The organism is Actinokineospora auranticolor (assembly GCF_002934265.1).
Lineage (GTDB): Bacteria > Actinomycetota > Actinomycetes > Mycobacteriales > Pseudonocardiaceae > Actinokineospora > Actinokineospora auranticolor.
Genome location: NZ_PTIX01000011.1, coordinates 173,015 through 264,235, shown reverse-complemented (window position 1 = coordinate 264,235; position 91,221 = coordinate 173,015). Strand labels below are relative to the sequence as shown.

The window sequence follows — 91,221 nt, the reverse complement described above, 5'->3', positions numbered from 1 at the left end:
AATCGTTTGTACGTAACCGGAAACCACCACCCCATCTGACTCGAGTGCGGTACCCGCCTTGAGCGCTTCACTCCTCGGCGGGAAATCCGATGGCGTGCAACCCTTCCCTTCTCCTCTGATTCTTGCCTTGTTCACCGGACTCTTGACTCGCCTGCACTTGCTCGGTCGGCGAAGGGCCTCATCCGTGTTCGAACGCCCCTCACCGACCAACTGCGATCACCACCCGGAACCCCTTCCACGGCTCGGCTCCGACGTGCCTGATCGCTCGTGCCTTGCGACCGTCGACCTCCGGGTGGCGCGAACTGCCTTCCTCCCGGAACCGCGTGTCGACTACTCCTGGCCTTCGGACCGCCCGCGTGGTACCCGGCGACCTCGGCCAGCAGCTCGAACTGCGACCTACCCGTGGGCAGTTCATCATCTCCCACGCCTATAGGACGTTTTCTCCTCTGTGACTGGACCATCATATGCACAGCCGCAGGGGATTGTCTACTCCAGCGGAGACAGTTTTTCTCGTACGCCGGGTCTGGGTGCTCCTACCTGCGACGATGTCGCAGGTAGGAGCACGGCCTTCCGGGCGGGTTGGCCAAGGTCAAGGCGCGATCCGGCGTTGACCTCGATCCCGATCGTCCTACTGGCCACCTGTGTGGCTGTGCTGGTCGGGAACTCGGTCGCCGGGCTGACCTGCTGTTGTGTGATGTTCGTCGATCGGTGATCTGTGGCTGTTCGACTGCTGCTCAAGGCCCCGGCTTGGCCGCCACCCTGGCGGCCGTCACCGCCGCCCCGAAACGCGGGTCTCGAAGGGGCGTCCCGGGGTGGGAGGTCGACCGCGGTGATACCGCGATCGGTCGGGTGTCCGCCGGGCGACGACGAGCACGTCGGCATCCGTCGTGACCGGGTGGGCAGCCATCAGCTGTCCGGGCTCCGGTCCTCGGACCTGCGGCGTCCCGACCGGCGCTGGTTGCGCTTCTGGCGTTCCCGTTCGCGACGGCTGTAGGTCGCGTTGCGGACCTTCTCCTCGTCCTCCAGGCTCGACCCGAGGGCGCCTGCGACGATGCCGACCGAGCTGCACAGCCACACCAGGTTCAGGTACGACCCCACGCCGACCGGGTGTCCCAGCGTTTGAGCGAGGTAGTCGCTGTCGATCAGGACGGCTGAGGCGAGCAAGGCGAGCACGAACAGGATCGCGTACATGCACGCCACCCCGATCGCCAGTGTGGTTGCCGTGGAGACGTTGTACAGCAGCGCTTTGCGCCGATCCGCCACTTCGGTGGGCCGGTCCCAGAGGTGGTTGTACACGGTCAGCCACACCGTCATGACCACGATGGTGACCACGGTGATCGCGGCCAGTCGCAGGGGTGGCAGGGAGTCCGCGAGCTTCCAGAACGAGCTGGTGATGATGCCGTAGGCGGCGGTTCCGGCCGCGGCCGCGGTGGCGCCTGCGAGATGGGGGACGAGGCGCCACGGGCGGTTGTCCCGGATCATCCCGGCCAGCAGCCGCAGCCTGCCGCGCAGCCCGACCAGAGCGACGTGTGTCGTCGGCGAGTCGCGGTCGTCGGGCAGCCGCTGCGTGGGGGCCAGCGCCTCGCGAACCCGTGCCGCCGCCCCCTGCTGGTCGTGCTCCCAGTCCGTCCCGGGCTGCCGCGACACCAGTTGCCGCACGACGCGGATCAGCAGCGCCCGCGTCCGGCGCCGCACCAGGACGGCACCGAGCGCGGGCATGGAGATCACCGCGACACCGTGCTCGACGTCGACGCCCGCGACGACGGGGCTCGTTCCCGCGCGGTGGGGCAGATCGGTGACCAGGACCAGCAGGTCCCAGCCCCGGTCCTGCCGGTACCGCTCCGACAAGGCGCGCATCGGGATGTCGCCGTCCTCGTCCAGCGGCAGCTGGTCGATCTCGTGCTCCACCCGCCACCGCGTCTGCCCGCTCACCCGGTCGGCGAAGACACCGGGGAGCTCGTCGGCGATCGTCGTGATCACCCGCGCCGGCAGCCCCGCGTCGGCCAGCACGCCGACGGCCACCTGGTGTGGTTCGTTCATGTGGTTCACCTCGCTCCTCGGCGCCTGTCGGTGTCCGTGGGCACCCGGCCCGGCTACGTCGCGTGCGGTCGCCGGTCAGGGTTTGAGGACGACCTTCTCGCAGTCCTCCTCCTTGTTCTTGAAGATCTCGAAGCCGCGGTCCGCCTCGTCGAGGGGCAGGGTGTGGGTGATGATCCGGGTCGGATCGATCTCTCCACGTTCGATGCGTGCCAGCAGCGGTTTCATGTAGCGCTGGACATGGCACTGCCCGGTCCGCAGGGTCAGCGACCGGTTCATCCACGCACCGGCGGGGAACTTGTCCAGGAGACCGCCGTAGACACCGATCACCGAGACCACCCCGCCGCTGCGGCAGGATGTGATCGCCTGGCGCAGCGCGTGCGGGCGGTCGGTCTCCGACCGCACAGCCTGCTTGAGCCGGTCGTAGGCGGCGATGTGCGCGCTTCCGTGGGTGGCCTCCATGCCCACCGCGTCGATGCACTTGTCCGGGCCTCGCCCGCCGGTCAGTTCCAGCAGTGCGGACCGGACGTCGACCTCCTCGAAGTTCACCGGCGTGTGGCCCGCCTGCTCGGCCATCCGCAGCCGGTAGGGCTCCTTGTCGATGGCGATGACCCGCGCGGCGCCGAGCACGCGGGCGCTGTCCATGGCGAACTGGCCGACCGGGCCCGCCCCCCAGACCGCCACCACGTCGGTGGGCTGGATGTCGCACATCTCGGCGCCCATGTAGCCGGTGGGCAGGATGTCGGACAGGAACAGCACCTGCTCATCGGTCAGGTCGGACTCGATCCTCAAGGGGTTCACGTCGGCGAACGGCACCCGTGCGTACTGCGCCTGCCCGCCCGCGTAGCCCCCGGTCAGGTGCGAGTAGCCGAAGATCCCGGCGACCGGGTGACCGAACATCTTCTCCGCGATGCCCGCGTTGGGATTGGTGTTCTCGCAGCAGGAGTACAGCTCGGCGGCGCACGCGGCGCACGCGCCGCAGGCGATGGGGAACGGCACGACGACGCGGTCCCCGACGCTCAGCCGGTCCCGCGCGACGCCGGGGCCGACCTCGATCACCTCGCCCATGAACTCGTGGCCCAGGACGTCGCCGTCCTGCATGGTCGGCACGTACCCGTCGACCAGGTGCAGGTCCGACCCGCAGATCGCCGTCGAGGTGATCCGCACGATGGCGTCGCGGCTGTTCAGGATCCGCGGGTCCGGCACGTCGCGGACCTCGACCTTGTTGCGGCCCGCCCAGGTGTTCGCCCTCACGCTTCCGCTCCCTTCTCGACCTCGGCGTCCGACAGCGGCTGCGCGGGGCGCTGCGGGAACTCCTCTCGTGCCCGCTTGCCCCACGGGGCTCCGTCGGACCGGACCACCTCGCCGGTCTCCAGCACCTGCTTGAGCCTGCGCAGGTCGTCGTCGAGCAGCTGGTGCGGTTCCTCGCCGAAGTACTTGGCGACCGCCTTGCCCACCGCGCCGCCGGGGAGGTCGTACACCAACGCGACGTGCACCTCGGTGCTGACACCGTCGGGGGCGGGCACGAACCGCACGGTGCCGGAGTTCGGCACGGCCGCTTCCCCGGTCGACCGCCACTGGATCTTCTCGGTAGGCGTCTCGTCGACGATCTCCGCGTCCCACTCGAGGTCCTTGCCGAACGGTGCGCTGGCCGACCAGTGGCTCGTCGTCGCGCCGGTGGTGCGGACCTGGTCGAGGTGTGCCATGAAGGTCGGCAGGTTCTCCAGATCGCGCCAGAACGCGTACACCTCCGGTGCGGGTTTGCGTATGGTCGTCGTCGCTGTCAGGTCCATCGGTTCTCCCTTCGCGCGTGCCCCGCGCCGCTTGCGCGGAGCTGGTCCGTTCCGCTCGGGTGGCAGGCACGTCCAGTGCTGCGGCGGCGCCGGTGACCTCCGCCAGCCGCGAACCCGCGGCGGTCACCGCAGTGGGCGATTGCCGGTTCCAGCGCGGTCGCGCCCATCGCGTTGCCCACAATCCCGTCCGCCTGCTCGTCAGGAACTCGACCGCGTGGATCGGCTCCCGCGCTGACTGAGACCACCGGCACCGCTGCTCACGACCGCACCGGGTCAGCCACGCCGTTGATCCGGCGCACCGGCCCCGGCCCCACCGGCTGTGTCACGTCCGGACCGGTACTCATCTGGTCCCGCTGCCGGTCCCGGCGCCGCATCTCTTCCTGTCGTGCTCGCCCTGCCGCACGGCTCGCCGAGTAGGCCTACCCGGTGACAGCCCGGATAACCATGGGGTCGACACAGCGCGACGACGATCCGCTGCCCGCGGCCGTGGCGGACACGGGAGGTCGTGCCGGTGGGATGCCCTTGTCACGTGCAGGCACCCGTGCCTGTCGTCGTCGCGCCCGACCTGCGGCAGGCCGCGCTGTTCGTCGCGGAATTGTCATCGGCACCACGGCCGTCGAACATCGTCATCGAGACGACGCACAGGCCGTGGAAGTTGCCCAGCCGCTCCCGCCACGAGGTGTCCGGTCTGGCTAGATCGTCCTGAGCCATGCTCGCTTCCCTGGCCGTGCCCATCAGCGGCTACGGACGTCGCGTCTGGTCCACCAGGATCACCACCAACACCGCGAACCCCGCTCCGTCCGGCCTTCTGGCCTGCTGGGCCGGTTGATCGCGCGGATTTCACCCTCGTAGGAGCACGCGACACCGCCGCAGCCCGTGCCAGCGTGGAGCGCAGCCGGGACCGCCGGCCTCGGCTCGTCGGAGAACCAAAGACGACGCACCGCAGGGAAATCCGTGCCATGAGTCGCCATCAAGCCGGTGAGTCTTCGGCGCGACCGGGAAGTCTGGACCGAAGTGAGGCGTAACAATGACTTTGATGCGATTTGACCCGTTCCGCGATCTGGATCGGTTGGCGGAGCAGGCCTTCGGCGGCAGCCGTGTACCGCACGCGATGCCGATGGAGGCGTTCCGCCACGGCGACGAGTTCGTCATCGCGCTGGACCTGCCGGGGGTGGACCCCGCCGAGGTCGGCGTCACCGTGGAGCGCAACGTGATCACCGTGCGGGCCAGCCGCCGCCCGCTGCGCGGCGACGGCGACGACCTGGTCGTCGACGAACGGCCGCGGGGCGAGTTCAGCAGGCAGCTGTTCCTCGGCGACAACCTGGACAGCGGAGCGCTGTCCGCCGACTTCGACCGAGGGGTGCTCACGATCACCATCCCGGTCGCCGAGGCGAGCAAGCCGCGCAAGGTCGAGATCGGCACCCAGACGGAACAGAACCGGAGGATCGAGACCGGTTCCCGTGAACCGACACACGCCTAGGAGGCACGTGATGACCGCGCAGCAAGGCGCCACCGCGCCCATGTCGCCACAGACAGGGGACAACCACCGTCGGCAGATCGCGACCTACGCGAACTACAGCGATGCCGAGCGCGCGGTGGACTACCTGTCGGACAACGGTTTCCCGGTACAACGGGTCGCGATAGTCGGGTCCGACGTGCAACTGGTCGAGCAGGTCGTCGGTCGGTTGAACTACGGCGGCGCCGCGTTGCGCGGAGCCGGTTCCGGGGCGTTCACCGGTCTGCTGATCGGCTGGCTGTTCGGCCTGTTCAACTGGTTCACGCCGGTGCTGGCTTCCCTCACGCTCGCGCTCTACGGCCTCGTCTTCGGCGCGATCCTCGGGGCGGTCTTCGGTTTGGTCGTGCACGCGTCGCAGCGCGGCCGTCGCGACTTCGCCTCGATCCGCGTGATGCGGCCGAGCCGGTACGAACTGCACGTCGACGCCGAGGTGGCCGACCGGGCCAAGGACATGCTGGCCAAGATGGACGGGGGCTGGTGATGGCCAAGGCTGTCGGCATCGACCTCGGCACGACCAACTCGGTGATCGCCGTCTGGGAGGGTGGTGAGCCCACGGTCATCGCCAACACCGAAGGCGCCCGCACCACCCCGTCGGTGGTCGCGTTCACCGAGTCGGGTGAGCGGCTGGTCGGTCAACTGGCCCGCCGCCAGGCGATCCTCAACCCGAAGGGCACGATCAACTCCGCGAAGCGCTTCATCGGCCGCAAGTTCGACGAGGTCGGCGACGAGGCCAAGGCTGTCGGCTTCGACGTGGTCGAGGGCGACGGCGGCGTCGTGCGGTTCAAGGTCCGCGACAAGCTGCACGCGCCGGAGGAGATCAGCGCGCAGGTGTTGCGCAAGCTCGCCGACGACGCGGGCAAGTTCCTCGGCGAGCGGGTGACCGAGGCCGTGATCACGGTGCCCGCCTACTTCAACGACGCCCAGCGCCAGGCGACCAAGGACGCGGGCAAGATCGCGGGTCTCGACGTGCTGCGGATCATCAACGAGCCCACCGCCGCCGCGCTGGCCTACGGGCTGGACTCGAAGGGCCACGAGACGGTCCTGGTGTTCGACCTCGGTGGCGGCACGTTCGACGTGAGCCTGCTCGACGTCGGCGACGGCGTGGTCGAGGTCCGGTCGACCGCGGGTGACACCCATCTCGGCGGCGACGACTTCGACCGCCGCATCGTCGACCACCTGGCCGAGAAGTTCCAGCAGGAGAACGGCATCGACCTGCGGTCGGACCCGCAGGCGTTGCAGCGGCTGTTCGAGGCCGCCGAGAAGGCCAAGGTCGAACTCAGCTCGGTCAGCCAGACCAGCGTCAGCCTGCCGTTCATCACCGCTGACAAGGACGGCCCCAAGCACCTGACGACCACGCTGACGCGGTCGGTGTTCGAGCAGATCACCGCCGACCTCGTCGAGCGCTGCCTCGGCCCGGTCAAGCAGGCGATGGCCGACGCGAAGGTGACCGCGAACGACATCGACGAGGTCATCCTGGTCGGCGGGTCCACCCGGATCCCGGCCGTGCAGGGCCTGGTCCGCAGGCTGACCGGCGGCAAGGACCCGAACATGGGCGTCAACCCGGACGAGGTCGTGGCGCTCGGCGCCGCCGTCCAGGCCGGTGTGCTCACCGGTGACGTGAAGGACGTGTTGCTGCTCGACGTCACGCCCCTGTCGCTTGGCGTGGAGACCCGCGGCGGCGTGATGACGAAGATCATCGAGCGGAACACGACGATCCCGGCCCGGCGCACGGAGGTCTTCTCCACGGCCGAGGACAACCAGCCTGCCGTGGACGTCGTGGTGCTGCAGGGCGAACGGGAGCGTGCCGCCGACAACCGGGTGCTCGGCCGGTTCCAGCTCACCGACATCCGTCCTGCGCCGCGCGGCGAACCGCAGGTCGAGGTCACCTTCGACGTCGACGCCAATGGAATCGTCAACGTGACCGCCAAGGACAAGGACACCGGCGCCGAGCAGGGCATCACGATCAGCGAGAGCTCCAACCTCGACAAGGACGAGATCGACCGCATGGTCAGCGAGGCCGACCGCAACCAGGCCGACGACCAGCGGCTGCGCGACGAGGTGGACGCACGCAACATGCTGGACACGGTCGCCTACCAGGTTGGCCGCGCCATCACCGCGGACACGCCCGCACACGAGAAGGCCCGCGCGGAGATGCTGGTCGACCAAGCCCGCGAGGCCGTGAAGTCCGAGGCACCGCTGGCGCAGGTCCGGTCGCTGACCTCGGAACTGCAACAGGTGCACGCGTCCCTCAGCGCTGTCCGCGATGGCGGCGAAGAGCACCCGCCCTCGCAGGGTGGCGCGGACGACGTGGTCGACGCCGATTTCGACCGTGCGTGAGGACTCGGTGATGGCCACCCCAGGTAAGGCGGCGGACGCAGGCGCAGACTCCCAGGAGGTGCCAGCTCCGACGGTAGAGGATCGGGTCGCCGAGCTCGACGACCGGTGGCGGCGGGCCGTGGCCGACCTCGACAACCTGCGCAAGCGCCACGCTGTCGAACTCGCCCGGGTCCGGGAGGCCGAACGCGCGCGGGTGGCCGCCGCCTGGCTGCCCGTGCTCGACAACCTCGAACTGGCTCTCGCGCACGCCGACGCCGACCCGGACACGGTCGTGCGAGGTGTGCTGGCGATCCGCGACCAGGCTGTGCAGGTGCTCGCCGCGCTCGGCTACCCGCGCGACGACGAGACCGGCGTGCCGTTCGACCCGAAGCGGCACGAGGTCGTCGCTGTCGTCGACGACGCGGGGACCGGGCCGAACACCGTGGTACGCGTGGTGCGGCCGGGCTACGGAGCCGACGGGCACGAGCTTCGGCCGACGGCAGTGGCCGTCAGCGGGTCCCGGGAGTGACGGCCGGTGGCAGACCGAACGCCCCATGGCGACTTCTACGGCGCACTCGGCGTCCCCCGGACCGCGAGCACCGACGAGATACAGCGGGCGTACCGGAAGCTGGCCCGCCAGTACCACCCGGACGTCAACTCCGATCCCGGCGCCGAGGAGCGTTTCAAGGAGGTCGGCGCGGCCTACCAGGTGCTGTCCGACCCGGACCAGCGCCGCAGGTACGACCGGTTCGGGGCGGACTTCCGGCACGTGCCGGACGACGTCGACGAACGTGCCCACGCCGACGGCCGCACCCGCTACACCTCGGCGGGCCGGGGGGTCGGCGGCTTCGAGGACATCGAGGACCTGTTCAGCGGCTTGTTCCGGGGTAGGGGCGGCGGAGCGTCGATCCCCGGCGCCGACCAGCAGGCCGAGCTGGAGCTCACCGTCGAGGAGGCCTACCGCGGCGGGCACAAGCACCTGACGTTGCGCGGGTCGGGGCAGCGCGACTACGACGTGACGATCCCGCCCGGCGTCATGGACGGCCAGCGCATCCGCCTCGCCGGGCAGGGCGGCACGGGATCCGGCAACGCGGCGGCCGGGGACCTGTACCTCATCGTCCGCGTCAAGCCGCATCGGCGCTATCGGCTGTCCGGCCGGGACCTCCACATCGACCTTCCGGTGTCGCCGTGGGAGGCCGCGCTCGGCGCGACCGTTCCCGTCGACACACCGGGTGGCGAGGTGAAGGTTCGGGTCGCGCCCGGCGCGTCCAGCGGCCGCCGCCTTCGGTTGCGCGGCGAGGGAATGCCTGATCCACGGGGGAAACCGGGCGATCTGTACGCCGAGGTGCGGGTCATGGTGCCGAAGAGGCTCCGCAAGCGGGAACGCGAGCTGTTCGAGGAGTTGGCGGCGGTGTCCGAGTTCGATCCGAGGGGGACGTGATGGCGAAGTACCAGCTGGTGCGTCCCGTGCTGCTCAGCGTCGACGAGGTGGCCGCGCGCAGTGGACTGCATCCCGACCTGGTCCGCAGGTTCGCCGCGATGAGCCTGGTGGACAGCACGACAGACGTGATCGGACGGCTGCGGTTCACGCCGAAGGCGGTGCCCGCGCTGGCTCGCGTCCAGCGGCTGCGCACCGGGCTCGCCCTCAACTACGCGGCGATCGGGCTCGTGCTCGACCTGCTGGACCGCATCGAGGTTCTCGAAGCCCAAGTCAGGAGCCACCGGCGATGGACATGAGCAAGCTGACCCAGCGGACACAGGAAGCGCTGCGGCAGGCCCAGAGCGAGGCCGCTCGGCTTGGCCACCCCGAGACCGACGGCGAGCACCTGCTGCTGGCGCTGCTCGACCAGCCCGATGGCCTGGTGCCCCGGCTGCTCGACCAGGCAGGCGTGGACCTCGCCGGGTTGCGCGCCGCGGTCGAGGCGGAACTCGGCCGTCGGCCCACGGTGACCGGGCCGGGTGCGACGCCCGGCCAGGTGTACCTGACGCAGCGCCTCGCTGGCCTGCTGGCCGCGGCCGAGCGGGCGGCGACCCGGCTCAAGGACTCCTACGTCTCCGTGGAACACCTGGTGCTCGCGTTGCTCGACGAGGGGACCACGAGCGCGGCGGGCAGGTGGCTAGCCGAGTTCGGCGTGACGCGGGAGTCGTTCCTGACCGTGTTGACCAAGATCCGCGGCAACCAGCGGGTCACCTCCGCCACGCCGGAGGGCGCCTACGAGGCCCTGGACAAGTACGGCCGGGACCTGGTCGCCGACGCGCGCGCGGGCGAGCTCGACCCGGTGATCGGCCGGGACACCGAGATCCGCCGCGTCGTGCAGATCCTATCCCGGAAGTCGAAGAACAACCCGGTGCTGATCGGCGATCCCGGCGTCGGCAAGACCGCGATCGTCGAGGGGCTCGCCCAGCGCATCGTGCGCGGCGACGTGCCGGAGGGGCTGCGCGACAAGACGATCTTCTCCCTCGACATGGGCGCGCTGGTCGCCGGGGCGAAGTACCGCGGCGAGTTCGAGGAGCGGCTCAAGGCCGTGCTCGCCGAGGTCAGGGCAGCCGAGGGCGGCATCCTGCTGTTCGTCGACGAGGTGCACACCGTCGTGGGCGCAGGCGCCGCCGAGGGCGCGGTGGACGCGGGCAACATGCTCAAACCGATGCTCGCCCGCGGTGAGCTGCACATGATCGGCGCCACCACGCTCGACGAGTACCGCAGGCACATCGAGACCGACGCCGCCCTCGAGCGGCGGTTGCAGCCGGTCGTGGTGAACGAGCCGACACTGGAGGACACCGTCTCGATCCTGCGCGGCCTGCGCGAGCGGTTCGAGGTGTTCCACGGCGTCAAGATCCAGGACGGCGCGCTGGTCGCCGCCGCGGCGCTGTCGCACCGCTACATCACCGACCGGTTCCTCCCGGACAAGGCCATCGACCTGGTCGACGAGGCCTGCGCGCGGCTGCGGACCGAGATCGACTCCATGCCCGCCGAACTCGACGAGCTCACCCGGCGGGTCACCCGGCTGGAGATCGAGGAGGCCGCGCTGTCCAAGGAGACCGACGCGGCGAGCGAGGCGAGACTGGCCGATCTCCGTCGGGAACTCGCCGACCTGCGGGCCGAGGCCGACGCCAAGACGGCGCAGTGGGAGGCCGAGCGGCGGGCGATCCGCCGCGTGCAGGACCTCCGCTCGGAGCTGGAACGGCTGCGCCACGAGGCGGAGGTGGCCGAGCGCGACTACGACCTCAACCGCGCCGCCGAACTGCGCTACGGCCGGATCCGCGAACTCGAACGGCGGCTGGCCGCTGAGGAGGGGCAACTCGCGTCGAAGCAGGGCAAGGCGCGGCTGCTGCGAGAGGTCGTCACCGAGGACGAGATCGCCGAGATCGTCGCGGCCTGGACCGGCGTCCCCGTCGTCCGGCTGAAGGAGGGCGAACGGGCGAAACTGCTGCGGCTCGACGACATCCTGCGCCAACGCGTCGTCGGCCAGGAAGAGGCGGTGCGGCTCGTCGCCGACGCGATCATCCGCGCCCGCTCGGGCATCCGCGATCCGCGCAAGCCGATCGGGTCGTTCATCTTCCTCGGCCCGACCGGAGTCGGGAAGACCGAACTCGCCAAGACGCTGGCCGCCGCGCTGTTCGACAGCGAGGACAACCTGGTCCGGCTGGACATGAGCGAGTACCAGGAACGGCACACAGTCAGCAGGATGCTCGGCGCGCCGCCCGGATACGTCGGCTACGACGAGGGTGGCCAGCTCACCGAGGCGGTGCGGCGCAAGCCCTACTCGGTCGTGTTGTTCGACGAGGTCGAGAAGGCGCACCCGGACGTGTTCAACACCCTCCTGCAGGTGCTCGATGACGGCCGCGTCACCGACGCGCGTGGCCACACCGTCGACTTCCGCAACACGGTGATCATCATGACCTCCAACATCGGCTCGCGGGTGCTGCTGGACGGCGTCACCTCGCACGGCGAGATCGAACCGGACGCCCGCGACGCGGTACTGGCCGAGCTGCGGCACCACTTCCGGCCCGAGTTCCTCAACCGCGTCGACGACATCGTGCTGTTCACCCCGCTGGCGCTGCCGCAGATCGAACGCATCGTCGACCTGCTGTTCGACCAGGTGCGCGACCGGCTCGCCGAGCAGCGCGTCACCGTCGAACTGACCGACACCGCCAGGAAGTCCATCGCCCGCCGCGGCTTCGACCCCGTCTACGGCGCCCGGCCGCTGCACCGGTACATCTCGCACGAGGTCGAGACGCGCATCGGCCGCGCGTTGCTGCGCGGCGAACTCACCGACGGTCTGGTGATCACCGTCGACGCCGTGGACGACGACCTGACTGTCACCTACACCACCGGAGAGAGCAGAGCTGCGGCATGACAACCAGCACTGTCGTCTGCGACCACTGTGGACACACGAACCGGCTGCCAGCGGCCGCGCCAGCGCTGTTGGTGCCGCGTGGCGGCGAGGTCCTCGCGCGGCAGGCGGGTGCCGCACCCGTCACTGTGCTGCGCGGCCTGCTCGACCGGACGCTCACGTCGTCGCAGGATTTCACCAAGGAGGTCAGAACATGAACGGGAAACCAGTGCGGCGGTTGCCGCTGCGGCTCACCGCGGGCGCGATCATGCTCGATTCCGGGTTCGGCGAGGTCGACGCGGACAGGTCGGTCGCCGAGCAAGTGCACGGCTTCGGGGCCGATGCGTATCCCGTGCTCGGTGAGTTGCGACCGGAGCTGTTCGGCAAAGCCCTGTCGGCGGCCGGGATCGCGACCGGGGTCGCGCTGCCGGTGCCGGTCGTGCCCGCGGCCCACACCGACACCGGCCTGACGGCGTTCACCGCCGGGTTGATCGGCATGTACCTCAACGCACCCGGCATGCGCAGGCTCGGCAGTTTCCGACCGACCGGACAGGGAACCGTACCCGGCCAGGACGTCTGGCTGCTCGATAGCGGCCTGTCGCTGACGTTCGACCGGCAGGCCTGGAAGGGCGGCACGCGATGACGGCCATCGTCGACCGGCACCTCGCGCTCGTACGGGACGTCGTGCCGCAGACCCCGCAGGGCTGTGCGGAGTGCCTGATCGCAGACACGCCGTGGCTGCACCTGAGGCTCTGCCTGACCTGCGGCCACGTCGGCTGCTGCGACTCGTCGCCGATGAAACACGCGAGCAGGCACGCGCACGCCGCGGGCCACCCGATCGTGCGATCGTTCGAGCCGGGGGAGACCTGGCGCTGGTGCTACGTCGACCAGGCCTTCGTATGACCGCGCAGGCAGGTCCGCGACTGGTCGAGACCCCTGATCCGTACGGCGCGTTCCCGCGCCTGACCGACGAGCAGGTCGACACGCTCGCCGTCGTCGGTGAGCGCCGTCGGACCGGCTCGGGCGACGTGCTGTACGCCCAGGGCGAGCCCGCGTCGGAGTTCTTCGTGGTCCTCGAGGGCACAGTCGCCGTCGTCGAGGGCTTCGGCGACGAGCAGGAGATCGTCCGCGTGCACGGGCCGCGTCGGTTCCTCGGCGAACTCGGCCTGCTCGAGGGACAACCGGCATTCGTCGGCGCGGTCCTCGCCGAGGACGGTGAGGTGCTCGCAGTGTCGGTGGCCGCGCTGCGCCGACTGGTGCTCGGTGACCCCGCACTCGGCGAGCAGATCCTGCGCGCCTACCTGATCCGGCGCTCGCTGCTGATCGGCGGCGGCAGCGGATTCCGCGTCGTCGGCTCCTGCTACTCGCCGGACACCAGGCGGCTGCTGGAGTTCGCGGCGCGCAACCGGCTGCCGCACCGGCTGGTGGACCTGGAGAAGGACACGCAGGCCGAGGTGTTGCTGCGCCGGTTCGGTGTGGACATCGGCGACACCCCGGTCGTGGTGCTGCGCGGAACGGACGTCCTGCGCAACCCGAGCAACGCCGAGTTGGCCCGGCGAATGGGCCTGCGACGAGCGGATGCGCAGCGTGGAGTCGTCGACCTGCTGGTCGTCGGCGCCGGTCCCGCGGGCTTGGCCGCGGTCGTCTACGGCGCGTCCGACGGCCTGTCGGTGTCCTCAGTGGAGGCGTTGGCGGCCGGTGGGCAGGCCGCGACGACGTCACTGATCGAGAACTACCTCGGCTTCCCCAGCGGGATCTCCGGGGCGGAGCTGGCCGAACGGTCGTTGATCCAGGCCGACAAGTTCGGCGTCCGCGTCGCGGTTCCCGCCTGCGCGCGGACGCTGCGACCGCGTGACGGCGACTACGTGGTCGGATTCGACGACGGTGTGGAGATCGCCGCCCGCGCGGTGGTGATCGCCACCGGCGCCCACTACCGCAGGCTCGAGGTGCCCGGGATCGCGGAGTTCGAGGGCACCAGCGTCCACTACGCTGCGACCCTGCACGAAGCCAGGACCTGCGGGTCGTCACCGGTCGGTGTGGTGGGTGGCGGCAACTCCGCGGGCCAGGCAGCGGTGTTCCTCGCGCAGGACTCGCCGCGGGTCTACCTCCTGGTCCGCGGCGGCGACCTCACCCGGAACATGTCGCGCTATCTCGTCGACCAGGTCGAACGACACCCGAGGGTGACCGTGCTGACCCACAACGAAGTCCGCGGCGTCGTGGGTAACGCGATGCTCGAAGCGCTGGTCGTGGAGAACAACCGCACCGGTGAACGTCGAGAGCTCGACGTCCGGGCGCTGTTCGTCTTCATCGGGGCCTCCCCGCACACCGCTTGGCTTTCCGGTCTGGTGGCGCTCGACGAGGACGGCTTCGTGCTGACCGGCGCGGACGCCGACGGCAGCCGCGCCGACGACGGGTGGCAGCACGTGTCCCGGCGTCCGCTGGTGCTGGAAACGAGCAGACCGGGCGTGTTCGCGGTGGGCGACGTGCGCCGGGGCTCAGTCAAACGAGTCGCATCGGCCGTCGGCGAAGGCGCGATGGCCGTCCGGCTCGTGCACGAACACCTCTTCGCGGGGATCTGATGCCGATCATGGGCGTAACCAGGTGCTGCCCATCGGTACCCGGAGAACTACCTGTTCGTCCTCGGTCCTCAGCACCACGGGATGACCGCCCCGCACTCACCCAGCGCCGTCGTCACCTTCGTCATCAACGGCAACCTGCCCGTGCCCAGCAGTTGGTCCCGCCGCAGAACCCGACCACCGACAAACACCCGCTCCCCTGTCAGAGCGGGCGTCGGGCCCGGTGCTGGGCGAGGATCTTGCTTCACCACGGCGCGGCACTCTGTCGCCGAACGACGCCGCGCCGTCCACAGGGCACCCATACGCCGCCGCTTCACTCGATGCCATTCACGGGCGTCTCAGAACGTGTTTGAGATCTTGATCGGCGTGGCTGCTTGATCTTGTGGGTGTGGTCCACCAGGGTGGCCCTCGTGGCGCGTGAGCAGCGGTATCCGTCGGATCTGTCCGATGCCGAGTGGGTGGTGGTGGAGCCGTTGCTGCCGGCGCCGTCGGCGCATCCTCGGGGTGGTCGGCCGGAGAAGCATCCTCGTCGGGAGATCGTGGACGCGATCCTGTATGTAGTGCGTACGGGCTGCGCGTGGCGGCAGCTGCCTGCGGATTTTCCGCCGTGGGAGACGGTGTACTGGTACTTCACTCGCTGGAAGCAGCGGAAGTTGACCTTCCGGATGGTCGACGCCCTGCGCGCGATGGTCCGGGAGCAGGCGGGTCGTGACCCGGAGCCGAGCGCCGGGCTCATGGACTCGCAGTCGGTGAAGGGCTCCGACACCGTCGGTGTCGACACCCGGGGTTACGACGCGGGCAAGAAGGTCAACGGGCGTAAGCGGTTCATCGTGACCGACACTCTTGGCCTGCTGCTGGTGGCGCTGGTGCTGCCCGCCGGTGTGCAGGACCGCGACGGCGGCAAGAAACTCGTACTGGAACTGCGTCACCGCCAGATCATGGGCAAGGCGACTCGTCGTGTCCGGTACCTGTTCGCCGACGCCGGGTTCGCCGGCGCCTTCGTCGACTGGGCCCGCACGCTGCGGACCACGATCGAGATCGTCCGCAAACCCCCGGACCGGACAGGCTTCGCGGTCATTCCCAGAAGGTGGGCGGTCGAACGCACCTTCGCCTGGCTCACCGCACACCGACGCCTGGCCCGTGACCACGAACGCCACCCCGCCACCTCCGAGGCCATCATCCGCTGGGCCGCCATCACCACCATGACCCGACGCATCGCCCGCGGACACGCCGCGACCCGACTCGGACCACGCCCACTCACCACCACCTGAAGATCTCAAACACGCTCTGAGGCGGCCGGTTTGCAGGGGTGTCAACTCCACGTGCCCTGCCGAGGTGAGCAGGGTGATGGTGTGGCCGTCGTATTCCACGCTGAGGGTCCCCCGTGCGGCGGGGAACACGCGCGCGGACAGGCCACCGAGGCAATCGAGAGCGGCCCGGCGAAGGTCCTCCCGCACTCGACCGCACTGCCCCGGACTCAACAACGCCAGCCCGATCGATGCACCGGTGACGGCGACCCGAGCGTCACCGGTGAGCTCCACGACGACCTTGGCCCGACGGCCCCGGCCGTCCCTGCACCGGATCGTCGTTGCCCGGCCGCGACCGCGGCACCCCCGCCCACGTACGTTCATGTTCGCTCCCACGTTCCGGGGCCGCGAGCCCTCGCCGTCGCTCGGATGTAGTCAACCGATCACGTCGCGCGGGCGGTACGGTGTCGGTGGCGGCGATCGGTATACCGGGTATAGAGGCGAACGCTCATGACCACAGGACGACGTTCACGCACACCCAATACACGGCTGCGCGACGTGGTCGCCGAGGCCGACCTGACCTATCAGGCACTCGCCGCGGCCGTGCGCGAGGTCGCCGCTGAATGCGGTGTTTGTCTACGCACCAACAAGTCCAATGTCGAGCATTGGCTCTCCGGCGCCATCCCTCGGACCGAGACAGTCCGCTTCCTCGCTGCGGCCTTGTCTCGCAGGTTGGGCAGGGTGGTGACTGCGGCCGATCTCGGGTTGGGCGCCGAGGAGGAACCCGACGGACTGCTCGGTGCCGTGCTCACCTCCGATCCGCTGGACACGTTGCACCTGATGTGGAGCCAGGAGGTCGGACGCCGCCGCTTTCTGCTCGGCTCGGCCTATTCGATCGCCTCCGCCGCGCTTCCACTGTCCCGCCTGCACGACGCGGCGGCCCGTACCCGCGCGGCCGCGCGCACCGGCCACACCGTCGGCATGCCGGAAGTACTGGCCGTCAGGGACATGGTGGCCGCGCTGACCGAGCTGGACGAACGCCATGGCGGAGACCACGGCCGCACCGCCCTCGTCGCCTATCTTCGCGACGAGGTCGCTTCGCTGTGCCGTGGCCGGTTCCACAGCGACGCAGTGCGCCGGGAGATGCTGTCCGCCGCCAGTCGTGGCGTGCACCTGCTCGGCTGGAAGCACTACGACACCGGCCAACACGGCCTCGCGCAACGCTACTTCCTCCAGTCCTACGCCTTGGCATGCGAATCGGAGGTGACCGGGCACGACGGGTTCGTCATGCGCACCATGGCCATGCAGGGACTGCGGCTGCACCGCCCGGAGCACTGCCTCGGGCTGGCCGAAACCGGCCTCAACCGGGCCAAAGGCATGGTGGACCCGCACATCGAGGCCCTGTTTCGCGTCGTGCACGCCCACACCCTGGCCAAGGTCGGGCTCGGCCCCGCCGCCCGCGCCGAACTCGACCATTCCCGCCGCCTGATCGACACCGCTCCCGCCGGCGAGCTGCCGTTCTGGGCACTGACCTGGGGCCCGCCCCGCGCCTCGGTACATTCCCGCGCAGCCCGGGTCTACGAGACCCTGGGCGAACACGCTGCCGCCGCGGAGCAGTACACCCGCTCGGCCACCGCGCGCCCTACCGACACCTACGCCCGCATCGCCGCGCTCGACCTCGACTCCGCCGCGCGCATGCACTTTCGGCGCGGCGGCCACGAACAGGCCTGCACGACCTGGATGCGCGCTCTGGACCACATGAGCGGGGTCAGCTCGGTCCGCACCCGCAAGGCCCTCAAACGGATACGGGGGGACATCGCCGGTCTGCGCGCCCGCGGAATGCGACTCGCTCTCGACCTCGACACCCGCGCCCGCGACCTGATCGCGGCAACCTGACACGAGCGGGCGCACGGCGGTTCGATTCGGCCTGCTGGTGGACCCCCGACTAGGGAGCGTCCTCAAAGTGTGTGTGGGTGACCTGGTTTGATCTTGTGTCGTGGTGCGTAGGCATGAGCTGACTGATGAGCAGTGGCGGGTCATTGAGCCCTTGTTGCCGGCATCGGGTGCGAAGGGGCGTCCGCGGGTGGATGACCGTCGGGTGATCAACGGGATGCTCTTCAAGTGCAAGATCGGGATTGCCTGGCGGGATCTGCCGGAGCGGTACGGGCCGTGGAAGACGGTCTACAACCGGTTCTGGCGCTGGTCCCGCAACGGCACCCTCACCGTGTTGGTGCGGAGGGTGCGGGTGATCGCTGAGGCGATCGACGAGCTCGACCGGGAGGTGTCAGTCGATTCCTCGATCGTGCGCGCGCATCAGCATGCGGCGGGCGCTCGCCGGCCTCGACCGCACACAGGGGGTGAGCGGGTCCCGGTTCGGGCAGGGCGAACCAGATGATCATGCTATCGGTCGGTCGCGTGGCGGGCCCACCACCAAGATCCATCTCGCGTGCGACGGGCGTGGTCGGCCGTTGTCGGTGGTCTTGACCGGCGGGAACGTCAACGACTGCACCCGGTTCGTCGAGGTCATGGCGGGTGTTCGGTTCGAGCGACCCGGACCCGGCAGGCCGGCCACGCGTCCAGACCGGGTGCTCGCGGACAAGGGCTATTCCAGTAAAGCGATCCGCACCTATCTGCGCAGCCGTCACATCCGGGCGACCATCCCTGAACGCCGCGACCAGCGCGCCAACCGCGCTGGTCGCGGCGCGAAGGGCGGTCGCCCACCCGCCTTCGACCGCGTCGCCTACCGCCGCCGCAACGTGGTCGAACGCTGCTTCCAACGCCTCAAACAGTTCCGGGCGATCGTCACCCGCTACGACAAGACAGCCCTGTCCTACCAAGCCATGATCGACCTGGCCACCCTCACCCTCTGGCTTTGAGGACGCTCCCTAGCGGCGGGCCCCGGTAGTAGGCGTCGCGCAGCACGACGACCTCATCGGCGAGCTCCGGATCCGTTCCTCCACGTTCACGGCGTGGACGCTACCGTTGGTCACCGACACCGTCGGAGCGCGGCGATCCACCTGGCCGATGACAGGTTCCTCAAGCCGCCAACGTCGGCCTGCCCATGAGGTCGACACCGACTACCGAGAATGAAGTTGCCTATTCGCTGTGGAGTTCTTTCCAGGCGATGGAAGTGGGCCGTTCTCCGGTGGAGAGAAACTCCTGCGCGGCCTGCACCACGCGGGTGAACGAGATTTCACAAGAGGCGGGGACGGGGCGCTCGTGGCTCATGTAGTCGTAGCTCAACAATTCCTCGCTGGCATCAGGGTCGCCTTGACTGAACCACAAGCCGGGCCAATTGCCGCCGGTGAAGTTGAGGGTGCCCCTGTCGTCGTTCACACCGACCCCGAACTCGACCGCGTCCGAGCCTTCGATGTACCACTGCATGAACAAGGGCAGATTGAACTCCCGCGAATCGGCCTGGGCGCGGGCGAGGAGCGCGGCGACGTCCGCGGGGGTTCGGAGCATGACCGGTTCGTCCTCGTCGAAGAACGCTCGCACGATGGTCATTTCTGCGCCTTTCCGTGGTACACCTTGTGGAATCCGTTCGCTCCGTGGACGGTCATAGTGTATCCGGCGGGAAGAATGCGCGGTATGAGGGTGTCGCATCCAAGGTCTCCGACGCATGGCACGTTGTTGATCGCCAGTACGATATGACGGATTCGGTTGGTGCGCATGTGGACGGCTAGTTTCACTTCCACATCGGCGGTAGTGTTAGGGACTTTTTTATCTGCTTGTTGGAACCATGTGACCGCTGCGTAATATTTGTCGTCCCATCCGCTGGTCTCGGTGTGGATCTCCCCGTCCAGCCCAATCCATCGGCCGTGTGTCTTGGCGGAGCGCTGCCGCCGGGTTCGGTCCCTGGTGCGTGGAAGGTCGGGAGGCAACCCGGTACGAAGGCGCTGTCGTTGTGCGGAGTGGGACAAATGAGGGTCAGGTCCGCTGGGCGGTGGGTGACCGGTCGTGCCGAGGTGGTGGTCCGCGGTCGCGCGGAGCTGCTGCGCGGCCTTGTCCAGCGTGGTGTCGAGGTCTCGCAAACACTGCTCGGCGTGTCCGGTCACCTGGTTGATGCGGTCAGCGCGGTCGCTCTGCCCGAGAAGCCCGGCCACAGCTCGGTCGACGGAGTCCAACGCCTGGTACCAGTCCCGTAGGCGACTCTGGAGATCGGTGACCGTCGTGGCGAGGCGAGCAAGTCGCCGGGCTGCCTCGGCGATGGAGTCCTCACCAGGCGAGGTCATCGACGGCCATCATCGTGATCGCGGGCATGGGCCGGGACGTCGAGGTCGTAGTCGGCCCGCCACCACACGGTGCCAGCGCTAGTTCTTCGTGCCGGTGTCGCCCAGGTGCCTGGTGATCCATTCGTACACTCGCTCGTCGTAACCGTTCCAGCCGTCGAAGTGGAAGCTCTGCGTCCGGGCGTACTGGTCGATGTCTCGCAGTGCCTCGGCCAGGTGGTGGTCGGCGCCTGGGAACAGTTGGTGGCGTAGCACCGGGTCGGTGATCACTGCGAGGGCCGCGGGTGGGGTGCGGCGGCCCAGATAGCGGGCGAAGTTCGGGTAGTAGCTGCTAATGGAGGGGCCGTGTTGGTCGATGCTGACCAGGCTGACGTAGAAGTCGAACCGGCACAAGCTGGTGAGGACGGTGTCGTCGTCGGCGGTGACGTCGGGTTGTAGGGCCTCCGCCGCGCGGATGATGTTGTGCGCGCCTCCGAGGAAGCTGGTCCGCTGTTCGTCGGTGTCGACCAGGTTCTTGCGGCCGGCTGTCACGAGGGCGTGTCGTAACCAGTTGGCGTAGCGGGTGAATGCCTCGCCGCCAGGCCTGGCTGGCGGTTGGCCAGATGTCGCACCGCCGCCCAGGCCTGGCGGCGGACCGCGTAGGCGCCCAGAGCTTCCACGCGGGTGGCGATCTCAAGCCAGAGCTGGGGGCCGATCGCACACCGTGGGCCTCGTGGCCGTGCTCGTCGAAGCCGACGGCGTAGACGCGGGTCAACGCTGCGACGGCTCGCTCGTGCCACCGCGCGCGCTCGACCCGCAGGCACAGCGCCGCCAAGGCGACCAGGCGGTCAAGGAGTTGCCGCAGCTGGTCCTCCTGTTCGGGGGCGGCGAGTAGTTCGGCGGCCTCGCGCGGCAGCTGTTCGAGTAGGCGCAGCAGTGGGATGTCGTCGTTGCGGCGCAGCAACTCGGTGACGAGCCGGTCGAAGGTCTTGGCGTCGAGTTTCCAGGTCACGGCCTCGGTCGGGAGGCCTGCACACGGTGGGCCGCCAACCCGAGATCGAGCCGCGCGGTCCACTCCGCGAACGCCTCGCGCCGCCAGCTGTCCTTGCGCCGGGCGACGATCTGCTCGACGAGCAGTCTGCGGTCGGCGTCGGTCCAGCGTTCACTGCGCGTGCCGTGGCGTACGAACACATCACCGACCCGGAACACGATGTTCTTCTTGGGCTTGCCGTGGGGAACGGTTCCTCGTACTCGCCCGCCTCGCGGAACGCGCACCAGCCTTAGTCGCTGGGAGCGACGTACAGCAGCGCGACAGGCATTCCCTGGACCTCGTACCAGGCTGACTTCGGTGCGCGACATGCCCGGCGGGAGAGTCACCCGCAACACCCACCACGTCAACTCGGCCGCCAGCGTGACCTACCCGCCCCGCGTCAACCACCTGCGTCGCACGGCCTCATGACCGCCGGAGCACAGCCCCTCGGGACCGGCCACACACGAATACGGCCGTGCGCGGACAAACGCCGTACGTCCGCCGTCCGTCCCCCGGGCTGAACGCAACATCGCCTGCGGTGCTGGGCGGGTCGACGCGAGGGGTTGGAGAGGCGGGGTCGCCAATGCCAGCGGGGGTTGGGTGGATGATCTGGGCGTGGCGGGCGACGGCGGTGGGGGCAACACCTTCTCGGGTATCGGCAGCGGGCCGGTCGTGCAGGCCGGGACTGTCCACGACGGCGTGCACTTCCATCCGCCGGTGGCGCGGGAGCCGGTGGGGTTGCCGTTTCGGTTCGGGTCGGTACCCGCCCGGGTCGGCGGGTTCCAGGACCGTGCGGTCGCCGGGGCGGTGGCCGCGGCGGTGGAGGGTGACGGCCCGGCGGTGTTGACCTCCTCGGGGGTGGGGGTGGTGTCGGGGTTGGGCGGGGTGAGCAAGACCCAGTTGGCCGCCGACTACGCCCACCGCGCCTGGGACCGGCGGCAGGTGGACTTGGTGGTGTGGGTGGCAGCCACCTCCCGCGACGGTGTGGTGGCCGCCTACGCGCGGTTGGCCGCCGAGCTGACCGGTCTCACCGATGCCGACGCCGAGCAGGGAGCACAACGGGCTGTGGACTGGCTGGCCAGTACAGGGCGCCGGTGGCTGGTGGTCCTCGACGACGTGCGGTCCCCGGGTGATCTGAAGGGCCTGTGGCCTCCGCGCACCACCTGTGGGCGGGTGTTGGTGACGACCCGGCGCCGCGACGCCGCCTTGGCCCGGGTCGGGTCGATGGTGGAGGTGGGGTTGTTCACCCCGGCGGAGTCGGCCGCCTACCTGCGGGCGGTGTTGGCGCGGCGGCCCGGGTTGGCTGAGGGCGCGGCCGAGCTCGCCGAGGCGTTGGGGCATCTGCCGTTGGCACTGTCACAGGCCGCCGCCTACGCCGCCGACCGCAACATCAGCTGCGTCGAGTACCTGGCCAGGTTCCGAGCCCGTCGCCTGGTCACGGTGTTGCCCGCGCCGGACGCGCTGCCCGATGAGCATCAGGCCACCGTGGACGTCACCTGGTCGTTGTCGATCGAGGCCGCCGACAAAGTGGACCCGGCCGGGTTGGCCGCCCCGCTGATGCGGTTGTGCGCGGTGCTGGACCCCAACGGCATCCCGCTGTCGGTGCTCACCGCCGACCCGGTCGTAGCCCTCCTCACCGAACTCACCGGTGAGGTGGTCGATGCCGAGCAGGCTCGTGACGGGCTGGCCTGCCTGTACCTGCTCAACCTGATCACCCTCGACACCCGGACCCCGCATCCGGAGGTGCGGACGCACGCCCTGGTCCAACGCGCCACTCGCGAACACACCCCTGAGCAGGAGATGTCGCGCCTGGCCCACACCGCCGCCGACGCCCTGATGGCCGCCTGGCCGGAGATCGAACGCGACACCACCCACGCCGCCGTCCTGCGCGCCAACGCCCTCGCTCTGCACACCACCGGCCACCACCTGTGGCACCCCAACCCCCACGAGGTGCTGTTCCTGGCCGGGAATAGCCTCGGACTGGCCGGACAAGCCGTCGGCGCCCGCGAGTACTTCACCCGCCTGCGCACCACTGCCACCCACTTCCACGGCTCTGACCACCCCGGCACACTCGCCACCCGCCACAACCTGGCTTGCTGGCTGGGAGAGGCGGGTGACCCGGCCGGGGCCGTCACGAGTTTTGTCGATGTGGTCAACGACCACATGCGGGTGCTGGGCCCCGACCACCCCGACACTCTCACTGCCCGTCACAACCTGGCCTACTGGCGGGGGCAGGCGGGTGATCCTGTGGGGGCCGCGGCCGCGACGGCCGACTTGCTCGTCGACCGGGTGCGGGTGCTGGGCCCCGACCACCCCGACACTCTCACTGCCCGTCACAACCTGGCCCGCTGGCGGGGGGAGGCGGGTGATCCGGTGGGGGCCGCGGCCGCGACGGCCGACTTGCTCGTCGACCGGGTACGGGTGCTGGGCCCCGACCACCCCGACACCCTTGCCACGCGTCACAACCTGGCCCGCTGGCGGGGGCGGGCCGGCGACCCGGTCGGGGCCGTCGCCGGGTTCGTCGACTTACTCACCGCCCAGGAGCGGGTGCTGGGACCCGACCACCCCCACACCCTCACTACCCGCCACGATCTGGCCGCCTGGCGAGGGCAGGCGGAAGACCCGACCGGGGCCGTCGCCGGGCTTGTCGACCTGCTCGCCGACCGGGTGCGGGTGCTGGGCCCCGACCACCCCGACACCCTCATCACCCGTAACAACCTCGCCTACTGGCGGCGGGAGGCGGGTGATCCGGTCGGGGCCGCGACCGCGATCGCCGACCTGCTCGACGACCAACTGCGAGTACTGGGCCCAGACCACCTCCACACCCTCGCCACCCGTCACAACCTGGCCTGCAGCCGGGGGAAAGCAGGCGATCCGGCCGGGGCCGCGACCGCGATCGCCGACCTGCTCACCGACGTGGAACGGGTGCTGGGACCCGACCACCCGCACACCCTCACCACCCGCGACAACCTGGCCCATTGGCGGCGAGTCGCCGAGGAGGTATCGCACCACGATGATGGATGGTCTGGTTCAGCCGAGGCCGATCACCAGGGCTCGTGAGGGCCGCCTTGCCGTCCAGACCGCGGGTCCCGCCCCACCACAGGGCCAGCACGACCCCGGCGGTGAGCGCCCCGACCGCTGCCATGCCGACGATGATCTTCCAACGCGGGATCGCGGGAAGCGTCGCACGCGGTGGGTGGGCGACAGGGCCTGGTGGTGGCTGCGTGGACGGTCTCATGGCCGGTCATGGTGCAACCCGGTCGCCGTCGGGCTTTGACCAACGTCGTCTCCACCCGTCCGGGGACCCGAGCGGACGCCTTCCGCGCCACCCCGATCACCTCGGGACCGCCCACCGGCCGTGGCCGAGGTGACCCGAGGGGCTCGATGGCGCGTGTGTCCACGCCGGGAGCCGTGGGGCAGCGGTTTCGCGCTGTGGTGGGTCCGGGGTCGTGGCGGGGCTCAGGACGGGGGCGGGATCCGTGTGGGGGTCGTGTAGTGCCGTTCCACGGGGAGCAGGAATCGCATGAGTGCCACGCAGCAGTCGGCGCAGTGCCCGCTGGGAATGGCCGGGGGGTGCTCCCACGTATGGGTGATGGGCATGCCGCACAGGCCGTACGGCTGGACCGGGTGGCCCGGGCGGACGGCGTGAAGCCTGCCGAGGTCGAGTCCCGCCGATCGGAACGTTCCCCACCGCCACGCCGCGAGGCACGTGGTGGCGTGACGGTCGGTGGTTGTCGATGAACGGGGGTGATCTTCCCAGCCCGGGTGGCTTCTAGACTGCTCGGCGGTGGGGACCATGACACCACGCTACATAGGAATTCCTATTTTCTGTTGGGCTGAACGGGTGTCGCGGTGTGGTGGTCGGGTGGGACGGAGGCGGACAGAGGGTGTCGAAGCGGGCCCTGTCGACGGCACACACGCGGCTGCTGCACGCGCTCAACGACCTGAAGGCGACGGCACGTCTCACCGACGCCGAGGCCGCCAAGGCCACCGATCTGCAAGGGTCGAAGATCAGCCGGATCCTGCAGGGCCAGTCCAAGGCCAAACCCGAGGACGTGCGCCTGCTCGCCAGGGCCTACAACGCCACCCCGGAGGTGGTCGAGGCGTTGGTCGACCTGGCCGAGCGGGCATGGCGGGCCGGGGACGACTGGACGACCGTCTTCTCCGCGTTCACCGACGCCTTCTGGCACGGCCTCGACATGGAACGCCACGCCACCGAGATCAACCAGATCCAGAGCGAGATCGTGCCCGGCCTCGCCCAAACCGAGCACTACCGGCTCGCACTGCAACAGGCGGCCGGGCCCCTCCTCGATCGCGACCTCGTCCTCCACGGACTCCGACAACGGCACGCCCTGCTGGAGCGCGTCGACCCACCACCGCCACGAGTGCGGATGATCCTGTCGGAATCGTGCCTGCGCCGCCGCCACGGCACGAGCGCGGTCATGGCCGAACAGATGCGCGCCCTGCTGCGCTTCGCCGCGCGCCCCACGGTCGAACTGCGCCTCGCCCCCTTCGCCGGGCCACCGGCGCGGCACTCGTCGCTGAACTTCACCTTGATGCACATTCCCGGCGCGGCCGAACCCATCGCGCCCATGGACGTGGTGTGCCTGGAGCACCTCGCCGACGCGCAGTATCTCCGCGACCCCGAGCACGTGCGGCCCTACCAGGACCTTTTCGAACAGCGCTGGCGGCTCGCGGTCGCGGGCGAGGCGTGCGAGAAGATGATCTCCGGCATCGCCGACGACTACGACAGGACGACACCGTGACCATCCAGCTCGCGGATTCGTGGCGCAAGTCCACCTCCTCGCAGCCCAACGAGGCCTGCGTGGAAATCAACCACCGACACAACAACGACCATGCCGGCATCCGGGACGGCAAACACCGAGCCGGCCCCACGATCACCATCCCCGGCGCGGCTCTCACCGCACTGGTCCACCACGTCAGGGAACACCCCGCATAGCCCACGCCGTACACGCGCCCGGCCGACAGGCATAGAGGACCCCGCACCGGCACACCGGCCGACACACACGGACGCGTTCGCACCGGCCCACCAACCGCGACCGGGCTGTCGCCCCGCCTCCCGGACAGGAGGACGCGACGCGGGCCACCGGCGTGCCCGGCACCGAGATCGACGTCCCCTGGCGCTTGGCGTTGCGCGGTGTCGACTCACCCCTCGACGCCGATCGGATCGGCGGCTCGACCGGGTTTCACGCGCGGTTCCCGACGGGCGCGCCCGGTCCGCATGCGCGGCGCACGCCGAGTTCGTGACGAGGCGACCCTCCCCGCCCGGGATCGATCACCGCAGGTGCCTCGACGGCGCGGCCACGATTCCCCTCCGGTCCGGGACCCGATGCGGTCTCGAGCGAGCTGTCACGCGTGGTGGGAGGCGATCGACTGGAACCGGCATGGGGATTACCGAGTCGCGATCGATCGGATGGTCAGAACGCGCGACCCGGCGTTCTTGGCGAGCGGTGGCGATCATCGCCGGAAACGCCACTGGTAGGTTCCACCACATGGACTCGTCGCCGCGGGACAACGCTGACGACATCGGTCCGGACAAGAAAAACGATGATCCCTCGACAACGCGCAACTCGTTGAGCGGATCGGGTTCTGCGGTCGTGCAGGCCCGGGATATCAGGGGCGGTATCACCCAGAACGCCTATCACTCGCCGGGGAGAATGGGCTGGACGGCGCTGCTGGTCTGCTTGCTGATTCTGGGTGGACTGTTGCTGGTCAACTCCCTCAACGACGATCCGCCGGTGCAATCGGGAATCGACGATGCCGAGGTTCCGTTGGTGGCGGCGGCCGTGCCAGCCGCGCAGCGATGCTCGTCGAACTGGTTCACGCCCAAGCCCGTCACGGGGATGTGGCCGCGGCTCCACGGAGGCGGCTTCCAGTCCTGGACCGACGTCGCTCCCCTCGCCGACGGCGCCTCCGCCGACACCGGCGAGGTGATGGTCACCCTGCAGGGACGGCGCCCCGACCGCGGCGTGGTGATCACCGGCATCACGGTCGAAGTGCTCAGCCGGGACACGCCACCGCAGGGGGTGGTGCTCAACGACCAGTGCGGGGCCCCGAGTACTACCGGTACGTCGACATCGACCTCGACCAACCCCGACCCAGCGTGATCGGCAGGCCGGTGGACCCCAAGGCGGTCGAGTTGGCCCGCTCCAAGGGGTGGCGTGTGGATCCGGTGGCGTTCCCCTACGAGATCACCAGCACCGACTCCGAGACGTTCCTCCTCCACGCCGCCACCACCTCGTGCGACTGCCGTTGGACCGTTCACTTCACCTGGTCCTCCGGCGGCCGCACCGGCACGCTGACCGTACCGAGCGATGGCGGCTCCTTCCGCGTGGTCAGCGGTGCGGGCGCACGCCGATGCTCGCTCGTGGAACCGGCGTGCGGATGAGGTCCGCGCGGGGTCGAGCACTGAACAGGGTGCTGGCGGTGATGGTGGTCGCGGTATTCCTCGCCTGGGGACTCGTCCTCCTGCTCGACGGCGAGCAGCGAGACACCGCGCCGCGAACCTCCTGCGGTGCGCCCGCCCTGACCTACACGAACGGGACCCCGCTCGGCGAGGCTGTCGCCCGAGACGTCACCGGTGTGCACGCGGCGGCTTGTGCGGGCGACTACGGCGCCTTGGCACCGTTCGTGTCCGACCCGACCCGGCCCGCAGCCGAGATCGTGTTGACGTGGCGCGCGGAGGACCCGACGGGGGTGAAGCTGCGGGCCATTGCCGAGGTGCTCGAACGGCCCGGTGCCGGCGGGCAGGGCGGCCTGGTTTTTTGCGATCCGGACAAGGGACTGGTCGTGTTCAGTCGCGGCACCTTCGACGTGCGATCAGGATTGACAGACGTGGAATTCCCTGGCGATCAACGTCTCGTCGACTGTTCCCGCTACGGTCCGGACCAGGCGTGACGATACCGCCCCCGGCCTGACCCGAGATGACGCTCCGTCCTGGCGCACCCGAACATCAACCACTCGGAGTCAAGACTGCGGAACATCGCTCACTCGTCCGGACAGGAACCTCGGGCGGTCACCGTCTTCCAGGGCGATGCGGCGGGCCGACCACGTACGGTCCCGGCACGGAGTGCTGAGGCGGTCGACCAGCCCGGCCTCGCCGAAACGGCGATAACGATTGCCCCACTGGGAGGCGCACTGGCGCGAGAAGCCCATCTCGGCGGCGACGTGGGCGATCGGACGGGTCCTGCCGCGTTCGACGAGGCGGATGGCAGCCTTCGACGGACCACGGGCGTTACGGTCGCGCACGGACGTGCCTTTCCGCTCGGCGGACGAGTTGGTCGCGGCCTGCCGCTGCTCGGCGTGGTCCTGGGCGAGGCGTCCAAGGGCGTAAAGCCCACCCAACCGCACGAGGGCTTTGTCGGAGCCAAGTTGCTCGACCGCCTTGGTGTAGAGGTCGGCAACACGGGGGCGTCGGCCTCGGTGGCCGCGGCCACTCGCTTCCGGTGCTGGCGGGTGGTGTCGAAGATCTCGCGTTGCAGGGCGTAGGCGCGGGCGACGTCGGCTTGGTCGCGTTCCTTCTGCGCCAACCCGATCTCGGTGGAACGTTGCCGCCGCCAGGCCAGGTACAGGCCGAACAGGACCCCGGGACCCAGCAGCGCGGTGACCCCGATGCGCGCCAGCTCCACCTGCGCATTCGCCCGCACGGTACCGCCGTCGACAAGTAGCCACAGCAGCGCCAGCAGCCCGCCGACTACCACCACGACTCCGACCACAGCGGTGACGACTGCCCGCGTGCTCGGCGGTGCCATCGGTGCGGTTGGTCGCTCGGGCTGGGGACCGAGAAGTGCCCTACCGGCTGATCATCGCCGCCTGCTGCCCGCGCGTTGCGGGCAGCCGACACCGAACGCGCACGCTGCAGGTGCTTCCGCCTCAAGCACGGCACCGGTCGTGTCTTTCACCCTCGGGGAAACCGACGGCGTCCCGGTGGGGGAGGGATCGATCGAGGTCGTGGCCGTCACGCTGGAGCCGAATGGACCGGCTCCGCAGGCTTGGAGGTCGCCCCGCCACGGCCGAGGAGATGTCTCGGCTGATGCACCGGTCGTGCTCGCTGGACCTGGCTGCGGAGCCGGGTGCCCCGTGAGGGGCCGGAGGACCTGGCCTCCTTCCCCGGTGCTGAACGCTGCTAAAACTCACGTAGCACCGATCAGCGGCTTTACGAGAAGAGGGTTCCAGTCGCTAGCGACTGGAACCCCACGTGTCCGAAGACCGAGCAACTCCATGTCTCCAGCTTGATGCGTGCTGCTGACCTGCAACTTCCGTAGCCGCGCCGCTCGGTGTCGGGGTACTTCGTGTCCATCGCCGCGGCTTCGGCGGATTCCTGCGCGTTGACGGTCGTCGGGGCTCCAACGACAGCCTCAGCCAGGCCGGCGACACCGACGGCCGTCCGCGAGACCTGCCAGGCTGCCAGCGCCTCAGCGACCGTGGTGGTGGCGCCAAAACCCGCGTCCAGGTCGGCGGCGAGCACTTCGTCCTTAGCCCGGCGTACGCGGCGGGCCTAGCCTCGGCCCACACCGATCTGGTCGCTGACGACCGCCCACCACCGGTCGCCGGAACACAGTGCTGCGATGGACCTGGCGGCGAGCACCTTTGACGTTCAACTCGGGGCGGTACCGAGGCCGGGCCGCGTCAATCGCCTCCTGCAGTTGGCCTTCCCACCACTGACCGGCGCCGTGGAGCAAGCCGGTCCAGCTCATCGAGTGGCGAACGCTCGTAGGGCGATAGGGACCTCGATCACGGGGAGGCAACGCCACCCGGTTGCGAACCCTCGTAGGGGCGATCAGGACCTCCCCGTCCACGATGACCGTGTGGGCGCACAACCGTTGCGAACCCTCGTAGGGGCAATGAGGATCGGTCGGCTCGCCGGGCGTCGGGCGGCCGCCGGTCATGTTGCGAACCCTCGTAGGGGCGATGAGGACCGCCAACGGCACCACCAGGTCCTGGTACCTGCCGCAGTTGCGAACCCTCGTAGGGGCGATGAGGACGGCGACGCCGGAACTCACCAAACCGGTGTCGACCGGGTTGCGAACCCTCGTAGGGGCGATGAGGACCTGCGCCAGTTCCCCATGGTGGCCGCCGTCGACCTGGTTGCGAACCCTCGTAGGGGCGATGAGGACCGGATACAGGCAGCCAGCTACAGGGAGATGGGTGCGCGTTGCGAACCCTCGTAGGGGCGATGAGGACCCGGAAGCATGACGGGAGCTTCCTTTCCTGCGGCCATGTTGCGAACCCTCGTAGGGGCGATGAGGACCGGGGGGTCAGCCAGAGCGGCGGGTCTTCTCAGGTCAGTTGCGAACCCCTCGTAGGGGCGATGAGGACCGCCGCAAGGTGGGGGACCTGGCGAAACTGGCCGCCTGTTGCGAAGCCTCGTAGGGGCGATGAGGACCGGCGGCTCATCGAGCAGCAGGGCCCCGGCGGCAAGTTGCGAACCCTCGTAGGGGCGATGAGGACATGGCGTGGCCCTCCAGGAGGTAGACCCCCGGGGTGCCGTTGCGAACCCTCGTAGGGGCGATGAGGACCGTCCCGCCGCGACTACACCCGCGCCGGATTGTGCTGTTGCGAACCCTCGTAGGGGCGATGAGGACGCGCAGGCCCGCCGGTTCGCCCCACGGGCACCGTGTTGCGAACTCTCGTAGGGGCGATGAGGACCTCCAGACGTGCACTGGGTCATAGGCCAGGCAGAGTTGCGAACCCTCGTAGGGGCGATGAGGACTTGCGCACCAGGTGCGGGGCGTGGACGAACAGCACGTTGCGAACCCTCGTAGGGGCGATGAGGACGGGCTCGTCATCTCGCTGAGCGCGGACGTACTCCACGTTGCGAACCCTCGTAGGGGCGATGAGGACCTGCGGCGGCCAAGCGCTCCGCGAGCGCGTCCACGTGTTGCGAACCCTCGTAGGGGCGATGAGGACACGACATCCCCCTGAGCGTCCACGCCCGCAGGAGGTTGCGAACCCTCGTAGGGGCGATGAGGACCTGGTGGTGCAGGCTCTTGTCTGCCGTGACCCAGATGTTGCGAACCCTCGTAGGGGCGATGAGGACCGCAACCCATCAGGACAACGACGCATATCTAGCAGAGTTGCGAACCCTCGTAGGGGCGATGAGGACCTCGGCGAGCGGGCGGTCGGGGTGCTGGAGGTGATGTTGCGAACCCTCGTAGGGGCGATGAGGACAGCTACGAAAGGAGGTCACGGTGGTCCAGTCCAACTAGTTGCGAACCCTCGTAGGGGCGATGAGGACCGGTCTTCTCGGGGCAGGTGATCGAGCACGTGGTGTGGTTGCGAACCCTCGTAGGGGCGATGAGGACCAGCGCACGCCGCGCTTCCACATCCGGGTACCGCTGTTGCGAACCCTCGTAGGGGCGATGAGGACGTGAAGTTCCCCGAGCCGGTGACGGGAGACGACAAGGTTGCGAACCCTCGTAGGGGCGATGAGGACCCGGACGGCTGCGACTTCGTGATCGACTCCTGCGAGTTGCGAACCCTCGTAGGGGCGATGAGGACTCCGTCCGCGAGCAGCGGCAGCGCCACACCAGCGCGTTGCGAACCCTCGTAGGGGCGATGAGGACGCGTCACCGAACTCCTCCGGCCACGACACCTTGACGAAGTTGCGAACCCTCGTAGGGGCGATGAGGACCTGCGCGGTGTAGATCTGGCCCACGGTCACCTCAGTTGCGAACCCTCGTAGGGGCGATGAGGACCCCTTCCTCGGTCGTGCGCAGCGGCGCCCTGGCGTTGCGAACCCTCGTAGGGGCGATGAGGACGGTCCTGGCTGGTGATGTCGCGCCGCAGCACCGTGTTGCGAACCCTCGTAGGGGCGATGAGGACGCGGATCCCTTGCCGTGGATCCCTGACCCTGATGAGGTTGCGAACCCTCGTAGGGGCGATGAGGACCGCACCGGACACGGTCTGTGTGGGCGCGTCGAAAGTTGCGAACCCTCGTAGGGGCGATGAGGACTCAAGCGGTCCAGGCTGTAGCGGATCGCCTCCGCGTTGCGAACCCTCGTAGGGGCGATGAGGACTCCCAGCACCGGCGGGGCCGGAACTCGACCAACCAGTTGCGAACCCTCGTAGGGGCGATGAGGACCTCGGCGGCTTCGTCGTTGGAGCCGACGATCAGCAGGTTGCGAACCCTCGTAGGGGCGATGAGGACCCCAGGGTAAACCTGCTGGTCAAGTGAGGCATGTGGAAGGCGGTTGAGGGCAGGTTTTGCAGCGAACCTCCGGTCGTGCTGGCCGAGGCGGTGTGTCGCTGCTGGAGGTGGTTGTGGCGTGGTGTGGCGGCTTCGTTGCGGTAGCATCATGCCGACTCTCATTACCCGGATGGTTTTGGTTGACGGGTTCGCAACTTGTAGTGGTCATGTTTGGCTCCTTGAAGAACTTGTCGCCCCTCCGAGGGTTGTCGGTGTCGTCGGTTGCGTTGAGAACTTGCGACCGATCGGCGAGAACGTGAGTAGTGCTCGCTCCACGTTGGTTGCGGTCACCGGTGAAGTGGACAAAAGATGGTCGTTGTAATGGTCATCGTTACATCGCTCACGCGGGCCCGGTAGCGTCAGGTTCTGCTGGTCGTCATGGATGGTTGCCGGGGTGATTATGTCGGCGCCCACCGACAGTTTCGGGGCGGGGCTGTTCTCGCTGGTCTTCGGGTGTGTGGTTCTCCGAGGTGTCCGGGAGGTTGTATGCGCTTGCGGTTGGTTGTGTCGACGGCGGCCAAGGAGTTGCCGTGGCGGGAGGTGTTGAGGCCCGGTCGGGCGGTGGCGTATTCGGCGATCACCGAGGTCGATGGTGCTTTGGGGAAGCGGTTGCACGATGTCGGGTTCGGGGTACACGGCATGGCGCCGCTGGGGTATGGGGCGCCTGTGTTCCCGGCGGCGCGACGGCGCCGCGGTAGTTACGCGATCGGCGGCCCGGGGACTATCGAGTTCGGCAGCCCGGTGTCGGGCGTGGTCGAGACCTTGGCGCGTGGGCTGGCCGGGTTCCGGGTGCTCGACTGGGGAGGCGTGGCGCTGCGGGTGTCCGGGATCGAGCCTGTTGAGCCTCCGGAGTTCGGCTCGGGACGGGCCAGGTTCCGCACGGTGACACCAGTGGTAATGAAGGGCGCGGGTCGGGACGAGTCCGGGCTGCGGGCGACCAGGCAGGAGTGGTTGCTGCCGGGGGAAGCCGGGTGGGCGGAGTACTTCCAGGGAAATCTCCGCCGGAAGGCGGAAACGCTGGGTCTGGATCCGCGGGTGAGCCTGGAGTCGGTGGAGTGGGTTGGGCCGAAGCGGTCGTTCGCGGTGGGGGAGGGCGCGAAACCGGGAGCCGCGGTGGAGGTGGAGATCGCCGGGGCGCCGGAGATGCTTCGGGCGCTCTGGAGTTGGGGACTTGGCCAAGCCAACGCTGCCGGGATGGGCTGGGTGGGCTCGTGAGTGGGCCGCAGTCGCAGTTGGTGTTGACCCCACACCCATTGCAGCGTGTAGGCGCGTATGTGATCGCGGCACTGAGTAGCGTTTCGGATCCTGCGGCGGTGACGGCGTCAAAGTTCGATGGCGCGACGAACGTTCTCCTGCGCGACTGCCTTCAGGCCGCGCTCGTGGTCGACAAGCAATGCGGGGGCGGGTTCTGGAGGAAGGCGAGCTATTCGTTGTTCCCGAACTCGCCCATGAACCATCCGGGCAACGCCAAGAAGTCTCGCGAGCAGGTGGGGCGGGCGGTGCGTGCCTGGTTCACGCTGCCGGAGGCCGGCCGTTGGCCTGGCGTGCCGTGTGTGTTGTGTGGGCGGGCCGCGGTCGGCTTCTTCGGGAAGATGGATGTCGCGCTGGCCGAGAGTGAGTCCTATCGGAACAGTACTCCGCCGGGACACGAAGGTATGAGTCTGTGTTGGCCGTGCCTGATCTGCTTCCGTGCGTATCCCTACGGGTGCCGGCTGACCGGTGGGCCGTCATCGGTGGTTCATAGTTGGGACGAGTCGTTCCTCGCCGAGACTGTACGGCGACAGGTAGATCGTACGGCAAAGGTGATCACCATAGCCGGAGAGGCCGAGCGTCCGGATGAGTTGGCGGAGGTCATCGTGGTGGAGGCGCTGAAATCGTATCGCGGACGCATACGAGCGGGCGTTGAACTGATGGTGGTCAACAACAACAATCGTGGACAGTTGCTACGGACACGAGTTCTGGATCAGCCGCTGGCCGAGTGGTTGCGACGACGGTCGCGGCATCCCGCCTTTGGTGTGCTGGAACAGGCACAGGCCAGCTCGACCGTGAGCGGGCAGGTCGGCCTGGCGCGCACCGTGTTCGCCCGCCCGCCGCGACTGGTCACCCGCTGTGTCAGCCCCCTGCTGCGGTCGGTCATCGACGGTGAGGAACAGCGCGACCGCGCGCTTGGCCTGATCGAACTGCTTCGTTTCTTCGTCGTGGAGGTGATGCTGATGAAAGACAAGGATCTGGCCGAGATCGACGCCACGGCACGCAAGATCGCGTCGAAGCTGAAGGCTGAGGATACGGGAGGCAAGCTCCGCGCCTTCCGTAGTGCCGTGTCCGAGCCGAGGAAGCTGCGCCGGCTGCTGTCGGCCGAGGCGGTTGTGTGGGCCATCGATCCCTGGGAGTCCTCGGACGAGCCGTTCATCAGCCGGGCGGCGTTGACCCTGCTGTTCGACCCCGACCCGGACAACTCGGCTTGGTTCCACCGCGAGTACCTGCTGATCGGCGTCCTGGCGGAGTTGAAGAGGTTCGGGTGGGTGTCGAAGCGACCCGAGCAGGACAAAGAAGGTCTCGACACCGAACTGGCGGACGACGAACTGGAGGTGTCATGACTTTCCTGGTGGGCAAGGTCGCCATCGACGTGGTCGCGGGAGCGCCGAACAACGGCGAGAGCGAGGACACCACGGCTCGGGTGAAGCAGTTGCGGGTCGGTCGCGACATCTATCCGTACGTGTCCGCTCAGGCGTTCCGGCGATGGCTGCGGGACTCCCTGCCGAACGACGAACCCAGGTCGACAGTGGTGATCCCCAAGGGGAGAAACAAGCAGCAGGCCTACACCGCGGGGCGTCCGGACCGGTTCCTCGATGATGACCTGTTCGGATACATGGTCGCGGTGAAGAGCGAGAACTTCCAACGGGACACGGTGTTGGCCACAGGGACCTTCGTGTCACTGGCGCCGCAGCGGCCGACGAAGGACTTCGGCACGATGAGTCGGGACTTCCCGACCGGCCAGTCCCCAGTCCTGCACTCGCATGAACTCTACAGCGGTGTGATGGCCGGGGACGTACTGCTGGATCTGCCCCGCGCAGGGGTTTTCGAGACAGCGGGCAGTGGCCTGCGCACGGCCTTCTCCGCTGATACCGGAAACGAAGCGGTGAAGGCGGGAGCGACAGCCACAACGCTGCGCGGCAACGAAGCCGTGGCGCTGCCCATGGAGGAGCGTCGCAGGCGGGTAGCGCTGCTGTTGGAGACGCTGGCCGCGGTGCGCGGTGGTGCGAAACGGTCGCTGCACTACGGCGACCGAACCCCGAGCCTGGTGCTGTTGGTGCCGATGAAGGGCGGAGTCAACCCGTTCACCCGGGTGTTCGGTCTCCGGGACGGGCGTCCGGGTGTGCTGTCCTCGGTGCTCCGGGAAGAACTCGCCGTCTGGGCCGACGAACTCGACGGGCCCGTGTCGCTCGGCTGGGCCCCCGGCTTTCTCGGCGACGACCGCGACCGCTGCCGCGACGAGATCCACGACCTGCTTGCCGAAGGTACGGTCCAGCTCGATCACCCACGCGTCCTGCTGCGCCAACTGGCCGAACAGATCCGTCGCGGCGACCGGGACGGCTGGTTCACGGAACCGTCGGTATGAGCACGCAGACCCGCACAGCGCTGCAAGTCGTGATCACTGCCCCGGTGGTGTCATTCCGCAATCCGCTGTACCGAGGGGTTCAGGTCGGACTGCCCTGCCCGCCCCCGGCCACGGTGGGTGGGCTACTGGCCGCCGCGGCAGGCGGATGGCACCGGGTGTCGCGTGATCTTCGCTTCGCCATGGCCTTCCACGCCCGAGGTGCGGGTGAGGACCTGGAGACGTATCACCCGCTGGTCGCGTCTGGAACGAAGGCATCACCGGCTCCACGAACACGAGAGTTCCTGGCCGATGTGACCTTGACGGTATGGCTCCTCGACGACCTCGAGGCATGGCAGTCGCGGATGCGCCGCCCGATCTGGCCACTATGCCTCGGACGCAGCCAGGACCTCGTAGGCGTCTGCCTCAGTATCGTCGAGTTGATTCCTCGGCCGGGTGTTCAAGGGCAAGCGCTCGTCCCCGACGGTGAGCAAGCGGATGGCGCCCTGCTCCGCCTACCGACCGCCGTGAGTCCGGGGCGGGACCGTACACGGTGGGAATCCTATCGTTTCGACCACACAGGCAGGAGCAGTGCCACCCTGTCCGGCTCGGGTCACTGGTCCACCCAGAGCGGACAAGCCGTGGTGCCGCTGGAGGGAACACACTCCGACAGCGCCGCCGACATGATCGGAGCGTGAGCATATGACGTCGCCGCTGCGCGGTGTCATGGCCAAGAGCGCCACAGCGAGTCGACCGGTCGAGACCTTGACCAGCCACCTGGACGCCACCTTGACCGCCGCGCAGTGGCTACGGCGCAGGATCGGACGCATTCACCTGGTGGAAACCGTCCTCGGCGACCGGTTCTGGCCGGTGGTGCTGCTGGCGTGCCTGACCCACGACGCGGGCAAGGTGGCCGAGGGCTTCCAAGCGATGGTGACAGGCCGCACCAGGCGATGGGGCGAGCGCCATGAGGTCCTGTCGCTGGGATTCCTGCCCGGTCTGATCGACGACGACCAAGTGCTGGACTGGGTCGCCATCGCTGTCCTCACCCACCACCGCGCGCTGACCGGCGACGGAGACAAGACCACGATCGAGCACCACTACGACCGGGACATCACCCCACTCGAGCTGAGCGAACAACTCGGCCACATCGACAGCACCCACGTCCACGCCCTCGCGACCTGGTTGCACTCGAAAGCCTCGCACACTGGACTGCCGGTGACGCCGGTGACACGGAACCCGACCGCCGACGATGTCCTGCGGTCCACATCAGACCTCCTCACCGCCCTACTGGACCGGTGGGACTCGCCCGTCGACTCCGACACCGGTGTGGCCGCGGTCTTGGTGCAAGGCGCGGTGACGTTGTCCGATCACCTGTCCTCCGCGCACGGGCATCTGTCCTCAAGCCAGCCGTTGGACGCGACATTCGCTCCCCGTCTGGCCGAGCAGATGCGCATCCGAGAACGACAGCTCCGACAACATCAGATCGAAGCCTCGTCGATCAATGGGCACCTGTTGCTGCGCGCCCCGACCGGGAGCGGCAAGACCGAGGCGGCGTTGCTGTGGGCCTCCCGGCAGGCGATAGACCTCGCTGGCCACACCGGAGCTGTGCCGCGGGTGTTCTACACCTTGCCCTACCTGTCCTCGATCAACGCCATGGCCGAGCGCCTGGGTGGCCTCTTTGGCGACGGGACCGTCGTTGGTGTGGCGCATTCGAAGGCCGCGTCGTACCACCTGGCCACCGCGACCGCGTCACAAGACGGCGACGACGTCTGCCGAGTGGACGCGGCCCGCAAGTCGCTCGCCCGAGCCGCAGCGACCCGGCTGTTCCACGAGTGCGTTCGCGTCGGCACCCCGTACCAACTGCTGCGCGCCGCCCTCGCGGGCCCCGCCCACTCGAGCATCCTCATCGACGCGGCCAACTCCGTATTCGTCCTCGACGAGCTGCACGCCTACGACCCGCGCAGACTCGGCTACACCCTCGCCGCGACCCGCCTCTGGGAACGCCTCGGCGGACGGGTCGCGGTGCTGTCGGCGACCCTGCCCGTAGCCCTGTCGGAGCTGTTCACCGACACACTCGAGCAAGTCGTCACGACCGTAGACGGCGTCGTACCGGACGCCCGGCCCCGGCACAGGCTGCATACCAGACCGCACCACCTGACCGAACCAGACGCCATCGCCGCGATCAGAGCACGCCTGATCGCGGATGAGGCAGTGCTCGTGGTGGCCAACAACGTCGCGCACGCACTGGAACTGTACGACGCGCTCGCCCCCACGACCCGAGATCACCATGGCGAGGACGCGGCTTTCCTCCTGCACTCACGCTTCACCCGCGCTGATCGCTCCCGCATCGAGACCGCCGTGCGACAGCGATTCGCCGCGGGTCCGAACATGTCGCGTCGACCTGGGCTGCTTGTGGCCACTCAGGTCGTCGAGGTCAGTCTCGATCTCGACTTCGACGCGTTGTTCACCAGCGCTGCCCCGCTGGAAGCCCTTTTGCAGCGTTTCGGTCGAGTCAACCGCATCGGATCACGCCCACCAGGCGACGTCGTTGTCCACCATCCCAACTGGACAAGCCGACGCGGGAGAGTCGACGAGTTCGCCGACGGCATCTACCCTCGGGAACCGGTGGAGCACGCCTGGACCATCCTCAACGAACATGCCGGACTCACGGTGGACGAACACCATGCGACTGGCTGGCTCGACCGCATCTACGACTCGCCGTGGGGAAGAGGATGGCGCCACGAGGTCATGGAACACCGTGACGACTTCACCGCGCGGTTCCTGAGCTTCGACTACCCCTTTGACGACCGATCCCACCTCGGCGAGGCCTTCGACACCCTGTTCGACGGCACGGAGGCCATCCTCTCCGCCCACCGAGACGCCTACGCCGCCGGACTCGCCGAAGCCGGGAACACCCCTACCTCGGCGGGCAGACTTCTCGCCGAGGATTACCTGATCCCGATACCACAATGGGCGGCTCGCCTTTGCCGACTTGACAGAACACTCGGCGTCCGCGTCGTCGACGGCGACTACACACCTCAACGCGGTCTGCTCGGCATCTCCCACGATACCAACAACACCTACCAGCCCGGAACGATCCTGTGATCAGCAAGGACGACGTCGGCGGCGTCCACATCAAGTACCTCTACCACTGCCCACGCCAACTCTGGCTGTATGCCAGGGGAATCCGGCCAGAACACCTCAACGACACAGTCCGACTCGGCGAAGCGGTACACGACACCAGCTACACCCGACACACGCCGGTGAACCTCGGCGCCGCCCGCCTGGACTTCCTCGACGGCCGACTCTGGGGCCACGAGGTCAAGTCATCCAACGGCCCCACGCAGGCAGATGAAGCGCAGGGCAGGCACTACTGCCATCGGCTCCGCGCGGTCGGCATCGACGCCAACGGCACTGTCCTGCACTACCCGAAGACTCGTCGAACCCACCGCCATCCATTCACCGACGAGGCCGCACGGCAAGCACAAGCCGACATCGAATCCGCGCTGACCACGATCGCCCGCCCCACATCACCCGATCGCCTGCCCCGCCGCCGCTGCGTGGGCTGCAGTCGGTACCGCCGCTAGCCGTTCCCGGCGCTCGTGCAGGGGCCGGTTCAGCAGTGGGGTTTCACCGAGGGCGGGTAGGTCGAAGACGAGGAACCGGACCGGGATGTCCTCGAACCGACGCGCACGACGCGGCGTGGCTGCGGTAGCGGCCCCGGCGCTCCTGCAGGAGTCCGAACTCGACGCGGCCGTGCTCGTCGTAGGCGACGATCTCCCCGTCCAACACCACCGCCCCGCACCCGGTCCCACCCGAATACACCTCGGCCAGCTCGGGGAACTCATCGGTGAAGTCGATCCGTTGCGACTGGTCAACACCGTCGAACCGTCAGCGGCCACGCGCATACAGCAGCGGTAGCCGTCCAGCTTGTACTCGTAGATCCACTTCGGACCCGACCGCAACCTGTCGGCGTCCGGCTTGGCCAGCATCGGCTCCACCCACCCGGGCACCCGACCGGACGCCTTCCGCGCCACCTCGGCCACCTCCCGGCACGCACTACTCCGCCCCTCGACCGTAACCCGAACGGCCTAATCCCGCCGCCGGAACGGCACCGCGACCCGGTCGCCGGTCAACGAGCGCCAGCGGCCCTGTGTACCCGGGCTGAGCGGACCGTCCACGCCATCGCCCACGACCCCGGACCGGCTACTGCCGGCCATGGAGTGGTCGCGGGCCGGCGGACTGGACACAGTCTGGCTGTTCGCCGTCCGCGGAAGGTGTTGTCGCGGCGCGTCAGTCCCGTTGGCGGAGGGCGGTGAAGGGTACGAGTTGGTCTTTGAGTTGGAGCTGGTCTCGTCGGCCGTCGGCGTAGTTGATCTCGTAGTCGATGACGCCGCACCAGTCGCCGTCCACGCTGGGGAAGCGGCCGTGCAGGCGTGCGGGGACCGCGCCGGTGAGGTCCAGGCCGGTCTCGATCACACGACGGGGGACCCCGTCCGGCCGAGGAAAGAGGGTGTCGAGTCGGACCCAGACCGGGGTGAGCACGCGGCTGCGTCCGTGCAGGGCGTCGCCGTCCCATGAGGTGTACGGGCTGATGATCACGACTCGCCTCCCCCCTGTCGCTCCGCCATCTCGGGGTGACGGAAGCGACGGTTGCCGGAGAACCGCTCGTCCAACTCGACCCGGTCCGGATAGGGGCGATCACCGATCGAACACCACCCGGTGTCGGCGCCGCCCGGCGCAGCGACAGGGGCTGAGTGGTCGACCCGGAGCTCGCCGCCCGCGGCGACCACCGTGCTGACGCCAGAAACAAGTGTGTGCCGCGCGCGCGTGCTGCTGGTAGGCAGGACGGCGAGCGCCGCACCCGCGAGATCGAGCCGGTACCGCAGCACCCCGTCCGGCGGGGCAGGCGAGGAGGGCCGGGTCATGTTCGGCAACATACCATCACATCGAACTTATGTTCGATGTGGACATCGTCTGACGTGCTGGTTTCCGACGGTGACCACGCAGTTACGTTCTCGCGGAGGGGTGCTCCGTCCGAAGCCTCACGCCTCGCGTTGGTGATCTTGGCAAAACTGTCCGTGTTGATGCGACTACAGGATGTAGCACGAAAGAAGCCGATGCCCCGCGCCAAGTCCGGCCTTTCCTGGCCGTCGCCGGGGCGGTGGCCTATTTCGGTCTGGATGCGGTGATCGACACCGCGACCAGCGTCTTCGTGAACTGCGAGCCGGGGCTGATTGAGGACAGGGGCCACCAGCTTCTGGTGGGCGGTGAGGGGGAGTCCAAGGCCAGGCGGTGCACCGTGGAGGTCGCGTTGACCACGCGGCGGTTCGGGGACGCAAAGGTGGTGGTGATCAACGCGGCCAAGATGCCGTTCATCGCCCGCAATATCCAACTGGCCTGAGGTGGGGGCCACCCGTCGACCCTGACCCGCGCCTTCGCTAAGCAAGTCGCCAACAGCGCAGCGGCGAGCGGGTGTGGAGCCCGGTCATGACGACTGGGCAGCGTGGATGAGGGCCGCGGCGGGGCAGATGCCGAACACCCGGGTGATCTCGATCAGCCGGTGGAGTGTGGAGGCGCGCGTCCCGGTCTCGTAGTTGTGGAGGGTGACCGGCGCGATCGATACGGCTGGGGGATTCCGCGCTCGGCGGCTTCGCAGCCATGTCCGCGGCGGTGGTCCTTGGGCCGGATTGGTGCCCGCTACCGCGCTCGACGCGTCACCGGCACCGCCTGGACGCGGTGGGGACGTGGATCCCGGTGTGTCCGACAAGGCGGCGGCAGAGGCGGCGGGCATGCTGCATCTGCCGTTGGCTCAGCTCGCCGCGAAGGATGGCGACGCGGACACCGCCGGGTCCATCTCGGGGTGGTCGCCGAGTTGGCCGCGTGGACCCGGGGAGCGCGCCACGTTGCACTACGACTTCGGCCCGGTCAACGTGCGGGCATGGAGCTTGTCCCTCGCGGTCGAACTGGACACCGGCCCCGACCGCGCCGAGCAGATCACCCGGACCACCAGCTAGGACGCCGGTCCGGCCTCGGCTGAGCGCCGCGCTGCGCTGCACTTCGACCTCGCCCAGGTCTTCGCCTAGGCCGACGGCGCGCGCGACGGTGGGGCGATCCGCCACCTCGACCTCGCCGATCGGGTGGCGCCGCTGCGGATCCGGCACGACCCGATCGCCCGCGAACTGCTCGTCGGGTTGAGCGCACGAGCGCGTCGGCGGTCCTGTGAACTCGACAGTCTCAGGGCACGCCTCCAGGTCGGTTGACAGGAGTGGTGTCGACGGGCTATATCCCGACCCACCTTCGCCACAGCAGCCCGTGCAGGTCTTTCCAGTCCGCGACCGCGAGCCACCAGAGACCGGTGGTCTGGCGTCGTTCGCGCAGTGCTGCGAGTGCGGGGATGTAGGCGTGGCGCACGGTGATGCCCTGTTCGGCAAACGGTGTCTCGTCCAAGTAGCGGGCTCCGCCCGGTCCGCAGAGGTAGGCGTGCGCGCCTACCGCCGCGGTGAGGTCGGCCAGACGTTGTGAGCGTTCGGGGCGGGCCGGCAGTGAGCTGCTGCGCACCACGGTGCCCTGCCAGCCCATGTGGGTGAGGAGCAGACGGGTGGACCGTTCCGCGATGTGGGCCAGGTCGTGGTGGGTCTCGATGCCCGTGGCGGTGTGTTCGATGAGGGGTTGGAGGTGTGGCCAGCGTCGACAGCGGCCGTAGTAGTGGCGCGTCATCCGGCGGACACGGCGGGCGCTGGTGCTTGGATCGGCGAGTCGCACCTGGTTGATCAGGGTGCGGCGGCCGTGGGGTCGGTGCACGGACAGGCTCAGCCATTCACCCTGCATAGTGTGAGGGTCTTCGAGCCAGGCCCGTTGTTGGTAGTCGCGTGCGGTGAACTGGACGTCATCGAGTACCACCCACACATCGGCCGCGTAGAGCTTGGCCAGGGTGGGCAGGCGCGGGAACAGGTTGGGCTGGTGGATGGCGCAGGTTGTCCGGTTCATCGGTGGATGAGGCGGCTGTCGAACCCGGCGGCGAGCAGCCGGTCGTAGGCGGCGTGCACCTCGATGGGGACGTCCTGTGGTGCGGCGAAGCCTTGTTCGGGGTACTCGATGACCCGTTGCAGATCCCCGACGAGCATGTCCACGACCAGTTTTTCGTTCCCGATGGAGCGTGTGTAGTCGGCCAGTGTCAGCGGTTCGGAGGCGCAGACCACCTCGACCTCCGGCCACAGGGCCTGGCAGGTGGCGAAGGCACGGCGTTGCATATAGGGCTTGGAGACCAGTAGGACGCTGCGGGGTGTGTGGCCGTGCTCGGCGAGTACGGCGCGGGAGAAGGTGATGTTCTCTCCGGTGTTGCCCGCTCGCGGCTCCACCAGGATCGCCTTGTCGGGCACGCCCGAGGCGATGGCGTGTTCGCGGTAGTGGACGGCTTCGCCGCGGGGGAACCGTTCGGCTGTGGTGGGGCTGTTCCCACCGCTGAACACCACCAGCGGGACCATGCCCGACCGATACAGGTCCGCGGTGTGCTGGGCCACGCCGAGGTCATGGCTGCCGAGGCCGATGGCCACGTCGCAGAGACGAGGCTGCTGTCCCATCTGGTGGTAGTCCCAGAGGGTCCGCGCGTCCCGCCGGTGCGCGTCGGTGATGACTGCCTGTGCCATGAATCCGTTCATCCTCCATATCGCCGTGACCGCTCGAAGGCGTGGCGTATGCCGTCGATGCTGGCCAGTTGGTGGGACATGCCGTAGTCGCGGGCCGTCGCCGCGGCCTGATCGAGCAGTCGCACTCCGCTGTCAGCCGTGGCGTTGTCCGACAGCAGGATGTGGGCGTGGGCGGTGTCCAGCCGCACGCGCTGCATCGGGGAGTCCGCCGCCCGCGTGGACAGCGCGACCTCGATGTAGCGCGCGGCGTTCGACAAATCACCCGCGCCACGGTGGGCCAACGCCAGTTTCTGGTGCGCCACCGACCAATCCGAGGGTTCCTCGAGCTCGTCGAAGCGCCGGATCGCCTCGTCCATGACGGGCACGGCATGGACGATGTCGCCGGTCTTGGTCAACGCGGTGCCCACCCACAGCCGGGCACGGGCGCGGTCCTGGGGGCTCAGTCGCCCGTCGTCGGCCAGCAGTTCATAGCGCTGGGCGGCCTGCCGCAACCGGCCGCCCATCTCCTCGATCACCGCCAGGGCCAGGTCCACCTGCGCCGCCCGTCGGGGGATGTCCAGGTCGACGAAGAGTTGACGGGCTTGACCGTAGGTGCGACAGGCCGAGAGCGGACCGTGGATCTCGCCTCGGTCGCGTTGCACGTCGCCGAGCAGTGCCAGCGAACGGGCGCGCAGGTACAGGCCGTGGTTGTCCAGGCCGTGCGGATCGTAGCGGCGCAGCCACCGGTCGACGAGGCTGGCGGCGAAGGTGAAATCCTGCCGCGCCAGGCACGCCGCGGCCCGCCCGAGGTCGTCGGTCCACGTCTCGTAGTCCCATTCTCGAGGCGCGGACCGGTAGCGGCCCTTGAGTGGGGAGTTGCCCTCGGCCATGAGCAGCAGCTCGAAGCGCACCTTGGCGTCGGCGTCGGCCCGCGACAAGGCGGTGTCCAGGATCGCCTGCTTCTCCGGCCGCGGTGTGGTCTCGGCGCCCAGGGCTTCCCACTTGGTCACGGTGCGGATACCGACACCCAGATACTCACCGAAGCCGCGGATACTCAGACGCAGGGCGTGGCGAAGCGCCTGGGCCTCACGCCCTGTCCACTGCCGCACCGACGCCACGCGCTGCGCCTCCTTCCGCGCTGTATGCAATCACGGGTCCACGTCGCGGTGCAGCGCAAGTGCCACGCAAGTGCCACAGTCGTTCGTTCCCCACCGGCTCCCACCTGGGCAGACTCTCCTGTACGGCATCCGGTGCCGGGAGCGCCCGGTCCCTTCCCCTCCACGGGTCCTCCGGGCCCCGGCACCGGATGCCGCCCACGAGACCTTCGGACCGGTGGCGGTGAACATGGACGGACTGACACCCGAGGACCTGGCGCGACGGCTTGCCTCTCTCGGTCGGGACGTGACGCTGCCGCCGCGGTTTCGCGCGGACTCCTCCCACCACACCCTGGTCTACGGCTATATCGACGCCACCGGACGGCGCCCGGACTTCGGCCGCGCGTGCCGTCGCGTGCTGGAGGACTTTTGTCGCCGGGAGCGCCTGCGGCTCTGCGGTGTGTTCGTCGACCGCGACCTCACACCCGGTCAGATCCAGCGGCCGGGGTTCACCGGTCTGTGTGATGTCCTGCGTCTGCCGGACTCCTACGCGGCGGTGGCCGTCGACGCCGGGCATCTATTCACCGACAGTTCCACCGCCGCCGCGCTCACCAACCGGCTGCGCGGTACGGGTGCGCGGCTGCTGCTGGCGCGCGGGCCATCCCCGAGCACCGCGTCACAGCCGCCCACGCGCGGCCACCCCCCCGATACCCCAGTGGTGGCAATGAGACGACAGCGCGCGCACCGAACCATCACGGACGGCCCATGAACCACGACGAACTGGCCTTCCTGGCCGAGGTGTCCAGCGTCAACCAGGCCCTGGCTGTCTACATCGGCAGGATGTTGGACGTCGACGGGGGGCGAACGGAGTACAGCGACTCACTGGCCGAGGTCGAACGAGGCCTCGCTACTCGGCTGCTTGCCCTCGGGCAAGCCTTGGAAGGGCCGACGCCATCACGACTCGGCCGTAGCCCGGCGGCACGGGGTCGACCACGACCTTCGGACTTGCCAACGGACGCGTGATCGAGCGCCCGCGCGGAGGGCGGCCTTGGCGAACGACATCGGGCAGTTCGTGACGGTTGACCATAAACAGGCCAGGTAGAGACCGTCCCCGAGTCGTCCTTCCCCCCAGGTCCCGCTCCGGATGACGACCCTGAAGCGGGTGCCGGTGGCAACCGGGTGGACCCGACCGCCTCGGCGGCCGTGTTCAGCGATCAAGCCGGTTCCCGCTCGTACTGAACTCAGGGAGGCTCGCTCGATGCATGTTCCCGATGGTCGTTGGCCCAGGCCGCGCGGAGCGACCCGCAGGCCCTTGCGGACTACGCGACGGGTCTTCGGTACCGCCTGTCCGCCCCGTCGTGTGCGCGTCCGGATCCACGTGGGGATAACCGTTTCGGGCTACTCTGGAGGTGATGTCGTGTCAGCGTCCGGGTTCTCCGGACCGGCTGTGGGGCGGGGTCGGAGGGGGCCGGTGATGGATGTCTCGCGGTTGATCGCTCCTGATCCTGATCTGCCGGTGGGGCAGCTCTCCCTCGACCGATCGCTTGATCACCGGCGAGACGGGCCCTAGCGTCACCAGAAGCACGGTGTCGGCAATCGTTGGCAAAGTGTCGGGTCGCCGTGGCGAGTTTCGCTGATGTTCTCCGCTCGGAAAGGACGATCGGGTGAACGCTACGACGTTGGATCCTCCCTAACGGCGCCGCCGCCCCGGGGCCTCACCTGATCGGGTCCCGACACACCACCGTCGGTGGCGGTGAGGGCGGCGCGGGCCTCGGGGCCGACCAGCACGTCCAGCGTCACCCGCGTCGCCGCAGTGCCGGGCACCCGCACCACGACGTGCCCGGTCGCCGAGCGCAACCGCGCCCACGCGGCCAGGTGCGCAGGGGTGGCGGGATCCTCCAACAGCCGGCGGGTGGACACCACGATGTCCCCCGGCCGGGGCAGCGCCGACCGCGGACACGCGCCCACCGCGTCCAGCATCCGCAGCAGCCGCGCGGGCCGGGGCACCCGATGCCTGCTCTCGTAGTCGCGCACCATCGCCTCGCTCACCCCCGGAACCCGCGCCGCGACCTCGGCCCGGGACAGTCCCCGGCGCGCGCGTACCCGGCGCAACAACCCCGCGATCACGGCCCGGTCATCATCACCGGTGCTGTCGTCACCGGGGCTCATCCGGTGTTCCGCGTCGACGCGGCGAGAACCGCGGTGCGGGGCCCGGTCATTACGGGCGGTCGGCGTGGATCAGGGCCGCGGCGGGGCAGATGCCGAGCACCCGGGCGATCTCGACCACCCGGTGCAGCGAGGCGGCGCGTTCTCCGCTCTCGTAGCTGTGGAGGGTGCTCAGCGCGATCGGGGTGCCCGAGGCCGCGGTGACGGCGCGGGCCGTGGTGGCCAGGGTCCAGCGGTGGGCGAGTCGGGCGCGGGCGAGTCGGATACCGAGCCGCCGGGTGAACGCCTCGCGCGAGGCGCTCGAGGACGGCGGCCCGGGCGTCCAGGGCGGCAGCCGGGCGGGGCGCAGGTGGGCCAGAACGGTGACGGCGTCCAGGCCCGCGCGGTCGGCGTGGTCCTGGATCCAGGCGAGGGGGAGGTGGACGGCGCGCGCCGGTCCCGCCCACGGCGCTGACGCGACCGGCGTGGGCAGGCGGCGGGGGTCCACGCTCAGCAGGGGCGGCAGGACCCGGTGTCGGCCTAGGACACCGACCACGTCGCCGGTGACCGCGGCCAGGAGCAGGTGGTGCGGGGTGAGGTCCAAGGCCCGACACAGCGGCACGAACCGGTAAGGCGCCAGGGCCTTGGCTCCGCGCTCGTAGCTGTCCAGGGTTCCCGGACGCAGACCGGTCGCGGCGGCGACGCGGGCGAGGCCGAACCCCAGGGTGGCGCGCCGACCGCGCAGCGCCCGACCCAGGTCCCGGGTGAACGCCTCCCTCGCCGGGCGGGTCGTTCCGGAGGGGTCCTGGCGCGTGCCGGGCGGGACGCCGGTCATCGAGGGGAGGTGGAGGTGGACGTGGGCGCCGGTGAGGTCGAGGCGTCGAACGCGGTGCCGAGCGCGTCGCAGGGATCGGCACCGAGCAGACGGGCGCACCGGACCAGGAACAGCAGAGTCATTGCCCGGTGCCCGCCTTCGTAGGGCTCCAGCCTCCTCACGCCCAGGGTCATGCCCGCCCGGTGGACGAGAAGGTTGTGGAGTCCGGTGCGGGTCAGCGCGTTCGCCGTGCGCATGTCCTTGAGCCAGCGACCGAGTTCGCGGTTGAGTCTCGGACGGTCCGGGCCGGGGAGCGGGCGGTGCTCCGGCGCCGCCTGGAAAGCCGGTGGGGCCGGTTCCGGGTGGGGGCCGGTGACGCGCGCTCGGCGCAGATGGCCCAGGACGGTCTCGACGGTGAGACCGTCGCTGTCGGCCCACCGGGTCACGGTGTCCAGCGACACCGGGGCGGGGTCGGTGCCCCGCCGGTGGCGCCAACCGGCGATCGAGGGCGGCAGATCGGGACCCAGACGCCGGGGATCCAGCCAGAGCACGGGCGGTTCGGCCTCGTCGTGCAGGCGCAGCACCTCGCGCAGCATCGCGTCGGGGCGCTCGCCGAGGGCGGCGCAGACCTGCGCGAACCGGCCCACCGATACAGCGACTCGACCGTGCTCGTAGTGGCGCAACGTTGTGCTGTCAAGGGGGCGGTCTATCGCGGCGACCACCGTGTACCGGGAGATGTCGAGCAGGATCTTGCGGTGCCAGAACAAGGCGCCGCCGCACGCGTGCCGGAAACGGTCGGGATCGTGCAGCCGGCGGTCGTCCCGCAGCCGGGCCGCAGCCTGGGCCGGGGACTCCGCAGGACGAAAGGTGATCGTGTGCGGCCGGTGCGCGGGAGACTGGTTCATCGGGCCGGGAGTCGTCCAGACAACAGTGGGTGAGGGATGACGCTTCGTCCGCTCTCGCGCGGGCACCCTGCTCGAGGAACAGGGGTGCCCATTCCCCACGATCTGCTCCGCGCGGTCCGCGAGGCGACGGCCCCACGGACTCCTGGCATTTCCATGTCCCGGCAGGAGCTGGCGGGTGGGATCGGACGGCGACTACGCCGGCTGGGGCACCGCGCCATGCCCTTCAACGGCAACCACGTCGACGAGATCGAGCGCAGGACTGTCGGGAGGCCGCGGTGGGCGCGTCGGGGAACGCCGGTGAGGTGCTCATGACCAGTCACCGTGGCCAACCACGCGCGGTGGCGCCATGCGCCTGGATATCCCGCCCGGAATACAACGTGAAACCGATATCGAATACCGGGGTGGCCAGGGGGAACCGGATCCTCCCGGATCAGGTCCCTGGGACTGACATCTCCGATCGGCGGGCGACCTGCCGGGGAATGGGACGTGTATCGGAGTTCAGGACACGGCGTGCCAGCGGGTCGCGCGGTCGCCGGTGCGCAGTGATCGCAGGCGGGTGGCGAGTTCGGTGGCGGCGGTGGGTTTTCCGGGGGCGAGGCGGATGTAGGAGGCGAGGGAGTGCAGTTCGGCGATGTCGCGCAGTACTGTCCAGTGTGGCCAGTCGGTAAGGGTGTGGCCGTAGGCGGCGGAGAAGGCGAGGCGGTCGGGTTCGGGGGTGTGGAAGTGGTCGGGCGCGGCGGTGAGGAGGTCGAGTTCGCGGGGGCCGTGGCAGGCGTGGTCCCAATCGATGAGGGTCCAGCCGGCGGCGGTGGGGACGAGGTTTTCCAAGTGGGCGTCGGCGTGGACGAGTCCGTGGCCGAGGGGGAAGTCGGCGCCCTGGTAGGCGTCGATCAGTTCGCCGGCGCGGTCGGTGAGCCAGCGGTGCTCGGCGATGGGGAGAACGGGGTGCTCGCGGCCGGTGTCGAGGTCGAGCGCTTCGCGGAGCCTGTGCAGGGGCCGGTATCGGGGGAGGGTGAAGGGCGGTTCGGGTACGGCGTGCAGCTCGCGGAGCAGGGCTGCGAGGTCGGTGGCGGTGGGTGTGGTGGCGGCGGTGCGCAGTGGCCAGAAGGTGGCCACCGCTCCGGGGACGATGACGGGTTGGGGGCCGGGCAGTGGGGCGAGCGCGACCGGGTGGCCTTGGTCGGTGAGCCAGCGGGTGACGGTGATGACGGTGCGCGCGCGGTCGAGTCGTAGCGCGGTGTCGGGGGACAGGCGCGCGACGGCGCCCGGTCCGGGCAGGGCGTAGACGGCGTTGGAGCGGTGGTGCAGCAGCCGCGCGTCGGTGGCGTCGAGGCCGAAGGCCGCGCACGCTTCGCGTAGTTCGCGGTGTCCGGGAAGCGCGCCAGGTTCGCTGGATGTGCTCACGCGGCGGGCAGCACGGCGTGGATGCGTTGGCGCAGATTCTCGACGTCGGGGTGGCGGCGGTGCGCCTCGGCGGTGTCGGCCAGCGTGCGCAGCCGGGCGTAGGCGCGTCGGGAGGACAGTTCCTCGATGGCGCTGACGGCGCGGTGCCCGGCGCTGACGGCACCGTCGAGATCACCGACGCGCAGGAGGCTTCCGGCCAGGCCGGGGAGGTTGACCGCGGCGGAGCGGGCGTAGTCGGGGCCGTAGCCGTCGACGGCTTGGCCGAGCAGGTGCGCGGCCTGCTCGGCGTGGGTGGGGTCGGTGTGGGAGAGCAGCCACAGGGCGTGCCCGTGTTGGGCGTGCAGCTCCGCGGGCACGAGGTGCGCGGTTTCCCAGGGGGCCGCGGTGGCCGGGTCGTGGTCGGCGTAGCACTGGTGGGCCTGGTCCAGAGCGCGGCGGGTGGCCTCGACGTTGCCCAGGGAGGCGTGGCACCACGCCAGGTTCATCGCGATGTAGCCCCGGGTGTTGGCCCCGGCCGGGTAGCGGTGGCCGGCGACGGTCGCGGCGCTGAGCCGTACCAGCCGCAGCGCGTCTTCGGGGCGGTCGCGGTGCAGGGCCTGGTGGGCGGTGTCGAGCAGCAACTGCGCGGTCAGGTCGGCGCTGCGGGGGTGCTCGGCGTCGCGGGCCAGGACCAGCGCCTGTTGCCACAGGTCGGCGGCGGTGGCGTGGCGCTCGATGTCGTAGTGCATCCACGCCGCCATCCCCGCCAGCTCGGCGGTGGCCAGCCGGAGCTCGTGCACCAGCGGGCCGTGGGCCTCGGCGTGCAGGGCGTTCGCCTCGTGCAGCACCGCCACGGCCCCCGTGCGGGCGATGCCGCCGCCGCGTCGGTAGTCGAGCGCGCGGAAGGCGTCGGTGGCCTCTCGGATCGCGACGATGTCGGTCGTCCGCAGCGCCCGTGCCGAGGGCGCCCGGTCCTCCCGCGAGAGCATGGCGAGCAGGTCGGGGCGGTCGGGCGGGGCGGTCGCACCGAGCACGATGCCGGCCACCGCGCCGAAGAAATCCCGGCGGTCCACCTCCTCGCTCACCTCCACCTCGTCGGACGGGGCATCCGGGCCCGCGTCGAACCCGAGCAACAGGGCCGGAATACCCAATGTAGCCGCGATCCGCACGACCTCTCGACTGTCGCTCAACCTCAAGCGGCCATTCTCGATCCGCGAGAGCCGCGCCTGGCGCAGATCGAGCAGGTCCGCGAACTGCTCCTGGGTGAGGCCAGCGTGCGCGCGGACCGCGACGAACACCGGGCCGAAGTCGTGATCGATCAGCGCGGCCCGCACGTGCTCGGTGTCGCGGTAGAAATCGGGGTCGGGAAGACCGTTGGCGGCGCGGACCACCCGCGCGCACGGGTCGCACAGGATGTCGAGGTGCCCGGCACGCAGGAACGCCGCGCACCGTCGACAGCGGTCACGGTTCGGCACGACGACGGGCCCCAATCCCCACGGTGATGAACGCTGATCGCAGCGTAGCGGTACAGCGCACCACCACAGCGTCTCCCCTGTGTCGTGTCCCGAGGGACCTGATCCGGGAGGATCCGGTTCCCCCTGGCCACCCCGGTATTCGATATCGGTTTCACGTTGTATTCCGGGCGGGATATCCAGGCGCATGGCGCCACCGCGCGTGGTTGGCCACGGTGACTGGTCATGAGCACCTCACCGGCGTTCCCCGACGCGCCCACCGCGGCCTCCCGACGGTCGTGGTCCCACGCGCTCGATCTGGGTGGTCGGGTGGATCCGGTTGCGGCGTCGGGCCATGGCGGTGGCGGGGTGGGGTTCGACGAGGCGGCGCCGGGAGTCCATTTCCATGCGCACCGGGCGGCGACGCGGGCGATGGATTTGTTGCCGACCGCGGTGTTCCCGAGCGGGTACAGCGCCGCCGCGTGGTTGGTGGGCGCGTGCTGGGGTGGGGATCCGGCGGGGGAGTGGGCGTTGCTGCCCGCCGAGGGCTCGACCCGCCGGTGGGAACGCCCGGCCCGACCCGGCCGTCTCGGTGATCGGTTTCGTGTGCGGGTCTGGCGTTGGCTGCTGTCCGGGCAGTCGCTGGCGGTGGGAGTGGGCGTCGGGGACTCCGTGGCGTTCTGGGTGGGTGTGCGACCGGCGCACTACGGGACGTGTTGCTGCGCGGCCGGTTCGACCGTGCTGTGGCGCGCCGAGGACCCGGCCCGGCCCGACCAGTCGGTGGCCCGGGTCGCCGTGGTGACAGGCGGGTCGGGGCGATGAGCATCGCGCGTCACCATCGTCGCGACGGACACCCGGTATCGGCCGGTGCGCTTCTCGCGCGCGGGACCCCGGTTTCGCGGTGGGCGCACCTGCTGGTGTCGCTGTTGCTGGTGTCCGGGGCCTGCTGCCTGCCGGTGTTGGCCGCGGCCGGACCTGTCTCCTCGTCCGGTCCGGTCGGTGAGGTGCGGGTCCTGCCGTGCGGGGGCGCGGCGGCGGGCGGGTTGGGTGTGCGGAGTTGGTGTGGGCGTGGTGCCCGGATCGGCGATCGTGAGCTGGTGGGGTCGGCCGCGCGGGCATGGCGGGCGGCGCCGGTGGTGCGTCCGCCCGAGCAGGCGCCGATATCGGCGTTCTATGCCGAGACCGGTCCGCCGGGGCAGGTGTGGATGACGGTGGTCGGCCTCGCGGCGCCCGCGCCGGAGGGTGGGGAGTTGGTCGCGTTCGTCACCTCGGACGTGGTGGATATCGCGGGCGGTGCGGGTGGGCCCGACGACGCGCGGTTGCGGGTGCGGGCGGTGACGCGGCTGGTGGACGGGTCCCCGGCGGCGGTGGGGTTCGTCGACCACACCCCGGATCCGGGCGACGCGGTGGCGGTGGAGCCGGCGGTGGCGGCGTTCGCGGTGGCGGCCCCGGGCACGGGTGTGCGGTTGTGGTGCGCGCTGACCGCGGGTCCGGAGGACCACGCGGGTGGGGTGGACCCGGTGACGTGGGTGCCGCAGGTCCCGGGGGCGTCGGCGGCGAACACCGTCGCGGTCGGGTCCGGCGGCGCGACGGTGGCGTTGGCCCCGGGGGTCGACGACCCGGCGGTGCGGCCGGTGCTGCCGGACCCGGTCACCGGCCGGGTCGGGTCGGGGCGGCCGGGGGATGTGCTGGCCGAGCGGGGGCGGTGGCGGGGCACCCTCGACGCCGGGTCGGTCCCGGCGCGGGCGTTGCCGCAGGGGTGGCGGGCGGTCACCGCCGTCACCGACCACCCACTGGCCCTCGATCCGGCCCCGGCGGGGGAGGGGTTCGCGGTGACCTCGCCGGTGCCCGACGGGGTCGAGCCCGGGACCCGGGTGGACCTGGTGTCCCCGGCGGGGGAGCGGTTGGTGCTGGGCCTGCTCGCCGCCGAGTTCCGGGTGTCGTCTGCCGGTCCCGGCACCGCTGCGCGGGGGCGGTGGCGGGTCCAGCCCACCGAGCCTCCTGATCTCGGGGCGCGGTGGCCGGTGCTGGTGATCCCCGCCGCCTGAGACCGGGTGTCGTCGCCGGTTCGGTGGTGCGCGCGGTCGTGTGTCGTTGTCCCGTCCCCGATGTGAGGTGTGATCATGGCGTCCCGGCAGTCCTCGATGCCCCGGGTGTCCGACTCGTGGTCGGGGCCCGCGCGCGCCCCGCTGTTGGACACCCTGGCGGCGGCCGATTACGCGCTGGCCCGTGGCCGACGGCGTGACCATCCCCGGTTCGCTCGCCTGGGTGCGGAGTCGGGTGGGTTCACCGCGGACGCGGCGTGCCGGTGGGTTCGCACCCACCGCGGCGCGATCGCGGCCACGGTGCAGGAGGTGGCCTTGGCGGCGGGGACCCCGGGCGGGGTCGCCGACGCGGTGCTGCTGGGCGAGGTGTCGAGCGCGTTGACGCACCTGGGGGATCCGGGGCTGTGTCTGCGCGCGCACGGGATCGCGGTGTCCGCGGCGCGGCGGGTGTGGCCGGGGGACCGGCGGTGGGAGATGGACGCGGGTGTCGGCCTGTGCCAGGCCCTGGTCGAGCTGCGCGCCGCCGAGGCGACCCGGGCCTGTACCGACGTCCTGCGCGTGGCCGAGGGGGAGGACGCGGGGCCGGTGAGGGCGGCGGTGCTGGACCGCCGCGCCACGGCCCACCTGCTCGCGGGCGAGCACGACGCGGCGGAGGCCGATGTGGACGCCGCGCTGGCGGCGCACGAGTCGAGTGGGCCGCGCTCGTGGGGCAATCGCCGCGACGCGACGCGCACGCACCTCACCCGGCGGGCACGGTTGCTGAGCCTTCGTGGCGAGATCGCCTGCGCGCGCGGGGACCTGGACGCGGCGCTGGCGGCGTCCGACGAGGCCCTGGCGGTGCTGGGGGACAACCGCAAGGCCCTAGGCCACGTGCACGTGGTGATCGGCCGCGCCGAGGCGCTGCTGGCCCGCGGGGACCTGGCAGCGGCCGACACGCAGGTCCACCGCGCGGTCGCCTCGGCGCGTCCGCGCGGGTGCGGCCACCCCCACCCGGGCGGGATCCACGAACGAGTCCACCACGCGGCGCGGGAGCTGCACCTGGCGCTGGCGGCGCGGCCGGACCCCGCCGACACCCGAGACCACGTCGCGCTCGCCGACGAGCACCAGCGGGCGGCGGCCACCGCCACCCGCATCGCCCCCTGCCCGGCGGCCGACGTGAGCACGCCGGATGCGAACCCCGTCGACCCAACCGAAAGACACCCCACGATGACCACTCCCGACCCGTCCACCACCGAGACCGAGGGGCCCGAGACCACCCCGGACCCGCGGGCCGACGCCCGACCGGCGCCCCCACGGGTGATCACGCCGCTGGGACGCGGCTGCGGCACGGGGTTCTCGGCCAGCGGCCCCGGAGAGCCGCCGCGCGCCGCCCCGCGCCCCGCACCCGGAGCGGGCTCGGGCGCGGCCGGGGGCGGGCGATGAGCCCCGCCACCGCCGTCGTCGACGGCGTGATCGAGGACGCGGCGGTGTCGGTGCCGGTGCGGCGGCCGGGGGTGTCGCGCTATGTCGAGCCCTTGGAGGCGGTGTCCCGGTTGGACCGTCTCGATGTGGAGGCCGGTGGCGCGCCGCGGGTGGTGGTCACCGGGGCGCCCGGTGTGGGCACGAGCGCGCTGGTGGCGTGGTGGGCCGCGCGGACCGCGCACCGCTTTCCCGGCGGCGTCCGGTGCCTGGATGTGCGGGAGCGGCCGGGGGTGAGCGTGGCCGCGGTGCTGGCGGGTTGGCTGCGGGAGATGGGCCTGGACCCGGAGGCGGTGTCCGGTGAGGAGGCCGCGCTGGTGGCGGTATGGCGGGCGGTCACCGCCGAGCGGCCGGTCACGCTGGTCCTCGACCATGTCGTCGACCGCGTGCTCGGTGTGGTGGAGGCGCTGTTGCCCGGGCCGGGGTCCGCGGTCCTGATCACCTCCGTTGACCGGCTGTCGGACTGGCGGCGGGCGCGGGGGTTCGCGCTGACGCGTCTCGGGCCGCTGGCGCCCGAGGGGGCGGTCGCGGTGATGCGCGCATGGCTGGACCCCGCGGACCCCCGCGCGGAGCCCAAGCGGCTGGGGCCGGTGGCCTGGCGCCTGGGCTCGGTGCCGCTCGCGTTGGCCACGGCCGGGGCGCTGCTGGCCGCGCACCCCGGCCTCACCCCGGAGGAACTGGCCGCCGTGCTGCCCGCGCCCGCCGTGGGGCCGGGGCCGGCGATCGAGGCGACCCTGGCCGCGTCCGTGGCCGCCCTGGACGAGCCCATGCGGCGGCTCTTCCTCGCGGTCGGGTGGCACCCGGGCCCGACCGCGGGGGTGGCGGCGGTGGCGGCCGGGCTCGAATGGTCCGCCGCGCGGGTGGCCGCGGGGTGCGCGGCGTTGGCCGAGCGCACCCTACTGCTGCGGGCCGGTCCCGGGCGCTGGCGGGTCCACCACGCGCACCGCGCCCACCTCGACACCACCACCGCCGCCGCCGCCGCGTGGACGGCCGAGGACCGCGACGGGGTCCGCGAGGGGATCATCGCCTGGTACGCGGACCGCGCGGCGGCGGCCGCGGTCGCCCTCGACCCCCACACCCGCCGCCACCACCCTGCCCTGCGCGCGACCGAACCGGGCGCGGTGTTCACCACCCCCGCCGACGCCCACGCCTGGGCTCTCACCGCCCGCGACACTGTGGTGGACGTCCTCGACGCCGCCGCGCGCCACGGGCACCACGACCTGACGGCGGCGTTGGCCGAGGTGATGCCGGCGATCTCGCCTCTCGCGGGCCGGGACCCGGTCGCCCTGGCCCGCGCCGACCGTCACGGCCACCGCGCCGCGACGGCGCTGGGCCAGGACGTCCTGGCGGCGGTGTTCCTCACTCGCATCTGTCGCGGGCTCACCGACCAGGGCGTGGTCGACGCGGCCATCGCCGGTGGCCGCGACGCGGTCACCGCCGCCGCCCCGAACGGCGACGCGGAGGTGGCGGCCGACGCCGAGGCCGCCCTGGCCGCCGCGCTGCACCGGGCCGGGCGCCTGGATGAGGCCCTGACCCACGCCGATCGCGCCACCGCCCACGCCGAACGGGCGGGCGCGCCACGGGTCGTGGCGCGTCGGTTGCGTGAGCGCGGCGCGATCCACCACGAGCGGGGCGACCACACCGCCGCCGAGACCGACCGTGCCCTGGCGACGGCCCTCCTCGACGGCATCGGCGATGACCACGAGCCACACCCCGCCCCCTGACCCGCGCCGGGGGCAACCGCCCCCGCGCCCGCCGACCGGCAACGCCCGGTCAATGTCCCGAAAGGACAGAGAGGTTCTGTGCGCATGCGTTGTGGCCCGAGGCCGTCGGTGGATCCCCACCGCGCATCACCCGCACTACGGGGTCGGCATGGTCGGGATGGCGGTGTGGTCGGCGGCCGCGACGCTGTTGTTCCTGCGCTCCCGCAACGTGATCGCGCCGGCCGCCGCGCACTCGGTGTGGGACACGTTCGGCTTCGTGATGTCGCGGGTCCGCCGCGCGGTGGGTCTGTCGTGACCCCCGTCGCGCACGCGCGCCCCTGCGGGTTCGCGTTCACCGATTCCGTTGCCCGGAAAGGCAAACGGGCGCGGGTACAGGAAGTGGGGGGCAGGTGAAGGCGAGGATGTTGGACGACGCCGCCGACGTCGCGGCCGCCTGGGTGCTGCTGGACCCGGACCGGGCGCGGGTCGCGGCGGCGATGGTGGCGTTGGCCCGGGCCGTACCGGGGCTGGAGCCGGTGCGCGGGTGGACCGCGCGCACGCTGCGCTGCCTGCCCGGCGCGCCGGACACCGACGGCGAGGCGACCGCGGTGTTGACGGGGCTGGCCGAGGCCGGGATCGTGACCCGGGAACCGGGCCGCACGTCCCGGTTCCGCCTGGCCCCCCCGGTCGCGGACCACGGCCCGACCTCGACCGCGCCCGCTGCGGTGGACCGCTTCGTGGACCGGGTGGCGCGGCTGGCGCTGGTCGCGGCGCGGGTGGCCGCGCCGTCGGCCACGCTGCACAGCCCCGTGACGCCGCGCACCCCGAAGGGGTTGTGGGCGGACCCGGGGGAGGCGCGGTCGTGGCTGCGCGCCGAGGCGGGCCTGCTGACTGCGGTGTTCGTCGAGTCCACGCGCCGCGACGAGTGGGCCACCGTCGCGGCGCTGGCGGAGGCGTGGGTGATCTGGCGGGTCCAGGAGGACCCGATCACGCTGGAGGCGGTGCTGCGTACGGCGTTGGCGTTGCTGACCCGGCACTCGCTCGAGGACGCGCCGTCGCCGGGGTGGGCGGTGGTGGTGCGGGCCTCGCTCACCGCGCGCCTGGCCCACGCGTTGACCGACCTGGGCCGTCACGACGACGCCCTGGCCGCCTGCGAGGCCGCGGAGCTGGCGGCCGACGGCCTGCTCGCCTCCCGCGAGGGCCCGCGCCTGGGGAACTGGCTGCTGGCGTCGGTCTGCTCGACGCGGGCACGGGCCCTCACCGCCGCCGGGCGCGCGGGGGAGGCCCTGGCCGCGGTGGACACCGCCCGCCCGCTGGTGCCCGCCGTCAACACCTACCAGCACGGCATCCTGTTCCGCCGCCGCGCCCTCGCGCTGCACGCGCTGGGCATGGTCGAGGACGCGACCGCCGACACCGGCGGCACCGCCCCGACGCTCGACGAGGTCGACCGTGTCGCGGTCGAGGCCGCCCGCGCGACCCTGCTCACCCCGCCGCCCGGGCCGCCACCGGCGTCCTGAACCCCACCCGGGCGCGTGAACGCCTCAGACCGGGTGGGTCCGGACCCAGCCGGGACCGGACCCACCCATCCACCGTGCCCGCGCCCGATCCCCCTCCAGGCCGTCGTCGGCCGCGACCGGCCAGGCGACACCCGGCACCGACCACCGGTGCCGGGATCTCCCTCCACACAAAGGAAAACCCGCTGGTGAGCAATCGTCTCGTCGCCGTGGCCGCGTTGGTCGCGGTCCCGGCCCTGGCCATGTCGGCCGTCCCGCCCGCCCACGCCGCCCCGCCCGGGCCGCAGGCCCCGGCGATCGTCGGCGGCGACCCCGCCCCGGACACGTACCGCTTCGCCGCCCGTCTGGACCGGGCCGACGGCACCCCGCGGTGCAGCGCGTTCGTCGTCAGCGACACGGTCGCGGTGACCGCCGCGCACTGCGCGTTCCCCCGGCCGACACCCCCGGGCCCCGCGGCGGTGCCCCCGCGCACGGTGACGCTGCTGGGCCGCGACTACGTCATCAACCCCGCACCGCCCGGCGACTGGGCGCTGCGGGTCGGCACCGACCTGGCCACCGCCCGCGCGTACCGGCCGGTCGCGCTGGTCGGCGCCGACTTCCGGTGGGGGACACCGGTCCGCGACCGGGACCCGATCCCCGACCGGTTGAAGCAGAACCGGATGAACGACACCGTCGCGTTGGTGTTCCCCGAGGGCACCCTGCCCGGCCCCTACCTGCCGCTGCTGCCCGCCCGGCCCGGCGCCACGGTGAGCGTGGCCGGGTACGGCTACACCACCGACCCCGGCGTCGACCCGGCCACCACACCGCCGACCCGCCTCTACCGCGCCCCGGGCACCGTCACCGCCGCGCCCGGCGACCCCGCCAACGCCTCCTGCACCACCGGGGCCGTCGGCGACGACGAGTTCTGCCTGACCCACACCCCCGAGCCCCGCGGGGCGTGCTGGGGCGACAGCGGCGGCCCGATCAGCGCCGTGGACCGGCGCGGCACGCCGATCGGGATCGTCGGCTGGACCGACCGCTCCGACGTGATGACGTGCGGTGTCGGCCCCCAGATCGCGGTCGCGGCCACCGAACACTCCTGGGTCCTGCTCGCGCCGCGCATCGCCCGACTCGGCAAGGGCCGTCCCCCGCTGGACTGCCCCCACGGCGGCGACTGCGCGTCGACCCCCGCCGGTGACCCGACCACCCTGACCGCGCCGCGCGCGCGTTCCTGACCGGGGCACCGCCCCGGCCGGGTCCCACCCCCTTTCTCCCTCAGGGTGGGACCCGGTCCCCGCGACACACAGGTTCCCCTCTCGCCTTCGTCGACCGTGCCCGCCGTGCCGGGCCGCGGAGAAACAGGATCCCCTCACCGCCATGCGTACCCCTACCGTCCACAGTGGTCACGACGATCGCGGATGCGGGGGCGGAGTCGTGATCGACACCGCGCCCCGGGCGGTGGGCGGCAGGGGACCGACACCGGGCGTCGAACGGGCGTCGGCCGGGTTGTGGCCGGTGCTGCACGCCACCGACCCCGCCCGCGCTCGGCTGGCCCCGGGGTATCTCGCGGTGCGCTACCCGGTCGTGGAGGCCGTCCACCGCGACGGCCTGGTGCGGCGGGCGCACGGCTGGGAGGAGGGCTACCGCGCCGAACTCGCCGCGCACCGCCTGCTCGCCGCCGAGCGCGTGCTGCCCGAGCTGATCACCACCTCCGACACCGAACGCAGCCTGATCCTGCAGGCCCTGCCCGAGACGATCGACCTGCGCGCGCCCGGAGCGTTCACCGCACTGGTGGACTTGGTGGCCCGCGTGCACACCGCCCCCGCCCGCCACCCGCCCGACGAGGCGTGGGCGGGGCGTGACGTGCGCGCGGCGTTGGCCGCGGCCGCGCCCACCTGGGTCTGCGAGCCGCGGGCGTGGACGCGGGTGCTGCACCGGCTGGCCGACGCGCACGGCGCCGACCACCTACCGGTGGGCGGCCTGGACCTGCTCACCGCCCACCACCGGCGCCTGCGCCGCCGCCCCGACGGCCGCCTAGCGCTGAGCGATGCCGCCACGCTGAGCCCGGACACCACCGCCATCCCCGACCTGCTCGCCCTCGCGCGCGTCGCCGCGGACCTGGACCTGCCGGTGCGCGGGCCCGCGCTACGCGCCCTCTACCGCGACCGGGTCAACGCCCACGGCGCCCGCTGGAGCGACGCCGGGTTGATCACCGCGCTGCACGACTGGTCCGCGGCCGTCGGCGTGAACCACATCCCCACCTGACCGGCCCCCACGTCGGCCCCGGGGTCGAGGGGCTCCCCGCCCGCGCGGTGCCCTCGGCGCCCGCACCACCGCCTACCCGGAAGGACACCCATCCGGGCTTGTCGTCACCCCGTGTTCGACCCGAGCTACATCCCGCCCCCGCACGAAATGGACAAGCCAGTGGAGCAGACAGCCGGCCGACCGCCCCCGACGCCTGACCGGCACACCCCCGGTACCGGCCGGGCCCCACCCCCACCTCCCTCGGGGGCGCGGGCCCGGCCACCCCGCGCCACCGGGTGCGGCCGGCACACCGCCACCGGCGGGCACCGGGCGGCACCGGTGGCGTGAGGGCGCGTCCCGCCCGACGCGGAAGTCCACCAGCCGATCACAGGAAGGCAGACATGAGCGACGACCTCACAAACGACCCCATGTTCGGGAAGATCATCCGGGGCGCCCGGGCGCACCACGAGCGGGAGATGGAAGCGATGCACGCGCGGTTCGGCTTGTCCGTGGAGACCGGCGAGCACGTGACCGACAAGCCGGTGACTGACAAGCCCGTGACCGACGCGTCGTCGGGGACGGACACGTGACCACCGCGTCGGCCGACGCGGACCCGCGCTGGTCCCCGCCGCGGGGCGGGTTCGTGGGCTCATCGGCTTCGGCGGTGAACGGCCCGCACCGGGCTCACCGCCACGGTGTGGTCGCCGACCCGCGGCGTCGGGGATCCGGTGGGCGCGGTCACGCGCTGCTCGCGCGGTCCGCCCCCGGGGCCGGGTCCTGCCCCCGCCTCCCTCTGGGTCGGGCCCGGTCCCCGGGACACACCCGGTTCGCTTCGCGCTCCCCTTCGACCGTGCCCGTGCCGGGTGCGGAGAACCAGGATTCCCTCACCGCCATGCGCACCCCCACCGTCCACAGTGAACACCGAGATGACTACACGGCCGCGGTCGGCGCGATACTGGGTGTCTACCGGCGTCACCGGGACACGACACGGCCGGACGCGCCGGACGGGCCGCTCGCCGCCCCGACGTCCACGCAGGACCGGCGCGGGGAGCGAGAACTCCGGCCGTCGTCGCTGGTCCAGCTGGCGGCGGCGTGCGCGCGGGCGCGGGTCGCCCCTGTCTGGGTGCTGGCCGCCGCCGACGGGCTCACCGCGCGTGACCTGCTCGCCGCGGCCCGGGCCCTGCCCGTGCCGCGCGAGCAGGTCGCCGGCACGCCGCCGGCGGTCGCGGTGGGCGCGATGCTGTCGGCGACACGCTCCGCCTGCGGGGTCAGCAGCGGCAAGGTCCTGGCCGCGAGGTTGGGGGTCAGTCACGAGGCGCTGTACAAGTGGGAGCGGGGCACCACCGAGATCCCGCTGCCCCGACTGCGCGCCTACTGCCGGGGGCTGGGTGTCCCCGTGAGCGCGGTGGTGGCCGCGGCCACCACCGGCTCCTCGCGGGCGCCGGAGGGCGGGTACCTGCTGGACCTGACCCACCCGCACACCGACCCGGCACCGGACTACGCGCGGATGCGCGGGGCCGCGACGGTCCTGCGGGAACAGGGCCTGACGGTGCTCGAGGTCGACGACCGCACCGTGGCCGCGCTCGCCACCGCGACCGGCATCGACCGCACCGCGCTGCGCGAACGGCTGGACGGCTACCCCCTGACCCTGCCCCTGGGCGTGCCGTCCCGACCGTCCGGCTACTGACAACCCGACATCACCGCGACCCCCGCCCGCGGGCGGGGGAGGACAGGATCACCGACACGTGCGCACCCGCACCGCCCCCACCGCGACGTCCGAGCAGGGCGGCGGCGCGCGGGCGCCGCGCCCGTCGATCGACGACTACACCGCCACCGTGGGCGCGGTGGTGGGCCTCTACCGCCGCCATCAAGGGCTGCCCGTGTCGTACCTGCTCGCCGACTGGCCCGCGGCCCCGACAACCTCGCGCTACATCGCCATGGAACGCGGCCGGTGGGCGCCCACCCTGGCCATCGTCGTGGGCGTGTGCGCGCGGATGGGGGTCGACCCGGCGTGGGTCCTGGCCGCCGCGGACGGGCTCAGCCCGCGCGCGTTGTACGAGCGGACCCGGGAACTGCCCGCGGCGCCGAAGGCCCCGGACATGTCCTGGCAGGCGGCGGTGGGCGCCTGCCTGAGACGGATCCGACAGGACCGGGACGTCACCGTGGCGGAGCTGACCACCCGGCTCGGTGTCGACAAGGGCGCCCTGTACACCCGGGAACGCGGCCGCTGGACGCCGCGACTGGGCGGGCTGCGCCGCTGGTGCGACGCCCTGGACGTGCCCCTGAGCGCCGTCGTGGCCGCGGTCGGCCCCACCGACGCCCCCACCGGGCCCTACCTCCTGCACCTCGACCACCTCCACGCCGAAACCGATCCGCGCTACCGCGCGCTGGCCGCGGTCGCCGACCTCCTCCGCGCCCACGGGCGCACCCTGCTCGCCGTCGACGAGCACACCGTGGCCGCACTGGCCACCACGACCGGAATCACCCCGCCGCGGCTGTTCGACCGCCTCCACAGCCACCCCCTGACCCTGCCCCTGCCCCCGCGCGAGCGGCCCGCGCCGGAACCGGCGCGCACGGTGACCCGCCGCCGCTCCGCGCAGGCCCCGGGCGGGTCCTCGTCCCACCGCGACGAATACGCCGTCGCGGTGGGGCGGGTGCTGGCCGTCTACCGCGGCCATCAGGGCCTGGCGGTGGCGGACCTGGTGGCTCGGGTGCCCTCGCCCCCGGAACGAGAGACCTACCGGACCTGGGAGCGGGGAATCCGGCCGCCGTCGCTGGTTGCCGTCGCGCAGGTGAGCCCGGTGCTGGGGGTCGACCCGGCGTGGGTGCTGGCCGCCGCGGACGGGCTCAGCGCGCGCGACCTGCTCACCGCCACCCAGGCGCTGCCCGTGTCGCCCACCACGGCGGGAACACCGTTGATGGCCGCGGTGGGCGCCTGCCTGGCCGGGCTCCGCCGCGACAAGGGGATCACCAAGCCGGAGGTGGCCGCGCGGCTCGACGTCCACACGGAATCGGTGACCCAGTACGAACTCGGCGGACGCGCGGCGTCACTGGACCGGTTGCGCGCGTGGTGCGACCTGCTGGGCACCCACCTCTGCGCGGTCGTGGCCGCGGTCACCCCGCGCCGGGTCCCCGCCCTCGGATACCTGCTGGACACCCACCACCTCCGCGCCGACCCCGACCCCGACTTCGCGCGGCTGCGCGCGGCCGGACGGTTCCTGCACGCCCAAGGACACCAGCGGACGTTCCTCGACGACGCCTGCCTGGCGGAGCTGGCCGCGCTGACCGACATCGACACCGAGGCGCTGCGCGAGCACCTGCTGGACTACCCCCTGGCCCTGTCCGAACCGGGCACCCGTCCGATGCCGGTCCCGGAACCCGCCGATCCCCACGCGCCCACCGTGATCCCCCACGCCACGCCCCGCAGCGACGAGATCAACCGCGCGCTCGGAACCGCGCTGCGCCACGCGCGCCACACCGCGGAACTCACCGAGGCCGCGCTGGGAGCACGATTCTCACCACGACACACGGCTGCGTTCGTGCGGGCACGCGAGACGGGCGCGAAGCCGATCAGCCTGGCACTGCTGATCACCGTCGCCCAGACCCTGTCCATCCCCGCCACCACACTGCTGGCCGAGGCGGAATCACCGGGGCCCACGGCGCCGCGTGCCGCCGGCGCCGCGCTCACACCACCCCCGGGCATCGCCGACCCCGTCACCGCGACGGTCATGCTGGTCCGCGAGGTCGCCTCCGCCCCCGGCGCGCCACCCCCGCAGGAGATCAGACGACACCTGCTCCCGGACTACCCGCGCCCGATCGTGTACGGCACCGGGACCAGGATCGTGTCGAGCCGCGTCGCGGAGTCGAGCCACGTCGCGGAGCTGATCTTGACCTGCCGCGTGCTCGGCATCTCCGCCGCCGCGGTCTGGGAGGTCGCACACCAACCGGCGAAACCGTGACCCGGGAGCAGGATTCGATATGTCCTGAATGGACTCATCGCGCATCGGGATGTCGAGTCCGCCCCATCCAGGCGGGGAGACGGCCACCCACCCGGCACCACGCGGCCCTGCAGTCGCGTCCTCGACGACGATCCGCTCCGCGCGGTGGCGCGACTCTCGCGTGAGGGGTGGGCCGCTTCGCGGAAGCGGCCCACCCCTCACGTTCGTATGGCGCGGACCCGTCCGATTGGTTGTCCCCAGCGGCCGACGGCGTGCACCAGCGCGGTGGGCCGGCTCCGGTCCCACTCCATCGGCCGGGGAGCCGCGGCGCCCTTTCGGACATGATCACCCGATCGGGACCGACCGACATCCGGCACACTCCCGGCGTTATCGCCCGCATCAACCACAAGGGGATCCATGACCTCGCCCACGCCCGTCGCGGGACTGGACGGGACCTACCGTCACAGCTGCCTGCTCTGTCGGACAGGCACCGACACAGGGCTCGGCTTCCTCCACGATGCCCCGGAGTGGGCCGTCGCGGGACTCACGCTGCTGGGCCTGCCCCCGGAGGAAGCGGAAACACTCGTCCTCGAGCTCGCGCGGGATGACGGACCTGCCACCGTCGTGCGTGTCCGGGTGTGCGAAGACTGCTTCACCGGGACAGACCTCAGGACTACCGCGATGACTCTCGGCGTGGCACCTGACATCCCCCTCTACAGCCCCCGCGTCTAGGCGGCCAAGCCCCCAGGCAGGCGCTCGCTCTCCCGATTCCGCCTCCTGGTGGTCGGCCGTCGCGGCAGAGGGCCACCACCCCGTGACGCTCGCGATAGACGTAGCCAGGCGGCTTGGACAGCACGTCGGCCGACCCGGGAATCGGCGGGCGGGGTTCGGACATCGGTTGGCTCTCCCCACACGTCGGCGTCGACCCGACCTTGGAGGCACCGGGTCTACGACCGGGGGGATGGCCCACACCAGGATGGCCTCCTATCCCGCCGCGGCGTGCCAATGCCGCTGTCCGGGTCTCGATCACCGGTCAGTGGGGTTGGTGCGGCCCTTGATGACCGATTCGGCAGAGTTCGCTTGGACGCGGTGAGCCGAAAGGCGGTGCCGGGCCGGGGTGAAGGGCAGCGAGGTGGCGGTGAGGACGTCCGCCCGCCGCTGGTCTTCCGACCGAAGGAGCGCGCCAGCCCAGCCCCCGTGGGGACGGCGTCACCGTCCCCCTCGGGGTTCTCTCGCTGGGCTCCACCGGTCGTGCCGGGTCTACCGGTCGTGCCGGATCCTCTTGCCGCGTCGGGGCGTGGACCGTTCCCGGCCACATCCCGGGCAGGCCCACCAGCCGTCTCCAGTGGGCACGTCCCTCAGATAGTCCTGACATCGGTGACAGTAGGGCGGTCGGGTGTGCTCCGACCTGGTTCCCTGGGTGCGGACGCTATCGGCAGCGTCTTCGAGTGAATTGTTCATTCCTGATCCTTTCGCTAATTTCAAGGTATTCTCTGGTGATCATCCTGTGCTCCTGATGGAGATTTCTGCTCGGCGGTTCCGTCGAGCACGTGCATAGCATAAGCTCTGGCAGAGAGTCCAAGCAAGGATGGACAATCGGGTCGCGAACGAAATCGGGAAGCGCCGAAACGGCCTCTGATCGAAATGTTGAGCGGCTTTTTTTGCTCCCACGATCCCCTCTACCGTGCGACGTCAACGGCTTCGTATTTTTTTGTATTTCGAGTTTGCCTGTCGACCTGGGCATATGGTGCCCGCGTGGCTTCGCGCGTCGCCGCCGACGGGCATGGTCACGATCTGGTAACCATGGGCCCACCACCTCGACCGACCCGCGCCGTCGTGCTGCCCGACGCCGATGGCCCGGCGGACCGCTTCCGCTCGTCGTGGCCGCCCCGGCACCGCGGCAGGGCCGACACCGACCCGCCGTGTCCCCGCGGACAGCTCGTACTCGGCGCGCGGCGTCGGTACCCGTCAGATGTTGGTGTCGCGGTTCGGTGACCGGCCGTTCGCGCGTGGTGTCGCCGGGTTCTCGGTGGGTGACGGTGCTGCTCAGGCGACGGATGTCGGGGGATTGGTGCCGGCTTTCCGGATCGGTGATCGCTGGGTGGGGCGGGGCGGGAATGATGCGTGGTTATGACCGGTGGTGGCAGATCCGGGTTCTGGTACGCGGCGGGCGCGGCGGTGTGCGTGGCGGTGGCGGCCGCGTTCGGGTGGGGGCAGCTGCCGCGGGCGCAGGTCGGGCAGGTGGATCCGGCGTCGTTGGTGGTCGCGTTGGCGGCGTTGGCGGTTGGTCTGTTGTCGGCGCGTCAGGCTGTTCGGGTGGCGCGGTCGACGCCGGTCCCGGTGGCGGAGGTCGCGGCGCGACTCGCCGACGAGGTACGGAAGCGGGAGGGAGCGGCCCGTTCGCAGCTGTTGGGCGGAGGTGGGCGGACGATCGATGTGGACTTCTACTTCCGGGCCGCGCCGGCGCACGACGCCCACCACGCGGACGCGGCGGGCAGTCTGGAGCAGGTGGTGGCCTACTACCAGGCCCTCTCGCCGCAGCGTCTGGTGATCACCGGTGCGCCCGGGGCGGGGAAGACCGTTCTCGCGCTGGAGCTGCTGGACGGCCTGCTCGACGTCCGCGAACCGGACGGGCCGGTGCCGGTGCGGATCCCGGCGGCGGCGTGGGATACCACCCACCCGCTGCGTGACTGGCTCGTCCACCACGTGGTCGACGCTTACGGCCTGTCGGAGCGGGCGGCGCGCGCGGTGGTGGACGCGGGTCTGGTGATGCCGGTGATCGACGGGCTCGACGAGATGGACGCCACCCCCGCTCCCGGCTACACCTCCCGCGCCGCCGAGGCGATCCGCGCGGTGAACGCCTACCAGCACGGTCGCCGCGCCGCGCCGCTGGTGCTGACCTGCCGTACCACCCACTACCAGGCGCTCACCGACATCAACGTGTGGACCCACGACGCCGCGCACATCGCCATCCGACCCGTCGATCAGGCCAAAGCCGATCGGTTCATCCGGTCCCGGGTCGACGACCCCGACCGGTGGGAGCCGGTGCTGTACACCATCGCCCACCACCCCGGCGGGCCGCTCGCCGTCGGCCTGTCGACGCCGTGGCGGCTGTCGCTGGCCACCACCGTGTACGAACACCGCCACCCCGACACGGGCGCCTACCTGCGTGAGCCCGCCGACCTCGTCACGATCGCCACCACCGGCACCTCCAACGCGGTCCGCGACCACCTGCTCGGCCACTTCGTCCCCGCCACCACCGCTACTGTGACCGACCAGCGCTACACCGCCGAGCAGGTCCAGCGGTGGCTCGGCGTGCTCGCCGCCCACCTCGACCACAACGCCACCACCAGCGCCAGCCTCGACGGCGTCCCCCTGTCCGGAACCGACCTCGTCCTGCACCACCTGTGGCCATTGGCCGGGATCACCCGCGTCAGGCTTGCCACCCTGGGAATACTCGCCCTCACCTGGCTCCTAGCCACGCCCCTCCTGCTCGTCCGGAACGAGATCGGATTCAGCCAAAACCACGTGGTGGACGCGGGCGCGGGCATGATCGCGGTCGCTGTCGGGGTCTCCCATGTCTGGGGAGAGCTGTGGCCCGCTCCCGTCCACCTCGACCTCCACCAACTCCGCAGTAGAGAGGGTCGCCGTCGGCTCGTGTTCGGGCTCGTGTTCGGGCTCGTCATCGGCCTCGTGTCCGTGTTCGTGGTCGGGTTCGCAGACGGGCTCGCAGACGGGCTTCTTTTCGTGGTCGCGTTCGTGTTCGCGTCCGGGCTGGTGGTCGGGCTTGGGCCCGTCTTCGAGCCGGCGGCTAGAACCGGTGATCCGCGTGGAATCGTCAGACGCGACCTCGCGGTCGCCGCCGCGGTCGCGCCGAATCCGGACCCGGGCGGCCCGCTTCCTGACCGGCGGCCGGAGGCAACGTCGCGACGTGGGCACGAACCATCGCCCTGCCACCACCCCGCCGGGGCACCGGCCTGACCTCCAGCCCAGCCGATGGCACCACCGGAAACAGGAGTCGACGTCGAGATGGATCGCGTCTATCGCACGGAATTCATCCGTGAACGCACCGGCCGGACGGTCTACGCCGACGGCGCGCCGGTCGCGGCCGGTCCGGTCGACATGAGCGCCGAGCAGGCCCGGGTCTGGGCCAACGGGCGGCTCGGCGAGGGCATGGTGTGGCTCAGCGGCTGGGTCGACCCCGCCGAGACCTGGTACTTGGTCGCCTGAGCTGAGGACCGGCGCGGATTGTGGATTCGATAACCGGCGGCCTTCCAGCAGCTGGCCGAGCGAAACGCCGCACTGACCACCGAGCTGGCGGCGACCAAACGAAGACTGGACGAGGAGCAGGCGACCACGGCCATCCTGCGGAAGACCCTCGCCGAATTGTCACTGGAATTGCAGCAAGCCCACGAGGAACTGGCCGATCTCAGTGGCGTCACCCGGCTGCCCATCACACGCGAGAGGACGACAGACGATGCCCTGACCACCGACTAGACTTCGGGCACCGCGACAAGCCACCATCGCGGCACAGATGATCACGTAGGACGGGAGCGCGAAGGTGCCTAACGACGTCGGCGCCATCGTGCCTGGCGAGCGCGTGCTGATGTCGCTCAAGCCCGAGTACTACGAGCTGATGTGGCAGGGCCTGAAGACCCACGAGTTCCGCCGCCGCTACCTCACAGGTCAGCCGACCACCTGGTACGTCTACCTCACTGCGCCGATCGCGAAGCTGACCGCAGTGATCGACCTGGACGAGGCCGTGGTCGGCCCCCGCGACCGCTCGCCGACATCGCCGAGCGCGCCAACCCCAGTAACGGCGAGTCCGTCTACGCCTACCTCCACGACGTCGAACAGGCTTACGCGCTGCCGATCCGCACGGTCCGCGAGTACCCCGGCTTCACAGCCGACGAGCTGGCGACGATGCTGGATGTGGACGGCTTCGAGACGCCACACGGCTACACCCTCATCGATAAGCACGAGAACTGGGCACGCGTGTGCGACCAGCTCACCCAGGCGCCCGCAGTGCGCGAGCTCGTCGTGCAGCGTCCTGCCCGACCATCCTGACCCGCGGCACCGCACCTCGATCCGCGCCGACGTGGCGCCCCCGGCGGCGATCCGCCAGACGCTCAGTCGATGAGCGTGAGGGGTGTGGGGCTGAACCGGTCTGCGAGCAGGTCGTCGAGCAGTTGGGGCAGTTCGGCGGGCAGGAGCTTGTCGCGGCACTGCCGCAGCTCGTCGGCCGGCCACCAGCGGCGTTCGATCAGCCCGGCTTTCTCGTTCTCGGTGGGCTTGAGCGCGGCCTGCGGCGCGGTGCTGGGGGTGCGGCCGAGGAACACGTGCTCGACGCGGTGGTGGTCGCGCCCCTTGTACCGGAAGCGGGATTCCCGCACCCACAGCTCGCGGCCGAGGGCGGGGAGCATGATGCCGGTCTCCTCGGCGACTTCGCGGCGGGCCGCGGTCTGGAGGTCTTCGCCGTCGTCCAGGCCGCCGCCGGGCAGTTCCCACCAGTGGTGTTCGGGGTCGGCGGGGTCGAGGGCGTGGATGAGCAGTACGCGGTCGTCGGGGTCCAGCAGCAGGACGCGGGCGCCGATACGGGGCGTGACGGTGCTGGTCGAGGCGGTCATCGAGCGGCTGGTCCTCGCGGTCTCGGCTGACGGGTGGTCCGGCAGCCGAGAGCGAACCGGCCGGTCAGAACAAGGTGGGCTCCGGCTCGGCAGGCGTGGCCGCCGTGGCGGGGTCCGACGTTAGCAGTGACGCGGTCGCGGTCAGCGCAAGGCGTACGGCGAGTCCGGAATGGTCGGTGAGCCGGTTGCCGTCCGCCGTGAGTTCCCTGGTCTCGTGGACGTACTCGCAGCCGGTGAGCACCTCGCTCAAGGCGCGGGAGCCGTGGGCGTGGTCGTAGCGGTAGCCCAGGTCCGCGCGGCGAGCCCAACTGTGCTCGACTCGGTCGGGGTGCAGGTGCCGGAACAGGTCGAGCAGGCCGTGCCGGTCGGTCAGGCCGCTGTAGAAGGCGTACTCGAACGGCGCGAACTGGCCCCGGTGCGCCGGGGTGTGGCTGGGTTCGAGCACATTGAGGTCACCGAGCAGCAGCAGCGGCACCTCGCTGGTCGTGGCGTCGAGGGCGCGGCCGAAGCGCTGGATCCAGGTTTTCTTGCGTTCGGTCTTCTCGGCGGTGGCGTCGCGGGAGGGCACGTAGGTGCCGACGACGCGCAGCGGCCCGTCAGTCGTGTCGAGCACGACCCCGGCCGCGCGGGCGGGCAGGTAGTCCAGTGCCGTGCCGAGCGGGTCCGGCGTGGTGGCGAGCTTGCTGACGATCATCATGCCGAGCTCGCCGGGCGCGTGCTCGGGGAAGGTCACCGCGTACCCGGCGGTGGTGAACGCCTCGGCGAGGAACTGGCTGCCCGCGGTGGCCTTGGTCTCGGTCAGCACCAGCACCTCCTCCGGTCGGGCGGCCAGCCAGCGGAGCTGCCGCTGGGCGCGGTCCAGCGAGGGGGCGCCGACGTTGACGGTGATCAGGCTCAAAGACATGCCGCGCTCTTCTCGGTCAGGACCTGGTGGATGAGGGACACGATCGCCGCGGCGATCTTCTCGGGCGGGTCGGTGGTGGCGTCCAGCGCGGCGACCGGCCAGCCCCGCTGTTGCAGGTCGACCACGGCGTGGACGTACAGGCCGGTCTCCAGCTCGCTGTTGTCCTCGGCGCGCTCGAAGCGGCTGTGCCCGCCGCGCGCCCGCAGCCGAGCGTCGATCACGCCCGCGTCACCGGTGAGGATGACCGACAGGTCCGGCCGGTAGACGCCGTGGTTGAGCTGCCACACCACCTGCGCGGACAGCCCGTCGAGACCTTGCAGCACCAGCGAGGACGCCACGTAACGGTCGCACACCACCACCTGGCCCTCGCGCAGCGCGGGCACGATCTCGGTGGCGAGCTGGTGGTGCCGGTCGGCCGCGCACAGGCAGGCCAGCGCCATGCCCCGGTAGGTGTCGGTGCCGTGCCGGGCCAGCTCGCCCAGCGGCGCGCGGGATGGCTGGCTCGTCGCGTGCACCGGCAGCCCGGCCGCGGTCAGCGTCTCGGCGACCAGGCGGGCGGCGGTGGACTTCCCGACCCCGCCGGGGCCGTCCAGGGTGATCAGCGTGCCCGGCAGGCGACGCGGCTCATCGAGCAACGGGCCGGTCATGCGGGCATCAGCGGCAGCAGCTGGCGCCCCTCGGCGTGGTTCTCCTCGATGGCCGGGCACTGTTCGGCGTCGACCTCGCCGATCCGGCCGCCGGCCGCGACCACCGCGGCCGGGCAGCCCTTGCCGCAGCCGGAGCTCAGCGAGCATGCCGTGCAGGTGGCGTTCGCGCCGACCAGGTAGCGGTCGTGGAAGCGGTAGTCGTCCAACCGAGCCGCCAGGTCGGGGTCGGTGAAGATGTTGCCGACGATGAACTCGGTGTCGGCGTGCCGTGAGGCCGGGGTGCGGGCGGCGAACACCAGGTACGGGCACACGGTGACCTCGCCGGGCGTGAACACGTAGATGATCGTCCCGGCCTCGCACCCGGCCAGCGGCCGGGCCTCGGTGTTCGGGAAGCGGATGTGCGCGATATCGAGATCCGGGCCGTCGAACGGCGCGGTCAGCTCGAAGATCTCCCGCATGTGCAGCGTCGTCTTCGCCAGCTTGGCCTTCGACTTGACGCCGCGGCCCATGCTGCCCAGCGGGTTGAGCAGCACGTAGCGCGCCCCGTTGGCGCGGGCGAACGCGCACAGCCGGGCGTACTCCTCGTTCTGGGCCAGCGTGTTCGGCGTGCACAGCAGCCCTTGCAGAATGCCCGCGCGGCCGAGCTTCTCCACGGTGGCCACGGTGACTGCGAAGCTGGCCCGGTCACCCCGGAAGCGGCCGTGCGAGTCGGCGGCGAACCCGTCCAAGGACACGTTGCAGTGCACGCCCATCTCGACCAGCGCCGCGATCTGCACGTTGTTCAGGGTGGTGGCGTTGGTGCAGATCCCGACGTCCATCCCGGCCGCGCGGAACGCGCGCACGATGTCCAGGAAGTGCGGGTGGATCGTAGGTTCCCCGCCGGTCAGGGTCACCCGACGGACGCGACTGTCGTCCAGGCGCGGGATCACCTTGTCCACCACCTCGGCCAGCGGCATCTGCCTGCCAACCTTGGTCGCGGACACGAAGCAGTGGGCGCACTGGAGGTTGCAGTCCTCGTTGATCTGGACCAGCGCCTTACGGAACGGCTGGTCGACCGTGGTGCGGAATTAGCAGGACGAGGCCACCTCGTCGGTGGCGATGCTGCGAGCGATCACGCGGAACCTCCGCTTCCCCAGGCGCTCCTCATGGGGCGCCACCGCGGGCGAGCCCGGCCGGGCACACCACCACAGATGTTCGGTCGAACAGTATCGTGTCTGGAGTTGTTCGTCCGGACATTTGTAGGACAGTTCGGCGGGAAGTGCGATCAACGACAGTCAAACTGTCCGAGCGGACAATTCCCCTGTCAGGCTGGGTGCTGTGGGGACCTGCGGCGGGGAGCGAGGAGACGTGGCGCCGGACACCGGAGACGACGGCGAGGCGGCGGAGGTTCTGGCGGCGCTGCTCGGCTGCCCGCCGGAGATACTCGACGTCAGCCTGGACCAACTGCGCACCCTGGCCGTCGTGCACGCCACCGGCACCGCGCAACGCGCCGCCCGCGCGCTGGGCCGCGAGCAGTCCAGCGTGCAGAAGCAACTCGACAACATCAACAAGGCCGCGACCCGCCTGGTCGGCGAGGCGCTGGTGGTCAAGCAGGGCCGGGGCAAGGACTTCCTGTTCACCCCCTCCGGCGAGGAAGTCGTCGCGCTGGCGCGCAGGACCCTGCTGTCGTGGATCGACAGCCTGCACCGCAGCCGGCGCCGGGTCGGGTCCACCGTCACCTTCGGCACCACCGAGTTCACCGTGCAGTTCCTTGGCGCCGTGTGGCCCGCGCTGCGCGAGGACTTCGAGCGCCGCGGCGTGCAGCTCAACATCGAGCACGTCCGCACCCGCGACCTGTGGCGCAAGCTCGACGGCAAGAAGGTCGACCTGGTGTGCGGCAGCTTCGCCGCCGAACCCGGCCGACCACCCACCCTGGACTACGACTTCCTGGAATGGCACCGCGAACGCGTCGCCCTGCTCACCAACCTGTCCGCCCGCGAGCTGCCCGACACCCCGGTCGGCGCCGGGCGACTGCCCGGCCTGCCGCTGCTCGCCCCGACCGCCGGGCTGCTCGCCCAGTTCCTGGGCCGCTGGTACGGCCCCGACTACCGCGGCGTGCTGCACGTCATCGCCGACATCGACTCCCTCAACTACGGCCTCAACCTGCTCACCAGCAAGCTCCTGCACGGCTGCCTGCTCACCACCGAACGCGTCGCCGACGCCGCCCTCGAGGGCCGGCTGCCCGGCCAGGGCCTGCGCAAGATCGACCTCGCCGGCGACTACGAGCCCCGCCTGGAGATCGTCACCGGCATCTTCGCCCGCAAGGGCGAACGCGGCCGCTACGCCGCCGACCACCCGCTCAACCTGCTGTGGAACGCCTTCGCCGACGCGACACCGACCCGAACCATCCCGTCGGCCCTACCGGGCTGACGGGTCGTCGCGGGCCGTGGCCTTGGCCGCGAACCACGCCGGCGGTCAGTTTGGAAAGCGCTCGTCCCTCGAGGTCGAGGCAACGATGATCGCTCGCGTTCCCGACAACCCCATATCCGACACTCGACTTGCCTAGTGAAGCGCTTGTAGATGATCACGCGGCGCCCGGCCAGTACCTCGGTCAGCGCGGGCAGTAGCTCGGCGAAGCGGGGCGCCCCGGCGACCACGGTGTCGGTGATCCCGTGGATCGCGGTCGAGTCCGGAGGGATCGGGATGCCGGGGTGGACCAGGAAGTCCAGCAGCACGGCGCCGTGCCGGTCGAGGACGGCGATCTCCACGATGCGGACGTCGCCGTGCAGCCCGGTGGTCTCGGTGTCGAGCACGACGGTGTCCGGGTCGGCCAAGACCTCGGTCGCCCACGCGGCGGCGGCCTGGTCGGCGGCGAGCATCCGCTCGTGGTCCTCGGCGGCGGCGATCATCCGCGCGTGCCGTTCGGTTTCCACGACCGGCAGGCACGTCCCGCACAGCCGGTCCTCATCCCACTTCGACACCCGCACCTGCTCGCAGCGGCGGCAGGGCACGGTGTTGGCCAGCTCCCGGCCCGCGGCCAGCACCGCGCGCTGCCGCGAGGTCACCGGCCGGATCGGGCGGGCCTGAGTGCTGTCGTAGAGCGCGCACACCCGGTGATACGGGAGCGTGGAGACCCACCCCACCGGGTGCAGCCCGGCGGGTGACAACCGCCGGCCACGCAGCGCGGTCGCGGTGAGCAGGTGCTCAGGCGCACGCCCGTCGCGGTAGACGGGCACCCCGTTCTCGTAGCGCAGCACGGGATCGGTGGTCTTCTTCGACACCGGTGGGAGCCCCTTCTCCTGGTGGTCGACGGTGATCGTCCACCGATGGTCTCGATCACCCCCGACAACGACGCGCCCGCCCGGCGGGCCAGGCCGCGAGGTTCACCCGGTCGGCTGCCTGCCGGGCCCGTTCACCGCCCGGGGGAGGGTGGCCTCGACCAGGCCGTGGGCAGGCAGCTCGATCGGCCGCGCACCTTGGCCACGGTTGCGGACGGCGGCGAGCACGGCGGTAGTGAGCCGGGGCAGCAGCAGTTTGCGCTTCGCACCGTTGCTGGGGTGCGGTCACCACCATGTGCCGCGAGTCTCCGGACTGACGATCACGCTGTCGATGCGGGTGTGCTCGTCGTGCGTTGCGTCGCTGAGGTCGGCGCCGCTGAGGTCGGCTTCGTTGAGGTTGGCGCCGCTGAGGTTGGCTTCGCTGAGGTCGGCGTGGGTGAGGTTGGCGCGGCTGAGGTTGGCGTCGCTGAGGTTGGCGCGGCTGAGGTTGGCGTGGCGGAGGTCGGCGTGGGTGAGGTTGGCGTCGCTGAAGCGGGCGCGGATGAGATGGGCTCCGGCGAGGTGGGCGTGGGTGAAGTTGGCGTAGGTGAGGTGGGCTTCGGTGAGGTTGGCGCGGGTGAGGTGGGCGCGGATGAGGTGGGTGAGGTTCCCCCCGTTTGCCGGACGCCTGCGGTGTGGGGTCAGTGGTCTTGGTCTGACCCGGTGTGCAGGGCTTCAAACGTGACGGGGCTGTGCATCCCGATGCTGGAGTGTCTGCGTTTCGGGTTGTACCAGCATTCTATCCATTCGAATATCGCGTTAGCAAGTTCATCTCGGGTTTTCCACTGTTTCCGGTCGAGAAGTTCGAGTTGGAGAGTGCCCCAGAAGGATTCCATCATGGCGTTGTCGTAGCAATCACCGATGGTGCCCATCGAAGCGAGCAGCCCGGCTGCGCGGAGACGTTGCCCGAACGCCCACGACGTATATTGGGATCCGTGATCGGAATGCAGGATTGTGTCGTTCTCTGGTTTTCGTCGCGTGATGGCCATGCCGAGGGCGTCGGTGACGAGTTCGGTGCGCATGTGGTTGTCCATGGACCAGCCGATGATCAGACGGGAATAGGTGTCCATGACCGCGGCGCAATAGACCTTGCCTTCCTCGGTCGGGTGTTCGGTGATATCGGTGATCCACAACCGGTTCGGGCCCTGGACGGTGAAGTGTCGGTTGACCAGGTCTGGAGCAGGCTCGGCCGCCGGGTCGCGCACGGTGGTCCACGAGCGTTTGCGCCGGTGGAGGCCCTGGATACCGGCCTCGCGCATGAGCCGCTCGACGCGTTTCCGGTTCACCGGCACCCCCACGCCCAGGGTAAGCTCGGCGTGCACTCTCGGTGACCCGTAGGTGCCGCGTGAATCAGCGTGGATCTGCTCGATATATTTCACCAACAACCGGTTCTCCTGGGCGCGCCCAGACAGTGGCCGGTCGCGCCATTCGTAGTATCCGGAACGGGACACGCGTAACACCCGACAGGCCACCGTGACATCAATACCGTCGTCGGCCAACTCGCGGACCAGCGGGTAGACTACTTTGGGAGGACGTTCTCCCGCGCGAAATACGCGGCAGCGCGTTTCAGGATCTCGTTCTCCATCTCAAGCTGCCGGTTCTTGCGCCGCAGCTCGGCGAGTTCCTTTTTCTCCGCGCTGGTCAACCTGGTCGCGTTGCCGCCGTTGTCGTCGGCGTCAGCCTGGGTCATCCAGTTCCGCAGGCAGGACTGACTGATTCCCAGATCCTTTGCCAGCTCGGCGATCGGTTTGCCTCCCTCGCGAGCCAGTTCGACGGCACGACGACGGAACTCAGGCGGGTGTGGTGCGGGCACAAAGACATCCTCCCTGGTGACCACAGGTCACCACAGGTCAGGTGTCCGGGCTGCGGGGGGAAGCTCAACCTTCTGGCTGGGACGCCGACCTGCCGATCGACCGGGTTCATCATGCCCCAAGCGAGCAAGCAGTGCTCGACCTGTCGACTCAACAATTGTTTGATAGTCCGCACCCAACGGTGAGTCACCTTATTTGGTGGCAATACCTCATACTTGCTGAAAATCTCCACAGCAGCACCTCTTTGAAATGTCCGAAAATCACCTGATCGGCCCCTAGCGGCCAGAGGCTTCACTTCGATCTACTGCTACCGGATCGATGAATGAAGACGCGGTCCGTCACTGAACCTGCGGTGTACCGCAAGTGTTCATCACCTGTACTCAAGAGGAAGATATCTGCATGCCCAAGAAGAGGTGGAGCGTTGCCGCCGGGGCCGTGGCGCTCGCTGGCGCAATCTTCAGTGCGGTACCTGCGGTAGCAACGCCTGCAGGTACCCCCATCACGCTCCAGGAAGCCGCTGTATCGAAAGAGAAGTTCGTAGAGCTGGCTCGGCAGTCCGAAAAGAACACCTGTCAGTTCGTCACAAAGGGTCAGGATCGGTGCATTAGCATTCAATTCCGCACCAGCCTGACGGATGCGGCAAACCACCGCGACGAGCGGGCACGGACAGGGCGCGACCCGCTTGACCAAAAGTTGCAGTCTGCTTCCCTCAGGGAGCCCGACTGCGAGTACGACTTCATCCGCATCACTTCCTGTCGATACAAGTCGTTTAGCTACATCGTCAAGGAAGTCATCAACGGTTTTCCGGGCAGAGAGATCGGCGGTCAGGATCTCGATTTCGATACCGAAGTGGCCTGGAACTACGACTCGTTGAGTTGGTTCTTGCGTAGCAGGGTCACGACCACGGAATCATGGGGGACAGAAAAGGTCCCCGTACCAGCCGTTGTAGGCACTGGCTGCGACCGGGACGCGCAAGTGTGCACGTCGACATCAGGTGGCTCCTACTCCATCAACCTCCTCAGTGACGTCACCCACACGCAGGATTGGGAGCAACAGGAGACCGGCGTCGTATCGCAAGGGCTTTCCTCGTACGTCTACCTCACCGGATACATCGGCGCCTCGATTATCATCTCACCCGTTGGCAGCCCAGGAAAAACCCTCTCCTTGAACATCGGCGACCACAACGGAGTCCGCGGGCGCTGCGACCGGGTCGTTCGGACCTACCCTGGCTGCACCGCCGCTGAAGAACCCGCCATCATCCGGTACAACGCCATCAGCCATCCGTTGGTGACCGAGGTCGCCAACCACGTCTATGACGCCGAACGGTCACTGCCGGGCAAACCCGGGTCGCTGACTCAAGGAACGGCGTTGACGCTCGGCGACGACACAACGGAGGCCGCGAACCGAGCGGTGGCATGCCCATCTGGCAATACACCTCCCGGGAAGAGCTGCGATGAATACCCTATCGCTCGCTCCAACGAAGGTGCCGCGTCAGGAAAGCCATACTCCACCAGGTACGTCGCCCCTACGGCGAATAGCTCGCAGGGAGGACTGACGGCAAACCACATCTCACTCTGCCGGATCCTGAAGAACGAAAGCTTCTACGTCTACGCTCGTCGCGCCGACGGCAGCAGCTCGTGGGACATATAATGCGCGGGTGACTGAACCAGATGTCATCATTGTTCGCTCGGCAGATGGGCAGTATCGCCTCGAAGACGCCGCCCCGGTCCGCTACCGCGATGCGTGGCCACCCCCGCAAGATGGGATGACAACCGGGGAAGAGCAGTGGTTCGCCGTCCTGACCGGGATGGAGTGGGGTCCGCTGAACGTCGGTCTTGACCTACGGGAGTCAGCACCAGCAGCCATACCGCCGGGCTGGGAGGCCGTGACTGAGCGGCGGATACACGTCACCAGTTCAGCGCTGCACTTCCTGACGACCTCGCTGGACCTCGTTCACGAACTCGCCCTGCCGACTGCCGGATGGTGGGCGGTGCGAGTCCATGTCACCGGCCGGATGAGCAGGCGCCCCAAGGAACACTCACCAGACGGGCTGGAGGAGCACCTACTACAACTCTGGCCGGTAGAGGGCGACGCACCACCGCGACTCCTTGTCGGGCCCGATGCCTACGGTGAGCTTCTGATGTGACGACGAAGCAAGCTGTGGCGGACAGGCGCCAGCCTTGCGCCTGTCCGCCACAGCACACTCCGTGCCTAGGCTGCTGGAGCCTGCCGTCCGCGGCCCTTGGGCCTCGCTGGTGCGCTTGCTTAAACGCTTCGATCGGCCGCGACCGGCGGTCATGGCCGTGACCACCACGGACGTGGTGACCAGCGTCTACGCGGGCGTGGCCCCCACCGCCGCGGGAGAGCCCCACCCGCGCGAGGTCCACGTCCGGGCCTGGATTGTTGAGGCGGTCGTTCTCGGGTTGACGGGTATGTGATTGCCCCCGGTGTGGGGCACCCACCCTCTCCGCCAGGTCAGAGGTGTTACTAACGACTGAAGTTGTCCGCGAAGACCGGACACCGGATTTCATGCCACGAGGGTGTGGCCTTGACGGTAGTCGATCCGGGTTTCGTGCGGGGTCCGGTAGTCGAGTGTCGAATGTAGACGGTCGTGGTTGTAGTAGCCGAGGTAGGCGAAGACGTCGCGTCGGGCGTCGTCGCGGGTGTCCCAGACGGTGGTGCCGATCTCGGTCTTGAGGGTGGCGAAGAACGACTCGGCGACGGCGTTGTCGTAGCACGACCCGGCCCGTCCCGCCGATGGTCGAATGCCGTGGCAGGCGAGCGCGCGGCGGAACAGCCCGGAGCTGTACTGCGTGCCGCGGTCGGCGTGGAAGATCGCCCCGTCGTCGGTCAGGCCGCGACTGGCGGCGAGGTCGAGGGCGTCGCGGACCAGTTCGGCGCGCGTGTGGTCGGCCATCGCGTGGCCGATGACCTCGCGGGTGTGCAGGTCGATCACGGTGGCCAGGTAGAGCCAGCCCTCCCGGGTGGGCAGGTAGGTGATGTCGCCGACCAGCCGTCGGCCCGGTGCCGGGGCGGTGAAGTCGCGGCTGATCAGGTCCGGCACCGATGCCACCGCGATGTCGGGCCTGGTCAGCGACCTGCGCCGCCGTCGGGTGAGACCTGCGATGCCGCGCTCGCGCATGACCCGCCCGACCCGTTTGTGGTTGACCTCCAGGCCGCGGCGGCGCAGCGCGACGACGATCCGCGGACGCCCGTAGGCACCCCGGTGCCCGGCGTGGACCTCGGCGATCTCGGCGGCCAACCCCTCGTCCGCCGCGACCCGCTCCGCCCTGGCCGGGGCGGCGGCGAGCCATTCGTAGAACCCCGGGCGTCGCACGCCCAGGACCCTGCACAGCCGAGTGACGCCGAAGACGGCGCGGTGTTCGGAGATGAACCGGTAGCTGCGGGTCAACGACCCATCTCCTTGGCAAAATAGGCTGCCGCCTTGCGCAGGATCTCCTTCTCCAACTCCAGCTCCGCCACCCGTTTGCGCAGTTCACGCAGCTCCTGCCGCTCATCGGCCGACACACCGGCGACCGGCGCGGCGGCCTGGGCTCGATCGGCGGCACGGACCCAGTTGCGCAGGGTCTCGTGGTTCACGCCCAACTCGCGGGCGACCCGCCGCAACGGCCGGTCCGACGAGCGGGCTAGCTCGACGGCGTCCTTGCGGAACTGCTCGGGGTACTTCGACTTGCCTGACACGGGGAACATCCTTCCCCAGACCGCTGTCTGGGATCAGGGTGTCCGATTCAAGGGGACAACCTCATGTTGACGTGCAAGGGTTCTTGTTGATCACAGGTTGACAGCGGTCGGTGTGGCGTTGCCTGGATGTGGCGAAGCCCCTGGTAGCAGAGGCATCGACCAAGATGTTCTGTTTGCCAGGGGCTTCACATGTTGTTCTATCGTGCCGCGCTGCCGTTGTCACCTCGGACCCTGAGGTTCGTGTCCGGGCTGATCCGTGCTCGTCGGAAGGGGTTGGGGTCGGTGTGGCGCAAGCTCGACCCTGGGCGCCAGGCCCTGCTGGTGCTCGTCCATCTGCGCAAAGGCGAGCCGTTCGCCGAGGTGGGCGCCGGTTTCGGGGTGTCGACCACGACCTGCTGGCGCTATGTCAACGAGACCGTCGAGCTGCTGGCCCGGCGGTCCTCGAAGCTACGGCAGGCGCTGCGCGATGCGAAACGCCAAGGCCATGCCTACGTGATCATCGACGGCACGCTGATCCCGATCGACCGCATCGCCGCCGACCGGCCCTTCTACTCCGGCAAACACAAGATCCACGGGATGAACCTGCAGGTCGTTGCGTCACCCGACGGAACGATCCTATGGGTGTCCGGTGATCTGCCCGGCAGCACCCACGACACCGCCGCGGCCCGCATCTGGAACATCCTCGCCGCGCTGCGCGAGGCCGGGCTGCTCGCCCTGGCCGACAAGGGCTACCACGGCTACGACCCGACCGGGCGGCAGGTCATGACACCGTATAAAGGGCGGAACAAGCCCGAGTCACAGAAAGACGCCAACCGCGCCCACGCCCGCCTGCGCGGACCAGGCGAACGCGCCAACGCCCAACTCAAGACCTGGCGCGTCCTGCGCAAACTCCGCTGCTGCCCACGCCGCACCGGACGCCTCGCCAAGGCAATCCACGTCCTACAGACCTACGAGGTCACCGCAGGATGAAAAGGACTCACTGGCCATATGACGCGATCGCGCGATGCGATGAGCGACTGAATGGCGTCGGCGATTGAGACAAGGGCCAGTTCGCGGGTAACCGCCCATATCTGGTCGTGGCCGACGGTGTCGCCGTCCACGGGCATCTCCGGCCGATGCCCGAGCTCCGCCTCGGCCTGGTCAAGGACTGCGGGCACCAGTTCGGCCACCAAGTCCTGTTGTCGTTGTGCGGCCAGTTTCTCGACGTACCAGGCAGGTGCGCTCCCGTGGCTGTCGAACACCTCTTCCAGCCACGGTCGCACCAATGGGTCGTGGACCTCGGGCCCGAGTGCGGCTTCGAGGTCCACGACCCAGGAACTCACCAGATCATCCCAGCGGTCCACACGCCGTACCTGCCGGAGTAGAAAAGGGTGCCTGCTGCGATGAACGTCATCTTGTCCCATGGTCCAAGATAGCAGGTGAATCTTCCCCAGCACTTGTACCCACCGCGAGCGCCGGATTTCAGATTGGAGAACCAGCTCCCGTGGAAGAGGTAGCCTCCCAGTTCTCCGTGGGAGTAACTGCCGCCGGCGACGCTCCATCCGTTCGCCGTGAAGGAGTACCTGAACCCGGCGTGGATGTAGGCCGTCGTCGCCCAGCCTCGGAGCCGGAACCACCATTGCAGTGAGCACGAGGTCGTTGGCCCGCGGGCGGACAGCCTTCATCCGGGTGGATGCCTGCCTTCCGGCCCGTTCCGCCTATCGAGTGGTTGTTCCCGGTGTCGCGCGACACGAATGGCGCGTCCCGATTCGGCCGCGCGGTGACCGCGTCGGGTGTTGGGGACGTGTTTGGTCGTCGCACGGGGTGCCGGGCCGGTTGGTCCCGCATGGTGGGAATGCTTGGTGATCGATTAGAACGGGTCACGAGTCTGTCGCCACTTGTGCGGTCCGAATGGAACCGGAGGGCGACGGGTGAGACGGTGGCGGGAGCGGATGGCCGCGCTGGCGGTGGCGATCGCCTTGGTGGGGGTGTCGGCGTGCGGGGTGCGCGGCGCGGGAGCCGGTGGCGACCGGTTGGTGTTCGCCACCGGGCAGACACCGCAGTGCCTGGACCCGCAGGTCAGCCCGCAGGACATCGTGGCGACGATCGATCGCAACATCTTCGACTCGCTGGTGGTGTTCACCCGTGACGGTCGGTTCGAGCCGTGGTTGGCGACCCGGTGGGACATCTCGGCAGACGGCTTGCGCTACACCTTCCACCTGCGTCCCGGTGTTCGTTTCCACGACGGCACCCCGCTCGACGCCGCCGCTGTGGCCGCGACCCTGGACCACGCGGTCGCGCCGGAGACCAAGTCCCAGTACGCCGCGGGGCTCATCGACGCCTACGACCGGTCCGAGGTGGTCGGTCCCACCGAGATCCGGATCCACCTCAAGCGGCCCAGCGCGCCCTTCCTGCAGGCGCTGAGCACCGCCTACCTCGGCATCCAGTCGCCCAAGTCATTGCGGGAGAACAAGGGTGCGCTCTGCGGCAAGCCGGTGGGATCGGGGCCGTTCTCCTTCCGCCGCTGGAGCAAGAACAGCGCCATCGAACTCGACCGCAACCCCGACTACGACTGGGGGCCGAGCACCGCCGCGCACACCGGGCCCGCGCTGGTCCCCGGCCTCACCATCCGGTTGATCTCGGAGAACGCCTCCCGGTTCGGCGCGCTCACCAGCGGCCAGGTCGACGTCATCGATCAGGTGCCGCCCGCGAACGTGCCCTCGCTCAAGCGGTTCGACGCGTTGCGCTACAGCCGCGCCGAATCCCCGGGCATCGTTTCCGCGGTCATGTTCAACCCCGTGCGCGGCGTGCTCGCCGACGAACAGGTGCGTCGGGCGGTGCTGCGCGCGATCGATGTCGACGGACTGGTTCGATCTGTCCACTTCGGACAATTTGATCGGGCCTGGAGTCCACTCGGTCCGACCACCCCCGGTTACGCACGGGGGCTGGAGGGCACCTGGCCACACGACCCGGCGGCCGCCGGTGCGCTGCTGGACGCGGCGGGCTGGACCGGCCGGGACGCGCGGGGTTACCGCACCCGCGACGGTGTGCGGCTGGTGCTGCGCTGGCCCTACGCGGCCACTTACCAGTCTTCGATGGTCACCACCGCCCAGGGGGTGCAGGCCGAGCTGAAGAAGGTCGGCATCCAGTTGGACTACACCGGTGTCGACACCGGCACCTTCGGCGAACTGCTGGAAACCGGAGACCTGGACATGTTCGCCACCAGCTTCATCCGCGCGGACCCCGACATCCTCAACTTCTTCCTGGAGAGCGGGAAGACCCGGGACAACGGCGGCGGCAACGTCTTCGCCCAGCGCCACCCGGAACTCGACCGGCTGCTGCTCGCGGGGCACACCGAACTCGACCCCCTGGCACGGGCCGACCTCTACGCCGCCTCTCAGCGCTACGTCGTCGACCACGCGCTGATCCTGCCGCTGTGGGTGCCCGCGGCACTGGTCGGGTACACCGACCGGGTGCGCGGCCTCGCCTCGGACCCGGTGGGTTTCCCGCTGTTCTACGACGTGGACCTGCGGGGCCGGGCGTGAGGGGCGTGGCGCGCCGCGTGGCGCTCACCCTGTTCGTGGTGTGGGGCGCGGCCACGGCCGCCTTCCTCGCGTTGCACCTGATGCCGGGTGACCCGGTGCTCACCATGCTCGGCGACGCGCTGCCGCCCGCGGATCGGGTGGCGCGGATCCGCGCCGAACTCGGCCTCGACCAGCCGCTGGCCGAGCAGTACCTCGCGTACCTGGGCAGGTTGGTGCGCGGCGACCTCGGTCGCTCCTACCAGTTGGAGGCACCGGTCGCCTCGGTGCTGGGCGAGCAAGTCGGCGCCACCGCCGCGCTGGCACTGAGCGGGTTCGGGCTGGCGCTCGTGGTGTCGGTGCCGCTGGCCCTGGCCACCGCGGGGCGCCGCCCCGCCTTGCGCAGGTTCGTGACCACCCTGGAACTGGTCGCCATCTCCACCCCGTCGTTCTGGATCGGCGTGCTGCTGCTGAGCCTGCTGTCCTTCCGCCTGCGGTGGTTCCCGGTCGCGGGCGGGGACGGTGTACCCGGGTTGGTGCTGCCCGCGGTCACCCTGGCGATCGGGCTCACCGGGGTGTTCTCCCAGGTGCTGCGCGACGGCGTCGAGCGCGCCCTACGAGAGCCGTTCGTGCTCAGCGCCCGGGCCCGCGGCAGCTCGGAAGCGGCGGTGCGGCGCGCGCACGCCCTGCGCCACGCGGCGATCCCCCTGCTCACCCTGTCCGGGTGGACCATCGGCACGCTGCTGTCCGGTGCGGTGGTGGTGGAGACGGTGTTCACCAGACAGGGCCTCGGCCGGGTGCTGGCCACCGCCATCGCCGCACGGGACATGCCGGTGGTCACCGGGATCGTGGTGCTGGCCGCCGCTGTGTTCGCCGTGCTGAACCTCGTGGTCGACCTGCTGTACCAGGTCGCCGACCCCCGGTTGGCCGGGCGCGCGAGCCCCCGGCCGGAAGGAGTGCCGCGATGACCGCGGAACCGACCGCGCGCGCCCGATCCGGCTTCCGGCCTGCGCTGTGGCTCGCGTACCTGGTGCTGGCGCTGGTCGTGCTGGCCGCGGTGTGGCCATCGCTGGTGGCGACGCACCCGCCGGACGCCATCGATCTGGGCGCCCCGGTGGCCGGGCCGAGCCCCGCGCACCTGTTCGGCACGGACGTGCTGGGCCGTGACACCTTCAGCCGGGTGGTGCACGGTGCCCGCTGGTCGCTGGTGATCGGTCTCGGCGCGACGTCCCTGGCCCTGGTCGTCGGCGCGCTGCTCGGCGTGCTCTCCGCGAGCGGACCGCGCCTGCTGGACGAGGCGATCGGCCGCGCGACCGACATCCTGCTGGCCTTCCCCGGCCTGCTGCTCGCACTGCTCGTCGTGGCGGTCCTCGGACCCGGCGCGCTCAACGCCACGATCGCCATCGGCTGCTCGACCGTGCCCGGTTTCGTCCGCCTCGCCCGCGGCCAGGCCCTGGTCGTGCGGGAGTCCGGGTACGTGCGCGCCGCCGTGGTCCTCGGGCACTCGCCCGCGCGGATCCACGCCCGGCACGTGCTGCCCAACGCGGTGCCGCCGCTGCTGGTCTTCGCGACCGTCACCGCAGGCACCGCGATCATCTCGGGGTCCGCGCTGAGCTTCCTCGGCCTGGGACCGAAAGCGCCGACCCCCGAGTGGGGCGCGATGCTCGCCGACGGCCGGGACTTCCTCGACACCGCCTGGGCGCTGGCGGTGTTCCCCGGCCTCGCGGTCACCGCGACCGTGGTTGCCGTCAACGTCGTCGGCGCCGACCTGCGGCGCCGTTTCGAGGGGAGTCCGGCCGATGGGAACTGAGCCGCTGCTGGCCGTGGAGGGGTTGCGGGTCGAGTTCCGCGTCGGCCGCGGGGTGGTTGAGGCGGTGCGCGGTGTTGGGTTCACCCTGACGGCCGGGCGGTGCCTGGCGATCGTCGGGGAGTCCGGGTCCGGCAAGAGCGTGACCGCGCGCGCGTTGCTTGGTCTGGTCGGTCCCGGGTCGCGGGTGAGCGCGGACCGGATGGAGTTGGCGGGCACCGACCTGCGGTCGCTGACCGAACGCCGCTGGCGCGGTGTGCGCGGCGCGCGGATCGGCCTGGTCTCCCAGGACGCGCTGGTGTCGCTGGATCCCCTGCGCACGGTGGGCGCGGAGATCACCGAGGTGCTGCGCAACCACCCGCGGCCGGACGCCCCGACGCCGGTCGACCTGCTGGCGCGCGTGCACGTGCCCGAACCGGCTGAGCGGGCCAGGCAGCGGCCGCACGAGCTGTCCGGTGGGCTGCGCCAGCGCGCGTTGATCGCCACCGGGTTGGCGGGTGGTCCCGCCGTGCTCATCGCCGACGAGCCGACCACCGCGCTCGACGTCACCGTGCAGGCGAAGGTGCTGGCCCTGCTGGCCGAGGAGCGCGACCGCGGCATGGCGGTCCTGCTCATCTCCCACGACCTCCCGCTGGTGGCCTCCTTCGCCGACGACGTCGCGGTCATGCGGCACGGGCGGATCGTCGAGAGCGGCCCGGTGGGGCAGGTCTTGACCGCGCCCCGGCACGAGTACACCAAGACGCTGCTGGCGGCCATGCCGGGCGCCGCCCCCAAACCGCCGCCACCGCACCGCGAACACGTCGAGGCGTTGCGCGTCGACCAGGTCACCCTCGCCCACCCCGGTGCCGACCCGGCGATCCGCCGGGGGGTCTTCGACGTCTCGTTCGCGCTCGCCGCTGGCGAGGTGCTGGGGGTGGTGGGGGAGTCCGGTGCGGGCAAGAGCACCCTGGCCGAGCTGCTGCTCGGGCTGCGGTCACCGCACCAGGGCGTGGTGACCCTTGGCGGGCAGCCGTGGTCGCGGCTGTCGGCGCGGGATCGCCGCCCCCTGCGACGCCGGGTGCAGCTGATCCAGCAGGACCCGCTCGGCTCGTTCGACCCGCGCCACCGGGTCGAACGGATCATCGGTGACGCGCTGCCCGGACCCGGCCGCGCGGCGCGGGTGGGCGAGCTGCTCGAGCTGGTCGGGTTGCCCGACGACGTGCGCTCCCGCCACCCCCGGCAGCTCTCGGGCGGTCAGCGGCAGCGCGTCGCCATCGCCCGCGCGCTGGCCCCCGGACCCGAGGTCCTGGTGTGCGACGAGCCGGTGTCGGCGCTGGACGCCTCGGTGCGTGCCAGGGTGCTGCGGCTGCTGCTGGACCTGCGCCGCGGACTGGGGGTGGCGCTGGTGTTCATCTCCCACGACCTCGGGGTTGTCCGGGAAGTCAGCGACCGGGTGCTGGTGCTGCGCGGTGGTCAGGTTGTGGAGGAGGGCGAGACCGAGCGGGTGTTCGCCGAGCCCGCGCACGAGTACACCCGCGAGCTGCTCGCCGCCGTGCCCGCGCGGCCCGCGGTCGTGTCGCGTGTGGACTGAGCGGTCTCGCGGGGCGGGCTCAGCGGGCGCGGGCGGTGGCCAGGACCCGGACGAGCTCCACGCGCGTGGACACCTTGAGCTTGCGGTAGACGCGGCTCAGGTGGACCTCGACCGTGCGCGGGCTCAGCCCCAGCTCGACGGCGATCTCGCGGTTGCGCAGGCCCGTGGTGGCCAGGTCGGCGACCTGGTGCTCGCGGTCGGTGAGTTCCGCCAGCGGGTCCGCCGCGCGCGTGGTTCCCGGACCGGCTCGGTCGGGGAAGCGGACGCCCGCGCCGTCGGCCAGCGCGCGGGAGACGGTGTCCACTTCCCTGGCCGCGGTGTCCGAGCCCGCGTCCGCCAGGCGCGAGACCGCGTGCCGCAGCGCCCACGCCTGCGCGACGACCATGCCCTTGTGCGCGAACAGGCAGGCCGCCGCCTGGTAGCGCCGGGCGGCGGGCCCCGGGTCGTGCCCGGCGAGCGCGTGCCCCGCGGCGAAGTTCGCGAACGCCGTGGCCGCGTGCAGGTCCAAGCCCTCGGCCGCGGCGACCGCCCGGCGGGCCCACTCGTCCGCCGCGCCGGGCGGGGCCGTGGCGGCGAGCAGTTCGTAGCCGCACGGTCGCAGCACGGCGGGCAGCCTGCCCAGGGTGGGTCCGCCCCCCGAGGTGAGCAGGGTCGCGCTCGCCGCGACACCATCGCCGAGCAGCCGCAAGCGGGTGGCCGTCAGCAGGGACAGCAAGGGGTGTGCGGAGCCGGACACCGCGGTCGTGGAGTCCGGTTCGCGGGGGGCCGGGACCGCGTCGGCGTCCACGCGGGTGGGCACTACGGTGCCCATCAGCTCGACGATCGCGATCCCGGCCGCGCGCGGCCCCGCGGCTGAGCCGCCGGCCACCTGCCTGGCGACCCGGCGCCCCTCACCCGGCAGGCCGGTCACCGAGTTGCCCAGCGCCAAGCCCACCTGGAAGTGGGGCAGCAGGAACCGCCAAGGCGTGGCGGGCAGCAGGCTCAGCCCGCGGCGAAGATGGGTGACCGCGGGCAGTGGTTCACCCAGCAGCAACTCGGCCCAGCCCAGCACCCCCAGATACCCGATGGCGCCGCCCAGCGCGGCATCGGGCAGCGCGTCGAGCCGCGCGGCGGAGTCGACGACGGCGCGTTTGGCCCGCGCCACGGCAGGCGCGTCGGCGTGCGGGGAGAGCGCCGTGCCCAGCGCGGCCAGGGCCAACGCGCACGCGGTGCCCACGTGGTCGCCCGCCGCGCGGGCGGCTGCCGCGGCGGCCGCCACCGGTTCCGCGGCGGGCACCCGCTGCTCCAGCACCGCCAGCAACTCCCGGTGCGCGGCCAGCGCGGCGTCGGGACCGTGCGTGGCGAGGTGGTCGTCCACCAGCGCCCGCGCGGTGTCGAACCGGCCCGCCACCGCCCAGCGCAGCGCGGCGAAGGCCACCGCCTCGGCGCGGTCCGGCCGCGGGGCGTGCCACACCAGCCCCTCCAGCAGGTCTGGCGGCGGCGGGCCATCCGGCCACGCCCCCACCACCTCGGTGACCAGTCGGACCAGTTCCCGTGCTGCCGCGTCGTCGAGGTGGCCCGCGTTGGCCAGCACGAGCCGCAACCAGCCGACCGCCTCCGCCGGGCGTTCTGCGGCACCGCGCAGCAGCAACCCGATGTGCTCAGCGTCCAACTCGACCAGCCCGCCCGCGACGTGCGCGGCGAGCACACCCGGCGCCGCGCCGCGCCTGCGCGTGAGCGCCAGCGCCCGCCGGTGCGCCCGCTGGCGGGGCCAGGTGCCGATCGACTCGTACACCGCGGCGGCGACCGCCGGGTGCCGGAAGCACAGCCGCGGTCCGGACCCCGCCGAGCGGAACACGTCGCGGGCCACCAGCACCCCCACGGCCTCCTGGACCGACCGCTCGGACAGATCAGCCACCTCGGCGAGGGCGTCGACGTCGAACGGCCCGTCGAGCACCGCGCCCGCGGCGGCGACCGCGGCCACCGCCGGGTCGGTGCTCACGGTGACGTCCTCGGCCAACCGGGCGCGCAACCGGGCGAGCCGGGTTCGCGCGGTCGGGTCCCGGTCCCCTGCGGGCACCTGCTGGGCGGCCGAGGCCAGCACGTAGAGGGGGACGCCGTCGCCTTCACGCGCCGCGCGGCGCGCCACCGGGTCGCGCGCGGACCGGCCCAGCAGCTGGGCGCACTGCTCCACGTCGAGCGGGGGCAGACCCAACCGCTCGCACGTGCCGACTTCGGCCGCGTGCGCCAGGTGCGCGGCCAGGGCGGGGGGTGTGCCGTGCGCGCGGCGCGCCAGCACCACCAGCTGCGGTCGGTCGGGGCGCGTGGCCACCAGTTCCGCGATCGCCTCGGCCTCGGTCGGGGTGACGTCGTGCGCGTCGTCGATCAGCAGTGCTCGCGGCGGGCCGGTGGTTGCCGCGGCCGACAGCGCTCGCCCGCGCGTCGTCGATCGGCCGGGCACGCACCGGGTGAGCGCCACCGCCATACCGCGCGCTGTGGCGGTGCGCGCCGCGTGCCCCAGCAGGAACGTCTTGCCCGCGCCCGGTTCACCGACCAGGTCGACCAGCACGCACATCCCGGCCGCGGCGAGGGTGGCCGCGGCCGTCAACCGGTCCGCCTCCACTTGGCGCACGATCTGTCCGGTGCCCGCGTCGACCGGGTTGCGCATGTACGGGTCCTCCTCGGTGTACGCCATTTCCGTTTGCGCGATTGTTCCCAGTCGCGTCGACATTTCCACAATAGGTGATCGGGGGCGCTCGCCTTTGCGTGATGGGATTGCCTGAATGGTTCATTGACGACTCCGGTGACGGCGTGTAGGTCGGGCCGCCGCGGGTCAAGGTGATCTGGGTCTCCCATACGTGGTTTCCCTGATGCGGTTCCGCTCGGCGCTCGGCCAAGCTGGGTCCGGGCGCTCCCGCTCCGGCCCGATGGTGTGCCCGTGTCGGGGCGCTCGCGCGGTGACCGACCGCGCCCGCCATGTCCGCCCCCGCCGCGCGGCGGGGCTTTCCGATCCACTGGGTGGGGGTCGTTGTGGAATACCAGATCTTAGGCCGTTTGCGCGTCGTCGGAGCCGAGCGGGCGGAGGTCGTCGGTGCGCCCAAGGTCGAGACGTTGCTCGGCGCGCTGGTCTGCCGCGTGGAGGAGGTGATCCCGGCGGAGCGGCTGGCGTACGAGATCTGGGGTGCGCGACCGCCGCGCCGGTGGATGGCGGCCCTGCACGTGCACGTCTCGCAGTTGCGCAAGGTCCTCGGTCGGATCGGCGGTGATCCGGACGGCGTCAAGGACCGCTTGGTCACCCGAGCGCCCGGGTACGCGCTGCTGCTGGGGGAGGGGGACGCGGTGGACGCCAAGGACTTCCACAACCTGGTGTGCCAGGGGCGTTCCGCGTTGCGCCGGGACCGGTTGGAGGAGGCGTCGAAGGCCTTCGGCGCGGCGTTGGCCCTGTGGCGGGGTCCGGCGTTCGGCGACGTGCGCGTCGGGTCGATGATCGCCGAGTTCGCCACCTGGGCGGAGGAGACCAGGATGGAGTGCACCGAACTCAAGATGGAGGTGGACCTGCGCATGGGCCGGGACCGCGAGCTGATCGGGCCGCTGCGCAACCTGGTCACCGAGCACCCGCTGCGCGAGGCGTTCGCCCGCCAGCTGATGATCGCCCTGTGCCGCGCGGAACGCCCGGCCGACGCGCTCAAGGTGTACCGGTTCATCGAGCGGACGCTGGACCAGGAACTGGGCGTGCAGCCCGGTCGGACGCTGCGCGAACTCCAGCGGCGCATCCTGGCCGACGATCAGGACATCCCGGTCGGGATCGTCGCCTGAGCGTCGTGCGTGTACCGGGGAGGCCGCCGATTTCCCGCGCGCGCTCCCCGGTACGCGCGGGAAATCTCTCGGGTGACTGGCAGCGGGTTTTTCCGGCTCTCGCCCCAGGGATTCGGAAAAAGCGGGCAAGGAAGAGACCGGAACGCGCACGGCGCGTTCCGGATGGGCTGACCGAGGGGTGGGTCGAACCGGTTCGACCCACCCCTCGGCGGGCGCCTACACGACCTCCGAGGCAGGCTGCCCGTCCGGCTCGGCCGCAGCGGCGCTGGGGGTGGGCGCCGCGGGCGGTTTGCCCGGCAGTAGCAAGCCGGAGAGCAGGACGCCCAGGGCGGCGGCGAAGACCCACCAGAACGGACCGTGGAAGTCCTCGGCCGTCGGTTTCGCACCGCTCGCC

General features: G+C 70.6%; 87 protein-coding genes, 2 pseudogenes and 1 CRISPR repeat array (1 of these 90 running past the window's edge). Of the genes and pseudogenes, 56 read left to right on the top strand and 33 right to left on the bottom strand.

Features of this window, described 5'->3' with window-relative positions; translation table 11 throughout:
- Positions 1-906: 906 nt before the first annotated feature.
- The 4 genes from CLV40_RS21330 to CLV40_RS21315 form a co-directional block, all read right to left on the bottom strand.
- Positions 907-2,040, bottom strand: a complete 1,134-nt coding sequence (locus CLV40_RS21330; RefSeq protein WP_104480743.1) for a hypothetical protein — start codon at positions 2,038-2,040, stop codon at positions 907-909.
- A 75-nt stretch (positions 2,041-2,115) separates the two neighbouring features.
- Positions 2,116-3,291 carry a zinc-dependent alcohol dehydrogenase gene (locus tag CLV40_RS21325; RefSeq protein ID WP_104480720.1) on the bottom strand — a complete coding sequence of 392 codons (1,176 nt, stop codon included), beginning with the start codon at positions 3,289-3,291 and terminating at the stop codon, positions 2,116-2,118.
- The gene (locus CLV40_RS39725; protein WP_104480719.1) at positions 3,288-3,830 is read right to left on the bottom strand and encodes an SRPBCC family protein; all 543 of its coding nucleotides are present in this window, start codon (positions 3,828-3,830) and stop codon (positions 3,288-3,290) included. The genes CLV40_RS21325 and CLV40_RS39725 overlap by 4 nt, the downstream gene beginning before the upstream one ends.
- 525 nt (positions 3,831-4,355) lie before the next feature.
- Complete coding sequence (locus CLV40_RS21315) at positions 4,356-4,541, bottom strand: hypothetical protein (protein WP_146108156.1); 186 nt, start codon at positions 4,539-4,541, stop codon at positions 4,356-4,358.
- Between the two features lie 316 nt (positions 4,542-4,857).
- Here CLV40_RS21315 and CLV40_RS21310 point away from each other — a divergent pair, with 316 nt between their 5' ends.
- The 14 genes and pseudogenes from CLV40_RS21310 to CLV40_RS21245 all read left to right on the top strand — a co-directional run bounded on the left by CLV40_RS21310 (position 4,858) and on the right by CLV40_RS21245 (position 18,695).
- Positions 4,858-5,310 carry an Hsp20/alpha crystallin family protein gene (locus tag CLV40_RS21310; protein WP_104480717.1) on the top strand — a complete coding sequence of 151 codons (453 nt, stop codon included), beginning with the start codon at positions 4,858-4,860 and terminating at the stop codon, positions 5,308-5,310.
- 10 nt (positions 5,311-5,320) lie between these two features.
- Entirely contained in the window at positions 5,321-5,827 is a 507-nt protein-coding gene (locus tag CLV40_RS21305) for a YflT domain-containing protein (protein ID WP_104480716.1), read from the top strand.
- A complete protein-coding gene (gene dnaK, locus CLV40_RS21300; RefSeq protein ID WP_104480715.1) occupies positions 5,827-7,683 on the top strand; it encodes a molecular chaperone DnaK in 1,857 nt (618 codons plus the stop codon). Before CLV40_RS21305 ends, dnaK begins: the two co-directional genes overlap by 1 nt.
- Before the next feature lie 58 nt (positions 7,684-7,741).
- Entirely contained in the window at positions 7,742-8,191 is a 450-nt protein-coding gene (locus CLV40_RS21295) for a nucleotide exchange factor GrpE (protein WP_342752290.1), read from the top strand.
- Positions 8,192-8,197: 6 nt separating this feature from the next.
- Positions 8,198-9,103 (top strand): DnaJ C-terminal domain-containing protein, encoded by a 906-nt coding sequence (locus CLV40_RS21290; protein WP_104480714.1) that lies wholly within the window; start codon positions 8,198-8,200, stop codon positions 9,101-9,103.
- A complete protein-coding gene (locus CLV40_RS21285) occupies positions 9,103-9,399 on the top strand; it encodes a chaperone modulator CbpM (RefSeq protein WP_104480713.1) in 297 nt (98 codons plus the stop codon). Before CLV40_RS21290 ends, CLV40_RS21285 begins: the two co-directional genes overlap by 1 nt.
- Positions 9,390-12,020 carry an ATP-dependent chaperone ClpB gene (gene clpB, locus CLV40_RS21280; protein ID WP_104480712.1) on the top strand — a complete coding sequence of 877 codons (2,631 nt, stop codon included), beginning with the start codon at positions 9,390-9,392 and terminating at the stop codon, positions 12,018-12,020. Before CLV40_RS21285 ends, clpB begins: the two co-directional genes overlap by 10 nt.
- Complete coding sequence (locus CLV40_RS21275; protein WP_104480711.1) at positions 12,017-12,214, top strand: YbbN family protein; 198 nt, start codon at positions 12,017-12,019, stop codon at positions 12,212-12,214. Before clpB ends, CLV40_RS21275 begins: the two co-directional genes overlap by 4 nt.
- Entirely contained in the window at positions 12,211-12,639 is a 429-nt protein-coding gene (locus CLV40_RS21270; RefSeq protein ID WP_104480710.1) for a hypothetical protein, read from the top strand. The genes CLV40_RS21275 and CLV40_RS21270 overlap by 4 nt, the downstream gene beginning before the upstream one ends.
- Entirely contained in the window at positions 12,636-12,899 is a 264-nt protein-coding gene (locus CLV40_RS21265) for a UBP-type zinc finger domain-containing protein (protein ID WP_104480709.1), read from the top strand. The genes CLV40_RS21270 and CLV40_RS21265 overlap by 4 nt, the downstream gene beginning before the upstream one ends.
- Positions 12,896-14,575: an FAD-dependent oxidoreductase gene (locus tag CLV40_RS21260; RefSeq protein ID WP_104480708.1), complete on the top strand. Its 1,680-nt coding sequence runs from the start codon at positions 12,896-12,898 to the stop codon at positions 14,573-14,575. Before CLV40_RS21265 ends, CLV40_RS21260 begins: the two co-directional genes overlap by 4 nt.
- Before the next feature lie 374 nt (positions 14,576-14,949).
- Positions 14,950-15,843: an IS5 family transposase gene (locus CLV40_RS21255; protein ID WP_104480741.1), complete on the top strand. Its 894-nt coding sequence runs from the start codon at positions 14,950-14,952 to the stop codon at positions 15,841-15,843.
- 486 nt (positions 15,844-16,329) lie between these two features.
- Complete coding sequence (locus CLV40_RS21250; protein WP_104480707.1) at positions 16,330-17,715, top strand: tetratricopeptide repeat protein; 1,386 nt, start codon at positions 16,330-16,332, stop codon at positions 17,713-17,715.
- Positions 17,716-17,815: 100 nt separating this feature from the next.
- Positions 17,816-18,695, top strand: a pseudogene (locus CLV40_RS21245) (IS5 family transposase).
- A gap of 220 nt (positions 18,696-18,915) precedes the next feature.
- On the opposite strand, the gene CLV40_RS21240 reads toward CLV40_RS21245, so the two are convergent.
- The 3 genes from CLV40_RS21240 to CLV40_RS21230 form a co-directional block, all read right to left on the bottom strand.
- Positions 18,916-19,326: an Imm1 family immunity protein gene (locus CLV40_RS21240; RefSeq protein WP_181043637.1), complete on the bottom strand. Its 411-nt coding sequence runs from the start codon at positions 19,324-19,326 to the stop codon at positions 18,916-18,918.
- The gene (locus tag CLV40_RS21235; RefSeq protein WP_104480705.1) at positions 19,323-20,054 is read right to left on the bottom strand and encodes a DddA-like double-stranded DNA deaminase toxin; all 732 of its coding nucleotides are present in this window, start codon (positions 20,052-20,054) and stop codon (positions 19,323-19,325) included. The genes CLV40_RS21240 and CLV40_RS21235 overlap by 4 nt, the downstream gene beginning before the upstream one ends.
- A 78-nt stretch (positions 20,055-20,132) precedes the next feature.
- A complete protein-coding gene (locus tag CLV40_RS21230) occupies positions 20,133-20,582 on the bottom strand; it encodes a hypothetical protein (protein ID WP_104480704.1) in 450 nt (149 codons plus the stop codon).
- 181 nt (positions 20,583-20,763) lie between these two features.
- Here CLV40_RS21230 and CLV40_RS38175 point away from each other — a divergent pair, with 181 nt between their 5' ends.
- Positions 20,764-20,925, top strand: a complete 162-nt coding sequence (locus tag CLV40_RS38175) for a hypothetical protein (protein WP_181043636.1) — start codon at positions 20,764-20,766, stop codon at positions 20,923-20,925.
- 113 nt (positions 20,926-21,038) lie between these two features.
- On the opposite strand, the gene CLV40_RS21225 is transcribed toward CLV40_RS38175, so the two are convergent.
- Positions 21,039-21,305, bottom strand: a complete 267-nt coding sequence (locus tag CLV40_RS21225; RefSeq protein ID WP_146108155.1) for a hypothetical protein — start codon at positions 21,303-21,305, stop codon at positions 21,039-21,041.
- Between the two features lie 355 nt (positions 21,306-21,660).
- On the opposite strand from CLV40_RS21225, the gene CLV40_RS21220 reads away from it, so the two are divergent.
- The 6 genes from CLV40_RS21220 to CLV40_RS21200 all read left to right on the top strand — a co-directional run bounded on the left by CLV40_RS21220 (position 21,661) and on the right by CLV40_RS21200 (position 27,978).
- Positions 21,661-24,120, top strand: a complete 2,460-nt coding sequence (locus tag CLV40_RS21220) for a tetratricopeptide repeat protein (protein WP_104480702.1) — start codon at positions 21,661-21,663, stop codon at positions 24,118-24,120.
- 827 nt (positions 24,121-24,947) lie between these two features.
- Positions 24,948-25,826, top strand: a complete 879-nt coding sequence (locus CLV40_RS21215) for a helix-turn-helix domain-containing protein (RefSeq protein ID WP_181043635.1) — start codon at positions 24,948-24,950, stop codon at positions 25,824-25,826.
- A complete protein-coding gene (locus CLV40_RS38170; protein ID WP_181043634.1) occupies positions 25,823-26,020 on the top strand; it encodes a DUF397 domain-containing protein in 198 nt (65 codons plus the stop codon). Before CLV40_RS21215 ends, CLV40_RS38170 begins: the two co-directional genes overlap by 4 nt.
- Before the next feature lie 553 nt (positions 26,021-26,573).
- Positions 26,574-27,188, top strand: a complete 615-nt coding sequence (locus tag CLV40_RS21210; protein WP_146108154.1) for a hypothetical protein — start codon at positions 26,574-26,576, stop codon at positions 27,186-27,188.
- Positions 27,125-27,469: a hypothetical protein gene (locus CLV40_RS21205; protein ID WP_146108153.1), complete on the top strand. Its 345-nt coding sequence runs from the start codon at positions 27,125-27,127 to the stop codon at positions 27,467-27,469. The genes CLV40_RS21210 and CLV40_RS21205 overlap by 64 nt, the downstream gene beginning before the upstream one ends.
- 38 nt (positions 27,470-27,507) lie before the next feature.
- A complete protein-coding gene (locus CLV40_RS21200; protein WP_146108152.1) occupies positions 27,508-27,978 on the top strand; it encodes a hypothetical protein in 471 nt (156 codons plus the stop codon).
- Positions 27,979-28,104: 126 nt separating this feature from the next.
- Here CLV40_RS21200 and CLV40_RS40835 read toward each other — a convergent pair.
- A pseudogene (locus tag CLV40_RS40835) lies at positions 28,105-28,329 on the bottom strand (helix-turn-helix domain-containing protein); the annotation flags it as partial.
- A gap of 197 nt (positions 28,330-28,526) precedes the next feature.
- Between CLV40_RS40835 and CLV40_RS38165 the strand changes: the two are divergent.
- Positions 28,527-28,748 carry a hypothetical protein gene (locus CLV40_RS38165; protein WP_181043640.1) on the top strand — a complete coding sequence of 74 codons (222 nt, stop codon included), beginning with the start codon at positions 28,527-28,529 and terminating at the stop codon, positions 28,746-28,748.
- Between the two features lie 488 nt (positions 28,749-29,236).
- Here the strand turns inward: CLV40_RS38165 and CLV40_RS21190 are convergent, their stop codons facing one another.
- Positions 29,237-29,548: a hypothetical protein gene (locus tag CLV40_RS21190; RefSeq protein WP_104480697.1), complete on the bottom strand. Its 312-nt coding sequence runs from the start codon at positions 29,546-29,548 to the stop codon at positions 29,237-29,239.
- Positions 29,549-29,837: 289 nt separating this feature from the next.
- Positions 29,838-32,230: a CRISPR direct-repeat array (repeat unit 30 nt; unit sequence GTTGCGAACCCTCGTAGGGGCGATGAGGAC).
- A gap of 525 nt (positions 32,231-32,755) precedes the next feature.
- Here CLV40_RS21190 and CLV40_RS21185 point away from each other — a divergent pair.
- Genes CLV40_RS21185 through CLV40_RS21160 form a run of 6 tightly spaced genes read left to right on the top strand, consistent with a single transcriptional unit; the run spans position 32,756 to position 39,454 of the window.
- Positions 32,756-33,484 (top strand): CRISPR-associated endoribonuclease Cas6, encoded by a 729-nt coding sequence (locus tag CLV40_RS21185; RefSeq protein WP_104480696.1) that lies wholly within the window; start codon positions 32,756-32,758, stop codon positions 33,482-33,484.
- Between the two features lie 59 nt (positions 33,485-33,543).
- Positions 33,544-34,866: a hypothetical protein gene (locus CLV40_RS37350; protein ID WP_146108151.1), complete on the top strand. Its 1,323-nt coding sequence runs from the start codon at positions 33,544-33,546 to the stop codon at positions 34,864-34,866.
- On the top strand, positions 34,863-35,888 hold the full coding sequence (gene cas7i / locus CLV40_RS21175; protein ID WP_104480694.1) for a type I-B CRISPR-associated protein Cas7/Cst2/DevR: 1,026 nt from the start codon (positions 34,863-34,865) through the stop codon (positions 35,886-35,888). The genes CLV40_RS37350 and cas7i overlap by 4 nt, the downstream gene beginning before the upstream one ends.
- Positions 35,885-36,562 carry a CRISPR-associated protein Cas5 gene (cas5, locus tag CLV40_RS21170; RefSeq protein WP_104480693.1) on the top strand — a complete coding sequence of 226 codons (678 nt, stop codon included), beginning with the start codon at positions 35,885-35,887 and terminating at the stop codon, positions 36,560-36,562. Before cas7i ends, cas5 begins: the two co-directional genes overlap by 4 nt.
- Positions 36,563-36,566: 4 nt before the next feature.
- On the top strand, positions 36,567-38,972 hold the full coding sequence (locus CLV40_RS21165; RefSeq protein ID WP_104480692.1) for a CRISPR-associated helicase/endonuclease Cas3: 2,406 nt from the start codon (positions 36,567-36,569) through the stop codon (positions 38,970-38,972).
- Complete coding sequence (locus CLV40_RS21160) at positions 38,969-39,454, top strand: CRISPR-associated protein Cas4 (RefSeq protein WP_219824055.1); 486 nt, start codon at positions 38,969-38,971, stop codon at positions 39,452-39,454. Before CLV40_RS21165 ends, CLV40_RS21160 begins: the two co-directional genes overlap by 4 nt.
- A 706-nt stretch (positions 39,455-40,160) precedes the next feature.
- Here the strand turns inward: CLV40_RS21160 and CLV40_RS21150 are convergent.
- Both CLV40_RS21150 and CLV40_RS21145 read right to left on the bottom strand, forming a co-directional pair.
- A complete protein-coding gene (locus CLV40_RS21150) occupies positions 40,161-40,469 on the bottom strand; it encodes a hypothetical protein (protein WP_104480690.1) in 309 nt (102 codons plus the stop codon).
- A complete protein-coding gene (locus tag CLV40_RS21145) occupies positions 40,466-40,795 on the bottom strand; it encodes a hypothetical protein (protein WP_146108150.1) in 330 nt (109 codons plus the stop codon). The genes CLV40_RS21150 and CLV40_RS21145 overlap by 4 nt, the downstream gene beginning before the upstream one ends.
- Positions 40,796-41,031: 236 nt before the next feature.
- Here CLV40_RS21145 and CLV40_RS21140 point away from each other — a divergent pair, with 236 nt between their 5' ends.
- Positions 41,032-41,271: a hypothetical protein gene (locus CLV40_RS21140; RefSeq protein ID WP_146108149.1), complete on the top strand. Its 240-nt coding sequence runs from the start codon at positions 41,032-41,034 to the stop codon at positions 41,269-41,271.
- A gap of 355 nt (positions 41,272-41,626) precedes the next feature.
- Positions 41,627-41,884 (top strand): hypothetical protein, encoded by a 258-nt coding sequence (locus CLV40_RS21135; protein WP_104480687.1) that lies wholly within the window; start codon positions 41,627-41,629, stop codon positions 41,882-41,884.
- Positions 41,885-42,149: 265 nt separating this feature from the next.
- Here the strand turns inward: CLV40_RS21135 and CLV40_RS21130 are convergent, their stop codons facing one another.
- Genes CLV40_RS21130 through CLV40_RS21120 form a run of 3 tightly spaced genes read right to left on the bottom strand, consistent with a single transcriptional unit; the run spans position 42,150 to position 44,613 of the window.
- On the bottom strand, positions 42,150-42,857 hold the full coding sequence (locus CLV40_RS21130; protein ID WP_104480686.1) for a WbqC family protein: 708 nt from the start codon (positions 42,855-42,857) through the stop codon (positions 42,150-42,152).
- A complete protein-coding gene (locus tag CLV40_RS21125; protein ID WP_104480685.1) occupies positions 42,854-43,516 on the bottom strand; it encodes a YdcF family protein in 663 nt (220 codons plus the stop codon). Before CLV40_RS21125 ends, CLV40_RS21130 begins: the two co-directional genes overlap by 4 nt.
- A gap of 8 nt (positions 43,517-43,524) precedes the next feature.
- Positions 43,525-44,613 carry a helix-turn-helix domain-containing protein gene (locus CLV40_RS21120; protein ID WP_104480684.1) on the bottom strand — a complete coding sequence of 363 codons (1,089 nt, stop codon included), beginning with the start codon at positions 44,611-44,613 and terminating at the stop codon, positions 43,525-43,527.
- Positions 44,614-44,827: 214 nt separating this feature from the next.
- Between CLV40_RS21120 and CLV40_RS21115 the strand changes: the two genes are divergently transcribed.
- Positions 44,828-45,358, top strand: coding sequence for a hypothetical protein (locus CLV40_RS21115; RefSeq protein ID WP_146108148.1), 531 nt, complete (start codon positions 44,828-44,830; stop codon positions 45,356-45,358).
- 902 nt (positions 45,359-46,260) lie between these two features.
- Here the strand turns inward: CLV40_RS21115 and CLV40_RS21110 are convergent.
- From CLV40_RS21110 to CLV40_RS21090, 5 genes are all read right to left on the bottom strand, one after another.
- Positions 46,261-46,758 carry a helix-turn-helix domain-containing protein gene (locus tag CLV40_RS21110; RefSeq protein ID WP_104480682.1) on the bottom strand — a complete coding sequence of 166 codons (498 nt, stop codon included), beginning with the start codon at positions 46,756-46,758 and terminating at the stop codon, positions 46,261-46,263.
- Between the two features lie 49 nt (positions 46,759-46,807).
- Positions 46,808-47,569, bottom strand: coding sequence for a helix-turn-helix transcriptional regulator (locus tag CLV40_RS21105; protein ID WP_104480681.1), 762 nt, complete (start codon positions 47,567-47,569; stop codon positions 46,808-46,810).
- Positions 47,566-48,453 (bottom strand): hypothetical protein, encoded by an 888-nt coding sequence (locus tag CLV40_RS21100; RefSeq protein ID WP_104480680.1) that lies wholly within the window; start codon positions 48,451-48,453, stop codon positions 47,566-47,568. The genes CLV40_RS21105 and CLV40_RS21100 overlap by 4 nt, the downstream gene beginning before the upstream one ends.
- A gap of 498 nt (positions 48,454-48,951) precedes the next feature.
- Entirely contained in the window at positions 48,952-49,857 is a 906-nt protein-coding gene (locus CLV40_RS21095; RefSeq protein WP_219824054.1) for a phosphotransferase family protein, read from the bottom strand.
- Positions 49,854-51,311 carry a helix-turn-helix domain-containing protein gene (locus CLV40_RS21090; RefSeq protein ID WP_181043633.1) on the bottom strand — a complete coding sequence of 486 codons (1,458 nt, stop codon included), beginning with the start codon at positions 51,309-51,311 and terminating at the stop codon, positions 49,854-49,856. Before CLV40_RS21090 ends, CLV40_RS21095 begins: the two co-directional genes overlap by 4 nt.
- 408 nt (positions 51,312-51,719) lie before the next feature.
- Between CLV40_RS21090 and CLV40_RS21085 the strand changes: the two genes are divergently transcribed.
- The 14 genes from CLV40_RS21085 (at position 51,720) to CLV40_RS39720 (ending at position 69,235) form a co-directional block, all read left to right on the top strand.
- Positions 51,720-52,109, top strand: coding sequence for a hypothetical protein (locus CLV40_RS21085; RefSeq protein WP_146108147.1), 390 nt, complete (start codon positions 51,720-51,722; stop codon positions 52,107-52,109).
- A 95-nt stretch (positions 52,110-52,204) separates the two neighbouring features.
- A complete protein-coding gene (locus CLV40_RS21080) occupies positions 52,205-53,335 on the top strand; it encodes a hypothetical protein (RefSeq protein WP_104480677.1) in 1,131 nt (376 codons plus the stop codon).
- A gap of 75 nt (positions 53,336-53,410) precedes the next feature.
- Positions 53,411-54,754 (top strand): hypothetical protein, encoded by a 1,344-nt coding sequence (locus CLV40_RS21075; RefSeq protein ID WP_104480676.1) that lies wholly within the window; start codon positions 53,411-53,413, stop codon positions 54,752-54,754.
- Complete coding sequence (locus CLV40_RS21070; protein WP_104480675.1) at positions 54,751-56,514, top strand: hypothetical protein; 1,764 nt, start codon at positions 54,751-54,753, stop codon at positions 56,512-56,514. The genes CLV40_RS21075 and CLV40_RS21070 overlap by 4 nt, the downstream gene beginning before the upstream one ends.
- A gap of 148 nt (positions 56,515-56,662) precedes the next feature.
- A complete protein-coding gene (locus CLV40_RS38160) occupies positions 56,663-56,809 on the top strand; it encodes a hypothetical protein (protein WP_181043632.1) in 147 nt (48 codons plus the stop codon).
- 106 nt (positions 56,810-56,915) lie between these two features.
- Positions 56,916-58,010: a hypothetical protein gene (locus tag CLV40_RS21060; RefSeq protein ID WP_104480673.1), complete on the top strand. Its 1,095-nt coding sequence runs from the start codon at positions 56,916-56,918 to the stop codon at positions 58,008-58,010.
- A gap of 185 nt (positions 58,011-58,195) precedes the next feature.
- On the top strand, positions 58,196-59,221 hold the full coding sequence (locus tag CLV40_RS21055; protein ID WP_146108146.1) for a trypsin-like serine protease: 1,026 nt from the start codon (positions 58,196-58,198) through the stop codon (positions 59,219-59,221).
- Between the two features lie 199 nt (positions 59,222-59,420).
- Entirely contained in the window at positions 59,421-60,251 is an 831-nt protein-coding gene (locus tag CLV40_RS21050; protein ID WP_104480671.1) for a hypothetical protein, read from the top strand.
- 380 nt (positions 60,252-60,631) lie between these two features.
- On the top strand, positions 60,632-60,820 hold the full coding sequence (locus CLV40_RS21045) for a hypothetical protein (RefSeq protein WP_104480670.1): 189 nt from the start codon (positions 60,632-60,634) through the stop codon (positions 60,818-60,820).
- 260 nt (positions 60,821-61,080) lie between these two features.
- Entirely contained in the window at positions 61,081-61,917 is an 837-nt protein-coding gene (locus CLV40_RS21040; protein ID WP_146108145.1) for a helix-turn-helix domain-containing protein, read from the top strand.
- Positions 61,918-61,975: 58 nt separating this feature from the next.
- Complete coding sequence (locus CLV40_RS21035) at positions 61,976-64,189, top strand: helix-turn-helix domain-containing protein (protein ID WP_104480668.1); 2,214 nt, start codon at positions 61,976-61,978, stop codon at positions 64,187-64,189.
- A gap of 2,109 nt (positions 64,190-66,298) precedes the next feature.
- A complete protein-coding gene (locus CLV40_RS21025; protein ID WP_104480666.1) occupies positions 66,299-68,149 on the top strand; it encodes an NACHT domain-containing protein in 1,851 nt (616 codons plus the stop codon).
- Positions 68,150-68,197: 48 nt separating this feature from the next.
- Positions 68,198-68,398: a hypothetical protein gene (locus CLV40_RS21020; RefSeq protein WP_104480665.1), complete on the top strand. Its 201-nt coding sequence runs from the start codon at positions 68,198-68,200 to the stop codon at positions 68,396-68,398.
- A 693-nt stretch (positions 68,399-69,091) separates the two neighbouring features.
- Positions 69,092-69,235, top strand: coding sequence for a hypothetical protein (locus CLV40_RS39720; RefSeq protein ID WP_245931432.1), 144 nt, complete (start codon positions 69,092-69,094; stop codon positions 69,233-69,235).
- 62 nt (positions 69,236-69,297) lie between these two features.
- On the opposite strand, the gene CLV40_RS21010 is transcribed toward CLV40_RS39720, so the two are convergent.
- From CLV40_RS21010 to CLV40_RS20995, 4 genes are all read right to left on the bottom strand, one after another.
- Positions 69,298-69,795 (bottom strand): NUDIX hydrolase, encoded by a 498-nt coding sequence (locus CLV40_RS21010; RefSeq protein WP_104480664.1) that lies wholly within the window; start codon positions 69,793-69,795, stop codon positions 69,298-69,300.
- 64 nt (positions 69,796-69,859) lie between these two features.
- A complete protein-coding gene (locus tag CLV40_RS21005) occupies positions 69,860-70,699 on the bottom strand; it encodes an endonuclease/exonuclease/phosphatase family protein (RefSeq protein ID WP_104480663.1) in 840 nt (279 codons plus the stop codon).
- Positions 70,690-71,346 (bottom strand): dTMP kinase, encoded by a 657-nt coding sequence (tmk, locus tag CLV40_RS21000; protein WP_104480662.1) that lies wholly within the window; start codon positions 71,344-71,346, stop codon positions 70,690-70,692. Before tmk ends, CLV40_RS21005 begins: the two co-directional genes overlap by 10 nt.
- Positions 71,343-72,368: a radical SAM protein gene (locus CLV40_RS20995; protein ID WP_281261682.1), complete on the bottom strand. Its 1,026-nt coding sequence runs from the start codon at positions 72,366-72,368 to the stop codon at positions 71,343-71,345. Before CLV40_RS20995 ends, tmk begins: the two co-directional genes overlap by 4 nt.
- Before the next feature lie 325 nt (positions 72,369-72,693).
- On the opposite strand from CLV40_RS20995, the gene CLV40_RS20990 reads away from it, so the two are divergent.
- Complete coding sequence (locus CLV40_RS20990) at positions 72,694-73,755, top strand: LysR family transcriptional regulator (protein ID WP_104480661.1); 1,062 nt, start codon at positions 72,694-72,696, stop codon at positions 73,753-73,755.
- Here the strand turns inward: CLV40_RS20990 and CLV40_RS20985 are convergent.
- The 4 genes from CLV40_RS20985 to CLV40_RS20975 form a co-directional block, all read right to left on the bottom strand.
- A complete protein-coding gene (locus CLV40_RS20985; protein WP_104480660.1) occupies positions 73,665-74,606 on the bottom strand; it encodes a 3'-5' exonuclease in 942 nt (313 codons plus the stop codon). The two genes, CLV40_RS20990 and CLV40_RS20985, sit on opposite strands and share 91 nt — an antisense overlap.
- A 102-nt stretch (positions 74,607-74,708) precedes the next feature.
- Positions 74,709-74,831, bottom strand: a complete 123-nt coding sequence (locus CLV40_RS40375) for a hypothetical protein (protein ID WP_281261680.1) — start codon at positions 74,829-74,831, stop codon at positions 74,709-74,711.
- 57 nt (positions 74,832-74,888) lie between these two features.
- Positions 74,889-75,236, bottom strand: a complete 348-nt coding sequence (locus CLV40_RS20980; protein ID WP_245931438.1) for a pentapeptide repeat-containing protein — start codon at positions 75,234-75,236, stop codon at positions 74,889-74,891.
- 47 nt (positions 75,237-75,283) lie between these two features.
- Positions 75,284-76,455 (bottom strand): IS3 family transposase gene (locus CLV40_RS20975; protein ID WP_374066515.1). Its coding sequence is split into 2 segments (ribosomal slippage): positions 75,284-76,164 and positions 76,164-76,455, totalling 1,173 coding nucleotides; the frame shifts between segments, so codons are not numbered across the junction.
- 41 nt (positions 76,456-76,496) lie between these two features.
- Here CLV40_RS20975 and CLV40_RS37345 point away from each other — a divergent pair.
- The 4 genes from CLV40_RS37345 (at position 76,497) to CLV40_RS40370 (ending at position 78,891) form a co-directional block, all read left to right on the top strand.
- On the top strand, positions 76,497-76,721 hold the full coding sequence (locus tag CLV40_RS37345) for a hypothetical protein (RefSeq protein WP_146108143.1): 225 nt from the start codon (positions 76,497-76,499) through the stop codon (positions 76,719-76,721).
- 131 nt (positions 76,722-76,852) lie between these two features.
- The gene (locus tag CLV40_RS20965) at positions 76,853-78,103 is read left to right on the top strand and encodes a NucA/NucB deoxyribonuclease domain-containing protein (protein ID WP_104480657.1); all 1,251 of its coding nucleotides are present in this window, start codon (positions 76,853-76,855) and stop codon (positions 78,101-78,103) included.
- A 7-nt stretch (positions 78,104-78,110) separates the two neighbouring features.
- Complete coding sequence (locus CLV40_RS37340; protein WP_146108142.1) at positions 78,111-78,599, top strand: hypothetical protein; 489 nt, start codon at positions 78,111-78,113, stop codon at positions 78,597-78,599.
- Positions 78,600-78,756: 157 nt separating this feature from the next.
- The gene (locus CLV40_RS40370; protein ID WP_281261679.1) at positions 78,757-78,891 is read left to right on the top strand and encodes a hypothetical protein; all 135 of its coding nucleotides are present in this window, start codon (positions 78,757-78,759) and stop codon (positions 78,889-78,891) included.
- 89 nt (positions 78,892-78,980) lie between these two features.
- Here the strand turns inward: CLV40_RS40370 and CLV40_RS20955 are convergent, their stop codons facing one another.
- Together CLV40_RS20955 and CLV40_RS20950 are read right to left on the bottom strand one after the other, a co-directional pair.
- Complete coding sequence (locus CLV40_RS20955; protein ID WP_104480655.1) at positions 78,981-79,865, bottom strand: IS3 family transposase; 885 nt, start codon at positions 79,863-79,865, stop codon at positions 78,981-78,983.
- Positions 79,862-80,155 (bottom strand): transposase, encoded by a 294-nt coding sequence (locus CLV40_RS20950; protein ID WP_181043631.1) that lies wholly within the window; start codon positions 80,153-80,155, stop codon positions 79,862-79,864. The genes CLV40_RS20955 and CLV40_RS20950 overlap by 4 nt, the downstream gene beginning before the upstream one ends.
- 189 nt (positions 80,156-80,344) lie before the next feature.
- Here CLV40_RS20950 and CLV40_RS20945 point away from each other — a divergent pair, with 189 nt between their 5' ends.
- Positions 80,345-81,124, top strand: a complete 780-nt coding sequence (locus CLV40_RS20945; RefSeq protein WP_104480653.1) for a transposase family protein — start codon at positions 80,345-80,347, stop codon at positions 81,122-81,124.
- On the opposite strand, the gene CLV40_RS20940 is transcribed toward CLV40_RS20945, so the two are convergent.
- Entirely contained in the window at positions 81,103-81,498 is a 396-nt protein-coding gene (locus CLV40_RS20940; protein WP_104480652.1) for a hypothetical protein, read from the bottom strand. The genes CLV40_RS20945 and CLV40_RS20940 overlap by 22 nt on opposite strands.
- Before the next feature lie 567 nt (positions 81,499-82,065).
- On the opposite strand from CLV40_RS20940, the gene CLV40_RS20935 reads away from it, so the two are divergent.
- From CLV40_RS20935 to CLV40_RS20920, 4 genes are read left to right on the top strand one after another with little or no spacing between them, the layout of a single operon-like run.
- Positions 82,066-83,679: an ABC transporter substrate-binding protein gene (locus CLV40_RS20935; protein ID WP_219824053.1), complete on the top strand. Its 1,614-nt coding sequence runs from the start codon at positions 82,066-82,068 to the stop codon at positions 83,677-83,679.
- A complete protein-coding gene (locus CLV40_RS20930; RefSeq protein WP_245931430.1) occupies positions 83,676-84,623 on the top strand; it encodes an ABC transporter permease in 948 nt (315 codons plus the stop codon). Before CLV40_RS20935 ends, CLV40_RS20930 begins: the two co-directional genes overlap by 4 nt.
- The gene (locus CLV40_RS20925) at positions 84,620-85,465 is read left to right on the top strand and encodes an ABC transporter permease (protein WP_104480650.1); all 846 of its coding nucleotides are present in this window, start codon (positions 84,620-84,622) and stop codon (positions 85,463-85,465) included. The genes CLV40_RS20930 and CLV40_RS20925 overlap by 4 nt, the downstream gene beginning before the upstream one ends.
- Positions 85,455-87,032: an ATP-binding cassette domain-containing protein gene (locus CLV40_RS20920; RefSeq protein ID WP_104480649.1), complete on the top strand. Its 1,578-nt coding sequence runs from the start codon at positions 85,455-85,457 to the stop codon at positions 87,030-87,032. The genes CLV40_RS20925 and CLV40_RS20920 overlap by 11 nt, the downstream gene beginning before the upstream one ends.
- A 19-nt stretch (positions 87,033-87,051) precedes the next feature.
- Here the strand turns inward: CLV40_RS20920 and CLV40_RS20915 are convergent, their stop codons facing one another.
- Positions 87,052-89,706 (bottom strand): helix-turn-helix transcriptional regulator, encoded by a 2,655-nt coding sequence (locus CLV40_RS20915; RefSeq protein ID WP_104480648.1) that lies wholly within the window; start codon positions 89,704-89,706, stop codon positions 87,052-87,054.
- Positions 89,707-90,065: 359 nt separating this feature from the next.
- On the opposite strand from CLV40_RS20915, the gene CLV40_RS20910 reads away from it, so the two are divergent.
- Positions 90,066-90,827 (top strand): AfsR/SARP family transcriptional regulator, encoded by a 762-nt coding sequence (locus CLV40_RS20910; protein ID WP_219824052.1) that lies wholly within the window; start codon positions 90,066-90,068, stop codon positions 90,825-90,827.
- A 216-nt stretch (positions 90,828-91,043) separates the two neighbouring features.
- Here CLV40_RS20910 and CLV40_RS20905 read toward each other — a convergent pair whose 3' ends face one another.
- Positions 91,044-91,221, bottom strand: partial view of a DHA2 family efflux MFS transporter permease subunit gene (locus tag CLV40_RS20905; RefSeq protein ID WP_104480646.1) — the 3' end only. Its footprint extends 1,271 nt past the window's final position; only the last 178 of its 1,449 coding nucleotides appear in the window; the start codon falls outside the window, past its right edge — the gene reads right to left on this strand; its stop codon occupies positions 91,044-91,046.

Excerpts from the sequence above, each read along its gene's own strand:
- CLV40_RS21330 (WP_104480743.1), bottom strand. The coding sequence starts at position 2,040 with ATGAACGAACCACACCAGGTGGCCGTCGGCGTGCTGGCCGACGCGGGG.
- CLV40_RS39725 (WP_104480719.1), bottom strand. The coding sequence starts at position 3,830 with ATGGACCTGACAGCGACGACGACCATACGCAAACCCGCACCGGAGGTG.
- CLV40_RS21315 (WP_146108156.1), bottom strand. The coding sequence starts at position 4,541 with ATGGCTCAGGACGATCTAGCCAGACCGGACACCTCGTGGCGGGAGCGG.
- CLV40_RS21310 (WP_104480717.1), top strand. The coding sequence starts at position 4,858 with ATGACTTTGATGCGATTTGACCCGTTCCGCGATCTGGATCGGTTGGCG.
- CLV40_RS21305 (WP_104480716.1), top strand. The coding sequence starts at position 5,321 with ATGACCGCGCAGCAAGGCGCCACCGCGCCCATGTCGCCACAGACAGGG.
- dnaK (WP_104480715.1), top strand. The coding sequence starts at position 5,827 with ATGGCCAAGGCTGTCGGCATCGACCTCGGCACGACCAACTCGGTGATC.
- CLV40_RS21285 (WP_104480713.1), top strand. The coding sequence starts at position 9,103 with ATGGCGAAGTACCAGCTGGTGCGTCCCGTGCTGCTCAGCGTCGACGAG.
- clpB (WP_104480712.1), top strand. The coding sequence starts at position 9,390 with ATGGACATGAGCAAGCTGACCCAGCGGACACAGGAAGCGCTGCGGCAG.
- CLV40_RS21275 (WP_104480711.1), top strand. The coding sequence starts at position 12,017 with ATGACAACCAGCACTGTCGTCTGCGACCACTGTGGACACACGAACCGG.
- CLV40_RS21270 (WP_104480710.1), top strand. The coding sequence starts at position 12,211 with ATGAACGGGAAACCAGTGCGGCGGTTGCCGCTGCGGCTCACCGCGGGC.
- CLV40_RS21265 (WP_104480709.1), top strand. The coding sequence starts at position 12,636 with ATGACGGCCATCGTCGACCGGCACCTCGCGCTCGTACGGGACGTCGTG.
- CLV40_RS21260 (WP_104480708.1), top strand. The coding sequence starts at position 12,896 with ATGACCGCGCAGGCAGGTCCGCGACTGGTCGAGACCCCTGATCCGTAC.
- CLV40_RS21250 (WP_104480707.1), top strand. The coding sequence starts at position 16,330 with ATGACCACAGGACGACGTTCACGCACACCCAATACACGGCTGCGCGAC.
- CLV40_RS21240 (WP_181043637.1), bottom strand. The coding sequence starts at position 19,326 with ATGACCATCGTGCGAGCGTTCTTCGACGAGGACGAACCGGTCATGCTC.
- CLV40_RS21235 (WP_104480705.1), bottom strand. The coding sequence starts at position 20,054 with ATGACCTCGCCTGGTGAGGACTCCATCGCCGAGGCAGCCCGGCGACTT.
- CLV40_RS21210 (WP_146108154.1), top strand. The coding sequence starts at position 26,574 with ATGGACTCGTCGCCGCGGGACAACGCTGACGACATCGGTCCGGACAAG.
- CLV40_RS21185 (WP_104480696.1), top strand. The coding sequence starts at position 32,756 with ATGCGCTTGCGGTTGGTTGTGTCGACGGCGGCCAAGGAGTTGCCGTGG.
- cas7i (WP_104480694.1), top strand. The coding sequence starts at position 34,863 with ATGACTTTCCTGGTGGGCAAGGTCGCCATCGACGTGGTCGCGGGAGCG.
- cas5 (WP_104480693.1), top strand. The coding sequence starts at position 35,885 with ATGAGCACGCAGACCCGCACAGCGCTGCAAGTCGTGATCACTGCCCCG.
- CLV40_RS21165 (WP_104480692.1), top strand. The coding sequence starts at position 36,567 with ATGACGTCGCCGCTGCGCGGTGTCATGGCCAAGAGCGCCACAGCGAGT.
- CLV40_RS21145 (WP_146108150.1), bottom strand. The coding sequence starts at position 40,795 with ATGACCCGGCCCTCCTCGCCTGCCCCGCCGGACGGGGTGCTGCGGTAC.
- CLV40_RS21130 (WP_104480686.1), bottom strand. The coding sequence starts at position 42,857 with ATGAACCGGACAACCTGCGCCATCCACCAGCCCAACCTGTTCCCGCGC.
- CLV40_RS21125 (WP_104480685.1), bottom strand. The coding sequence starts at position 43,516 with ATGGCACAGGCAGTCATCACCGACGCGCACCGGCGGGACGCGCGGACC.
- CLV40_RS21110 (WP_104480682.1), bottom strand. The coding sequence starts at position 46,758 with ATGAGCCCCGGTGACGACAGCACCGGTGATGATGACCGGGCCGTGATC.
- CLV40_RS21105 (WP_104480681.1), bottom strand. The coding sequence starts at position 47,569 with ATGACCGGCGTCCCGCCCGGCACGCGCCAGGACCCCTCCGGAACGACC.
- CLV40_RS21100 (WP_104480680.1), bottom strand. The coding sequence starts at position 48,453 with ATGAACCAGTCTCCCGCGCACCGGCCGCACACGATCACCTTTCGTCCT.
- CLV40_RS21085 (WP_146108147.1), top strand. The coding sequence starts at position 51,720 with ATGGATTTGTTGCCGACCGCGGTGTTCCCGAGCGGGTACAGCGCCGCC.
- CLV40_RS21075 (WP_104480676.1), top strand. The coding sequence starts at position 53,411 with ATGGCGTCCCGGCAGTCCTCGATGCCCCGGGTGTCCGACTCGTGGTCG.
- CLV40_RS21070 (WP_104480675.1), top strand. The coding sequence starts at position 54,751 with ATGAGCCCCGCCACCGCCGTCGTCGACGGCGTGATCGAGGACGCGGCG.
- CLV40_RS38160 (WP_181043632.1), top strand. The coding sequence starts at position 56,663 with ATGGTCGGGATGGCGGTGTGGTCGGCGGCCGCGACGCTGTTGTTCCTG.
- CLV40_RS21060 (WP_104480673.1), top strand. The coding sequence starts at position 56,916 with ATGTTGGACGACGCCGCCGACGTCGCGGCCGCCTGGGTGCTGCTGGAC.
- CLV40_RS21045 (WP_104480670.1), top strand. The coding sequence starts at position 60,632 with ATGAGCGACGACCTCACAAACGACCCCATGTTCGGGAAGATCATCCGG.
- CLV40_RS21025 (WP_104480666.1), top strand. The coding sequence starts at position 66,299 with ATGACCGGTGGTGGCAGATCCGGGTTCTGGTACGCGGCGGGCGCGGCG.
- CLV40_RS21020 (WP_104480665.1), top strand. The coding sequence starts at position 68,198 with ATGGATCGCGTCTATCGCACGGAATTCATCCGTGAACGCACCGGCCGG.
- CLV40_RS39720 (WP_245931432.1), top strand. The coding sequence starts at position 69,092 with ATGCTGGATGTGGACGGCTTCGAGACGCCACACGGCTACACCCTCATC.
- CLV40_RS21010 (WP_104480664.1), bottom strand. The coding sequence starts at position 69,795 with ATGACCGCCTCGACCAGCACCGTCACGCCCCGTATCGGCGCCCGCGTC.
- CLV40_RS21005 (WP_104480663.1), bottom strand. The coding sequence starts at position 70,699 with ATGTCTTTGAGCCTGATCACCGTCAACGTCGGCGCCCCCTCGCTGGAC.
- tmk (WP_104480662.1), bottom strand. The coding sequence starts at position 71,346 with ATGACCGGCCCGTTGCTCGATGAGCCGCGTCGCCTGCCGGGCACGCTG.
- CLV40_RS20965 (WP_104480657.1), top strand. The coding sequence starts at position 76,853 with ATGCCCAAGAAGAGGTGGAGCGTTGCCGCCGGGGCCGTGGCGCTCGCT.
- CLV40_RS20945 (WP_104480653.1), top strand. The coding sequence starts at position 80,345 with ATGTTGTTCTATCGTGCCGCGCTGCCGTTGTCACCTCGGACCCTGAGG.
- CLV40_RS20925 (WP_104480650.1), top strand. The coding sequence starts at position 84,620 with ATGACCGCGGAACCGACCGCGCGCGCCCGATCCGGCTTCCGGCCTGCG.
- CLV40_RS20920 (WP_104480649.1), top strand. The coding sequence starts at position 85,455 with ATGGGAACTGAGCCGCTGCTGGCCGTGGAGGGGTTGCGGGTCGAGTTC.
- CLV40_RS20915 (WP_104480648.1), bottom strand. The coding sequence starts at position 89,706 with ATGGCGTACACCGAGGAGGACCCGTACATGCGCAACCCGGTCGACGCG.